We start from the raw sequence: 88,465 nt of genomic DNA, 5'->3' as shown, positions 1-88,465 counted from the left end.
CTAGTAATCGCGGGTCAGCATACCGCGGTGAATACGTTCCCGGGCCTTGTACACACCGCCCGTCACACCACGAAAGTTGGCAACACCCGAAGTCGGTGAGGTAACCGTAAGGAACCAGCCGCCGAAGGTGGGGTCGATGATTGGGGTGAAGTCGTAACAAGGTAGCCGTATCGGAAGGTGCGGCTGGATCACCTCCTTTCTATGGAGACTCGTCACGGTAGAGGGTGACCTTGCTAGGTTTTCTAGTAGAGAATGAAACCTCTACGCAGTGAGATGTCGAGGTCGAACGCACGCTATGCAACACAACTGTTTGATTTTGAGGGACTTATCCCTCTAGATGCGGTCGTGGCGGAATTGGCAGACGCGCTAGATTCAGGTTCTAGTGGTCGCAAGGCTGTGGAGGTTCAAGTCCTCTCGACCGCACCACGCGGAAGTAGCTCAGTGGTAGAGCATCGCCTTGCCAAGGCGAGGGTCGCGAGTTCGAATCTCGTCTTCCGCTCCATTCGGTAATCATTGGTGTTACCCGCATCAAAGACTATATAGACAGATTTAAGACAATGGAGCTGGTGCTAGAAAGGACCGTGGCATCCCTTCTGTCAGTTTCGATACTGACCCATTGAATAAATCCTGCTAACAGGCCTGATGGAGACGTTTTGATAGCGAAAAGTTGGATTTGAAACAGCGAATCCTTGCAAGCGATTGTCTACATGATAGGTCGATAGGATTATCCCTTTTCATGCGTCTGAGATGTAATTCTTCAGACACGTGAAAAGGGATTTTTTTATAGATCGATCCTGTTTGAGGATGAGATTACTGCAAAAAAATAAAATTATAAGGAACCTCGCCGACAATAGTCTAGGAGGTCCCTTATTCCTCGGAAACTATACCGTAAAGAGAATGGAAAGTGATTTATCGACTCCCTCGTTGGACGAAGGTGTGGCAATCAGTTTCCTGATCGTTATTCGCGCCCGATCCAGTGACATAAATTCCTGTAGCATTGCATATATTTCCTGAGCCCCAGAAATTACAGTTCTGAACGGTGCAGGTGATCGACGGAACAGATTGTTTCCCTGGTAAAACAGCCTCTGTGATAACGCCGGACCAGTTTACGTTATCTAGAGAAGAAACCATGGTACCGAGTCCACGTTTCGAGAAGGTCTTGCATTTTGTCTTTTCTGAACTGTGGGGCATGTCCCCTTGTTCGTTAAGGATGTCAATATTAGCGGCACCGCAAAGCTTCCCCGGCAACCAATGGTTGCATGTGGAAACCTCGCAAACAACATCGGGTTTTCCCATAATCTCGGATACACCTCCTAGCCTTAATATGGTTAGGTGATGAACATTATATGTGTCGAAAATAATCGTATTTAATCGAAGATAAGCGAAGAATATCGTGGAATTGAAGGTGAGAATCTGTTAACATAGTCCATGATATCGATAAAAAGGAGGATATTCCATGTTGTCGAAAAAGAAAAAATGGAGTTTACCGCTGGCTATGGCGCTGACTGTCAGCATGCTGACGACGGGCTTGCTAGCTGGATGTGGACCGGCAAGCGAAAAGGGCGCAGGTCCTCAAAATACGTCCAATGAGATTCTCATCGGTGGGAACTATGAGCTTTCTGGTGGTAACGCCACATATGGCGCAGCCGCTGTGAACGGTGTCAAGCTCTACATCGATGAAGTGAATGCAAAGGGCGGAGTTCTGGGTAAGCAAATCAAATTTGTATCTTTAGATAACAAATCGGAAGCCGGCGAAGCGAGCAACGTTGCTGCCCGGCTGATCAATCAGGAAAAAGTATCGGCCATTCTCGGCGGTGCCGCATCGAGTGCCACAGTGGCCTTCGTAAAACAAGCCAACGACCGGAAGATACCTGTTATCTCGTCGTCAGCGGTCGCTTCGGAAGTTACTGTGGACGAGTCGGGTAAAACTCGAGATTATATCTTCCGTGCCTGCTTCACAGCACCCTTCCAGGGCGAAGTGATGGCGGTTTTTGCCCAGAAGAATTTAAAACTGAACAAAGCGGCCATACTCGTAGACAACCAGTCCCCCTACAGCAAAGGGTCAGCCAAAGCGTTTAAAGACCTCTTTGTAGAAAAAGGCGGTCAGGTCGTTGCTGAAGAGGGCTACGTGACCGGTGACAAGGACTTCCGTTCCGTTCTCACCCGCATAAAAGGTTCTGGTGCCGAACTCATCTACGTACCTGGCTATTACGAAGAAGCTGGCTTCATCGTCAAGCAAGCCCGAGAATTAGGTTTAAACGTTCCTGTTTTAGGCGGTGACGGTTGGGACTCCCCGACGCTGGTCAAGATCGCTGGCGCAGACGCACTCAACAACACCTATTTCAGCACCCATTACTCAGAAGAAGAAAAATCGCCCAAAGTACAAGAATTTATCGCCGCCTATAAAAACAAATATGGTGAAGCTCCCGAAGCCCTCGGTGCCCTCGGTTATGATGCTGCTGTGATTTTGGTTGATGCGATCAAGCGTGCGAACTCGGCCGAGCCGGAGAAGATTCGCGAAACCCTGGCGAGCACGAAAGACTTGGAAGCTGTCACAGGGACCATCAGCTTTGACGGACAACATAACCCGGTTAAATCGGCGGTTATTGTGGAAGTGAAAAACGGCAAGTTTACCTTTAAGGATAAAATTTCTCCCAAATCGTAGACAAAAATCGAGTACAATAACAGCGGGGAACTCCGGTCGAATCTGGAGCCCCGCCCTTTTATTTTTTGCTATAATTTATTGGCAACGAGGTGACATTTTTGGACACCCGTACTCTGCTGTTGGAGATCTACCAAAGATTATTGAATAGTTATGGAGCCCGTCATTGGTGGCCTGCGGAATCGACTTTTGAGGTCGTCATCGGCGCAATCCTCACCCAAAATGTAGCTTGGAAAAATGTCGAGACGGCCATAGAAAACTTAAAAAGAGAAAATCAAATCAGTTTTGAGGCCTTAGCGTCCATCGCCCAGCCGGAATTGGCTGATTTGATCCGGTCTACCCGCTATTACAATCAAAAGGCGGCTCGATTGCAGGAATTTGCCCGGCTGATTCTGGTTGAATACGAAGGGAAATTAGAAAACCTTTTTCAACCGGATGTCCCAGAACTGCGAAAACGGCTCCTAGACATCCGGGGAATCGGTAAAGAGACAGCCGACAGTATCATTCTTTACGCCGCTCAAAAACCGATATTCGTGGTAGATGCTTATACCCGGAGGACTTTTTCCCGAGTCGGACTTTTACCGACAGATGCGACTTATGAGGCCATGCAGGATTTGTTTGCTAACCACCTGGATGAGGATTTATACCTGTTTCAGGAATATCACGCCCAGATCGTCGGTCATGGCAATCGGGTCTGTTTAGCCCGCCGTCCTCGTTGTTTTGAATGCCCACTCGGTGAGTACTGCCGCAAGGAAGGTGATTTGATTGGCTCTCTTTGTTGTGACGAACCGACATCTTTGCCAGACTGATATCGTCCATGTTCTCTCTGCCGCCGTCGAAGGCGGAGTTCATGCTGTTATCCTGCGCGAAAAGGATCTGTTAAGCAGCGAGTTGCTGCCGTTAGCCCGTCAAGTTAAAAATAACACTTCGACAGCCCATGTCCCGTTGATCATCAATGGAAATATTGCGGTGGCTCTAGCTGTTGAAGCGGACGGGATCCACCTGACCGAAAGTGATTTAGCGCCATCAGAGGTGCGCAAAATTGCCGGTCCGGCGATGCTCCTCGGTCGATCCGTCCATAGCCTGGCTGAAGTGGAACAGTTGATTATGACCGAAGAGATAGCTCATCTCAACTACCTGCTCTTTGGCAATGTCTATGAGACGGAATGCAAGCCCGGTAAACCGGCCCAAGGGATTGAACGGTTAGGTGAAATCGTCCAGCGTTCTCCTTTACCGGTTATCGCCATCGGAGGTATCCGGCCGGACCGGATCGAAAAAGTCCTCCGAAGCGGAGCCGCCGGAGTGGCCGTCATGACATCGATGATGAGGTCGAAAGACCCTCGAAATACGGCGAAAGACTTGGTCTCTTCCTTACAAGAGAACAAATCGGTTGAGAAGGAAAAGAGTCTGTTTAGGCGGCGTGTTCGTCTGTGGAAACACGCCGAAAAACCCCTTTTATACGGAATCATCGGCAGCAGCCAAGCTCCTGATGACATCAGCTTATGTACAAAGGTTAGGGAGGCGCTGGAAGGCGGTTGTGACATTCTTCAGCTCCGAGAAAAAAATATCTCCACCGGCGAATTCCTCCACCGAGCGCGCCTTGTCCGCTCGCTTACAGCCGAATACGGCAAAATCCTAATCATTAATGACCGCGTCGATATTGCCATGGCTTGCGGCGCTGACGGTGTCCATGTCGGGCAAGAAGATATGCCCGCTAGAGAGGTTCGACGCATATGGCCTCAGGGGATACTAGGAGTAACTGTTCGAAACAAAGAACAAGCCAAAGCAGCCGAACAAGCCGGGGCCGATTATGTGGGAGCCGGACCAGTTTTCCCGACGACGTCGAAAAGCCTTGACGTCCCATCCTTAGGATTTTTAGGGCTCCAGCAAATCTGTCAAACAATCGAACTGCCTGTCGTGGCCATTGGTGGTCTCGATGCTAAACGAATCCAAGGGATTTCTCAAACCGGCTGCCGAGCAGTTGCCATGATTTCAGCGATCTTTAACGAGGATGACCCGAAAAAGGCCGCTCACAGTCTAAAACAAAATCTATGATAAATATTTTACTTCGTGGCAGGAACGACAGGCAGATTTGTCCAAAGATGTAATTGTCGATCTCAGTCACAAGAAAGTAGGTTTATAAGATGTACTTTGGCGCACACCTATCGATTTCTAAAGGATTTACGTCGGCTACGAAAGAAGCTATCTCTATAGGCGCTAAGACCTTTCAGTTTTTTACTCGCAATCCACGGGGCGGAGCGGCAAAAGCCCTTGACCCTCAAGATATCGCCAAGTCCGTTGAACTGCGTAAAGAACATGGCTTTGGACCCTTAGTCGCCCACGCCCCCTACACAATCAATTTATCGGCCCCGAAGGAAGACACTTGGAGCTTTGCCAAAACGACCTTAGCCGCAGATATTGAGCGCATGACGGAAGCTCAAGTACCCTATATCGTGGTACATCCCGGCAGTCACGTCGGTCAGGGCATTGAACAAGGCATCGAAAAAATCACCCAAGCCTTAAATGAAATCCTCAAGCCCGATCAAGCCGTCACGGTGCTGCTCGAAGGGATGGCCGGAGCGGGAACGGAAGTGGGAGGCCGCTTCGAAGAGCTGGCCGCTATCATCGGAGGCTTAGCCTTTCCCGATAAAGTGGGCGTTTGCCTCGACTCCTGTCATTTACTCGGAGCTGGTTATAACGTCAAGGAAGATTTTGCTGGTGTATTGGCCGAGTTTGATCGCATTGTCGGCGTAAACCGGCTGAAAGCCATGCATATGAATGATAGTCAGCAGCCCTTAGGTTCTCACAAAGATCGTCACGCTCTGCTCGGGCAAGGATTGATCGGCTTTGACGGATTGTCAGCTATCTTAAAGCATCCAGTTCTGGTAGAAATCCCGATTAATCTAGAGACACCGGGAGAAATCGACGATTACCGTCGAGAAATCGCTTGGATGAATACTGTGGTTTCGTCATGATGAACCGCTCTGACTATCCATAGTGAGAGCTTTTACGAGTCTATGATGGGATAGAGTAGCAATAAGAAGGATAAAGGTGGAGTCGGCGATGATATTGAGAAAAGCGAAAATGTCCGATGTAGAAGATGTCCACGCATTGATCGGTGAGAGCGCGGAGGAAGGGCTGATGCTGGCTCGCTCCCGCAGCCTACTCTACGAAAATCTGCGCGACATGATTGTTGCGGAAGAGGAAGAGGTCATCGTAGGTACGGGGGCTTTGCATATCCTCTGGGAAGATCTAGCTGAAATTCGGGCGCTCGCGATTCAAAAGGAGTCCCGAGGTAAAGGGATCGGCAGGGATATCGTAGAGAAGCTCTTGGAAGAGGCCAAAAGCCTAGGGATTGCTAAGGTATTTGCGCTGACCTACCAGGAAGGTTTTTTTAAGAAGTGCGGATTTGAAGTCGTCGGTAAAGATAAACTGCCTCATAAAGTATGGAAGGAATGCATCGACTGCCCCAAATTCCCCAACTGTGATGAAGTGGCCATGCTCATTCAAGTCGACTAAAAAGGGCATACATAGTACGAAACAAATGCAGTAAAGGAAGGGATAATTGGGTGAACGGTCAAGCCTTGAAGGTGTTGTATGTGTCGGCCGAGGTAGCGCCTTTCGCGAAAACCGGAGGCCTTGCCGATGTAGCTGGTTCGTTGCCGCGAGCCTTGGCCGCATTAGGGGTCGATGTCCGCGTCGTGATGCCCCGTCATAAGAACATCCCCCAAGGACCTTATGTCTGCGACTTTCCGGTGAAGATCGACAACCGGACTGAAACGGCTATTGTCCGGGAAGGTAAGATTGATAAATTGTCCACTCCCGGGGGGAGACCGGTGCCGGTCTATTTTATCGACAATTACCAGTATTTCAGCCGTGATGAGATATATGGTTATGCTGATGACGGTGAGCGCTGGGCCTTTTTCTGCCGCGCCTTCCTCGCTTTGACCGAAAAAATCAAATTTTATCCCGACGTAATCCATCTCAACGACTGGCAGTGTGGACCTGCTGCGGTCATGTTAAAAAAGGAATATCGCCGTTCCGCTTTCTATCGTCATACCGCTTCGCTGATCACCATTCACAACTTAGAGTATCAAGGCCATTTTGGCCGTGATATACTCTCCTTTATGGGGCTGTCTGATGATCTCTTTCATCCCAACGCGATGGAGTTTTTTGGTCGAGTCAACTTCCTCAAAGGGGGCCTCCTCTTTGCTGACCTGATTAATACGGTCAGCCGGACCTATGCGAAGGAGATCCAGACGGCAGAACACGGTTGGGGATTGGAAGGGGTATTGCGAAATCGCCGAACGGACCTCTTCGGTATTGTCAACGGAATCGATGATGAACACTTCAACCCCTTGACGGACCCCTATATTGAACATCATTATTCGTCCAAAGACATTGACCCTAAGAAAAAAGATAAAGAAAATCTACAGAGAGAGTTTCAACTCCCTGTCAAGGACGTTCCGCTTTTCGGACTGGTGTCTCGTCTCGTCGATCAAAAGGGACTGAATCTGTTTAATGAGATCGGTGAAGAACTGCTCAAAGAAGACCTGCAGTTGGTTGTCGTAGGCCAGGGCGATCCACGCTATGAAAGCATGTTTCGTTCTTTCCACCAAAAGTACCCTGAAAAAGTGGGATTATATACCGGCTTTCATGCGCCCCTTGCCCAGCGGGTCTATGCAGGAAGTGATTTCTTCCTGATGCCCTCTCGGTTTGAGCCTTGCGGCCTGGGGCAGTTGATCAGTTTTCGCTATGGAACCATCCCGATTGTACGGGCTACGGGAGGCCTTGCCGATACGGTGATCGATATCGACCGACCGCAAGGAAATGGTTTTGTCTTTGAGGAATACGATCCGGCAAAACTGCTGGAAGCGATTCGACGAACTCTGCAGCATTACTGGAAAAAGGAAGCCCAGCGGCAACTGGTAAAACAGGTGATGGAATTGGATTTCTCCTGGCATCACTCTGCCCAGGAGTACATGAATCTTTACGAAAAAGCGATACAAAAGGTGTCTGTCGCCCGCAGCCTGTAGCCTTGTCTGGATATAAGCAGCTACGGTATACTGGAATTAGCCGAAAGATTTCCAGAGGGAGGGATATACCGTGCGCTATCAGGTTCTCGGGACGACGATGCAAGCGCTAAACATCGATTTAGAACCTGGCGAACAGATCTACACCGAGTCCGGTGCCATGACCTGGATGTCGTCCAATGTTAAAATGGATACCAACTTCAAAGGTGGTTTTTTTAAGTCCATCAGTCGCGCCCTCACTGGCGAATCGCTTACATTCACCTTCTTTCAAGCTGTCGGCGGTCCGGCCAATATTGGCTTTACGCCTACGGTACCGGGTAAAGTCATCCCTGTGAAACTTGAGCGAGGCTATGAATTGATCTGCCAGAAAGAAGCCTTCCTCTGTGCGCAAGAGTCTGTTGATTTAAGCATCTTTTTCCAGAGAAAGCTAGGAGCCGGTTTTTTCGGCGGTGAAGGGTTTATCATGGAAAAGTTGTCCGGCGAAGGCATGGCTTTTGTGGAGATTGACGGGGAAGTCGTCGAGAAAAACTTAGGACCAGGGGAACGGATTCTGGTTGACACAAGCCATGTGGCTATGCTCGAGTCCTCTGTAAAGATGGATATTCAAATGGTCAAGGGGTTTAAGAACGTCATTTTCGGCGGAGAAGGACTCTTCCTGACCACGTTAACTGGTCCCGGGCGAGTATGGATTCAAACGCTGACGCTCGCCAATTTGGCTGGTAAAATCTTGGCCCACGCTGGGGCAACCAAAAGTGATGGTGGCGCCATCAATAGTCTGGGCAACCTGTTTTCCGATTAGGAAAGAGGTTGCCTATTCCTTTAAACTGTAAATTGAAAAGGTACTGAACTGGGGGACGATCATGATCAAGAGTCAACAGATAATCGGACTGGCCATCATCAGTATCGGCGATGGCCGGGAATTAGGAATGGTGCGCGATGTCGTCGTCAACCCTGACCGGGGAGCCCTAGAGTACCTGATGGTTGAGGATGACACTTGGTATCTCGGTGCACTGATTCTTCCCTTTGAAAAACTGCGCGGTCTTGGAGAGCATGCAGTAACCATAGAAAGTGAAGAGGCTTTGCGGCGGTTGAGTGAATTGCCGGAAGTACTGGCGCTGATTCAACGAAACATAAAGATTAACGGAACGAAAGTCCTAACTAAGAGAGGACGCCTTCTTGGCATGGTCGATGAATACCTGGTCGATGAAATCACCGGAAAAATTACCGGTTCCATCATAAGGCCGCTACAAGAAGGGCGTCATGTCCCAGTTATCCCCGCAGAGAGTGTCGTCACTTATGGTCGTGATGTGCTCATCGTCGACGATGAACTTGATGCAGTGCCTTCCACGACAGAACGTCCCATCCGGCCGGAACCACCTTCTAAACAAGACGAAAAAGAAGTACCGGATCAGCCTCTCTTTATCCCATTTCGACCGCTGCATATGGATTCGCAAAAAACGGAACCGATGGTTAAGGGAGAATACGGTGATCTGGAGAATTCGAACGATTCGGAAGTCAGGGACAACGAAGAGAGCAAAACCCAAGAACGGGTCCCTCTTTTTGGGGAACAGCAACACAAGTTCTTTATCGGCAAAATCGTAACGAAAACCATCACCAATAGCCTGGGCGATGTATTGGCCGAGGCTGGTACAATTATCACAGAGGAACTGATTGGAAAGATAAAACAGGCGGGCAAGTATCTAGAACTGATCATGAATGTGAGAGAGTAGCTTTAAGAACAATGAGAATGTCATCACCAGTCCGAAAAGTAACCTTTAAGGTCTTTTTCGGACTTTTTTTCATCCAAATTATCGGGAGTTTTACTTGGGTAAAGGAATATTTCTTTTATTAACCTCGAACTATAATAGGAATTAGGAGAAGCAACTAACAGGAAAAGCATCCGTGCTGGATAATAGAAGATGATAAACGAGGAGACGAACGATGTCGGTCGGGTATAGTGAAGTCAGTGTACATATTCATGGTGTCGATTCCTTAAAAGGAAAGCGCCGCGTGATCAAAAGTGTGATTGAACGATTGAGAGGAAAGTTCAATCTCTCTGTTTCCGAAGTGGATCAACATGACCTATGGCAAGCCTCAGTCATCGGGCTGGCTGTCGTTAGCAGCGACCGGACCCACATTCGGCAGGTGCTTGATGCAGCAGTTCGACAAATCGAAGGGACCGGTGAAGTCGAAGTAATTGATGTCACCACCGATGTCCTATAAATAATCCTCAGTAGATGGACATTGTCCTTGCGATAACTTGCTGTGTTATGTATAATTTTCTTACATGTTGAGAATGAAACATCATTCTCAAACTTATACAAGGAGTGAATAGGGTTGTACAAAAAAGGATGGGCCGCATTGGTATCGATGGTGCTGGTCGCCGGCTTAGTCGTCACTGGATGTGGCGGTGGCGCGAAGACAGGCGGAAGCAGCAGCACCGGAAAAGCTCTCGTCTATGCCCAAGGTTCCGACCCTCGGGGATTGGATCCGGCTTTTGTTGACGATGGTGAATCCGCAAAAATCATCACCCAGATCTACGAAGGACTCGTACGGTTCAAGTCGGGAAGTACGGAGATTCAACCTCTGCTGGCCACCGAATGGAACGTCAGTCCTGATGGAAAAGAGTGGACATTCAAGCTCCGCCAGGGCGTAAAGTTCCACGATGGAACCCCCTTCAATGCCCAAGCGGTCAAATTCAATATCGAGCGGCAGTTGCCTCCCAATGCCAACGCCGATATGCCTTACGCAGAATTTACATATGACGGTGTAAAGAAGGTTGACGCTGTCGACGATTACACCGTAAAAATCACCTTGGATAAACCTTCGGCTGCCTTTTTAGCCAACCTGGCCATGCCCATCGCGGCGCCTCTCGTCAGCCCGGAAGCGGCGAAAAAGTATGGCGATAAATTGATGGAAAACCCCGTCGGCACCGGACCATATAAGTTTGTCAAGTGGGAAAAGGGTCAGATGATCGAGCTGGCCGCCTTTGACGAGTACTGGGGCGAAAAAGCAAAAACCAAAAATGTAGTCTACAAATTCACTAAGGAAAACTCCGTTCGTGCCTCCGACCTGATGACTGGTTCTGTAGACATCATGGACGGTGTCGATACGAACGATGTGAAAACTCTGGAAGAAAAGGGCATGAAACTGATCAAGACCCCAGGGATGAACATCAACTACATGGGCTTCTACACAAACAAAGCACCATTTAACAATTTAGAGCTTCGCAAAGCCATCGCAATGGCGATTAACCGCAAAAATTTGGTAGACTTCCTCTATCAAGGCAACGCCCAGCTTCCGAACTCCGTTCTACCGGATTTCATCCCCGGGTACAGCAAAGATGCGAAATATCTCGACTACAATGTGGAAGAAGCTAAAAAACAACTAGCTAAAGCTGGCTATCCCAATGGATTCTCTTTTAATGCGATCACCTACTCCAACCCGCGTCCCTATAATCCTGTGAACGGCGAAAAACTGGCCGCTGCCATTCAAGCCGACTTGGCCAAGATCGGCGTCACGATGAACATCAAGTCCTACCCCTGGAAAGAGTACAAAGAAGTCTTGAAAAACGGCGAAGGCGATGCTTACTTCTACGGTTGGATCGGGGACAACGGCGATGCCGACAACTTCCTCATGCTCCTCGACACAGCCCAGATCAAAGGCAGCCTTAACTCTTCCAAGTACTCCAACCCGAAGCTGGATCAGATGCTGGAAGAAGGCCGGACAACGATGGATCCAGTCAAACGGGCTCAGATTTATGCCCAAGCCCAGCAACTGATCAATGATGATGTTCCTTGGGTGCCCATCAGCCACAGTGTGGACATGGCCGCCGTTCGTCCCAATGTGAAAGGTTTTGACTTGCACCCGACGGGGGTTCACTGGCTAGATATCGTAACCAAAGAGTAATCACTACGGTTTTTAAGCAGAAGGTGGTTTCACAACGAAATCACCTTCTTTCTTCTGGGAGGAATGAATGTGGCAAAATATATCGTCCGTAGGATCCTGCTGTTGTTCCCTGTTTTGTTCGGCGTATCGCTGGCCACGTTCATGGTCATGCACTTATTTACGACAGACCCAGCCGAGATTATTTTGGGCCAGCACGCAACGACGGAACGGGTAGCAGCCCTGCGGGAAGAGTTGGGATTAAATAAGCCGATCTATGTACAGTATGCTGATTACTTGTCTGATGCCGTCCGGGGAGACTTTGGCAAATCGGTCATCACCAAGACCTCCATCAGCGACGAACTGATGAAGCGTTTTCCGGCCACGTTGGAACTGGCCTTGGCAGCTATTTTCATCGCCTCAGTGGCAGGGATTACGGCCGGCGTGATTTCTGCGGTCAAACAAAACTCCATCTTCGACTACGGCAGTATGGTGGCGGCGCTGATGGGCGTCAGCATGCCGATCTTCTGGCTCGGATTAATGATGATCATCGTCTTCTCCGTTACCTTAGGATGGCTTCCTTCGTCAGGAAGGATCTCCATTGGCATGACTCCTGAACACCTAACGGGACTCTATCTGTTGGATTCGTTGATTACCGGCGATATGGAAGCCTTCTCCGATGCCTTGAAGCATCTGATCCTTCCGGCGGTTGCGCTTGGTTCCTATTCTACCGCTATCATCGCCCGTATGACCCGGGCGACGATGCTGGAGACGATTCGTCAGGACTATATTCGAACGGCACGCGCGAAAGGGCTTAGCGAAAAAGTGGTCATCATCAAACACGCTTTACGGAACGCGCTGATTCCTATCGTAACCGTCATCGGACTGCAGATGGGTTCGTTGCTCGGTGGAGCGGTGCTTACAGAAACGGTTTTTTCTTGGCCCGGTATCGGTTCCTATGTCGTCGAAGGTATCATGGCTTCCGACTATCCCCGGGTTCAAGGCGCTGTGTTGCTTATCGGCACGATCTTTGTGCTGGTGAACTTAGTCGTCGACATTCTCTACAGCGTCTTAGATCCGCGGATTCAGCACTCCTAAGGTGGTGGAAATATGGAAATACAGCTAAAAGATTCAAATACATCGGATGCAGCCTCGCTAGCGGTACATAAAAGCCCAGCCGTTGAATTTCTCGAGCGATTTTTTCGTTCGAACTCGGCCATAATTGGGCTTGTCCTCTTGCTGATCCTCGTCGCAGCAGCCCTCTTCGCGCCTGTTTTCGCGCCCTACGACCCGTATGAGAGCAACATGCCTAACGCGCTCACCGCACCGAGCAGCGCTCATTTGATGGGGACTGATGAGTTGGGACGAGATATTTTTTCCCGCATTCTCTATGGTGCGCGGATCTCCCTAGTTGTCGGTGTGCAAGCCGTGTCGCTGGCTTTAATCTGTGGTGTCGTGCTCGGTGCCGTGGCGGGCTATTACGGCGGTAAGGTAGACACGGTGATCATGGGTTTCATGGATGTGATGCTTTCTTTTCCCAGCATCCTCTTGGCGATTGCTTTTATGACTGTATTAGGACGGGGCATCGATAAGGCGGTCATCGCCATCGGTATCGTTTCTATCCCGCAGTATGCCCGCATCGTCCGAAGCAGCGTCTTGTCAGTCAAAGAAAACGTCTACGTCACGGCGGCTCGGGCAATTGGAAACGGGGACGGACGGCTGATTTTTGTCCATATCTTGCCGAACGTTCTCGCTCCCATCATCGTTCGGGCCACGATCGGTATCTCCGATGCCATCTTGGAAGCGGCGGCTCTCGGCTTTTTAGGACTCGGTGTGGCGCCACCGACGGCGGAATGGGGCACCATGCTCGGTTCAGGACGGCAAACGATTTTTAACGCACCCCATATCGTCACTTTCCCCGGTCTAGCCATCACGATGACCGTTATGGCCTTCAACTTGCTTGGGGATGGTCTGCGGGACGTTCTCGATCCCCGGCTAAAGTAGGAGGATAAGGATGACTGCACTACTGGAAATCAAGAACTTACAGACCCATTTTCATATAGGCAAGCGGGTCATCAAGGCCGTTGACGGAGTGACCCTCTCCGTTCAACCCGGGGAGACCTTGGCCATAGTCGGCGAATCAGGTTGTGGTAAAAGTGTAACGGCCATGTCCATCATGCGCTTGCTTCCTTCTCCGCCAGCAAAACATTCTGGACAAGTTCTTTTCGAAGGTCGCGATATCTTGAACATGTCCATGGAAGATGTTCAGAACATCCGGGGAAAAGAGATCTCCATGATCTTTCAGGAGCCCATGACCTCCTTGAATCCGGCTTATAAAATCGGCGACCAAATCGCCGAAACGGTCCGTGTTCACGACCGGGACGGCGGAAAAGTATCGAAAAAAGCGGCCTGGGATCGGGCTGTAGAGATGTTGGAAAAAGTGGGTATTCCCGGCGCTGCCCAACGAGCCCGGCAGTACCCTCATCAGATGAGCGGCGGTATGCGCCAGCGGGTCATGATTGCCATGGCCTTAGCTTGCAACCCAAAATTGCTTCTCGCTGATGAACCCACAACCGCTCTTGACGTGACGATACAAGCCCAGATCTTGGACCTAATCCGTGAATTAGCCCAGGAATTCAACACCGCTCTTGTGCTGATCACTCATGACTTGGGCGTCGTGGCCGAGATGGCCCAAAAAATGGCCGTCATGTACGCCGGAAGAGTGGTGGAGCAGGGAGCCGTAACCGATGTCTTTGCTCGTCCTCATCACCCCTACACGGCGGGACTGCTCGATTCGATTCCGCGCCTCGACGGTATGAAAAAACAGCGTCTACACACCATCGAGGGCATGGTCCCCGATCTGGCTCACCTACCGCAAGGCTGTACTTTTGCCGACCGTTGCGAATATAGACAGGCTCTCTGCGGTCAGAAAAAACCGGAACTAGGGACCGTTGACGGTGGTCGTCAGGTTGCTTGTTATTATCCGCTGAACCTGACGGGAGGTGACCAACCATGAGCAACCGGGACTCGAATTTGTTGACAGTGAATGATCTACGCAAACACTTTCCGATCAAAGGCGGTCTCTTTGGCCGGACGGTCGGCACCGTCAAGGCCGTCGACGGGGTTTCCTTTTCCATCAAACGGGGGGAGACGCTAGGTTTAGTCGGTGAATCCGGTTGCGGTAAGTCTACGACAGGCATGATGGTCCTGCGCTTGCTGGAACCGACGAGCGGCGATATCCTCTTTGAAGGGGAGAACGTGGCCCAATTTAACAAAAGTCGACTGAAAGACTTTCGCCGCCAAGCTCAGATCGTCTTTCAAGACCCATACGCATCGTTAAATCCGCGCATGTCTGTGGGAGATATCATCGCTGAACCCATGATCCTCCACGGCATCGCCAAGGGCCCCGATTTGACAAAACGGGTGGAAAAGCTGCTTCGCCTCGTCGGTTTAGGACCGCACCATGGCCGCCGTTATCCCCATGAGTTTTCCGGCGGCCAACGGCAGCGAGTTGGCATCGCCCGGGCACTGGCTGTAAATCCGAAGTTGATCGTCTGTGATGAACCGGTCTCCGCATTGGACGTATCCATTCAATCGCAGATATTGAACCTTCTCGTAGAACTGCAACAGGAGATGGGTTTAACCTATCTGTTTATCGCTCACGGTCTGAACGTCATAAAACACATCTCCGATCGCATCGGCGTCATGTATCTTGGCAAGATGGTCGAACTGGCCGGAGGCGACGAATTGATCACCGATCCCTGGCACCCCTACACACGGACACTGATCTCGGCGATCCCCAAACCGCAACCGGGCCAGAAGAGCAACCGTATCATCTTGCAGGGAGACGTGCCGAGTCCAGCCAATCCGCCGAATGGATGCCGTTTTCATACCCGCTGCCCTGAATGCACAGAGATTTGTACATTGACAGAACCGGAGTTTAAGCAGCGGAACGGCCGTTTTGTCGCTTGCCACCATGTGTAAAGGTCTATCGGACAATGAAGTTAATCATGTAACAGCAAATTCTTGAATAAAACCCGACCTTTCACACTTATGTGAAGGGATCGGGTTCTTTTATACAAATTCGTATGATCATATCTGTGATCCAAGGGGACACAAACCTTTTGTTTTAATACAATGTTACAATTTTACTCGGCAACGAAAGGAAATCGAGAGGGGGGCTATCGAATGTCACTATGCAAAAGAATGAATAAGTACACAGCGAAAAAGGAGCTACCATGAACCTAACAATGAGGCAAAACGTATTTCGAGTCCTAATCACAGTTTTAGCTGTGAGCGCATGCTTCCTAATCGGAGCGACTGTTTATCTGTTGAGACCGTTTCCTACACCAGATTCGATCTTAGAACGTAACCTATCGATTGCGCAAGGTAATCCGTCTCTTATGGAACGACATCCCTCTAGTTATCATGTTCCCAGGGAAGCCAGTTTTGAAGTGCAAGGGCATAACCAATGTTCCGCTTTTTCAACGGCCTGCTTGCTGCGTAGTCTCGGTAAGGATGTTAAGGGAGCAGAAGTCTATCGTGAGATCAACTTCAAAATTCCTCTTTCAGGCTATGTTTTGCCCAAGGGGATTATGACCTATCTTGAACAAGAAGGACTACATCCGTCCATATTCCAGGGGACGATAGATACATTAAAAGAAAGAATAAGGCTTGGCTATCCGGTGATTGTCCTTGTCGGTAATGGATTGCTTTGGCAGCATTACATGACGATCCTTGGGTACGACGATGAAAAGGGAGAGCTCTATTTTTTTGATTCCAAAAAAGAAACGGACGAAAACGGCTCTATGCCTGGAAACCGGACGTTACAAGAAGATTATTTTTTGTCCCTGTGGGATAACGGGCTGCCTTGGTTTCACCACATGTACATAATAGCAGCCTCGTAATTGGAGGCAATAAGATAAATATGGAGGGGTCATATTATGCGAATCGACTTGTCAAAGTGTACGATTCGGAGTTGGGAGCTAAAGGATAATGCGGGTTTGTTAGTACAGGCGAATAACTGGAATGTAGCCAAAACCCTACGGGACCATTTTCCCTATCCCTATACAGAATCGGATGGGGATAACTGGCTAAACTGGGTTGTACGAAGCAAACCGGAAACGAATTTTGCGATCACAAATGACGGCAGTATCGTCGGGGGAATTGGATTCAATCTGCAGCCCGATGTTTATTGGCGATCCGCAGAAATTGGCTTTTGGCTCGGTGAAGAGTTCTGGGGACAAGGAATAATGACTGAGGCTGTACCAGCTATGACTACCTATGCTTTTAAGCATTTTGACGTATGCCGGATTTTTGCCAGCGTTTTTGAGACGAATCCTGCTTCGATGAGGGTTCTCGAGAAAAGCGGGTATACTTTTGAAGCCCGGTTGCGAAAAAACGTGACCAAAAACGGCGTTACTTTTGACGAACTGATTTATAGTACTGTCATCTAAAGCGAATCATAGATAAAACGATTTGTTCTAACTATTGCTTGATGACCCTAAAGATGTAATAATTTAATTAAATTGTAAACATAAACCCAGACAAAAGATCGAGTCTGCGGGAGGGATAGCATGAGCAATAGAATTGGAAGGATGGGGATCCGTCAGAAGTTGCTAATCAGCTTTTCTGTTGTCGGAATCTTGCCGCTTCTTTTGTATTCCATCCTAACCAGTCAATTTAGCACAAGCGAACTGGAGAAAGAGGTTTATCTCAACAACCAACTCATCTCAGCCGGAGTGTCCCGAGAAGTGGATCTTCTATTGAATGATCGCCTAAAAACTCTGAACATATCCGCCAAATCATCGGAAATTCAGATGATGAATCCAAATTCGATCCTGCCAGTGTTGAACCAAATCAACGAGCAGTTTCCTGATTTTTTATCGGTCATCGTCACCGATAGTCAAGGTAAACAGATCCTTCGCAACAAAGGGACATTGAGCGATGTTTCCGATCGGGATTATTTTAAACGAATCAAGTCCGGTGCCCAGTATGCGGTCAGTGAGGTCGTCACCGCCAAAGGAACAGGCAAATCGACGACGGTGCTATCCGTGCCCATCCGGAACGGCGAGGGTGTACTCATCGGTTCACTCTGTGCTTCTCTCGATTTACAAGTGATCAGCGAACTCCTTAGTCATGTGAAAATTGGCCGCACAGGTTATGTATGGATGACAGACAATATGGGACGGACATTGGCTCATCCCGATAGCGATTATGTAAAAGAACAAAAAGATATGAGCCAAGTTCCCGTTGTCATGGAGGCCATGAAAGGCGGCTCAGGTGCTACGGCCTACAGCTACGAAGGGGAGAAAAAGCTGGCTGGCTATTCATTTGTCCCCCTAACCGGTTGGTCCGTGTATGCTTCACTGCCTGAGGCGGAAGCATTAGAAGGCGTCGCCAAGATCAAAAATCTGGCTTGGTTATCAGTCGTTGCAGCTATTGCAATTGCGGGAATAGCGGGATCAATTCTTGCCCGGGCTTTTAGCCGTCCATTGAACGAAATGATTACTGCCTTGCAAGCCGTAGCTGCCGGTGACTTGTCTCATCGTATTGAGGGGAAACGTAAGGATGAACTGGGTCGCTTGATAGATGCGTTCAATCAAATGATAGAACACTTACGCCATATCATTGGCACAGCCGGCAGTTCCTCGGTGCACTTGGCCGTTGCAGCTAATGAAATTGCTACTGCCAGTGAAGAAGTAACTTCAGCGTCGACGCAAGTATCCGGCAACATTCAGCAGGTTGCAGAAGATGTCATCAAAGGCAGTGATGCTGTGAGGGACACCTTTAACGTCGTCGTTGACCTGTCCAGACTGATCAAAGCTGCTGAGAATCAAGCGGCTGATGGAGTGAAAAATTCCGAAATCACCCGGAATGCAGTCAAAGAAGGTTATCAGACCGTAAATGAAACGGTAACGTATATGCAGCAAATCCGCTCAAAAATGGTTGAGACAGAGGAAATCATCACCACACTTAGCAAGTATTCCGAACAAATTGGTTCGGTGACGAACACCATTGCCAATATTGCAGCCCAGACAAACTTATTAGCGCTGAACGCAGCCATCGAAGCGGCCCGTGCCGGGGAAGCTGGGCGAGGCTTTGCCGTAGTGGCCGAAGAAGTGCGAAAACTGGCTGAACAGTCGAATCAAGGTGCCGCAGAAGTAGCGGCGTTGACCCAAAAGGTGTCTGAAGAAACTGCCTTGGCTGTCGCTGCGACTCGTGGCAGCCGAAATGAGGTGGAAGAAGGAACGGCCGTCGTAGGTAAGGCGGGAAAGGCTCTTGAAAATATATTGGCGGCAGTGGAACAGACGGCATCGGATGTCTATGACATGGTCAAAATCAACCGCGATGTGGCCAACGATTCTGAACAGGTTGTTCGCCTGATGGAGTCATTGAAATCAATCATGGATGATGTGGCCCTTCAAGTGAAGGAAGTGGCAGCAGCCACCGATGAAACGCTGTACTCCATGAGAAACGTTGTCACCGGTGTAGGCGAGGTCAATGGCATGGCCACAGAATTAAAGAGGACTGTTGAACAGTTTCAGGTGTAAAATAAAAACACACCCCCGGGCCGTCACGGCATCAACAGGGGTGTGTTTTATTTTACTTTATATCAAGGGTGCTCAAATCATTCTATCGAGTTCTGAAGATAGAATTAGCCTTGTAAACGGGTATAGTTCAGCAGGCCTCCTGCCTTGATAATCGCCACTTGACGTGCCGTAAGATCAGGGCGCACTAAGAAGGTTTCGCCGGTCGTCACATTGCGCACTTCCAAGGTCTCGCTCGTACCCAGTTTGGCGGCTAAATCGGCGATCTCAAGGGTATCTCCTTGGCTCACCTTAGCGGCATCGGCTTCACTAGCAAAGGTGAGAGGCAGAATGCCGAAGTTGACCAGGTTGGCCCGATGGATACGGGCAAAAGACTGGGTGATGACAGCTTTGATGCCTAGATACATAGGCGCTAGCGCGGCATGTTCCCGAGACGAGCCCTGACCGTAGTTTTGTCCACCCACGATGATCCCGCATCCGGCTGCTTTCGCCCGGTCGGCAAAGGTGCTGTCGACACCGGCGAAGACGTGCTGGCTGATGGCGGGGATATTGGAACGCAGGGGGAGGATCTTCGCGCCTGCCGGCATGATGTGGTCGGTGGTGATGTTATCTCCCACTTTGAGGATGACCTTCGCCTTGAGGCACTCGGGCAGAGGCTGATTGATCGGCAGCGCCTTGATGTTCGGTCCACGGAGAACTTCCACCGTCGAAGGATCTTCGGCAGGAGCCAGAACCATCCGATCATCGATGAGGAATTCTTCCGGCATGACGACGTCGATCGCTTCGCCCAGTTCACGAGGATCGGTGAGCACACCGGTCAGTGCGGCAGCGGCAGCGATTTCCGGACTGGACAAGTATACCTTGGCGTCGGCAGTTCCGCTGCGGCCTTCAAAGTTTCGGTTGAAGGTCCGGATCGAAACAGCGCCGGAGTTCGGGGACTGACCCATGCCAATGCAGGGGCCGCAAGCCGATTCAAGGATCCGTGCCCCCGCGGCAATCAGGTCGCCCAGGGCGCCGTTACGAGCAAGCATTTCAAAGACCTGGCGGCTGCCGGGGGCGATCCCTAAGCTGACTGTCGGGTGAACGGTCTTTCCTTTGAGGATGCCTGCCACCTTCATCAGGTCAGCGTAGGAAGAGTTGGTACAGGAACCGATTAAAACCTGATCCACTTTGATGGAACCCACTTCACGGACAGTTTTGACGGCATCAGGGGAATGGGGGCAGGCGACCATCGGTTCCAGCGAGGAAAGGTCAACGGTGATCATTTCTTCGTAGGTGGCATCTTCGTCGGGCTTCAGTTCGCTCCAGGCTTGTTCACGGCCTTGGGCTTTCAGGAAAGCCAGAGTGACTTCGTCGGACGGGAAGATGGACGTGGTCGCACCGAGTTCGGCGCCCATGTTCGTGATGGTCGCCCGTTCGGGAACGGACAAGGTCGCTACGCCGGGGCCGCAGTATTCGACGATTTTGCCGACGCCGCCTTTGACGGTCAATTGGCGTAGGACTTCGAGAATGACGTCCTTCGCCGAGACCCAGGGGGAGAGTTGTCCAAGCAGGTTGACTCCGACGACTTTCGGGCAGGTTAAGTAGAAGGGACCGCCGCCCATGGCTACGGCCACATCGAGTCCACCGGCACCGATAGCGATCATGCCGATACCGCCGCCCGTCGGGGTATGAGAGTCGGAACCGAGCATCGTCTTCCCAGGTACGCCGAAGCGCTCCAGGTGGACTTGGTGACAGATGCCGTTGCCGGGACGAGAGAAATGGATGCCATGCTTGGCAGCGACCGTTTGCAGGAAGCGATGGTCGTCAGCATTCTCGAAACCGCTTTGCAGAGTGTTATGATCAACGTACGAGACGGATAGCTCAGTTTTTACTTTTGGTACGCCCATGGCTTCGAATTGTAGATAGGCCATTGTCCCCGTTGCATCTTGCGTCAATGTCTGATCGATGCGAATCGCGATTTCTTTACCGGGAACCAATTCACCTTCTAATAGGTGTGCTCCCAAGATCTTTTGTACAAGGTTTTTGCCCACAGTTTCCCCTCCTATGGTTAATCACTTGTTCAATGTAACAAATATTCCAGAGGGCGTCAATTTAAATGATGACACTATCGAGAAGTATACTGCACACAGTGAAGTGCAGAAAAATTAGCAGGATTTTATGGTTGCCAAAGAGAACAAACAACCGGATACGTTTCCCAAACTTTTTTTACGAATTGAAAAAACAGTCTGCAGCGATCACCATGCTCAGGCTCGATACGGAGTGTATGCATCATGTTTCATATTGTACTTGTTGAGCCAGAAATTCCACCGAATACGGGAAATGTAGCCCGTCTCTGTGCCGGCACCGGTTGTGTGCTCCATCTGATCAAACCGCTCGGCTTTTCTGTGGATGACAAACAACTAAAACGGGCGGGTCTTGATTATTGGCACCTCGTTGAGATCCACTACCATGACAACTGGGAAGCTTTTCGAAAGGCCTATCCGGAAGCAAATTTGTACTTATTGAGCACGAAAGGTCATAAACGCTATAGTGATGTCGCCTACCAGCCTGGAGATTTCTTTGTCTTCGGCAAAGAAACGAAAGGCCTGCCGTCAGCGATTTTGGAGGCTCATCCAGAACAGGTGGTTCGCATCCCTTTGGTCGGCGATGCTCGTTCGCTCAATTTGTCCAACGCCGTATCGGTTGTCCTATTCGAGGGGCTGCGACAAACGGGGTTTACCGATCTAGTCTAATCTTCAAGGAGTTTTAATGTAGAAGGAGGACGAAGAGATGGAGGGACAGATCAAGCGGATCGGAGTGTTAACAGGAGGCGGCGACTGTCCGGGATTGAACGCTGTCATTCGTGCCGTTGTGAAGACGGCCATTCGTCGTTACAACTTGGAGGTCATCGGAATTATCGATGGTTTTTATGGTCTCGTCAATGACATCATGGAACCAATGACTGAAGAAAAGGTCGCCGGAATCCTTCACCGCGGTGGAACGATCCTGGGCACGACGAACCGAGACAATCCATTTCGCTATGCCGTCGAAAAAGAGGGTCAGCTTACTTTTGAAGATCGTTCGGAACAGTGTATAGAGAACTTGCGCCGCCGGGGGATCGATGGGCTGGTCGTCATCGGCGGTGACGGAAGTCTCTCTATCGCTTTAGAGTTTCATAAAAAAGGAATCCCCGTCGTCGGGGTGCCGAAAACTATCGATAACGACTTGTCTGCCACCGATGTGACCTTTGGCTTTGACTCGGCCGTCACTACGGCTACAGAAGCCTTAGACCGGCTCCATACGACGGCCGAATCGCACCACCGGATCATGATTTTGGAGGTCATGGGCCGTTATGCCGGTTGGATCGCCCTTTATTCCGGGGTAGCCGGCGGAGCGGACGTGATTCTGATTCCGGAAATACCTTTTGATTTAGATAAAGTCTGTAACCATATTCGTACACGAGCCGAAAAGGGACGCAAGTTCTCCATCGTCGTCATCGCCGAAGGAGCCAAAGAGATCGGCGGCGAGATGGTCGTCCAGAAAATGGTCGCCCAGAGTCACGATCCGGTTCGCCTCGGCGGCATCGGTCAGTCGATCGGACAAAAGCTGGAGATGTGCACCGGAATGGAAACGCGGGTCACTGTTTTAGGTCACGTACAGCGGGGCGGTTCGCCGACGGCGCAAGATCGCATCCTGAGCACTCGCTATGGTTCAGCGGCCGTTGATGCGGTGATGGAGGGGAAATTTGGCCACATGGTGGCCCTGCGAACTCCGAAGATCTTGGCTGTTCCCTTACAAGAGGCGGTAGGTACGGCCAAACAGGTCAATACCGATGGGCAGATTGTCAAAGCGGCCAAATCGGTGGGAATATCATTCGGCGATTAGTGCCATAATTCTGCTAATATGAAGCCGATGAAACAGGGATTGATGCTGCTTCAATTATCTATTGAATGACTGTGGAGGTCGATCATTTTTGTACGCACCGAACAACATACCGTCTGCCGATTTCGCCATCATCGGTGGTTCCAGCACGAACTCATTGCGTTTTCCGGAAGCTATCGATTTCCCCGGTGTGACGGTGCTTGAAACTTATCCCGGTTGGGAAACGCCTTTTGGTCCCAGTCCTGCTTTTGTTCTCTTTGATTTAAATGGCCGTCGTACCTTAACTTGTGTGATGCACGGTTGGCGGCCTGGCGTTAAGCGAGCTGATGCGTCTCGGCAAATCTTCTGGGTCTTTCAGCAAGCGGGCGTAAAAAAAGTCCTTTCTGAAGGTGGCGTGGGGGCGATCAACGAATTGCTTCGGCCTCGCGATTTAGTCATCCCTCACGACTATTTGGACTTTTCCATGCGCAAAGATGTGGATTTGGGAACAGGCTATCTGCTCATCATGCGCCAGCCTTTTTGTCCGGAACTGCGGCGCGCTTTTTTGAAGGTATCGGAAGAATTACCTGGTCAAGGGCGGGTTTTTGATCGGTCAAAGTATGTCGTTACCGATGGACGCCACTTTGAGAGCCCTGCAGAAGTACAGTACTACCGCATGGCCGGGGGCGATGTGATCGGGCAGAGTGTGGCGCCGGAAGTCTACTTAGCCCGAGAAATCGGAGCTTGCTATGCCCGCTTAGAACTGGTTGTCAATTACGCCGAAGGCATCATTACAGACTGGTCCCACCAGGAACTGAAAGATATCTTCTTCGAAGAATCAGCTTTAGCAGGACGGCGACTGCTCATGGCCTTAGCAGCACTTCCGGAAAAGCCGCCGGCAGTGGGAGAATGCGGATGTGCTGAACTGCGCAAACCGACGCTTTTGCGAGAGCGGACTGGAGAGTAACCGGAAAAAATAAAATGTGCAAAAAAAGTGCTCACGCTTTAAAGGAAGCCCCAGCTGTGTGGAGTCCATAGCTGGGGCTTCCTTTATCCCAGGTTGAATTGTTGTCGAGAGGAGATTTTTCTCGAAGATTTACGAAGCACCATAAACGTAAAGAGTTTTGCTAAAAAAATAATCGTTACATAACATTCGCCAAGGAGATTCGTGGTATAACTGTATTAGAGATATATGACATAAAAAGGCAGAGGCAGAAGGAGGCAGACTCAAATGTTATTGACAATTGGTGCGTGCAGTCTAATCACTCTTTGTTGTGGATTTTTTTATTTTCTCGGATACCGTGAAGGGAGCAATCAGTGTAGGAATATGATCAATGACCGATTCCAATAGGTTATACGATTTACAACCAGGGTATTTTATCTGTTTCATCACCCCGCAGGATCGGGGTGATTTTTGATTTTAATGGCTCTGGGACATCTTTTAGTTTGACTTCTTCGATCCGGAGGATTTCGATCGTGTCCACTTTTAGTCGTTGGGCCAGTTCCTTTGCTGTCAAGCAGCGGTTTTTACGCAATTCCTTTACGGTCTTGTTCATCACGCCGAATCCGAACATGGGATGATCTCTCCTTAATGCTGGTTCTGGGAAAAACCCTTGATGAGAACATATCATAAATCAGGGAAACGGGATAGGAGGGGTGTACCAGATGAATAGTAGAGGAAGCATCCTGTGGTTTACCTTACTCGTCGTGTTTTACACCACCTACCGGGAGATCGTTAAAGGAAAGGACACATAAGGATTTTCGATGAAAAAATCCACCCCTTGCGGAGTGGACTTTTTTTAGCGATCTTGGTTCTGCGGATGATTGCGAACTTCCGGTTCGCCGGGGCTTTGAACTTTTGTCTGCGGGTTTTCGGTCGCCTGGGTTTTAGATTTCTTGCTGTCCTTACCTTTACCCATTGTGCTCACCTCCACGCCTAGTATGCCCCAAGAAAATTGTAAAATTTAATAGTAGTAATTACTATCAGATATTGATTATCGAGAGCAACTGTTTTATCATCATAGACGAGAATACTTATAAGAATCGATGAAAGGTTGGTCGTGAGCTATGCGAATCATAACTGATCTATTGCTTACTGATGAACAACAGGATAGTATCCTCGCTCAAGCGAGAGAAATTGCTTGTGAAGAGAACGTCCATGAACCTCAAGCAGTTCGGGTTTTTCAAGAAAAGGGAGAACTATGCCTGCAAGTTTTAGGTCAAAATCCGATCACCCGGGTTCGGCGAATAACGGGATATCTAAGCACAACAGATCGCTTCAACGATGCCAAGTTAGCTGAACTCGCCAATCGTACACCCCATATGGGACAAGGTTCTTGTTCCTGTGACGGTGAGTTAGATGCCGTAGATTTGCTTTGGAAGCAAAAAAAGGCTGCCGATGATTTGTCCCAGGAAGAAAAACAGAGCGTATTGGCTGATTTCGGCAAAGCGGTGTAGGAACGAATAGCCATACAGAGAGATACAGTGTGTTAGATAAGTACTCCTATTTTTGGGGGTGCTTTCTTTTTTCTCTTGTTCGGTAAATTATTTGATTACTCAAGGAAAGTGATAATTTTTTAGACATTTTTCATCGTATAATAAATGTAGAAGGGTGGGGGGAGGCGGAGAAAATGAAAACACGCGTTGTCGTCTATGAACTCCAACTGGAAGGCAGTGAAAAGCTTAAAGATGGCGTAAAGGAGTTTCTGGACGAACAGAGGAATGAAGGTGCAGTTCAAGTCATCATCAATCGCATCGAATCGTTTGGGAAAAAACAGTTTGTCATTGAAGCTGAAGTCAGCTTCTTTTCGAATTGAACTGCCTCTGGACTACCAATGAACTACCAATGAACCACCTGAGAATATAGCCCAACCTCGCCGATTGGCGGGGTTGTCTTTTTTATCCCGTTGACAGACAATGCAATAAGGGCCGTTGTCATCTGGTTGATTTAAATTAAAAGGCGTATAATATAATGTACTAACTATGTAAAGTGAATTTCCAGGTAGAAAAAGAAAATAACGTAAGCGAATTAAAAAGTATTTGCTTACGTTTTCCATGCTTTTTCACTAGTAAACATCACAGGGATGAAAGGAAGCGACCATATGGAGAATGTAAGACCTACCCGGGCACAAGCAGATGCGTTACTACGGGAGTTTAATAAAAATGACAGCCTCATTAAGCACGCTTATGCGGTCGAGGCCGTCATGAGACATTTTGCAGAGCTCTTCAACGAAAGGGATCCGGAAAAGTGGGCCGTCATCGGACTGTTGCACGATATTGATTATGAGATGTATCCCGAGCAACATTGTGTGAAGGCGAAGGAAATTTTATCAGCTAAGGACTATCCCGAAGATTATATTCACGCTGTTCAAAGCCACGGGTGGGGTATCTGTGTCAATGTTCAACCGGTAGAGCAAATGGAAAAAGTACTCTATACGATTGACGAATTGACGGGTTTGATCGCTGCCACGGCGATGCTCCGTCCGAATAAGAGTATCCTTGACTTGGAAGTTAAATCAGTGAAAAAGAAGTGGAAGCAAAAAAGCTTTGCTGCCGGTGTGAACCGCGAAATCATCGAAAAGGGTGCTCAAATACTAGGTATGGATCTGGAAACCGTCATCGGAGAGACGATCCAAGGGATGCAAAGGGTCGCGGAAACGATCGGTTTAAAAGGAGATATGTGAGATGAATGGGGATGCGCCTGTTGTTCCGGTAGAGGTGGCGAAAGAGCAAGTGCGTCAGATGGGTATGATGATGGCGTCGCTCTATCGTCATTTAGCCCAATCCATTGTCGATGAAATAGGGGAAGAACGCGGAAAAGAGGTTATCAGCCGAGCAATTGAAAACTACGGCTCTGAGCGGGGGGAGAAGCAGCGACAACGTGTACTCGCTGCCGGGCACGCTCATGAACCACAGAACTATGGCAAGTTGCCTGACTTACCCTCTTTCGGCTGGGATGTGGAAGGAGTGAACGGGGAAGACCCGACTCATATTCGCATTACTTATTGTCCCTTTGCCGCTGAATGGCGAGACCACGGCTTTGAAAAACTAGGTCGGCTGTACTGTGCCATCGACCAGGCCAAGTATGAAGCATTCCACCCCGATAGCGACTTGGTCCATCTCAAAAATGTTCTTGATGGCGATCGGTTTTGTGAGATACGATGCCAGAGGAAAGATATCCCCTAGGAGAAAAGGCAGGGAACAATTATGCGTCTTTTCGCGGCGATTCTATTTCCCACCGAAGTAGTTGCTGAACTGGCACAACTTCAGCGAACGATTGAACAGAGAGTGATAAAAGCCCGTATGGTGTCCCCAGCGAATCTCCACCTGACGCTGCAGTTTCTCGGCGAAGTCACCCCAGACAAGCTTCCTTCGATTAAATCCTCCCTCAAGAAAGCGGGCGAAGCGTCTGTGCCTTTTTCCCTCCGTTGGGAACAGCGGCTAGGTCATTTTGGGCCCCTTCATCCGATGAGAGTCTTATGGCTGGGCTTGCAGGAGGAGCAGTCGGGGTTAAGGCAACTACAGATCGAAGTTGCCCGGAAGTTGACCGCAGTCGGTTTTCCACCGGAACAGAAACGTTACGAACCCCATGTCACAGTCGCTCGAGACATTTTCTGGCGAGAGCCGGAAAACTGGAGTATTTCGGTTCCCTCGATTCCGAGTTTTAAGGTGAACGAGTTTGTTCTCATGGAAAGCCGCATCGAGCGGGGAAGAGCGCCCGCCTATGAGAAGATGGACTCATTTTCACTCGGCGGGAATAGGTAAGGTTCATCTATAAACGGGTAAGAAGAGACTAGAAAAGCGTCAGTTGCGTGATTGGTTCAGCCATCTCAGGCCGATCCTCTCGCGATGAGTTCACCATCGTCGATACTTCAACCATCTCCATCTCGCCAGCGGGGTAGGGCTCCCATAGGCTGGTAAAGGGATAGTCTTTCGACGGCCCTGGATCCAGCCAGATTCGGCATTTTTCGATGGGGAGTATGACTGGCATCCGGTCATGGACGGATGAGACCAGTTCATTCGGTTTTGTAGTGACAATCGTACAAGAATGGATGGTTTCACCAGCAGGTGACCTCCATAAAGACCAGAGTCCAGCAAAGGCAAAGACCTTTCGATTTCGGAGGGTAAAGCGATAGGGGATTTTGCTTTTACCAGCTTGTCTCCACTCATAGAAACCATCTGCCGGGATGAGACAGCGTTGCGAAAAGAGTAAGTCTTTAAAGGCGGCCTTTTCACGAAGCGTTTCTGCTCTGGCATTGATCATGCTATAACCGATACGGATATCCTTGGTCCAACGCGGAAGGAGGCCCCAACGAGCCATCCTGGCTGTGGGCCCCTTTTCCTGGACGATCATCAGGATGTCTTGACCAGGTGATACATTGAATCGCGGAGTAAACTCTTGCGCTGTCGCAGAAGGAACACCGAGGATTTCTAACAATTCTGCCGGGCTGACGGTGAGGGTGAAACGGCCACACATGGAGCATCATCCTTTCTTAGCGATCCCAGCTGAAACCGAAGGGAATTTGACGAGTAAAAGCGCGTATATAACCTCCTGACTCGCCCTATGATGGGAGGGGGAGGGTGTTATCAATGGATTGGAAAGAACAATTACTTAAAAAACATAACAGTTTTCAGGAAGAGCAAAACAACATTGAAAATTCGGTCAGGGATTTGATTAGCGAACTCAAAGAAGAAGATATATTGTTGACGGCTATCCCTTCTGGGGATTACTGGACCTTCCAAATCAAACACGCTAAAGTGAGTATCTCGATCAAAGAGATTCGGGAAGAAAGAAAGTCAAATACAAGTCTGAAAGATGTCATTGGAAAAATGATAACCGAAAAAATAAAGTTTATAAATCTATAGAATCATAGAGATTATGCTGAGCATTGGCTCAGTTTTTTGCTTTAAATCCATTTCCGGGAGATGTACTTGTCCGAATTGCAAAACAACTATTTGGGACTTATACCCTAGTATTTTATTGGATAGAATGGGACCGAAAGTACGTAAGCTCTTTAGCTGGAGGTCTTCCGATGGAACCGAAACTAATTGAGTTGAAGAACGGTCCCGAAGACATTTTTAAAGAACAGTTAGAACTGCGAAAGAACCAATATTATTCGACTCTATACCGGTTAGCCTATTTGACGATTTGGACAGAGGAGGAACCGTCAAGTGAGGTGTTTGAAAAAGAATATCGTAGATCCTTCTGGCGTATGATGGAGATAGAATCTGAATTGGAGAGCGTTGGTGTTTTGTTTACAGAAAACCCCCGTTCCTCGGAGTGAGGACGGGGGTTTGGCCTAGTACGGGATATGTTCATGAGCGGATCCCCTGTTTTCCAGAACCTTAGAAGATATCCGATTTTGCCTTCGAAATGCCTAGGTTTCTCCATACGTACATTACAGATAATAAATCGCCGCTATCCACTCTGCTTGCTTCTTCTCGAGGGTTACCGATGAATTCGACAGTCGGAGTTGATGAGGATAATCTAGTCGAATGAATGTTGGAGATCGATTTTTCCATGCTGTCACCAAAGACACCGGTACACATAATGAAGACTAAGAACCCACCGATACCAATGACTATCTTTTTGACCCATCTCCAACGAAGAGTAGTTCCGCAACGGGGGCAGGTTTTCTCCTTCGCAGCAACGTCTTGGTGACAGACCTTACAGGTAGTTAGTCCTTTTAATACCATGGACATCATCTCCTTAAAAATTCACTTGTCCCCAACCTGTCCAAGGTTGGGTTTCATATTTTCTTAACAGGGGGCATTTTCAAGTATATGCAGTATAGGATGGCTTGATATCTATAGTCGCAACCGTACCATATCCCGCCTGCAGTGCTGGAGGAGATTACTCAATCATGAGTAATCGTTGCTCGGCCTTTGTCTAAGAGACTGAGGCAGGTTACGAAAAGGTAAAAAAAGAGGAGAGCCGGTAAAGACTCTCAAAAAATATCTTGCAGGGTGCAAAAATTGATGTAAAATATAACGCATAGCTTTAGCATGTATTTGACCACAATGCTGACCACAACAAAATATGCTCATCCAGAGAGGTGGAGGGAAAGGGCCCGATGAAACCCGGCAACCCGTCTTCTCGTCGACAAGGACAGGAGACATGGTGCCAATTCCTTCAGGACGTTTTGTCCTGGCAGATGAGAGGCGGAAAGAAAGTACCCCTGCGTCTGTGCAGAGGTTTTTTTGTTTTAATGGATAAGCAAGGTTGATGAAAAGGCGGTTGAAGAATGAGTAACAAGTCGCCATATAGCCCAGGGACCGGAACACAGGGAGAAGTGATCACCCGGCCCCAGATCTTTACTTTAGGGCAACCCCCTAACGAGTTTTTGCTGGAATCGGGACAGCGGCTTGGGCCGATCGATATCGTCTATGAAACTTATGGCACATTAAACGCTGACCGTTCCAACGCGATCCTCATCGTCCATGCGTTGACGATGGATCACCACGCGGCGGGGAAAAACGATCCCGCCGACAAAGCTCCCGGCTGGTGGGATGAACTCATCGGTCCTGGGAAGCCCTTTGATACAAACCGATTTTATATGATCTGTTCTAACGTATTGGGCGGCTGCCGGGGAACAACGGGTCCGACTAGCATTAATCCTGCTACGGGAAAGCCTTTTGGAATGGATTTTCCCGTCTACACCATCAGGGACATGGTCCGGGTGCAACGTGAATTGATAAGCCATTTGGGTATCGATCATCTCCTACTGGTCGCGGGTGGATCGATGGGCGGGATGCAGGTCTTGGAATGGGGCGTAACATTTCCGGAGATGATGGACGGACTCATGCCGATCGCTACATCAGGACGTATGACCGCCCAGAACATTGCCTTTAACGAGATTATGCGCCAGACGATCATGCTCGATCCTGCCTGGAACCGGGGTGACTACTACCCAGGAACCGGACCGGCGGCAGGTCTCAGCATTGCCCGTATGCTGGGTATGGTCACCTATCGGAGTGATGAATTGTTCACGGCCCGATTTGGGCGGCGCATGACGAACCACTACCCGGAAGCTTACTATAACTTTGAAAACCGCTTTGAGATTGAAAGCTATCTCCATTATCAAGGAGAAAAGCTAGTTGAGCGCTTTGACGCAAACACCTTTATCCTCTTATGTAAGGCGATGGATCTTCACGATATCGGCCGAGGTCATGGCGGTTATGAAGCGGCGTTAGCATCGATCCAAGCCCAAACCTACTTCATCGGAGTAGACTCGGATTGGCTATATCCCCCTCTGTACATGGTAGAGATGGCTGAAATCATGAAAAAAGCAAAGGGTCAAGTGGAATACTGGGAGTTGAAAAGCCCTCACGGTCATGATGCCTTCTTGATTGAATTTGAAAAGATGCGTCCCGTTGTGGCATCCTTTGTTCAGGAGCTGGCGCAAAGTAGAGGACTATAACTTATCGATTTTTCTAGGCTCGAACAGACGCCCCGGGTTGGTAAATAGTATTGGGAAATGACGCCCCATTTGGGGCGTCATTTTTTCGTAAATTTTTTCCAAATATCGTACTATCTACGAGGTTCGGATAATATTCTATTTAAAAGAAGATAAATCGTACTGGGGGGGTGGCAGCGATAAAGGTCAATATCCTCCTCCCACTGTTGAATATGGCCTTCTTCTTTGCCTGGGGGCACGTCATCTGGTGGAAGGGGAAACTTGAGTGGATCGCCGGTTCTGCTGAGGCTAAGGATCGGGCAGGACTTGCTCGTTGGGTGGGGCTGCATTTTCTCACCATGAGCGCTGCTTCGTTGATCATTGCTGTGGCGGGATTGTGGATTCCTGATCGCTACGGGATGGCCTATTTCTTCGGTTATCTGCTCGTCATCGGGTTGTGGTTGCATTGGGTAGGTTCCGGTACCCGGAAGTTCTGAGCTTAAGTGATCAATTCTTCCGAAAAACCTTCTTGACAAGTCACAGGGTTTAGATTATACATATTTGAGAAACTATTGTTGAATGAAAGTCTAACCACTGCAAGCGATTGAGAATTTCTGATTTCCTGTGATTTCATGGATTGACATTCCCTTTTACGGTTGCTAGTATATTCAATAATATGTGAAAATAACGATGATAGGGAATAGTAAGTATTCTTGCTGGACTCAGAGAATCGCTGGATGGTGCGAAGCGATCGATGCAGAAACTGAACTCTCCCTTGAGTTGCCGACCGAACTCGTGTGACGACAGTAGGCTCGGACGGAGACTTCCACCGTTACAAGGAAGGGGATATCGGAACAAACCTAGTTCCCGTATCCTATGGAGTGAACGGCATAACTGTGCCGTTAATTTGAGTGGTACCACGGAGGCAACCCCCTTCGTCTCATTTCGATGAGGCGTAGGGGGTTTTTTGTTTAAGTACGCTATGGTCGGATGAAGGAGTGAAGACCCTTGACGGAATTGTTGAAGATCACCATCGGGGACCTGTTGGATGAGAAGGCCGATCGTTACCCCAACAAAGACGCCCTTGTGTATACCGATTACCGCAATCTTCGGCTGAGCTATAGCCAGCTTCGGGAGAAAACGAACCAGGTCGCCAAGGGTCTCATGGCTTTAGGGATTGATAAAGGTGAACATATCGCGATCTGGGCCACAAACTACCCTGAATGGATCGAAACGCAGTTTGGCAGCGCCAAAATGGGGGCGGTTTTGGTCACCGTCAACACGAACTACCGGTCCTTTGAATTGGAATACTTGCTGCGCCAATCTGATTCGACGACCCTCTTGCTGATCGAAGGCTTTCGGGAGAATAACTTTGTTGAAACCGTATATGAATTGTTCCCGGGGTTAAAAGAGGCTGAACCGGGGAAATTTCACTGTTCCTGGATGCCCAAATTAAAAAACGTCATCTTCATCGGTCGTAATCCCGAGGAAAAACATCCCGGTATGTTTAGTTGGCAAGACCTGCTGGACATGGGCGGGAGTATCTCTGATGAGGCTTTGGATGATCGACAGCGATCCCTGCATTATGATGACGTCATCAACATGCAGTATACCTCGGGCACGACAGGCTTTCCCAAAGGGGTCATGCTTACCCATTACAACATTATCAATAACGCGAACATGGTCTCTGATTGCCAGCGCTGGACCGCTGATGACCGACTCTGCTTCCCGGTCCCCCTCTTTCACTGCTTTGGCTGCGTGATGAGCACGCTCGCCTGCGTCACCAAGGGGGCGACGATGGTTCCTTTAGAATACTTTTCGGCTCAGGCTGTTTTAGAGGCGATCGAGCGAGAAAAATGCACCGCTCTCTATGGGGTTCCAACCATGTTCATCGCCGAACTGGATCATCCCGACTTTGAGAAGTATAATCTCTCATCGCTGCGTACGGGCATCATGGCAGGCTCACCTTGTCCTATCGAAGTCATGCGGAAAGTAGTCAACCGAATGGGCATCCGGGAAATTACTATCGCTTATGGACAGACAGAGTCCTCACCGGTGCTTACTCAGACGACCCCGGAAGATAGTTTGGAGCGACGGGTTTGTACGGTGGGCCGGAAACTTCCCCATGTAGAGGTGAAAATCGTCCAACCCGATACAGGTCTGGAAGTCCCCCGGGGAGTACAAGGCGAACTATGGGCCCGAGGCTTTGGCGTCATGAAGGGGTATTATAAAAACGACGAAGCTACGGCTGCAGCCATCGACGACGAAGGCTGGCTCCACACGGGAGACTTGGCAACGATGGACGAGGAAGGCTATTGCCGCATCACAGGCCGGGCAAAAGATATGATCATCCGGGGCGGAGAAAACATCTACCCCCGCGAAGTGGAGGAATTCCTCTACACCCATCCGAAAGTGAAAGACGTACAAATCATCGGTGTGCCTGACCCCAAGTATGGGGAAGAAGCTTTGGCCTGCGTCATCGTGAAAGAAAACGAGACAGTGAGCGAAGAGGAACTCCGCACGTACTGCCGAGGAAAAATCGCTCGCTACAAGATTCCAAAGTATTTCCGATTTGTTGATAGTTTTCCGATGACCGCTTCTGGGAAGATTCAGAAGTTTAAGCTGCAAGAGACCTATATCCGTGAGCTCGGATTGGAGGACGCGGCCAATATAGAGACGGCATAACCTATTGCATTGTTGATATGTTTTCGCAAGTTTCGACATTTTTCTCGGGCCTTTTTCCTTAATATTAGGGAAAGGGCCTTTTTCATCGAACTTTAAGGGGCCTTTCATGAAGTACTCTTCTGATGGGAAAAGCTTCTGAACGAGGAGTTTTTGTTGCTAAAAGAAAGCGATGAAGTGAGAAGGAGAGACACCGATGGTGGAGAGCGATCGCTTGGATGAAATCGTCCAAGCCTGGAGGGACGCTGAGAATCCAGTAGTGTTTACGGGAGCAGGAATGAGCACCGCTTCGGGGTTGCCTGATTTTCGGTCAGCCCGGGGGCTCTGGAAACAACAGCCCGAGAGTCTAGCGACCCTCACGGCCATGCGCAAAGAACCTGATGAATTCTACTTCTTTTATCAGTGGCGCATCGCCCGTTTGTGGGAAGTTCAACCTAACGATGGTCATAAGCGTCTGGTCGAACTGGAACGGCAAGGCCGCGTAAAGACCATCATCACCCAGAATGTCGATGCTCTCCACCAGCGTGCTGGATCTCAGTCCGTGATCGAACTTCACGGCACCTTGCGAACAGTAAGCTGTGTCCACTGTCACGCCCGTTTTGAAAGCCGCCAGTTGTTGCCGAAAGGAGAAGCCTGGGAGGCTGAATACCGGGCGGGGTTATATCGTCACGGAGAGGAGTGCTGCTGTCCCAAGTGCGGCAAAATGCTCCGGCCAGATGTGGTCCTGTTCGGCGAGTCATTGCCTCAAGATAGTTGGATGAAGGCAGTAGAGTGGAGCCGGCGGTCCGACTTCTTCGTAGTGATTGGGTCGTCTCTCGTCGTCGGTCCTGCGAATCTCTGTCCGCTTTGGGCTGCCGAGGGCGGTGGGCGTCTGCTCATCATCAATGCCGCGCCGACGCCCTTGGATGATAAAGCCGCTTGGATCGTCAGAGAACCTGCTTCCGATGTGCTGAAACGCATTGCCGAGAAAATGGTTCCTTAAACGCGGGGAATTGGATGCTCGTTAAACGAGGTTCAGCCAATGGGCTCCTTGAGCCACGATAAAACAGACGAATCCTGCCAACAGGGTGTTCATGACTACGGAAAGGAGGGGCCAGCGCCAGGTTCCCGTTTCTTTACGCATGGTCAGAAGTGTTGTCGCACAAGGGAAGTGGAGCAGAGAGAAGAGCATCACGTTTACAGCGGTCAACCAGGTCCAACCGTGGTCGATGAACAACCGGGCCAGTTCCTCAATGCTGTCTAACTCAACGAGTCTTCCTCCGGCTAGATAACTCATAATCAAGATCGGAAGCACGATCTCGTTGGCGGGCAGTCCTAGGATGAAGGCGAGCAGAATATACCCATCCATGCCTAGGGCAACGCCGAGCGGGTTCAGGCCATTCGCGAAGGTTGTCAGCAGACTCTGTTCACCGGTGGAGATGTTGGCCAATAGCCAGATGACGCCGCCGGCGGGAGCAGCTACGACGACAGCTCGCCACAGTACGAAGAGAGTACGGTCAAAGATCGAGGTGACGATGATACGGCCGATTTGAGGTCTCCGAAGCGGCGGCATCTCGAGGGTAAATGATGAAGGCTGCCCTTTCAGTAGGGTTTTGGAAAGTGTCCAGGAGACGAAGAGGGTGACCGCTACGCCGAACACGACGAGTCCTGAGACGATGGGTGCTGCCATACTTGCTCCCCAAGTTACCCCAAGAAAACCACCGGTGAGAACGGATGCTACTGCGATGAGTGTTGGAAAACGGCCGTTACAGGGAACGAAGTTGTTGGTCAAAGCCGCAATAAGCTTCTCCCGCGGCGATTCGATAATTCGACAGGCCACCACACCCGCGGCGTTACAACCGAAGCCCATGCTCATCGTCAGCGCTTGTTTTCCATGGGCACCAGCTAACCGGAAGAGACGATCTAAGTTAAAGGCCACCCGGGGAAGGTATCCCAAATCTTCGAGCATCGTAAAGAGCGGGAAGAAGATGGCCATCGGCGGCAGCATCACCGATACGACCCAAGCTAAGCTGCGGTAAACGCCTTCCACCAGAAAACCCTGGAGCCAAAGGGGAGAGCCGGAGGCAAGGAACAGTGCGGACAATCGATCCTGGACCCAAAAAAGTCCATCGGCGATGAGGGAGGAGGGGATATTGGCTCCTTCAATGGTGATCCAAAAGAGGACGCTCAACAAGCCGAGCATCAGTGGATAACCGAACCAGCGAGAGGTGAGCAGTTCATCGATCCTCCGGTCCCACTTTCGGGCTTTTTCCGGATCGATTTGGACGGTATCTTGTGCAATCAACTCTGCTTGACGGTAGATATTTTCAACGATCCGGTCAGCGATAACCCTTCCTGACTGTCGGCGGGCTTCCTGGGCGAGAGATTGAAAAGGTGTCAGCGAGGACATAGTGCAGCCTCTCCCTTAGGCCAGACTTCTCCCAAAGAGGTATAGTGAGTTAAGCGTTGTAAGAAAGATTCGTCACCATCCATTAAACGCATGGCTACCCAGTAAGGATTGAGGTGAATCCCCTGGACCAGCGATTTTACTTTCGGCAGCAACTTTTGCACCACTTCATCCACTTCCGGATCATAAGTGACGGAAATCGGATTCGTTTCCAGGTATCCGAGAGCCACCTGGTAGACTTTTTCTTTTAATTCATCTAATCCGGCGCCGGAACGGGCTGTCGTGCCGATGACGGGAACGCCTAGTTTTTGGGATAGAGCATCCAAATCTACACGAATGCCTTTACTTTTGGCTTCGTCCATCAAATTGACCGACAACACGACTTTTGGAGTGATTTCCAGGACTTGCAGGACCAGGTTTAAGTTACGGGCTAGAGAAGTGGCATCGACGACGATGATGGTGGCGTCCGGTTGACCAAAGCAGATAAAGTCACGAGCAACTTCCTCGTCGACTGAGTTAGATAGGAGAGAATAAGTCCCCGGCAGGTCGACAAGGACGAATTTTTGCTCGCGATGCCGGTACGTACCTTGAGCTTGTGTTACTGTTTTGCCTGGCCAATTGCCTGTATGCTGACGGAGTCCGGTTAGAGCGTTAAAAATGGTGCTTTTTCCCACGTTTGGATTGCCTGCCAAAGCGATGATCAGGTCACCTTCTGAACCCCTGTTTACGTTGTATTGTACTCGCAGGGAATCGGTACTCGATAATTGGCAAGCAGCGCAAGAACGGCACACCTCTCCCATTGAACACACACCTCTTTTTATTGTTTCTGGACGATGATGTGGGAGGCTTCATCTTTACGCAGCCCGATGACGGTTCCGCGGATGAGATAAGCTGTCGGATCACCTAAGGGACTTCGGCGAAGTACTTCTACTTCTGTTCCCGGCACAAGTCCCATATCGAGGATACGCCTCCGAGAAAAACCTTCCAGTTCAAGGTTGATGACTCTCGCTTTACGGCCTATCGGAATGTGAGAAAGAGGAAGATAGTGATTCATCTTGCTCCTCCTTATGGAATCCTTCTCCTATAGTGGTGTCTAAGTGAGAGAGACGCTCTGAACTTTGAGAGACTGGTAAATGATGTGCTCCGTTACCCACTGCTAATGGTTTTAGCTCGCTATAACATATGGGGATATATCTCAGCGGTGCTTGTCATTATGCATTTTTGCATTCGCTTTCAACTAAGATGTAATAAAGACTTTTCCATGCGAGCGAAGTGGAGGTGGTACCTCGTGGCTGGCGATGAGTTCTATACCTTTCGGGAATATATGAAAAAAGAAGAGACCTCCCTGACGGCGTCCATGGAAGATTATTTAGAGATGATTTACCGGCTTTGCCAGGACCAACAAGGTTTCACTCGGATTAACGATCTTGCCGCCGCTTTGAATGTGCAGCCGCCGTCGGCCACGAAAATGGTCCAAAAGCTTTCAGAGGCCGGTTGGGTGAATTACGAGCGCTATGGAATTATCGTGCTCAGTGAAAAAGGTCGGGAAGCGGGACGATTCTTGATTAAGCGCCATAATATGATTGAAGACTTTTTGCGGACAATCGGCCTGCCTGACGACGTCCTGCAGGAAACGGAAAAGATTGAACATACGGTCAGTGAGAAGACGTTAGCCTGTCTCGCTGATTTCCTGCATTTTTTCAAGTCCCGCCCGGAGATTCTTCGGGAGTATGAGGAGTATCGTAAAAAAAAGTATCCCTGTAGTTCGGCCTAATTCGGTAGTCATAAAATGAAACAGAACGAAACACAGGCTGTATGAAGTAAAAGCCTGTCCTCGTCCTGCTCTTTATCGTCCTAGTTTTAACGTACGAACGGGAACAGTTGTGATAAAAATTCCCCGGAGTGGTTTTTAGTCTCTATCTCTTTCCCTTCTCCCATCAGGTACGGCGGGGTAAAGGGGAGTTGGGAGAACTCCCATATTGGAACGGACCATCATATCGATATGAGCCTTTGGGAGCTGAGCGGCTGATTCCATAAACTCTCTGCGATCCTCATCGGAAGTCAAAGGTTTTTTCTCGTCCTTCATTTCATCACCTCCAGCTTTAGTATGAGACGATAGACGACAAAAAAAGACCCGCCTCTTTAGAAGAGAGGCGGGTCTTTCTAATCACTCTTATATTTCCAGTGCTTCCCGGTAATTTTCACGGGCATATTCGTAACCCGTAAATCAATAAGTCTCGTTCAACGCCGTCCAGTTCGGCCACTTTGGGAAGATGACCCCACTGTTGAAAGCCATAGGCTTGGAAAAGTTGAACACTAGGTTGGTTGTGGGCGAAGATAAAACCCAATAAGGTGCGCAGTCCTAACCGGGGAGCTTCCTCCATCGCTTGTTGGATGAGGTAACGGCCGAACCCATGCCGGCGGTACCTTTCGTCGATATAGATGCTTAGCTCCGCTGTAGCGCTGTAGGCGGGACGTCCATAAAAGGGTTGGAAACTGAGCCAACCAGCGATGGTCTCCTCTTTTTCAACGACCCAGAGGGGATGCTTATGGGGGCCATGTTCATGGAACCACTGGAGACGGCTCTCTACGGAAACGGGCTCTGTATCAGCCGTGACCATCCGTCCAGGTACGGTAGAATTGTAAATCTCGATGATCGCAGGAAGATCAGAGATCAGGGCATCACGATGCTGCAACAGGGTTGGCCTCCCAGTAAGAACGTTTCGTCATGAAGTGAATTAAGCATCTTTTTTCGTGTCAAGCTCTTGCAAGGTTGACTTGACGTCGGAAGTAGCTTTTTTAAACTCATTGATGGACTTACCGAGGCTGCGGCCTAGTTCGGGCAGTTTGCCAGGACCAAAGACGATAAGTGCAACGAAAAGAATGAGCAGCATTTCGGGTACACCGATATTGAACATTTTTCATACCCCCCTAGTATTTCGGCCGGTTCTGTTACTTCATATATTCCTATAAGCTTACAGCCTTCATCGGAACTTTTCACATCTAAGGCAAGAATAATTTTTGAATAGACATTTGTCAACGAAAAAAAGATGGAACTTTTGTCACATGGGGATAGAGACGATAATTCAAGGCCGGTTCAGGGAAGCCTAAGTCAAGACACAAAGGCAACAGTTGCGATGAATTGTCGAAGAACGGTATACTGAATGTAATGACCCCTTGGCCAAGGGGTTGCTTTCTTTTTGGGGGATGGGAAATGTATCGCCGTGAAAAAGATGCTATCGGGGAGAAGGAAATTCCCCATAAAGCCTATTATGGAATTCATACGGCCAGAGCGGCCGAAAATTTTCATGTGTCCGGACAGTCAGTCCATCCTGAATTGATTAAAGCGATGGCCTTAGTGAAACAGGCGGCCGCAGAGACGAACTTACAACTCGGTCTTCTTGATGAACGGCGGGGCAATGGGATCATCCAGGCTGCCGCTGAAGTAGTCGAAGGGGAATGGGCCGATCAGTTTATCGTTGACGCCATACAGGGCGGTGCCGGTACGTCTACCAACATGAATCTGAATGAGGTTATCGCCAATCGGGCTATTGAGATTCTCGGGGGTGAGAAAGGCGATTACGATCTGGTTCACCCGCTGAATCATGTCAACATGTCACAGTCGACGAACGACGTCTACCCGACAGCCCTGCGTATCGCTGCGATCCGGCTGCTCACTCCCTTGTCGGAAATGTGTGCGACCTTGCAGGGAGCGCTGCAGGAAAAGGAGTCCCAATTCGCTGGTGTCTTAAAGGTAGGGCGGACAGAACTGCAAGATGCCGTACCGGTGACGTTAGGACAGGAGTTTTCTGCCTGGGCCGAAGCGATCGCTCGAGATCGCTGGCGCCTATATAAAATGGAAGAGCGCCTGCGGCAAGTCAACTTAGGCGGAACTGCTGTCGGCACCGGTGTAAACGCTGACCGCCGTTATATATACATGGTCATCGAACGTCTTCGTGCCTTGACGGGATTAGGGCTGGCTCGAAATGAAAATATGATCGACGGGACGCAAAATGCCGATGTCTTTGTGGAAACTTCAGGCCTACTCAAAGCCCATGCGGTAACCCTAGCGAAGCTTTCGTCGGACTTACGGCTTCTCGCCTCTGGACCCCGAGCGGGGCTTGGGGAAATTCGGCTGCCACCATTACAGGCAGGGTCGTCTATTATGCCGGGAAAAGTCAACCCGGTCATGCCGGAGATGGTCAATCAAGTCGCCTATCAGGTGATGGCCCATGATTTGGCCATCACCTTGGCAGCCCAGGCGGGACAACTGGAACTGAACGCCTTCCTGCCGCTGGTGGCCTTTAACCTGCTGCCTGCTATGGAGATGCTGACCCGGGCCTTGAAGCTTCTGGTGGAACGATGCATCCGAGGTATTGAAGCGGACGAAAACCGCTGTCTCGAATATTTACACCATAGCGTCAGTCTGATTACGGCGTTGGCTCCGTTGCTAGGTTATGATCGTGCTGCTTCCCTGGCAAAAAAAGCCCTCGCCGAAAACCGTCCTGTTCGAGAGGTGGTCCTCGAATCGGGAGTTTTTGAAGCGGAAGAGTTAGATCGGTTGCTTCAGGCTGCCGAGCTGTGCCGGCCAGGTGTTGTCGGAAATCGGAAAAATCAAGGGAGAAAGGACGGATCAAAATAATGAATGGAACACCGCGAGCGAATCGGCTTCACATCGCGATTTTCGGACGCCGCAATGCCGGAAAGTCGAGCTTAATCAACGCCCTGACCAACCAGGACATCGCCGTCGTCTCTGATGTACCGGGGACGACGACCGATCCGGTCTATAAAGCCATGGAACTGCTGCCCTTAGGAGCAGTCGTCTTTATCGATACCGCTGGCATCGATGATGAGGGAGAACTCGGAGCCTTGCGGGTTCAGCGTTCCATTGATGTGCTCAACAAAGCGGACATGGTTTTGCTGGTCATGGATAGCGGAACTGGTATCAGTGAATATGAAATGGATTTGGTCCGCCGTTGCCGCGAGAAAAAATTACCGCTGCTGGTCGTACTCAACAAAGCGGATGCTCATCCAGTACCCCCGTCCTTTCTGGAAGAGGTTACAACTCGCTTTGCGACCGACCCTGTTCTTGTCAGTGCAAAAACGCGCCAGGGAATCGGTGAGTTAAAGATCGCCATCGTCCGAAACGCACCGTCACAGTGGGATGATCAGACTTTGGTAGGCGATCTGGTCAGAGAGGGAGATACTGTCGTACTGGTGGTACCTGTCGACTTGGCCGCCCCGAAAGGACGGCTCATCTTGCCACAGGTTCAAACCATCCGGGACATCCTAGATCATGACGCTATGGCTTATGTCGTCAAGGAGCGAGAGCTGAAAGCGTCCATCAGTACCCTGAATAAAAAGCCCGACTTAGTCATCACCGATTCTCAAGCTTTTTTGAAGGCCGATGCCGACACGCCATCCGATGTTCCACTCACATCATTCTCGATTCTTTTTGCCCGCAATAAAGGAGACTTGGCGACGCTTGTCGCCGGTGCCAAAGCTATTGACGAGCTTAAACCGGGAGACAAGGTGCTGCTCGCTGAGGCTTGCTCCCATCACCGCATGGAAGACGATATCGGCAAAGTGAAAATCCCTCGCTGGCTCCGACAAAGCGTAGGCGGTGATCTCGATTTTCAATGGTGCAGCGGTCCCCGCTTTCCTGAGAACATAGAGGAATTCAAGCTGATCGTTCACTGCGGTGCCTGTACGATCAACCGTAGGGAAATGTTGTCACGAATCATGCGAGCTCAGGAAGCAGGTGTACCGATCGTCAATTACGGCGTTTGTATCGCCCACGTTCATGGCATCCTGCAGCGAGCTTTGTCACCGTTTCCGGAACTACAAGAAGTGCTAAAGGATAATTGATTTACAAATTTTAACATCTTATAATTCTTATAAGGTTAATTTTGTTTGGATAGACGTAAAGGGGGGGGATGCTTGTGAACCAAGACCGTCTAGAAAGATTAGAGACCTTAATGGTTGATCTTATCCGAATTGTTGGTAATACAAATACGATGGTAGCGGATATAGGAAAGAGGTTTCTGACGTTAAAAAAGAGCTTTATGACTTCGAGGTTGATGTAAAAAAGGAATTTACCCAGGTCAAAATAGATGTCTCCGCTGTTAAAAACGAAGTTTCCGACATCAAGAAGGATCTTTCTGTTTTGAAGAATGAAACCTGTGACATGGGGGAAAATGTTAGAAGAGTGCAGAATGAAACAAAAGAAATAAAACAGGAGATAAATCGACTGGCAGAAAATTATGGTCGATTAGTTCGGATTAGCGAAAGACTGTCTATTCGGTCCATTGAGCAAGAAATCCAGTTGGAGGATGTAAGGCGAGCAAGATAATGGGAATGTATTCCTAGACCGCACTCCTTTACTCGGGAGATAGCGGCTTTTTTATTCTAAAATACGTCACTAAAGGAAAACTTATGCTAAATTTGGCTTTTTCTTTACATGTAGGACTTTTGGGGTGAAGGTCGAAGTCCTTATCTTACAAAAGGAGTGAGCTTGCGTGGCTAGAATCGTGCCGATTACCTTGCCTACACCGTACCAGATCGGGGACGTCAACGTATACTTTGTGGAAGACGAACGACCCATGCTGATCGACGCAGGGCCGCCCGACGAAGCAGCCCGAACTATACTGCGGGATAAGCTTAAAGCTTTAGGCTATGAATTTCGAGATCTCAAAGGGATCGTTGTCACCCATTTTCATCCCGACCATTTTGGACTGGCTCAGGTCATCGCCGCCGAAGCTGGTATCCCCATACATATGCACCCATTGGAACTCTACTTACAGCGAACGAGAAGTGAGAAAGCACAAAAAGTCTTCCGTGGCTGGGAGCTTCCTGCCACATGGGATTCGCGAAGAATTGATCCGAGTCGCTGGATTCCATCATCCTACCGACCGGCTGGCGTCACCTTTGTGCCTGTCGATGATGATGAAATGATCAACACTGGCGAAATGAACTTTGAGATTCATTTCGCCCCAGGTCATTCACTCGGCCATGTGGTGCTCCGGGAAAAGGGAACAGGCTGGCTTTTCTCCGGCGACACGATCATGCAAAAAGTTGTGCCTAATCCCTTTATCTATCATGTGGAAGGGGAACGGGTGCCTACACTTCCTATCTATCTGGAAAGCCTTCACAAACTGAGAGGTCTTACTGTAAATAAAGTATTTCCCGCCCATGGCGAGCCTTTTGAGGACTTGCCTGCCGTCATCGAGGCCATTTGCGAGCATTTCCTGCAAAAAACAGCGGATGTCTACGAAATTTTAAGGGAGATCGGCGAAGGCTCGCTGTTACAGATCTCCCAACAGCTTTACCCGCTGCACATTGACCGAGAAGCTTATATGGTGATGAGTAAAACCTTAGGTTGCTTGGATATGTTAAAGCGAATCGACGTGGTCCGTTCCGCTAGTGACCATTATACACTTCATTCAGCCGAGGACAATGACTCTGGTAAGAGGGAACTACGGGAGCAATTGAAAGGTCTAATTTTGCCGAAGTAATCAATTGGATTCGACGTCATTTGACTATATAATGTTTGTTGTTCCACTTACCAGTCAAAAATGAATGATGAACAAGAACAGATCGGGAGGCACTTCATGGTTATCGTTTCATCAGAGGAACAGGCTCAGCAAAGCGAATCCGCTTATGAGCGGGTTTGCCGATATCTCGATGCTTTTCAACTCGGTTTAAAACCGATGCTCTTTGATGTTTCCACCTCCAGTTCCCTTCTAGCTGCTCAGGCTGTCGGTGTAGAAGTGGGAGCTATCGCTAAAACTATTTGTTTCCAAATCAAAGAAGAACCGGTTCTCGTTGTCACCAGCGGCGATGTCCGGGTCAACATAAAAAAACTAAAAGCTGTCGCTGGCGGCAAACCCAAGTTCGTCGATCCTGACAGAGCTATGCAATATACGGGCTATCCCGTCGGCGGGGTATGCCCCTTCGCCCTTCCATCACCGATGCGTATCTACATCGATGAAAGCCTGCGCCGTTTTCCTGTCGTTTACATCGCCGCTGGCACCGCTAATTCAGCTTTGCCGATCACCGTAGACCAGTTGGCGGCGATCACAGGCGGCGAAGAGGTAGACCTTGCGGAGTATGTCGAAGGGTAACTTTCCAGGTAACGCCTTTAAAATGTTCTAAGGTGGTGACCACCCTGCCCCAGTCATTTGTCCACCTTCACGTCCATACTGAGTACAGCTTGCTCGACGGGGCAGCCCGTATCGGCAAGCTGGTGGAACGGGCCGTCGAACTAAATATGCCGGCCTTAGCCATCACCGATCACGGGGTCATGTATGGTGTGATCGACTTTTATAAAAAATGCAAAGCCAAAGGGATCAAACCCATCATCGGTTGTGAAGTCTATGTAGCTTCCCGGACGATGCTCGATCGGGATCCGCAAAAAGACAGCGAACAGAGTCACTTGGTCCTGCTGGCGAAGGATCAAGAAGGATACCGCAACCTGACGACCCTAGTCTCCCAAGCTTTTCTGGAAGGCTTCTATTATAAACCCCGGGTCGACCATGAACGGCTGGCGAAGTATAGCAAGGGGTTGATCGCCCTGAGCGCCTGTCTAGCTGGAGAAATTCCTCGACTGCTGCTTGACAGCCAAGAGGCGGCGGCGAGGGAGCGGGCGGGGATGTACCGGGAGATCTTCGGGCAAGATAATTATTTCATCGAACTGCAGGATCATGACATCCCGGAACAGAAGCGAGCGAATAAAAGCCTCATTCAACTCGCCTCAGACTTAAATCTAGGTCTGGTGGCCACCAATGACGTCCACTATGTGGAGCGTCAGGATGCCCATATTCAGGATGTGCTCATGTGCATCCAGATGGGCAAAACACTGCAGGATACGGACCGGATGCGTTTCGACGGGGCTGAGTTCTACCTGAAAAGCGCCAGAGAAATGGCTGCCCTGTTTGGTGAGTATCCCTCTGCGTTGAACAACACCTTGACCATCGCTGAGGCGTGCAACGTCGAATTCAACTTTGGCGCTCATCACCTGCCGGCCTTTCCGATTCCCGAAGATCCGGCTTTTCGACGCTGGCAGCAGGAAAACACTGCCTCTCCCTGGCCGGGGGCGCCATGGGGGGAGACCGAACAATACCTCGTTTTTCTATGTAAAAAAGGAATGGTCTGGCGCGACATTGCTGAAAGACACCACTATCGTCAGCGGTTAGCCTTTGAACTGCAAACCATCTGCCGCATGGGCTTTGCCGGGTACTTTTTGATCGTGCAGGACTTTTGTAGCTTCGCCCGCGATCATGGTATTCTCGTCGGTCCAGGCCGTGGCTCTGCCGCAGGCAGTCTCGTCTCATACGTCCTCGGGATCACCGATATCGATCCTATCGAGTATAATCTGCTTTTTGAACGATTCCTGAACCCCGAACGGGTCAGCATGCCTGATATTGACATCGACTTCGATTTCGTACGGCGCAGCGAAGTCATCGACTATGTGGTGCAGAAATACGGATCTGATCGGGTCGCCCAGATCATCACCTTTGGAACGATGGCCGCCCGGGCGGCTATCCGAGACGTAGGCCGAGCTCTAAACCTGCCGCTAGCCGATGTGGACAAGGTAGCCAAAGCGATTCCGACAGAACTGGGCATGACGATCGACAAAGCGCTGGAAATGAGTCCAGAGTTGCAGGCTTTGCGGGAAGATCCTCGCATCGATAACCTGATCTCTACAGCCCAAGCGATCGAAGGCATGCCCCGCCACGCTTCCACACACGCTGCCGGCGTGGTGATCGCCCCAGCGCCGTTGAACGAATACCTGCCGGTTACGCGAGGGACTGAAAACGGCGTCACCACCCAGTTTGCCAAAGACACCGTCGAGGAAATCGGGTTGCTCAAGATGGACCTATTGGGACTGAAGACGCTCACCCTCATCGGTGACGTCTTGGATAAGATCAAAAAGTCCCAAGGCAAGGAGATCCTGCTCAAAGACTTGCCGTTAGACGATGCGAAAGCCTATCAACTGCTCAGCCGGGCCGACAGCCTCGGCGTCTTTCAGTTAGAAAGTTCCGGTCTCCGGGCGATTTTGCGGGACTTGAAACCGAACAGCTTTGACGACATTGTCGCCTTAGTCGCCCTCTACCGGCCCGGTCCTTTACAGTCGGGCATGGTGGAAGATTTTATCCGCCGTAAGCACGGGCAGACGACCGTCGAATATCTACACCCGAACTTAGAACCGATCTTAAAAGACACCTACGGCGTCATTCTTTACCAGGAGCAGGTTATGCGCATCGCCAGCGATTTAGCCGGTTTCACATTAGGGGAAGCCGATATGTTGCGGCGGGCGATGGGGAAGAAAAAACCGGAAGTCATCGCTGGACTGCGGCAACAGTTTGTCGAAGGCGCTGTCGCTCACCAGGTGCCTGAAAAAACGGCTGGTCAGATTTTTGATCTCATGGAGTTTTTTGCCGGGTACGGCTTTAACAAGAGTCACTCGGCCGCCTACGCCTTGATCGCCTATCAAACAGCCTTTCTTAAAGCGAACTATCCCGTCGAGTTCATGGCTGGCCTGTTGACGAGTGTCGCTGATCAAACGGAAAAAGTGGCCCAGTATATCGATGAATGCCAGCGCATGCACATTCGCGTCTTGCCGCCCGATGTGAACGCTTCAGAAACGGATTTCTCGGTTGTCGCCGACAGCGAGACAAAGGCCCTACAGATCCGCTTTGGCCTGGCTGCTGTGAAAAACGTAGGCCGCGGCGCCATTGAGTCTATCTTGCTGGCTCGAGAAACGGGAGGGCGATTTACATCTCTCGATGACTTCTGCACCCGTGTCGATAGCCGACAAGTAAACCGGCGCGTATTGGAAAGCCTAATCAAGGCTGGCGCGATGAGTTCCCTCGGCACGCGGCGCCCTTTGCTTCAGATTTTGGACAAATGCCTCGAGGTAGCTGCCCGGCGGCAGCGAGACTTAGCGACAGGACAAATGAACCTCTTCGAATTCGGCGGAGAAGATGCTGGTGAACCGGGGCAAGGGCAGGGGGGAGCCGAAACGGCGGTGCCTCTTCCCGAGGTGGCCGATTTTCCTCACCGGGACATCTTGACGATGGAAAAGGAACTTTTAGGCCTCTACTTCAGTGGTCACCCGCTGGAAGAAGTTCGTCCTTTCCTCGAGCAGCGCATCTCCATGCCCATCGCCCGGATCCAGCCAGACATGGATCAGCAAAAGATGATCCTGGCAGGTGTCATCCACTCGTTACGGCGAACCACGACGAAGCGAGGGGAACTGATGGCCTATTTCACCTTAGAAGATTGGGGCGGAAGTGTCGATGTGCTCGTCTTCCCACGGGCCTATGAACGGTTTGCCGATAAAATTCGTGATGATAGCATCGTACTTTTAGAAGGAAAAATTCATTACGAAGAAGAAAATAAAAAAATCTTTTGTGAGCGGCTGACACCAGTCAATCCGGAAGAGGCTTCTGCAGCGGTAAGTCGAGGCGATAGCATCCCCTTTGTCCAAGCGGCTCAAAAGGCAGTCGAGCAGATCAGCGCTACGACTTCAGAACCCCAAAAGGCCACATTGAGCCCGAGGCAGGTCATCTTAAAAGTCCCTATCGCCTCCACGGAAAAGGCCTCCATACAGGTGATGCTCCAAATCTTACAGGAATACCGAGGAAATACGCCGGTTCAACTCTGTTTTTTATCGGATCGGCGAGCTTTTATACTCGATCCCTGTTACAATGTGCAGCTATCAGCCGGTCTGCACGATGAATTACAGCGGTTTTTTGGATGTCCAGTCATGTCGACTAAATGAGACAAGAAATCTAAGGTACAAAGTGGTTAATATTTGCATCATTCATCAAAATTGTGTTATCCTTATTTCGATATGGATCTCATTCGGCATGGACCAATCTGGCATCAACGTTTCTTGACATACTCGTAGGGGAAGGTGTGTTCCCATGTTGGACAAGGAAATGGCAATCAGCGGCGACTACATCGTCATCAAAGCACTCGAAAACGGAGTAACCATCATCGGACTTACACGGGGGAAGGATACGAAATTCCATCACTCCGAAAAGCTGGACAAAGGCGAAGTCCTTTTTGCGCAATTTACTGAACACACATCGGCTATAAAGATCCGTGGCCGTGCCAGTATCTTAACCAAACATGGAGAAATTGAAGCCGGAATCTAGCCGGAACGCAAGAGAGGTGAAACCCTTTGTGGACTGTTGTTTACATCGCACCCAATCGCACTACTGCTGAAATGCTGAAAAACGTGCTGACGAGTGAAGGACTCCTCGTCATGTTACGACCTGTTGGGGTGCCTCATCTTGGCGATTCCGGTTCGGTCGAGATCCTGGTGCCGGAATCAGAAGCCGAAGAAGCCCATGAGATTCTAAGCGGGGCATTGGGAGGATAAAGATACATCTCCCTGCGTTTTGCCCACAACACCCATCACGCCGCTGGCTGCTTTTCCAGCGTAGGAAGAAAACAACGATACCGTTCCAGTTTGCAAAAAAGGGGCGCGATGAAAGAAATGGATGGCTTGTGGGTCAAGTGCAAGCAGTGTCAACAAATCTTTTTAGTTAAAGAATTGGAAAAGAACCTGAAAGTATGTAGATGTGGATACCATTATCGCATGACAGCACAGGAACGTATCGACTCGCTGATCGACGAGGGTACTTTTATTGAATGGGATAAGGAGCTGGTCACGAAAGATCCGCTCCGCTTCCCTGGTTATGCCCAGAAAATTCAGAAGTGTCAGAGTGATACGTCAATGGCGGAAGCGATCGTCACGGGACAAGGCGATATTCACGGCATCCCTGTGGCCATCGGTGCCATGGATTCCCGGTTTATCATGGCCTCCATGGGTGCCGTTGTCGGTGAGAAGATCGTTCGTGCTGCCGAAAAAGCCTTGGAAAAGGGCTGGCCCCTCATTCTCTTCTCCGCTTCTGGCGGAGCACGCATGCAAGAAGGCGTATTGTCGCTCATGCAGATGGCTCGAACCAGTGCTGCATTGACTCGTCTCTCTGAGGCAGGACTGCCCTTTTTCTCTGTACTGACCGATCCTACTACCGGTGGTGTAACGGCCAGCTTTGCCATGCTTGGCGACCTGATCATTGCCGAACCGGCAGCTTTGATCGGCTTTACTGGTCCACGGGTTATCGAACAGACGATTCGCCAGAAACTTCCTGCTGGTTTCCAGCGTTCTGAGTTTTTACAAAAACATGGTATGGTCGACATCATCATTGAACGTCCGAAGATGAAAGCGCAACTGGCTACACTGCTTTCATTGCATATGCCCATGGCTGGGGGGGTGAATGACTAATGGCACTGCCGTTGGAATTCGAAAAACCGTTATTTGAACTGGAAACAAAAATCAACGAGCTTCGCACCTTCTCCCAGGAAAAGGGACTTGACTTCAGCAGTGAGATCGCCACGCTGGAAATGAAGGCCGAAGAACTTCGCCAGAAAATTTACCGGGATCTGACACCTTGGCAGCAAGCCCAATTGGCTCGTCACCCTGATCGACCCAACACTGTCGAGTACATACGCCTCATGATTCAAGACTTCTTCGAATTAAAAGGCGATCGTCTCTACGGTGATGATCCGGCGATCCTTGGCGGGGTAGGCCGTTTTCTAGGCCGTCCGGTCACTGTCATCGGTCATGTTAAAGGAAAAGACACCAAAGAAAATATCTACCGTAACTTTGGCATGCCCCACCCCGAAGGGTACCGCAAAGCACTGCGTCTCATGCGGCAGGCGGCCAAATTCAACCGGCCTATCTTCTGCTTCATCGATACACCTGGCGCCTACTGCGGAATTGGCGCCGAAGAACGGGGCCAAGCGGAAGCTATCGCCCGTAACCTCTTCGAGATGGCTGGATTCCCTGTACCGATCATCTCTGTCATTATCGGTGAAGGCGGCAGCGGCGGCGCTTTGGCTCTCGGTGTGGCTGACCGGGTCATGATGATGGAACATGCTGTCTACTCGGTGGCATCTCCCGAATCGGCGGCATCGATCCTCTTCAAAGATGCCGGATTGGCGCCGACAGCCGCAGCAGCTATGGGGATTACGGCAGAACGGCTGAAAGAATTGCAATTGATCGACCGCATTGTTCCTGAGCCTTCCGGCGGAGCCCATAGAAACCCTGCTGGAACCGCAAAAGAACTAGCTGACGCTTTTGCGGCCGAACTGGAGCAACTTCTCTCCCTTTCCAAGGAAGAACTAGTTCAGAAGCGCTACGAAAAGTACCGCAACCTAGGCCTGCACACCATCGAAACAGCGCAAGAAGCCTTTTGATAATATGTGATGATCTGGATCGCCATCTCTCTTTGGAAGAGGTGGCGATTTTTATTTTTCCTTGTGGAATAGAATCCTTTCGGATACCCTAATCGAGAATGCTAGTTTTCACAGGAGGGATAGGGTTGGTTCAACATATTGGAGTGCTCACCTCAGGCGGCGATGCGCCCGGCATGAATGCTTGTGTTCGGGCTGTCGTGCGGATGGCTATCTATCGAAAGGTAAAAATCTCCGGAATCATGCGGGGCTATGCCGGTCTTCTCGCCGGAGAAATGAAGCCTATGGATCTAGGCTCCGTTGGGGATATCATCCACCGGGGAGGAACCCTATTGCGTACCGCCCGCTGTAAAGAGTTCTATGAGCCGGAAGGACAAGAGCGAGGAGCTCGCCGTCTGCAGGAAGCCGGCATCGATGGGCTCGTGGTGATCGGCGGAGACGGATCATTCCGGGGCGCCCAAGCACTCATGCGCCACGGCATCTCGGTCATCGGTATCCCTGGGACTATCGATAATGACATCCCTGGAACTGATTACACTATCGGTTTCGACACCGCTGTCAACACCGTACTCGACGCCATCAACAAGATTCGCGACACCGCTACATCCCATGATCGCACGAACGTGATCGAAGTGATGGGGCGAAGAGCTGGACATATCGCCTTGCTTTCCGGTTTGGCCGGCGGAGCCGAGTCCATCTTGGTTCCAGAAGTACCTTTTGATGTAGATGTAGTCTGCGCCCGGTTGATGCGCGGCCATAACCGAGGGAAACTTCACTCCATCATCTTAGTGGCCGAAGGGGTAGGTAGCGCTGTCGAGTTAGGTAAGCAAATTGAGCAGAAGACTGGACTGGAGACGCGGGTCACCATCTTAGGGCATATCCAACGAGGAGGCAGCCCGACGGCCACAGACCGGATCTGGGCCTCGCAAATGGGTTCACGGGCTGTTGATCTATTGTTGGCGGGTAAAAGCGGACTCATGCTCGGCGTTCGACGTGGTGAACTGGTGGAAGTCGCTCTCGATAAAGCCATGACAGAGCGCCATGGTCTCGACCAAGAACTCTACCAACTCGCAGGAATACTGTCTATTTAGCCTGGGGGAAAACTACCGTCGAGGTGAGATGACGTGTTTTCCGATCAAAACTGGGCAAAAGTACGCGGCGGCCAGATTGGAGCGGCGACGATACTCTTACTGCTAGGAGCCTTGCTCTTTGGCTACCATCAAAAATGGGGTTCCTTGTTCCTAATCGGCGGCGCTGCATGGTTCGTCTACCTTATCGTCACTCGAAGCCCCGCTCGACGAGAAGGACCCAAAAGGTAATTTCCGTATCATGCAAATGATTTTTAAGAGAACTTAAACAAATTAGGAAGGAAGCCTGTAAAAGGCTGAAGAAATGAAAGCAAGGAAAAAAGGCGCCCTTTGGCGCTTCAAGCAGGAGGTCCCTTATGATCTATCCCCTGATTGAGGGAGAACTTCAGCCCCAAAGCATGGCACCACGAACAAAAATCGTATGCACCGTTGGACCGGCTAGTTCCGAGCCATCCATATTGGTCGCCATGATTGAGGCGGGTATGCGGGTGGCTCGTCTCAACTTTTCTCATGGCACTTATGAAGAACATGCATCCCGCCTCGCTGTCGTTCGAGAAGCAGCCCGTCAGACCGGACAACCGATCGCTCTTTTGCTCGATACGAAAGGACCGGAGATCCGTTTAGGTCAAGTGGAGGGCGGAAAGGTGAACCTCGTCGAGGGAAGCGAGGTGATACTATACCCTGACGATGGAACGGCTGGCACCGCCTCTCGGTTGCCTGTCAGTTATCATGGATTGGTGCAGGATATTCATAAGGGCGCCCGAGTGTTGATTGACGACGGAAACATCGAATTGGAAGTTACATCCGTACAAAACAATGAAATCCGGTGCGTTGTCAAAAACGGAGGCGATGTGAGCAACCGGAAAGGCGTCAGTGTTCCCGGCGTAGCGCTCCGCATGCCCGCCATCAGCGAAAAAGAAGTAAAAGACCTAGAATTTGGCATTAAGCAGAATATCGATTTTGTAGCCATCTCCTTTGTGCGGGACGCCTCTGATGTCTTAGGCATACGTAAAATCCTCGAAGACCGGGGCGCTTCGATGCAACTGATCGCCAAGATTGAGAATCATCAAGGCGTAGATAATATCGACGAAATCCTGGCGGTGTCCGACGGGATTATGGTCGCTCGGGGAGATTTAGGCGTTGCCATTCCCACGGAAGACGTACCGCTCGTTCAGAAGATGATCATTGAAAAATGCAATATCGTCGGCAAGCCTGTCATTACAGCGACCCAGATGCTCGATTCGATGATCCGAAACCCTCGTCCCACCCGGGCCGAAGCGACCGACGTGACCAATGCCATCCTAGACGGTACCGATGCGATCATGCTTTCCGGAGAGACAGCTGCTGGAAAGTACCCTGTTGAAGCGGTACAGATGATGGCACGTATCGCTAGGCGTACAGAACAAGCGCTCCGTCATGAGGAGGGACTCGATCGGCATCGCAAGGCTGGCTTAGGCTCCATCACCGATTCCATCAGCCATGCGACCTGCTCGATCGCTTCCGATCTCGGTGCCAAGGCTATTATCACCTTGACCAAATCCGGCTCGACGGGCCGAATGGTATCCCGGTACCGGCCCAATTGTCCCATCATCGCGGCTACGCCGGAAGACACTGTGATGCGCCAAATGGCTGTCGTTTGGGGCGTAGAACCGATGAAAATTCGCATGGTTGAAGGCACTGACGAGATGATGGGTGAAGCTATCGATCAGGCCTTGGCAGAGAAAAGGATCACCTCAGGCGATCTTATCGTTCTGACGGCCGGCGTGCCCGTGGGCGTATCAGGTACAACCAACCTTTTAAAGGTACATGTAGCGGGCACGGTGATCGCTCGAGGTGCAGGTATCGGCAAGAAGACTTCTATCGGAACTGTTCGCATCATTCGAACTACGGCCGACTTGGCTAAGGTGAAGCCGGGCGATATCATCGTGGCCCAAGGCACTGACCGGGAATATATCGAGGCGATTGAACGATGCGGTGGTATTATCACTGTAGAAGGCGGTCTCACATCCCACGGTGCCATTGTCGGCCTTAATTACAACCTTCCGGTCATCGTCGGGGTCAACGAAGCCTTAAAGGTCTTGAATGATGACATGACCGTAACCCTTGATGCAGAACGAGGGCTCATCTACAAAGGTGCGGCGAGAGTGTTGTAAGTGAATAATGAATGAAAAAGAGGAACCGCGCGCAGGTTTCCTCTTTTTCGTTCAAATCCCTTTTATTAGTGCCATAACAGTTTTAAGGCGACAAAAAACATGATGACGGCAAAAACTTGCATCAACCGTCTGCCCTTTAAGCGCGGCGCTAAATGAGTACCGATCTGCGCACCGCCGACAGCGCCTAGGGCCAATGCGGCAGAAGCACCTAGTTGTACATCCCCGTGGATAAGGTGGGGCAACATTCCAGCAAAAGAAGATACGGTAAGTATAAACATAGATGTAGCTGTGGCGATGTGAGGTGGAAAACCCATCAGCATGGTCATAGCCGGTACATGGATAATCCCGCCGCCGATACCGAAGATGCTCGAGAGAAACCCCACAAAGAAACTGAGCAAGATGCCAAAACCGAGACTTAAGCTGTATTCATGGGTTACGCCGTGACTATCGGTAAACTTTCGACTCACTTTACGTCCCATCCAGTGGGGAGTTCGATCTTTCGATTGGCCTTGGGGGCGAAACAACATGAACAGAGACACAGAGATGAGCAAAATTCCAAAAGCCTTGTCAAAAGCCTCACCGGAAAAATAGGGGACCAGATAAGTACCAGCCACGGCGCCGGGGATTGTACTGAGTGAAAAAGGAATGGCTGTGGCAAAATCGACACGTTTTTGCCGTGAATAGTTATAAGCGCTGATCAGGGAATTGATGAAGATAAAGGAGAGGGATGTGGCCACGGTCCAGGTATGGGGATAGTCGAACCCGATAAGCAAGACCGGGACGACGATAAACCCACCGCCGACTCCTACCAGAGCCCCAAGGCTGCCAGCCAGTAAACCAGAGAGTGTGAGCAATAGATAGTCCATAACGAATCTCCTACGTGTAGATTGAATGATAGATATGTTTGCTGATTCCCCTTCGTTTACCTGCTTTGAAAAAAAGTATACAATACACCAATAAGGCTTAATTTCGATCATCCATCATCAGCTTCCCCAATCTAGGGCCTTTAAAACAAAGAAAGCCTGCCTATGGTGAATGTACCAGGGCAGGCTGACTTAAATAGGTTTATGCGATAAGGGTTTATACAGCGGTTCAAGAGTAACAACGAAGGCCATAATCGTTGACTTTCTTGTAAGGTTTTCGCGCTATCCTGCTTTACCTAATACAAAGCTGACGAATAACATCGTGAGTACAAAAAGTGTAATCGCGACGAATGTATAATCCCGTTCCCGCAGAAACACGAATACAGAGGTAGCCACCCGAAAAACAGGCGTGACGATGAGTATGATCAGCCCCAAATCGATGATGCCGTAAGGCTGCAGCGATAATAAAGCTTGCCAGATTCCGAATAAGGTTGTCGGAAATTGAGGAGAGATTCCACTGGGAGCTACGTTGAGAAGCAAAAGCCCAGCTAAGGTGATGATCCCGCAAGCGGTAAGTCCGAAGCGCAATGTATTGCTGATCAACAGTTCTAAATCACGGGGGACCTTTTCATCTACGCCCATCTCACATGACCTCCAGACCTTTGAGCAGCATTTGGACAGCGATAAGGAGTAAGATCGGAACAAAGATCTTGCGAAGTGTTTTCGCACGCAGCCGATTCATGATTCGACTCCCTGTCGTAGCGCCCAGCATCATCCCCAGTGCGACAGGAGCCGCGATGGCAGGATGGATATCGCCGCGGGCAAAAAACACGCCGGCACTTGCCGCCGCTGTAACCCCCATCATAAAATTGCTTGTCGCCGAGGAGACTTTGACAGGCATCTTCATGATTTGGTCCATCGCCAGAACTTTTAAGGCCCCGTTGCCGATCCCGAGAAGGCCCGACAACACTCCGGCTACATACATCAGCCCAAGTCCTTGCAACGGATTTTGGGTCTTATAGACAATGTTTCGCCCGAGAGCTTTATCGACATATTCTCCGCTCAGTCCCAGTCTTTTCGCTAAAGCATGTTCCTCCGCCATTTCCACGAATTCAACATTTCGGTTACGGAACATCATGAAGGCGGAGAAAAACATCATGGCTGAGAAGACGATGAAAAGCAGTTGTGAACTGATCAAACCGGAAATATAAGCCCCGGTGATCGCCCCTACGGTAGTCGCGATCTCTAAAAACATACCGACTCGTATGTTCGTAATCCGGTCTCGAACATATGCTGCTGCCGATCCGCTTGATGTGGCGATAATGGAGATAAAACCGGCTCCAATGGCATAATGGATAGGCACCCCCATGAAAATGGTCAGCACTGGAGTGAGAAAGAGCGCGCCCCCTAGGCCAAGCAAAGAGCCGAGGATCCCAAAGAAAAATGAGAGAACGAGAATCAGTGATGGAGAAAATGTTGATTCCGTAGTGACCACCTCTTCCATGTCTGTCCGATCAAAAAAGATTGATCTATCAACCACATCTTTTCGCTAGGTTTTTCGCCAGTAAAGCCATGTTTCCTGCCGAGTTGTTAAAATCTGACCATTCAGGCAACAGGGAACAGAAATTAAAAGAGAAAGGGTTTCTTTTACGGAATCCACCCTTTGACGCTTGTCCTGGCGCTCGTTTACAATATAATTATGCTATCCGGTTATTTTTTTCCGGTGTAGATAAAGGTGGGGGCTAGGTAATGCATGGATTACGCGTCATTATCGGAGAACCGGATGAACTCCAACGATCAGAACTGAAGAAGCTGCTGCACGCCTTGGGGCAAGTTGTCATCGGTGAAGCTGATGACGGCTTAGGAACCCTGAAAATGATCCGACGGCTGACTCCCGACCTGGTATTTATCTCCCTGTCATCGGCGATGAAAGACGGGGAGCATGTGGCCCATATAATCGAAGATGAGCGGCTCTGCCCGGTCATACTTCTACTTGAACGAGGAATCCGGGACGGTTATGGAAGCCGGACAGCAGACACACTGATTCCATACTTGATCAAACCGGTCCAGGAAACGGCACTGCAGCCGGTCATCGACCTCGCAGTCAGCCGCTACCGGGAAGTAGTGAAACTGGAGAAAGAGATTAAGAAGCTGAAAAACACGCTTGAGACCCGTAAAGTAGTAGAAAAAGCCAAGGGTCTGTTGATGCGAAACCTCGGAATCAATGAAGAAGAAGCCTTTCGGCGCATGCAAAAACAGTCCATGAACAAACGCATGAGCGTAAAAGCGGTAGCAGAGGCCATCATCGTTACCTACGACGTCTAGAAACTAGAGAGTGAGTGACAAAGAGTGAAAAAGATTGAAGCAATCTTTCGTCCGGAACGTCTTGACCTTGTGAAAAAGCGACTCGAGGCCATCGGTATCCGGGGTATGACCTTGACTCAGGTGATGGGCTGTGGACAGCAAAAAGGTGAAGTGGGCCACTATCGGGGCTGTGAATACCCGATTACATTACGTGCAAAAGTTAAGTTGGAATTGGTCGTGTCTGACGGAGAAGCGGAAAGGGTTCTTAACTGTATCGCGGAAGCAGCACGGACCGGACAAGTAGGGGACGGAAAAATATTTGTGTTCCCCATGGAAGATGCCCTGCGGATTCGGACCGGCGAACGGGGACCGGAGGCTTTATAAAGAGTTGTCTTGATCCATAGAAAACAGTTGTCAAAATCCCCAATCATATCTATAATGGCAGAAGAGGTATAGTGGTACAGGGGCAAAGACGCCCTCAGATCCGGCCAGTCGGTCGGGTCTGAGGGTGTTTTTGTTTTTTGCCCCAGATTCATCAAAGTGGTACAGTGTTTTAGGGAGGAATGAAGATGGAGCAGTCATTGAATCAACTGGCCATGGGCATCGATACGGTATGGGTGCTAGTGGCCGCGGCCCTCGTCTTTTTTATGGAGGCCGGTTTTGCAGCACTGGAAGCAGGGTTCATCCGGGCGAAAAACAGCATTAATATCATCATGAAAGTCTTTATGGATTGCACAGTCGGCATGCTGGGCTACTGGGCCGTCGGTTTCGGGGTCATGTACGGACTGGACAAAGCCGGTATCATCGGCATCAGTGACTTTTTCCTACAGGGCGAAGCTGCCCACTTGGGTTTGAAAATTCCCCTTTATGCGTACTGGCTTTTCCAAGCCGCTTTTGCAGTCGCCGTAGCGACGATCGTCTCTGGCGCCGTAGCGGAGCGGATGAAGTTTGCACCCTATATCGTTTTTAGTTTTCTAGCAACAGCCATTATTTATCCCATGGCAGGTCACTGGGTCTGGAACCCTGAAGGCTGGCTGGCGAAGATGGGCATGGTCGACTTCGCCGGAAGCGCCGCCGTCCACGCTGTTGGCGGATGGGCTTCTTTGGCTGCGATCATCGTTCTCGGACCCCGAACAGGTAAATTTAACGCGGACGGAACTCCCAATGTAATCCCCGGTCACAACCTTCCCTTGGCCGCCATGGGCGCTTTTATGCTCTGGTTTGGCTGGTTTGGTTTTAACCCAGGCAGTTCCTTGTCCGGCCTCGATATGAATATCGCTCGAATCGCCGTCACGACGAACTTAGCCGCTGCAGCTGGCGGTACCATCGGCGCCATTTATACGACCCTCAAGTGGGGAAAACCGGATCCGAGTATGGTCATCAACGGCTGCCTGGCTGGTCTGGTGGCGATCACCGCTGGCTGTGCCAGCGTGAGTCCCGTCTCTGCCGTCATCATCGGAGCTATCGCCGGTGTGCTCGTTGTGGAAGCGGTTGGCTGGGTTGATCATCTGCGTGCTGATGATCCGGTCGGTGCAGTCGCTGTTCACGGGTTCTGTGGAACCTTCGGTGTGCTGGCAGTCGGCTTTTTCCACTCCGAAAAAGGATTACTCAACGGCGGCGGCTGGGGACTTCTCGGGACACAAGCTCTTGGTGTTCTCAGCGTATCGTTGTTTGCCTTCATCGCCACTTACATTGTCTTTTCTGCTCTCAAAGCGACCGTGGGAATTCGTGTCACCGTAGAAGAGGAATTAGACGGCATGGATCTGGCCGAGCATGGTATCGCTGCTTATTCGGACAGTCCGACCTTCCCAACCCATAGCGGAGCTCCAAGCTTGTCCAACCTGCCTGAATCGGCTCCGATGCAGTGGACACAATTTTCGCCGACGCAGAGTTCCGGAAAATAAACTGGAGCGAATCGAACATAAAAACAGAGAGCCGGTCTGGACCGATAAAAAGGTTCACACCGGCTCTGTTTTTTTCTATTTTTCCCGGGGGCGCCGCGAACAAAAGCGAATCAACATTTTCGAAGATGCTGTTTCCATCGGGTGATTTCCAACCTCTTCTGTTTTTTCCACGTTCCCAACGGGAATGCGGAGGATCTCCCGAATCGCCGGGATAGCGGCTTGTGTTGCGATATAACCGGCTTTTACTGCTTCTTCAATCTCATCAAAGTCAAAAGCGCCCATCGCACCGAGACGCGGCTCGATGACGATGTCCGTTTTGTTTACGATGGTACACAGATCGACCTCAAAGCCCAGGATATCGATCGAACGCAGCATCGTATTGAGCAGGTCTTTCGGTTTCCCTGCCGGTTGATCAGGATCCCGCAGATTTACACAGATGACCTTTTTCGCTCCGAAGGATTGGGCTAGGTCGGTAGGCATATTCGTTCGAACAGCGCCGTCGACTAGAAAAAAGTCGTCAATTTGCACGGGATGAAAGACTCCCGGTATGCTTACGCTGGCCCGTACGGCTTTAGCGATGGGGATACCGGTTACAAATCGCCGGTATGGCAGCGGATTTTGCGGAATCAAATCTCGGGGTGTAAAACAAACGGAGGCCCCCGTAATCAGGTCGGTCGCTGTGACGACCACCTGCGGAGTGGTATGATCGAAGGTGCAATCTCCCCAGATGTTTGTAAAAAGTTTTTCTAATTGGCGGCCGAGCAAAATTCCACTGGGCAAGCCAGGCCAAATAGAAGCGTTCGGCCGACCTCGAACCATATGCCAAAGGCCCATCAGCGCTTGCCAGACCCAACGCCAGTCGAAGTCGAAGAAAAAATGGTTTGCTGCTTTTTTTGCGATATCGATCATGTCTTCTGGAGAGTGCCCCGTACCATAGAGTGCACCTGCGAAAGCGCCCGCACTGACACCGACCACGAGAGGTGGTCGCAAGCCTTCTTCCTCTAAAGCTCGAATTACACCGATATGGGCGGCACCGCGTGAACCGCCGCCGCTGAGAACGAGAGCCCATTCCATCTCTATCACCTTATTCCCGCCAAGTCACGTCATTTTATGACGGTGCAGGGGAAAATGTTTCGTCTTTTCAGAAGAAAATCACCGTGATAAAATTATCACAAGAACATTCTGGTCAAAAGATTTTGAAAATGTAAGCATTTTGTAATATGCTATGATAAAAGTTAGGAGGACGAGTGGTGTCTGTTAACAATGATCTAGATGTTTCGACAAGCCTTGCCGAGGCCGAGGAAATAAGGCAAGCGATGCTTGGTGCGGTAAGAGACAGCCGTTTAACATGCAGCCAAGCCCGGGCGATTGCAGAGCAGTTTTCCGTACCCTATCACCTTGTCGGACGCTTAGCGAACGAACTGAAAATAAAAATACGTCACTGCGAACTAGGCTGCTTCTAGCCCCTTTGCTCATCCGCTGCTCGGCAGAATACATGACCGGCTGTAACTTTCAAAAGACGAGGTGACGAAAGATGATCGACCCTTTTGCCCGAGATATACACTATTTACGCGTCTCTGTCACCGATCGCTGCAACCTTCGCTGTGTTTACTGTATGCCGGAACAGGGGATCCCTCTCGTCGACCATGAAGAGGTCCTTCGCTTTGAGGAATTTGAACATCTGATTCGCATTGCCGCCGCAGAAGGGATTCGGCGGGTTCGAGTGACGGGCGGTGAGCCTTTGGTCCGTAAAGGGATCGTCGACTTCGTCGCTCGAATCAAAGCGATTCCCGGTATCGAAGACGTGGCTCTGACGACGAACGGAATATTGCTCCCCCAATTTGCCCGGGATTTGAAAGCGGCCGGTTTGAACCGTGTTAACATCAGCCTCGATACGATGCGGCCGGAACGCTTTCAGGCCATCAGTCGCAACGGACAGGTGAAAGACGTTTGGGCGGGAATCAGAACCGCCTTGGATGAAGGGCTCCATCCGGTAAAACTGAACGTTGTCGTCATGGGCGGCGTCAATGACGATGAGATCGCCGATTTCGCTCGCTTGACAGAAGGGCTGCCCATTCACGTGCGGTTCATCGAATTGATGCCTATCGGTGAAGGTGATTCACGCTTTCGTGGACACTTTTACTCTGTAGAACAGATGGAGGAGACTTTGGCTTCGTCGGGGCTGATTTTAGCGGGCCAAAAGATAGTCACTGGCGGTGGACCGGCTCGGTACACCAGCTTGCCTGACGCGTCGGGAACAGTCGGTTTTATCAGTGCGATCTCCAAACACTTTTGCCTCCTCTGCAACCGGTTACGGTTGACCGCCGAAGGGAAACTTCGCCCGTGCCTCCATTCCAACCGGGAAATCGATATTCGAGGCCCCTTGCGCAAGGGTGTTTCGGACAACCTGCTGGGCCAGATCTTCCGGGAAGCTATCGTAAGCAAGCCGCAGCAGCACAGCATGCAGGAAGAGGGCTGGGGAGAACAGACGCGGATGATGTCCCAGATAGGCGGGTAATCTTTTGGAAAAATGAAATGGTGGTGACTAAATGGATCCGTTGACCCACTTTGATGACAAAGGCTGCGCCCGCATGGTCGATGTGAGCGTTAAAGAGGACACCGTTCGGGAAGCGGTAGCTCGAGGCAGAGTAGTCATGGCACGAGAGACTTTTCGCCGTGTTCGTGACGGTCAGATCGCCAAAGGCGATGTTCTGGCAGTAGCCCGGTTGGCCGGTATCATGGCTGCGAAAAAGACCGGCGAATTGATTCCACTTTGTCATCCTCTCTATATTACCGGCGTCACGGTAGATTTTACGTTGAATGAGCTTCATGCTTGTATAGAGATCGAGTCTCGTGTAAAGACGACGGGCAAGACCGGCGTGGAGATGGAAGCTTTGACGGCGGTTTCCGTGGCGGCGTTGACGATTTATGATATGTGCAAAGCTATGGACAAAGAGATGGTGATCACCGACATCCGTCTAATGGAGAAATCGGGAGGAAAAAGCGGTCACTATGTCAGGGGGGAATGAGTGATGGCGAAAATTGTGGCCGTGTGCACCAGCGAAAAGAAAGGGATGCGGAAGAAGAACGTTGACCAAGGCCTGCTGAAAATCGATTTTGGTTTAGAGGGAGATGCCCACGGCGGTCCCTGGCACCGGCAGGTCAGCTTGCTCGCTTTAGAAAGCATTCAGAAAATGCGGAACCTGGGATTGGACGTGAACCCAGGCGATTTTGCCGAGAACATCACCACGGAAGGAATCGATTTGCTTTCCCTGCCTATCGGCACCCGCCTAAGACTCGGTTCGGAGGCTATCGGGGAAGTCACCCAGATCGGAAAGGAATGCCACAACCGCTGTGCGATTTACTATCAGGCTGGCGATTGTGTCATGCCCAAAGAGGGCATTTTCATCAAAGTGGTGACTGGCGGACCGGTCCAAGTGGGTGATGCTATAGAAGCGATTCCAGAGCCGGAGGAGGGAAAAGCCTGATGATTCGTGTAGGCATACTTACTGCGTCAGACAAAGGTAGCCGCGGTGAACGGGAAGACCGATCAGCCGTCGTGATCAGCGATGCTGTTCGCCATATCGACGGCAACGTGGCCGCATATAAAATCGTTCCTGATGAGAGGGAGTTGATCGCTGCGGCTCTTCGGGAGATGGCTGACGATCTGGCACTGGATCTCATCTTTACTACCGGAGGAACCGGGTTTTCGCCCCGCGATGTGACCCCTGAAGCCACTTTGGCCGTGGTAGAACGTCTTGTTCCCGGCATCCCTGAGGCGATTCGTGCCGAAAGCATGAAAATTACACCTCGGGCGATGCTCACACGGGGTACCGCCGGAATCCGGGGAAAAACACTGATCATCAATTTACCAGGCAGCCCCAAAGCTGTAGCAGAATGTTTAGATGTTATTTTACAAGCGTTGCCTCACGGTATTGAAATCCTTAAAGGACAAGCTGGTGAATGCGCCCGGCCGGAAAAGTAACCTTAGAGTTGAGAATCAGAAACCCCGGTGAATTGGTCTGAGCCAATTTACCGGGGTTTTGCTTTCATTACTTTTTCAGATTGAGAAGGTATAGTGGTCTAGGGTAAACGGGTAAAAAAGGGTCTTACGTTATCAGAAAAAAGGATGGCTAAAGGAAAGAACGAATATGAGATCATCTTTGCCATTCAGTTGAAGACGGACGAACCAAATGTTTCACACGAGGTGGTTGGGGATGAGGATCTTGCTGGCGGAAGACGATCCGCGACTAGGCAACTTGATCGACCACATGCTTAAGCGGGAAGGCCATGAAGTGGATTGGGTTCAACGGGGTGACGATGCCTATGACTATGCTAAAACGATCCATTATGACCTGTTGATTTTAGATTGGATGATGCCCGTCGTTGACGGTATAAGTCTTTGCCGGCGATTTAGGCAAGAAGGGCAGGGAGGGCCTATCCTCATGCTCACAGCTAAGGATGCCGTGGAAGACCGTGTGCAAGGACTCGACGCCGGAGCTGATGACTACCTGGTCAAACCATTTGCTTTCGCCGAGCTTTCCGCTCGAATCCGGGCGCTCTCTCGGCGCGGTCATATCCCCCTTCAGGAAGAAGTCGTTCAAGTGGCCGATCTGATGCTCAACCGGAGTCGTCGTTCTGTCACCCGGAACGGTGACGAAATCCAACTCACCGCCCGAGAATACCACCTTTTCGATCTGCTCGTACAAAACCGCGGCCAAGTACTTCCCCGGGAACTAATCATGGAACGGGTGTGGGGCTACGATTCGGGAGTCACCGACAACACCTTAGACGCCTATATCCGCCTATTGCGTAAAAAAATCGAATCTCCTGAAACTCGAAAGCTGATACATAACATCCGAGGGGTCGGCTATACATTGGAGGAATGAATGTGTTTACCCGGACCCGGACCCGTTTGACGCTCATCTATACCGGTTTGATGATGATCTTTTTGCTCCTTTTCACAGTGATCACCTATACGGTACTCTCCTCCATGCTCTATCAAGAAGAAAAGCAAGAGCTTCAATCGCTGCTTACAGGGATCGCTTCTGAGCAAACGAAAGAGATGAAAAAAAGGGCACACTCCGGCGGTCCCGGAGTTCCTGCATTTAGAGATGAAACAGATCATAAAGAACGCTACAACAAAACTAGACGAGATATCGGGGTTGTTCCGCCAACAGAAAAAGACGATGATGAAAGCACTGTTTCGGAAGCAATCGAAGACAGTACCCAAATGGATGGTCTATTAAAGGATGATGATCCCAATCGCAGCAAATTCCTCTTCTATCTAATGACAGACGAAAAAGGGAACTCCCTTCGCAGTCGAGGGATGCTTCCTTCGATTCAACCGGTAGTTACAGAGCAAATTCGGGACTGGGTTCCTACAAAGGCCGAAACGAAGCTGGTCAGTATTCCGGGGATGCGCGATCAGGAGTTTCAACTTCTGATCGCTGTTCAACCTCTTTATGAAGGAAACCGGTTCATCGGTGCCGCCTATGCTGGGTTTGACGTGAGTTCTGCCCACCATGTGTTACAGCGTTTGCTGTTCGTTCTCGGGGTATTATCTCTTTTTTCTCTTTTCTTTGCAGCTGGTGCTGCCTATTATATGGCAGGCCGCGCCATGGTACCGATCGTACAGTCCTTTACCCGTCAGCGGGAATTCGTGGCCGATGCTTCCCATGAGCTACGCACACCGCTCAGTGTGCTCCATTCGTCTATCGAAGTGATTGAAGCTGATGATAGGAGAAATCTTTCGGAATTCTCCCAGCAGGTCTTGTCCGATATGAAAGATGAAGTTCGCCGGATGACGCGATTAGTGGGCGATCTACTCACACTGGCGCGCGCAGATTCGGGGAACTTAGAACTGCTTCGTGAAACTTTTGATTTACGTTCTCTTATCGATCAGATCCTGCGGACCTTTCAACACCAGGCGACTTCAAAAGGAGTAGCTTTGGAAGCGGAGGGGTTACCGACGATACCAATCTGGGGTGACCGAGAACGAATCGCTCAATTGCTATTCATCTTAGTAGATAATGCTGTGAAATATACCCCCATAGGGGGCAAGATTACCTTGTCCTTGGCCGTGGCAAAGCAAACGAAAGGTCAACAAGTGCGAGTCATTGTTCAAGATAGCGGTATCGGTATTCCTTTAAATGATCAACCGCGTATCTTTGACCGGTTTTACCGGGTGGACAAAGGTCGTTCTCGACAGATGGGCGGCACTGGACTGGGTCTCAGCATTGCTCGTTGGATCGTTGAAGCCCATGGAGGAACGATTCAGGTCGAAAGCACACCCGGCCGAGGAAGCACCTTTTCGGTCAGCCTGCCTCTTCATGAAGAAAAGGGAAACCCTAAAAACAACCAACAATAGTTTCAACACCGAGACACTAATAACTACCATCGGACTATTTCGGCAGCTGCCCTTCTGCTGGTGTTGGCTCATATTGCTTTAACGTAGAAGAGAGGGGTCAAAAAAGGTGGGAGGATTGCTCTGGCGCGTTGTATGGGCCGGCGTAGGCGTTCTCGTTATATGGTATTTTGGGTATATACTGGGAATCCAGTGGTTTGAGGAACATCGGGTAGAAACCCTGTACTGGTCTGGGATAATGGGGACCCTGTTGGTTCTGGTCTCCATAGGCTACTCCGTAAAAAAACGGGTTAAGACTTTTCCGGGAAAGCTGATTACTTGGCTAAAAATCCATGTCCTTTTTACCATCGTCGGAAACTTTCTCATTTGCTTTCACGTAGGCGGGCGAACACATGCCATCGTTCCCTGGGCTACGTTCGTCCTCTTCTTCATCGTCATGATCAGCGGTCAAATTGGCTATTTCCTGCATTTCTACATCAAAAAGAAATTGACTATTGAAAAAAAATCCCTGATGGAGAAGGGGAAAAGCCGGGATGAAGCAGAGGAAGACCTCATTTGGATGGTTGCGGGAGAGAAAATGCTCTCCCAATGGCGGCAGATACACTTTCCGCTGAACGCCACCCTAGGGCTCCTCATCGCTCTGCATATCCTATCGGCTGTCTATTACCGAGGATGGTGAGGGAGTACACATGATGTCACAGGGAATAAAAAGACTGATCCTCTTCTCCTTCGCCTTTGCAGCTTTTTCAGCGCTAGTATTTACTGTTCAGTGGAAAATGTTGCCGGAAAGTTTTTATTCACCAGGTCATTTGGCCCAAGCCCATGCAGAGACGGTCCAAGGCTGCAATGATTGCCATAGCCCTTGGTCGAATGTAGAAAGCAAGAATTGTACTACGGCCAACTGCCATAGTCGGGAAAAGATGAATAAACAAATGACCGGGGAACTACTGGCTTATCACGACTCAAAAAACGGCAACGACTGTATGGAATGTCACACGGAACATTTGGGAACGACAGCGAACATCAGCAGTCGCTTTGATCACAGCTTGCCGAATATTGAGCAAAGCTGTGAACAATGCCATCAAGGTCCAAACGATCACCAGGCTTTCGGCAACGATTGTGCCTCTTGCCATACGACGAAAGCTTGGAAACCGTCTAGCTTCGACCACAGTAAATATTTCCCTCTGGTCGGTGACCATCGAGTCTCCTGTAATGAGTGCCACGAAGGAGGAGACTATAAGAAGTATTCATGTTCGTCCTGTCACAGTGAGAGCTCAATGCTGCGAAGGCATCACAGCACGAACTATGGAGAGATCCAGAACTGTGTGGACTGTCATAATAGCAACGGAAGGTCCCTTGAAAGAGAAGGAAGAATAGGCACTAGCGATCGTTATCGGCACAGCGGTGAATTCAACGGCGAACAGCGTGAGTACCGCAGCTTTGGACGCGGTGATAAGGGCAATTATTATTCTAGGGAAAAGCACAGTGATGAACACTATAGTCGAACCCGGAGATATGAAGAAGATTAAAGAAAAAACAAAAGAAGGGGCTTCTCACCGATTGTGGGAGGTCCCTTCTTCTTTCTTCGATTTCATCAACTTTTTCAATCGGTCGTCTTCTGTTGGGAGTACCCAATTTTGTCAGGTCCTTACCGGTTATCTTCGTTCGCCCTTTCGTAATTTACGATTTTCCATAACCGAAGGCCTAATCGACCAGGGGCCGAGCGTTTTTCTAGCATCAGTGGGCTATCGCTGTTCCGAAATCGGTAATCCATGACTCCGAAGTAGACGGTGGCATCGCCTCCAGGCTCTACATAAGGGGACCTTTTACTGTGATGGTAATGTTCCAAAATGGTAAGGCCGGCTTGTTTCACCGCTTGATGGACAATAGTCGAAGCGAAACAGATGCCCCCGCCGACTTCGTCAATATAGCTATTACCATTGAGCACTTTCCCTACGGCAAAGCCGCGCTCCGGAGTCCGGGGCCCAACCATGCTGTTAAAAGAAAACTCTTTTCCAGGAGGCAGGAGAAGTCCGGTGAGGATGTTGAGGGCGACTCCTGTGTTATACCGTCCGCCCTGACTGACACTGGCCGTTGAAAGAAGCGCGTCCGATACTACGGTCCAGGCAGGGAGGTTCACCTCAGTATCAGTGCCGCGCATTAGGGCCGTCGTAATTATCTGCACGCCGCCGTCAAGGACGCGGACTGTATCTGGTAGGGAACGAACAAAGGCGGCAGCGGTATTGCGAGCCGAGCGAGGATCACCGCTAGCTTGGTAGGTCCATTTTCCTGGGCCTAACTGTTTCATGGAGATACCCGGTGAAAAGGTATACTTTTCGCCGGCCACATGAACGATGATCGTTCCCCCGAACGTAGCGGAACGTTCCCCGGCAGTTGTTCCAGCTTCCGTCCACTGATCCAATACAGACTGAGCTTCCGCCGTCCATCCCTGGGCAGGTCGTCCCTTTTTAGCGATGTCCTCTTTTCTGATCCCCCCTGTCCCCACATTTTCCCTATGGTTTGAGACGGGAGCGTCAAAAGCCGTAGATAAATCGATAGTTTTTTCATCGTTAAGCAGGACAAAAAGGGCACACAGCAGGAACCCTGCGATCATTACAGAGAAACGGCGGAACACAAGAGGCAATTCATTGCACCTCCTTGCTAGTTCCACAGTACCCTGTATATTCAGATGGAATGATAGATAGAAAATACAATTTTATCCAGTCGGTCCCCTTCGTCCCTGCTGTTCTACCTACCTGAAGCGACAAATATCCTTTTCCAAGAAGATACGGGGAAGCCGAAGGGGGAGGCGGTGTGAGACGCAGGTGGATTTACGGCATGGCCGTAGTGATACTGTTGACGATTGTAGGCGCTGCTTACATCATGCGGAGCGACCATCAAGAACGGTGGAACCCGAGAGATCCCTTGGCTTTAGTGAAAAAAGCCATGGCTGGTACGCTCCAGAGCCCGCAATTTCGCTTCGAAAGCACCTTTCTGATTCGAGTGAACGGAAGGGAAGAGGTGGTCAGTCGTTTTTCCGGTGAACGGGCAGAAGTGGAAAAGTTCTATCTCAAGGGAACACTCCTGCAGTCACCGACTGAGATCTATACGGTAGGCGACTTATTCTACCTGTGGGACCCCATAAAAAAGAGTTGGTATAACATCGAAAAGAATAAGTTTGGTCCGCAAGACCTGCTGCTTTCGGAAATCAGCCCTTTAAACTCCTTGGAATTCAAGAATATTGAAGGGGTAACTGTAGTCGGGCGGGATACGATCCGCGATAAAAAATGTCTCGTCTTGGAATGCCGGGTGGAAGTGTCAAACCGGCTTCTCGCTGCTTTTTGGAAAGATTTCTATTACCGGCTATGGATCGATCCTGTAAAACAAGTCCTTTATAAAAGTACCATTGAGGCGACTAGCCGCAACGCGCCTCAAGATCGTTTGCTGTTGACGATCGAATTCTGGGATTACGATAAGCAAATCCAAGTGGAACCGCCAACAGTTTCCACAAAACAATGAATTACAAAAGGCTCTCTCCTAAGGAGGGGGCTTTTTGCATAACAACAAAAGGATAAATAAGGAAGGAAATAACCGGAGTGCATCGAATTAACAATTAACCGAATTTTCAAAAAGGAAGGAGTTTTATTGTGAATGCGATTTACCTGGTACTAGGTGCTGCCTTTGTTTTTGTTCTTGCCTATCGCTATTACGGTGCTTTTATCGCAGCAAAAGTCCTTACTATTGACGAAAGTCGGATCACGCCTGCTCATCAATTAGAGGATGGTCAAGATTACGTACCGACCAACAAATGGGTTGTCTTTGGTCATCACTTCGCCGCTATTTCCGGCGCCGGGCCCCTCGTGGGCCCAGTACTGGCGGCTCAGTTTGGCTATGCGCCGGGATTTTTCTGGATCCTCGCCGGTGCCGTCTTAGCTGGGGCAGTTCATGACCTGGTCATTCTCTTTGCGTCGGTACGCCACCGGGGGCGGTCCTTGACGGAAATCGCTCGGGAAGAAGTTGGTCCTGTGACGAAAGTGGCCGGCACCGTGGCAGTTCTGCTCATTGTTTTGCTCGCCATGGCGGGACTCGCTATCGTCGTGGTCCATGCCCTCAAAGACAATGTGTGGGGTACTTTCACCATTGGCACCACGATACCCATCGCTTTGTTTATCGGTATCTATATGAGGTACCTTCGACCAGGAAAAATCGGTGAGGCTTCTGTCATAGGGGCAACATTGGTCCTCCTTTCTGTTGCTGCAGGGCCCTATGTGAAACAGTCAGCGTTGGCCTCATGGTTTATGTTTGATGAACAACAGTTGAAGATCATCTTGCCAGCTTACGGTTTCGTGGCGGCAGCACTGCCCGTATGGCTGCTTTTAGCACCGCGGGACTATCTTTCTTCGTACTTAAAAATTGGCACTGTTTTTGCCTTAGCTTTTGGTGTACTTATGCTTCGGCCTGAAATCCATATGCCTGCCTTCACGACTTTTGTCTATGGCGGCGGTCCCATTATTCCCGGACCGGTCTGGCCTTTTGTCTTCATCACGATCGCCTGTGGCGCTATTTCAGGGTTTCATGCCCTCATCTCTTCAGGAACAACACCCAAGCTTTTAAACAGTGAGAAAGACATGCTAATGGTGGGCTACGGTGCTATGCTCATGGAAGGGCTCGTCGCATCTATGGCTTTGGTGGCCGCCTGTGTGCTCCTTCCAGGAGATTACTTTGCTATCAACACAAGTCCAGCAGCCTTTGAAAAACTGGCTGCGTCGGGGAATGAACTGTTTCGCATCGTCAATTTGCCACAATTGTCCCAGATGGTCGATATGGACTTAGCTGGACGGACCGGCGGTGGTGTTTCGTTAGCGGTGGGTATGGCCTATATCTTTTCATCTCTTCCCGGCTTGAAAGGATGGATGGCCTATTTGTATCAATTTTCTATTGTCTTTGAAGCCCTTTTTATTTTAACGACTATCGACGCGGGGACACGGGTGGCACGCTACATCCTTCAAGACGCCCTCGGTAATTTTTACACGCCCTTTAAACAGGTGAGTTGGGTTCCAGGGATGCTGCTATCATCGATAGTTGTTTCTTTGGGATGGGGTTATCTTCTTTATGGCGGCACTGTATCCTCGATATGGCCTATCTTCGGAACTTCCAATCAGTTGCTGGCTACTATAGCTCTAGCCATTGGCACAACAGTTATCCTGCGGCGGACAAAGAATTGGATCTACAGTCTAATCACTGCCTTGCCGATGATTTTTCTCGGCGTTACCACGATAACGGCGGGTATCCTATCGATTTACAACTCGTACCTCCCCAAAGGAATGATCCTCAATACGGTGTTGATGGTCATGATGATCGTGCTGATTCTAATCATCATCGTCGATGCAATCCGGTCCTGGTTTAAAGCGATGGCTAAGGAATCTCCGAATTATGTGGATGTTCACTATAAACCGATGTAACGAAAGATTCGCTATGGTATTATTGAGATTGAGGTTACAATATGGTAGTCGAGATAGGATATTCCGTTTGCAAAGGAGTGAACGATAACATCAAAGTGACCTCCGACGATCTATACACCTCATGGTCTTTCACTCCAGCGGCGAAAGAATTTATTGAACGCCGGGGCGGCACGCTCCGTATCGATGCGCCCATACAGGTAGGATGCTGTATTCATTTGGACGCGCCTCCAGAAATCCAGGTAGGACTTCCGAAGCGCCAGGTGGCTGATCGCTACGAAAAGTTTGAACTGGAAGGCTTTACGGTCTACCAAGCCAAGGGATTTGATTGCGGCTATCCCCTGACGATCGATCTTTCCCGTTATTTTATCTGGCCTCAACTGGTCGTCAAAGGTTGGAAGTTGGTTTGACCATCTTGGCTTGACCTGTTGACATCATTTTTCTGCTCTTGGTATAATTTTTTTTGATTAGGCGAACCTAACACTTGACTAAAATCGTTCGTTTGGCCGGTCTGCGGAACCGGCCTTATTTTCGTATTAACAGGAGGCAGCAGCATGGAACAAGTGGTAGAACGTATCCTCGTCTCCGAAGCCGATCTAAAAGCGAAGGTAAAAGAACTCGGCGAGTCCATCTCAACGGACTATGCAGGCAAAGATCTGCTGGTCGTGGGTATTCTGAAAGGTGCTCTCGTCTTCATGGCCGATTTGATCCGCTCCATCCGTATCCCGATTCAAATTGACTTTATGGCCGTATCCAGTTATGGTCAAGGGACCCGGTCATCCGGTGCGGTTCGAATCCTTAAAGACCTGGATCGAGCGATTGAGGAAAAGCATATCCTCATCGTTGAAGACATAGTCGATACGGGGCTCACCCTTAACTATCTATTAGACAACCTGAAATCCCGTGGAGCAGCTTCCGTAAAGGTCTGTACGATTCTGGACAAGCCGAGTCGGCGGAAAATCCCCATCACTCCCGACTATAACGGCTTTGTGATCCCTGATGAGTTTGTCATCGGCTACGGACTGGACTATGCGGAGGACTATCGCCATCTGCCCTATGTGGCTGTCCTAAAACCAGAAGTATACAGTAAATAAGACCATTGCGGATGCGAGACAGGGAACAAATCGTTCGCCTGTCTGATCATAAAAGTTGAGAGAGTATTGAGAGGAGCAACAATCTTGTCCAAACCGCATGAAACGATTCTGGTGCTGGACTTCGGCGGCCAGTACAACCAGTTGATCGCCCGCCGAGTACGGGAATTGCACGTCTACTGTGAAATGCATCCCTTCAACATGCCGATTGAAGAGATCCGGGCAATGAATCCGAAAGGGATCATTTTTACCGGCGGCCCTTCCAGTGTCTATGAGTCGAACGCACCGGCCGTAGATCCGGCGATTTACGAGTTAGGTGTTCCCATCCTCGGTATCTGCTATGGAATGCAGTTGATGGTCAACCAACTGGGCGGTAAAGTCGTCAAAGCGGATTCTCGCGAATACGGTAAGGCTGACCTTACGATCATGGAAGCGGAAGGCCCTTTTGCAAACATGTCTGGCGCTGTGCAGTGCTGGATGAGCCATGGCGATAAGGTGGAAGTCCTTCCCCACGGATTCGTCGGTACCGGCAAGACGGACCATGCCCCCTTTGCGGCCATGGCCGACCCTGTCCGCCGTTTCTACGGCCTGCAGTTTCACCCGGAAGTGCGTCATACCCCGCAGGGCTCGGACATGCTCCGGAGCTTCCTCTTCGGCGTCTGTGGCTGCACCGGTGAGTGGACCATGGAGAACTTCATCGAAGAGCAAGTGGCCTCGATTCGCGAAAAAGTGGGTAGCGGAAAAGTTCTCTGTGCTCTTTCCGGCGGCGTCGACTCATCGGTGGCTGCAGTGCTTGTGCACCGGGCTGTTGGTGAACAGTTGACATGTGTATATGTAGACCATGGCTTCATGCGCCTCAACGAATCGGAGCGCATCGTCAAAACCTTCCGCGATGAACTGGGCATGAACCTGATCTTCGTGGAAGCCTCAGAGCGGTTCCTCAAGAAAATCGCCGGCGTCAGCGACCCGGAAACAAAGCGCAAGAGCATCGGTAACGAATTCATCTATGTCTTTGAAGAAGAAGCGGCCAAACTCGGCCAGGTGGATTTTCTCGTTCAAGGTACCCTTTATCCGGACGTCATTGAAAGCGGAACCTCTACCGCCGAGACGATCAAGACTCACCACAACGTAGGCGGCCTGCCGGAAGATATGAAATTCCAACTCATCGAACCTCTGCGCACCCTCTTTAAGGATGAAGTTCGAGAGCTGGGCCTGCAATTAGGTCTACCGGAAGACGTCGTCTGGCGGCAACCTTTCCCTGGTCCCGGTCTAGCGATTCGCTGTCTCGGTGCGGTGACCAAGGAAAGCCTTGATATCCTCCGTCACGCCGACGATATCGTCTTCCAGGAAATCAAAAGATCTGGTCTCTACCGGCAAATATGGCAGTCTTTCGTCGTTCTTCCGACGACTGTCAAGAGCGTCGGCGTTATGGGAGATGGTCGTACCTATGCCTACCCAGCCGTCCTGCGGGCTGTCACCTCTGACGATGCCATGACCGCAGACTGGGCCCGTTTGCCCTATGAACTGTTGGAACGGATATCTAACCGAATCGTCAACGAGGTCCAGGGCATTAACCGTGTTGTCTACGATATCACCAGCAAGCCTCCCGGAACGATTGAGTGGGAGTAAATAAGCATAAAAAAGCAGTCCAGCTGAAAGGCAGGACTGCTTTTTTATGTGGTTACAAATTGGGATACAATTAATTGGGACTTGTAGTTCTATCTAAGGATTATATATGATAAGTATGTATTTCGTAAAAACTATAACAATACCACAAAACATGGTGGATTTCCAAATAAAAAGCCAAAAAGGGGACGCCTAATGGAAGCATTAAGTGCTAGCAGTTGGAGACAGTATTTATCGATGATGCGTCTAATTTCGGGCGTATTGCTTCTGCTTGTGGCCTCAGTACTCTTTTCTCTGAAAGAAGTCTTACCCATTATCTCAAGTACTTGGTTACAATATCTCTTTTACGTACTAATGGGTATATTTATTTTCATGAGCGGTTTCATAGAATTATCGAAGAAAAAACAAAAGGCTCCAGTGAATCAGGCTGATGAATTGTGTAGTATCTTGGGCGGGAATGCAGTATTCGTGATGATGGTGATTTTTTACTTTTCCTTTACTGATTAATGAATAGAACGATCAAAGAACCGGAGTGAAATCAGATTTCGCTCCGGTGTATTTTTTAACAAAAACATTAAACAAACATTAAACAAACCTAAAAATTCTATTGAGTCTGCGGTGTCCTTCGAGTAAAATTATAGTGAAAGAGAAAATTAGTACATAATGATAGCAGGTGAACCCATGGAAATTACAGATGTAAAGATCCGAAAGCTAGATCCCGAGGGGAAGATTAAGGCGATTATCTCCATCACCATAAATAACATGGTCGCCATTCATGACATTCGGGTGGTCGATGGCCCGAATGGGATTATCGTCGCTATGCCTAGTCGTCGGTCTCACACTGGCGAATACCGGGATATCGTTCATCCCATCTCTCGAGAGTTACGGAATAAATTATTCAAATCCATATTGGACGCCTATTTTCGGGCGTCACAGAAAGAGGATGGACAAAAGACCTGTGACTATTTTACCTCAGATAGCTCCGATTAGGCAAAACTTTATTCCTTGTCCGAGCACCTCTTTTCGAGTAAAAAAGGCAGCCCAACATCAGTGTTTGGGCAGCCTTTATTTTTTAGGAGCTAAAAAAATTATTAGGATATGTTGACGCTCGCATAAAAATAAATAAAATATAATACGAAAATAATTATTTAATCAAGCGTATAAGTACGGGTGGTAAGATATGATTGTAACGAACGTAAAGCTGAAGAAATTTGATGCGGAAAGAAAAGTAAAAGCAGTTGTATCGGTCACTCTCGACAATTCTTTCGTCGTTCATGACATAAAAGTCGTCGAAAGCCCCAAAGGGCTTATTGTGACGATGCCGAGTCGAAAGATTCGCAGCGGAGGATACCGTGATATCGTACACCCCATTTCTCAGGAAGCACGAGAGATGATATCTAAAGCCGTAATGGACACTTTTGAACGAGTTCGAATCGAAAGAGTGTCCACCCTTTAGGTTTGTGTTCGCGGAGCCAGGCGGAAAGTCGCTGCCTGGCTCTTTTATATCAGGTTACATTTCTGAAAGGATCATCTGAACCTTCGCCTCTAGAAAAGGTGGAAGATTATTTCTTATTCCCTTATGCAGTTCTTTCGCTGCTTCGATCCAAAGATGGAAAAAGGGAAGGGCTTTTTCGCCTAATTCAAACGTCGCTTCTGCAGGAGAGCCTAGGTAACCATCCAGGGCCCCTTTACTTTTCCAGGTACCAGGTCCTCGCATATCTCTGATCGAACAGGGGAGTAAATTTGGCAAAAGAGTTGTTTTAACGAGCTGAGGATGAAGCGCAAGCATCAGGGATGTTTCATACTGTCCGGCATGAATATCCGGTATGGAACCGTTTTTTGTCGGCCGGCTATAGATCCAGCGAGCGAAAGGCTCAGCCCCTTGGATGGTCCCTTGTGCTTCCGCGGAACGAATAGCCGCATGAATACTGGCTAAGTGAGACGGTGAACCATGAGGAGATACGACGACACAATAACGAAAACCCCATCGAGAGGCTTGGAGTAAAGTCTGCTGAACAAGGCTGGTCAGCAATTTCTCAGGTAAGGAAATCGTGCCTGGGAAATCGGCTGTTTCCGGCGCTGAACCTAGAGGAATTAAGGGGAAGACAAAGGGTTTCAAGCCGGTCAGCTCTTCTAGTGAAGCATCGCAACGTCGGCAGGCTTCCTCCGCAGTCAAACAATCCACCCCGGTAGGTAGATGGGGGCCATGCTCTTCCACCGGGGCGATAGGGATAAACAGTATGCTTCGACTGAAATCGATATTTGCGATCTCTGTCCATGCCATGTCATAAATCTTCATTAGTGATTCCTCCTCATTGTTGTTATTTAAGATGGAAAGACAAATTTTCAAAAATAAGAAAATAATAGAAAAAACAGAAGGTATTTTTTCAGAATTATCGAATTAATCAATTGCATAAACGTTAAATGGACGAAAGATTCGTTCAAGAAAGGGGGGCATTATGGCGCTTATATTTCCGGGCAATGAGGCAGAATTGCCCCGGGGAATTCAAAAGGTTCTGTCTATGGCCGATAACTTTTATGACTTGCTGGACGGAAGAAATTTTTTAGGTGTTTCCGATACGGAAAAGTTCCTTTGGTGTAAAGACGGGAAAGAGATTCAATTTCACTTCGACAAGTCCCCTTACCTAAAACCGGGAATGGTTACCTATGAAGCTATTAAACAAGGTAAAAAAATCCTTCGTCGGGTCGAGAAAGAACAATCACTCTACGGATTTCCCTACACGGCTGTCTCCATTCCCATCTATGAAGGTAATCGTGTCGTCGGAGCCATTTCGACGACAACGGCAATGAAGAATCAATTAAAAATTGAAGCAATGGCTCAAAACTTGGAACATTCGACAAACCAATTGGCCACCATGGGCACAAACATCACCGTTGCCGCTGAGGGATTGGTGACGGAGATTGAAGCTATCGCCACATCGGGGCAACGATTGATGGAAGGGCTTGACATCATGGAAAAAGCCATCCAACTGGTTGACCAAGTGGCGGCGCAGACCCAGTTGCTCGGCTTAAACGCGGCGATTGAAGCGGCACGGGCCGGCGAGTTGGGGCGAGGGTTCTCCATTGTGGCTGAGGAAATCCGGAAGTTGGCTTATGACACCACAGAGAATGCTAAGGTGATCCGCAATGGCTTACAGCAGATGGTCGAAAATGTTAAGGGAAACCGAATTCACCTAGCTGAGATAGAGCGGTTAGCTCAATCCCAAGCGGCCACGACAGAGGAAGTAAGCGCCTCTTTGGAAGATTTACATGGAAACATCGAGCAACTTTACGGGATCGCTCGTTACGGTTAGAAAAAATGATCTTAAGTCGTTGACGTTAAAAGACGTCTCAACGACTTTTTTTACGCCTATAAAAAGGAATCAAGAACAATATCGTCGAAATCTCTACATAACCTTTTGAAAAATATACCCGAGATGGGAGAAGTACATAAAAAATGCGATTGAAAAAATGGGCATTCTGCCTTTCCGCTCTTTTAGTTACCAGTTCTTCCATAGTCCCAACGGGAAATGGTTATGACGGCTCGCTCGTTGGCATCGCTGCTGCGAGAGCAGAAAATCCTGTGCCGACGGCTGAAAAAGAGGATACAAAGGAACAGCCGATAACAGGATTGACTTTTTCCGTGTCACTTGCGAAAGCACTTGGAATTCAGCCCTTATATCCTGTTAAAGCGAGCTATGGCGATGTTCCTCGATACACAGCCGAGTTCGGGTATGTGGAGGCTATGGTTGCGCTGGGGATTCTCTCGCCGGGCGATCCAATCGAACCCCATTTGCCGATCACTCGACAGGATGCAGCCTTGCTTATATGGAGAGCCCTTGGAGATCCGTCGGTGCCTTTGTCTTACATTCCCTATCCAGACGGATCAGCTGTAGCGGACTATGCGAAAACAGGTGTCGCCTTTATCGCACAACAAGGCTGGATTCCTCTGCGTGCAGGTAATTTTGAGCCGCAAGCGCCTCTGACTGCAGCAGAAGCTGAAGCGGTTGCTGCTGCGATCGCCAACAGGAGGCACAGCCAGGCATTACGGGCCTTTGATATCATCAGTACTCGGAGTCTGGATATCAAAAAAGGCTATCCAACCCCCCTGGAGATTCCAGAACTCAAAGAAGAACTTCCCTTTACACCTGTTTATGGGACTGATGTTCCCGACTTGGGTTCCCTCTCGCCGCAAGGTCAATTTGTTTTCGGTGATTCCATAAACAAAAAGGGAACTGTGACCGTCAATGCAGGCTATTCTGCTTACGATGTGATGGTGAATTTCTATGGCGGCAGTTCTGCAAAAAAGGTTGACACGGACAAATCGAAGGGAACTCTTTCTTCTGGGAAATCCGATAGGGAACATGGGGCAAAGGAAATCCCCTTTACCTATAGGATCGTTTCCGATAAACCGGATCAGGTTTTTCAACAGACTGAATCTACATCCTATCCGGGGCCGGAAGAGGGCATCGGAGCAAAAAGCGATACTTGGACCGGCTTTTATCGTCAGGAAGACCGTGACATCATCGTTGATCTAGGGTCGTCTCAACCGGTGTCCTCCGTATCAATGGAATTCATGCAAGACATCGCCTCTGCGATCCGTTTTCCAGAATATATGCGTTCCTATGTTTCAACAGATGGACAGAACTGGAGCTATCTCGGTCAAGCCCGCCATGACATACCTCCCTCAGACAAGACGGTTCAGACACGAACGCTAGCACTCCAGTTTCCTTCTGTATCGACGCGATACATAAAAATCAGATTCCCTGTAGACATATGGACTTTTGCACGACGTTTATCTGTGACAGGAGGATCAGAACCTTCAAAACCACTCCTATTACCCAAAGAGGATCGTGCTGCTGAAGCACTTAAAGCGCCAGCGCCTGCACCAGAACCTACATATTTACAGGTTCCTGGTATGAATGACATTTTGCTGGCTTATACAGGTGGTCATGAGGCTAGAGGGACCTGGACGAGCGCTGATTTTTTACCGATGATCGCCCACCAGGACCAAAAAGGCTCTCTGACAGGCCGTATGTTTGATTCGATTCTCTTCCTGCCTTATAGTACGGTTGGAAGCAGCCGCGATGAATGGCAAGCCTATCTAGATGACCTCTTTACTCCATCCCTTCAATTGAACGCTTTAAACGATGCCCTGTCCTCGATGAACAAAGTGATGGGGACGACGGAAAAAGAAAAAGTAATTCTCACCATACCCTATCCCGATCCGAAACAAAATAGTTTTGGCAGTTTAGAACAGAGTGGTCCGTCTTTGTCTTTTGACGTAGAAAAACTGGGTAAAGAAGCAGCCTTAAAGAACCGCCTCGCTGCTGTAGACTGGTTTTATGGGCAACTGTTGAGTCGATGGGAACAAGCTCATTTTGAACATCTCGAGTTGGCCGGCATCTACTGGTATGCCGAAACGATGGACGCGCGTATTCCTGGCGAAAAAGAACTAGTCCAAGGCACCGCTCGGCTGGTTCGGGCGAAGGAACAGAATTTTTTCTGGATTCCCTTCCATGGGGCCAATGGTTATGATGATTGGCGTTCCTATGGCTTCCACTACGCCTTTTTACAGCCCAACTATTATGCAGAAGATCCGAAACGTTCCGATGAGCGGATGATGCGAACGGCAGATCTAGCACGCCAGTATCGAATGGGAGTAGAACTGGAATGCGACGACAGACTGTTGAAAGATCCTCAGTATTATCAGTTATTCTACAAGCAACTGAACCGTGCTCATGAATTGGGCTTTGACGGTCCAACTACAAATGTTTATTATGCTGAGTCTAAGACCCTCGTTACTGTAAGTCGAAGTTCTGATGCGAAGATCCGGGCGATTTATGATGACCTCTACAAATGGATGATCGGCCTATACAAGCCGAGCCGATAATAAGAAACAAAAGGAAAGAGCCTCCCCTAGCATAGGGAAGGCTCTTTCCTTTTATGTAGAAGAATCTTATAGATCCTGAGCAATCAGCGCCAACTGCTCTGATATAGCCGTCAATTCCTGAACCGTCGCCGTAATTTTTTGAATGCCTATGCTTTGATCCTGGTTCGCTTTTAAAACGTTTTCCGATCCGTTAATGGCAGCGTTGATTTTTTCTTCAATTTGATCGGTCAAAGTCTTAATTTGATCGGTTGTAGTTTTGGAATCTAATGAAAGCTTGCCAATTTCTTGAGCGACGATGCCAAAACCGCGTCCCGACTCACCGGAGCGGGCCGACTCGATCGATGCGTTGATGCTTAACATCTGTGTCTGAGCAGCCATTTTCTGCACAAACGCTAAAACTGACTTGATCTGTTTTGCAGCGTTTGAAATCGCCCTGACGTGTTGGTGGAGGACCTGTTCAATCTCGTTAATTGTCTCTGAAGTCGAAGCGATTTGTTCGAGAGCTTTGGCTGATTCTTGCATGGAATTTTGCAAATGGTGAGACAACTCCATGACGGATGCCTCTGTTTCCATGCTGACTCCAACGCCGATACCCCCCATGATAGAGCCATTATCATCATAAATGGGAACTGCTCTAGCCTTAAAAGGTACACCGAACACCTCTTTGGGAATATTATTGTTTTGGGCGTGTCCCTGCGCCATCGCCAGCCGGAGAGGATCCCCCTGAGGGATTTGATTCCCACGCTGAATATTGAGATCGAACGTATCTGCGGGGTAGTAATCAAGAAACTGCTCACGGTCTGTAATTACCAATACGAAGTCTTTGCCAAGGATCTCTTTTAACCCGGGGGCGACAATCTTTAGCGCGTCAATAAATTCCTGTCCTCTGAGCAACGGCAATCACTCCTTACTTCGTTTCTACCATTCGAACGCAATTAACCACATCGAAACAGTGTTATGTTTAATTATAGCAGTGATGATAATGGTCGTGATGTCGAATATTAGTAAATGAGAAAAATATTTTATGGTAAATATAAATAGGCTGGCCCAATTTTTTGGGCCAGCCAGATCAGTAAAAATACATTTATTCAGTGGTTTCGTTTCAAAAAAATATTGTTTACACAAGCGCCGAGTCAGAAAACCTGCCCAAAACCGTGCCTGACGGATTACGACAAAATTCCCACGGAATTCATAAAAACGAGAATCAGCAAAGCTGGTGTGATATAACGAATGATAAAGAAAAATAGATCTATCATCCAGCCGATTTTCAAGTTCCCGCGGTTCGTGAGTTCCTTTTTTATGTCGTCTTTGTCGGCGCCATAACCAATAAACAGCGCGATGAGCAGACCACCCAAAGGCAAGATAATATTCGAGGAAATAAAATCAAAGAGGTCGAAGAACCCTTTGCCGAAAAAGGTAATGCCGCCTAAAAGGCTAGAACTGTCTGCTGATAAGGATGCTAAGGCGCCAAAGAGAACGATGACTAGGGCACTGATCAAGACCGATGCTTTTCGGGACAGCCCCCGTTCTTCCGACAGATAAGCGACAGGTACTTCAACGAGGGAGAGCATCGCCGTAGTCGCTGCAATGGAACTGAGGAAGAAAAAGGCCACAAGCAGGACGTTACCGACAGGCATTTTTGAAAAAACGAGGGGAATAGTCATGAAAAGCAGGCCGGGACCGGCGCTTGGCTCCATACCAAAGGCAAAAACGGCAGGGAAAATGGCCATACCGGCCAGCATAGAGACAGCCAAATCCGCAAAGGCGACTTTTGCAGCTGTGGACAAGAGATTGTCCTCATCGGTAAAATAGCTGCTATAGGTGACCATTGTGCCCATTCCGAGAGAGAGTTTGAAGAAAGCCAGTCCAAGAGCTGTCAGAATCACTGTTCCCGTCACTGCGCCAAAATCGACGTGAAATAGGAAATTTAAACCTTGCGAAGCGCCGGGAAGTGTCAGGGCGCGAACATCACAGATAATGATCAATAAAAACAGCAAAGGCATTAAGGTTTTCGTGATTTTTTCGATTCCTTTTTGGACACCCATGATTAGGATGAGGGAAACAACGACCATGACAATCGCTTGCCAAAGAAGAGGCGTAACCGAGTTGACAACGACACTGCCAAACTGGGATTTGGCTGTCTCTAAGGTGATATTTGAGAAAGTTCCCATTAGCGCTTTGAAAAGATAAAAATAGACCCATCCGGCAACACAACTGTAAAAGAACATAATTAACCCGGAGGCAAAGACCCCCATCGAGCCAATATGTTTCCATGCGGTTTTCGGTTTTAGCTGTTCAAAAGCGCCGATGGCATTTTTACGGGTCTTACGGCCGATGTAAAATTCGCTCACCATAACGGGCAAACCTACCAGCAAAATACAAAGGAAATAGACTAACAAAAAAGCACCGCCGCCGTTGTCGCCGGTCAAATAAGGAAACTTCCATATGTTTCCTAAACCTACGGCAGAACCTAAAGTAGCAAAGAAAACGGCTAAACCTGAGGAGAATTTCTCACGACTCGCTTTTGGTTCCTGCATCACTATCACTCCTTATATATTATTTGCGAAATAAAATTATGCTTATCTATTTTAAGTCCATTCCGTCTATTTTTGAGATATTTTAATATTGAAAATATTTCTGTCAAAACAAAAAATCAAAAACCTCGTTCCGCCAAGTAAAGTAACGAGGTTTTTGCGTTTATGTAACTTCAATTTTGAAACCTTTTTTTATGGATATTCTTGCTTACTCAGGCCATTTCCCGCCGAGCAGATGATCCCGCAAATCGACGAGGACACCTTCTTTACGAGTTGATTCACCTGAGACAGTGCTATCATTGCTTTTCAGAGGACCTTTCGCCGCCGAAGCCGCAGGTGTTAAGACAGGAGGAGACCCTTCATCATCAGAAGTTTCCGACACATCTCTCATTTGGCCTTTTTGCATCGTCCCAATTTGTTTTTCCAGTCGTTCCACCCGATCAGCCAGTTTAAATACGCTTTCGGTAACCCGATTGCCAAAGGCTTTCATGGCCGGCGAAACAGCTTCATCAAACAGTTTTACGGCTACCATGGTTTTTTGGGTGATAGACATTTCTACCACATTGCGAACGGTCGATTTTATGACTGTTTCTAATTCTGGGCGAATTCGTGACAGCGAGTCTCTAGCGATGGCATCATTGATAAGGCTACCGATTAATCCGGGAATATCGTCACCGGTAATCTCCGACTGAGCCTCAAGCCACTGATGTTGTTCCGGGGATAGTTCTACCGTTATTTTTTTTGTTCTAGCCAACTGGAAAATCCCCTCTCCCCTAAAAATCTCTATTCCTGATGTCCCAGAGAGTATCGAACCGGGTTTGTAACTCTAATAACTATTCTAATCGAGATCATTTGTGATTGTCGAGATAGGAATCCTCTGGGGCATGCTTTTTTCGATTGGGGAAAAGATACAAGAGGGTGAAAAACATGGATGGTTAAGAAGAGGGTCGTTGATGTATAAAGAAGAGATTTCCATGATCCAGATTGGATTGCTGATAGCCTCATTTTTTGTTTCTGGTGCCGGCCTCTATTATCATGGCTACCTGCTGCAAACGGTCAATTATAACCCTTTTGCACCGCTTTTTTCCGGAGCTATCGTGGCGCTTATTCCGACAATCTTGGCCGGCATGATCTGTGCCAAATTCCCGAGAGACAACATCGTCGGCATTGCCCGGCAACTGTTAGGGCCCACGATCAGTATACTCGCGACAGCCCCACTCGTGTTTATTCACTTTGCCTTGCCTTTACCGATATTCCGCATTGCTGCTGAATTGATTACCGATGTCCATTTAACGAATACACCGCCCGTCGTGCTGATGCTGATCTTGCTCTCGATCAGCAGTTGGATCGCCTTAATGGGAACGGAAGTCGTCACCCGGACGAATGATGAGCATTTGGTGATCATCTTTCCGTTGACGGCGATCATGTTTTTTCTTTCCACCTCAGATATTGATCCGAACCTAGCTCGACCTTTGACCCAGTTCGATTTTTCTTACTGGATGAGACCTGAGTTTTATGGAAGCTTATCTGTCTTTTTTGGCTTTGGCCTAGCCTTATTTCTGAACGACGCGATCGGCCACAGCCAAAAACTCTACCGGATATTGATCGGGTTGACCCTTTTAGGGCTTTTGTATCTCTTGGTGACGCTCTATTTGATCATCGGCACGTTAGGGATGGAGATGGCATCCAGCTTTGATCAACCGCTAAAAGTGAAAATGACTACCCTTCGGGAGATGGTTTTTTTTCAGAGGATAGATATTCTTCTAATTCTGTTATGGATGTTTCCCACGACAACGGCCATGTCAGGCCTGATCGTTACGGGAGCACGGGCCATCGGTCAGTGGTTGCAATTGGAAAATTATCGCACCGTCGTTTTGGCCTATTTCATCACTGCTCTATCATTGCGACCATCAATGGAGCCCTTTCAAAATGCTCGTAACTTTTTGATGTATGTAGGCCCCATTTGGGGGGGGCTGATGACACTGCTGCTGGTGCTCTTTTTGATCATATCGGTGATGAAAAAAAGCAATGTCCTCTCTCAGGAAGAGCCAAGGAGACGGAATAATGGGTAGAATCCTTGTGCTATGTTTGTTGGCAGGAATACTGACCGGTTGTTATGATCAGAGCCCCATCGAACGAAGAGCCTTAGTCATGGTCATCGGTTTTGATAAAGGTGAAGACAAAGCGGTAGCTATCATTCCGGATATTCACAACCCGAAACAGTCTGATGCCAACACCCAGGTAGGTCCACAAGCGACAGCAGGTCCAGCCATCTTAGCCCCCCGTCTTGAGGGAGATACGATCGAAGACGCTATAGAAAGCGGAAAAAAACGCCTGCCCAGGATTCTTGACTTCGGACTGACTGGGGCCATTGTCATTTCAGAACGGGCGGCACGAGAGGGGATATTCCCTTTTTTGTCATGGAGTTTGTTTCAACCGACCGTGCGAAATAACGCCTTTGTAATGGTTACCCCCAGCGATCTGCAATCCCTATTTACGGAGAAAGCGAAAACTATCGAAGGAACACAAGGCGGGAATATCATCGTCAGCCAACTGGTCAGTGACACAAAATCTGCGGGCATCGCCCGGGTCCATCTATGGGAAGCCTATCGAACCTACCTTGATCGGACCGGATGCATAACCACTCCCTATATCCGTCTGGTCGATGGAAAGGTCAGTTACGACGGAGCGGCCGTATTTCACTATGATAAGATGGTCGGACGAGTGGACAGCAAAGAGACGGCCCTGATGATGATGGTCTTATCAGAGCGAACCCCCTACCTTTATACTTTTCACTTTAATTCCCCCGAAGGAGGCAGCCAGAAAACAGATCCTCAAACGAAGGGACAGGCGAATCGCCGAAATGACAAATCTAGTGATGTTACCCTGCGAGTTCAAACGGTGAAGCGCACCTATCAGGTAGAGCGGGTGGGACCCAAACAATATAGAGCCGTCATTAAAGTCGATATGGACGGAATGCTAACGGATGCTAATCCTCCTCAGGTCCGCTATTCCACAGAAGATTTTGAAGCGATGGGAGATCAGGCGACTGAAGCGATGCACCGCGACTTGGAGGCTTTAATGGATAAGACCCAAAAGCAGATGGGGGCCGATGTGTTTCATATCGGTCGCTATGTTCGTCCGATAGATATCGAAGAATGGCGCTCTATGGATTGGCATGAAGTTTTTCCGACGATACCGGTTGAGTTCGATGTGAAAGTTCGCATCTTAGGGGCCACACGATAAGAGAAGGCTAACGGCTGAGCAGAGCGCCTACAAAGACGACGGCGGCCAGTAAATGGCTGGGTCGGGTACCTGCGTTGTCCACACGCCATGTTCGTCCATGGAATAGGATACGAAAAGCTACGGGCAGAGAGAATACCAGATAGAGAGCAGTAAAACCGAAGAAAAAGGGCAGGGGAAGCAAAAAGGCGGACAGCATCAGTGTATAGCGGATAAAGTACCGAAAATGGGCCGGATGGGCCTTCGGCAATGTTCGCAGCCGTCCACGATCCCCTTCCAGATCCCTTTCGTCGCCGATGACCCGTGTGGCCAGATGAAGAACCCCAATCGCGACAGCCAGCAAAAAGAGCCGGCGCGATATGGGGCCGGTACTTCCGGCAGCACCCATGTAGAAAGAGGACACGATAAAAACGAAGATAGAAAGACCTCGTCCCAGCCAATGGCATTGCGAGAGCCGGTGCAGCCGGGGATGAGCGGAAGCAAAGGAAATTACGAGGATAAACAAGGCCGTCCAGGAGTCCATGATCGCTGTCAAAAGGACTGACAATAAGAGGCAGCTATAACCGAAACTGCGGGCAGAGGACAAGGACAGTTTTCCTGAAGGGAGTGGACGTTCCGGGTGATTGATCCTATCTTCCTCTACATCTTCGATGTCATCGAGAGTGTAAATACCGGCGACGAAAAAAAAACCTGCGAGAAACAAGGGAGGCAGTGAGTAGGAAGGGGCTCTTTCAATGATGGCGGCGATGACGACGGTTATGGCGTAACGAAAACATGCACTGGGACGGGCAATATTCCAGAATTCGACGATGTTCATAGGCTGCTCCTTTCTTACCTGATATCCTTCCCACCATCACTACATCCTAAAGGAGAACCAAGAGATGCTGGAAAAACTGTTTCAACTGAAAGCGAGAGGAACCGACCTATCGACAGAGATATTGGCCGGACTGACTACATTCATGACAATGGCCTATATTCTTGCCGTTAACCCGGGGATACTCTCAGCTACCGGAATGAGCAAAGACGCTGTTTTCTTTGCCACTTGTGTCGGCGCAGGCCTTGTCACCATCGCTATGGGCTTGTACGTGAACTTTCCGATCGCATTGGCGCCAGGTATGGGCCTCAATGCCTATTTTGCTGTGGTAGCCTCCCAGGCAGGCGGCATTCCTTGGGATGTGGCTTTGGGCGCTGTCTTTATTTCCGGTGTCATCTTTATTATTTTAACGGTGACACAGGTGCGACAGCTGCTGGTGGAGGCATTTCCTCACGCCCTAAAAAAAGCGATCACCGTCGGTATCGGTCTATTTATCACGATCATCGGGATGAAACTTTCCCATCTCACCGTGGCTAGTTTGCATTTGGGTCCTTCCCTAGGTCAGGTCACGAGTTCGGGCGGTTACGGACACCTACTCTATTTCGAGTGGGATCTGATCTTAGGCAGCTTGCTTCATCCCGACACGATGCTCGCCTTAATCGGGTTAATCTTGACAGCCCTTTTAATGGCGATGCATATCCGAGGAGCCCTCTTAATTGGGATAGTGACAACGACCCTCTTAGGAATACCGATGGGGGTCACAAAAATCAGTGATTTTTCCTTCACTTGGCCTTCATTAAACAACTTAGCCGTTGGCGCTCTGAATCTCCGGGGAGCCTTTGAAATGGGACTGGTTTCGGTCGTGCTTACCTTTACCTTCGTGGAACTCTTCGATACCTTCGGCACCTTAGTCGGCACCGCCGGAAAGGCGGGATTGCTCGACGAACGAGGTCGGTCTCCCCATATTGGCAAAGCCATGCTGGTCGATGCCTTCGGTGTAAGTTTAGGGGCCTTTTTAGGGACATCGACGATCACAGCCTACGTGGAATCAGCAGCCGGTATCGGACAGGGAGGGCGGACCGGATTAACTTCCGTGACGACAGGAGTTCTCTTTCTTCTCGCTCTTGTTCTGGCGCCTTTTTTTAAGCTGATACCCGATGCAGCGACGGCTCCAGCTTTGATCATCGTCGGCGTGTTGATGATCTCTTCGATCACGGAGATTGATTTTAACGATTTTACAGAGGCGCTGCCGGCTTTCTTAACCTTTGCCTTCATGCCCTTTACCTATAACATCGCCAACGGCATCGCCGCCGGAATCGTCTTTTATACGCTGTTGAAAATTGCCACTGGCAAAAGCAAAGATGTCCATTGGCTCATGTATCTCTTGACTGTACTCGTCATTTGGCGATATGTTTCTCTGGGCGGACACTAAATAGCTGAGAAAAGCTCGCCGAGAGTGAGAATGGATGATCCCTCTTTCGGTTGTGATTTCGCGAATTACTTTTTTGGGGATTGCATACTCGAAGGATGTCGATTATTCTGGTATTGTGTGCTTGAGAAGGGAAAGTCTCGCTTTTGTTGAATAACTTTTGTATACCTGTATCGTAGGAGGGCGTTCATGAGTTCTATTGGTAACAAACCCTTGGTAGGCATTGTGATGGGCTCTGATTCTGACTTAAAGGTCATGAAGGAAGCCGTGGAAGCGCTCGAAGAGTTTGGTGTAAAAGCAGAAATACTGGTCGCCTCGGCACACCGTACGCCGGAACGGGCTGCCCGTTATGCCGAAACGGCGGAAGCACGAGGGCTGGAAGTATTGATAGCAGGGGCCGGTTTGGCTGCTCATCTTCCGGGTGTGTTGGCTGCCTTTACGCCGCTACCTGTGATCGGAGTACCTCTTCAATCGGGCGCCTTGCAAGGCTGGGACAGCCTTCTGGCTATCGCTCAGATGCCTCCCGGCGTTCCCGTCGCCACCGTGGCTGTCAACGGCGCAAAAAACGCCGGTCTGCTTGCTGTTCAGATGCTTGGCGGCAAATATCCTGAACTGCGAGAAGCTTTCAAAGGGTATAAGCAAAAAATGGCTCGTCAAGTGGAAGAAAAAGATGCGAAATTAGGGGAGCCAAGACCCGTTTTTTAAGGTAAAATAGAAATCGAAAATTACAGGAAGTGCAGCTTAGGGTTCCGCGGAAACGGTCTGGACCGAGCGCTGCAAAAAGGGGTCAAAGGCGACCGATGTCTGATAAACCCTTTTTACACCGGAGGGAAAAAAGCCCAGGCGGTTAGGTTCCTTGCGTAACAGCGGAGGAATCTAACTCGTCATGGGCTTTTATATTTTTATAAGAGCTTTTCATGGGTAAAAAGATTTTTGCAGAAAAAAAGCCAACCAATATTGGCTGTGAAAAACTGAGGAGGTACTATTCA

The 88,465-nt window shown here is 49.6% G+C and carries 92 protein-coding genes, 2 tRNA genes, 1 rRNA gene, 1 riboswitch and 1 other annotated feature (1 of these 97 running past the window's edge); of the genes, 74 read left to right on the top strand and 21 right to left on the bottom strand.

Going from position 1 to position 88,465, the window contains the following annotated elements; genetic code table 11:
• The 3 genes from H1S01_RS10010 to H1S01_RS10000 all read left to right on the top strand — a co-directional run.
• Positions 1-199, top strand: a 16S ribosomal RNA gene (locus tag H1S01_RS10010); the annotation flags it as partial.
• A gap of 140 nt (positions 200-339) precedes the next feature.
• A tRNA-Leu gene (locus tag H1S01_RS10005) sits at positions 340-426 on the top strand.
• Position 427: 1 nt separating this feature from the next.
• Positions 428-502, top strand: a tRNA-Gly gene (locus H1S01_RS10000).
• Positions 503-909: 407 nt separating this feature from the next.
• Here H1S01_RS10000 and H1S01_RS09995 read toward each other — a convergent pair.
• Positions 910-1,296 (bottom strand): DUF1540 domain-containing protein, encoded by a 387-nt coding sequence (locus H1S01_RS09995; protein ID WP_188040159.1) that lies wholly within the window; start codon positions 1,294-1,296, stop codon positions 910-912.
• 160 nt (positions 1,297-1,456) lie between these two features.
• Here H1S01_RS09995 and H1S01_RS09990 point away from each other — a divergent pair, with 160 nt between their 5' ends.
• The 17 genes from H1S01_RS09990 (at position 1,457) to H1S01_RS09910 (ending at position 19,133) form a co-directional block, all read left to right on the top strand.
• Positions 1,457-2,665, top strand: coding sequence for an ABC transporter substrate-binding protein (locus H1S01_RS09990; RefSeq protein ID WP_188040158.1), 1,209 nt, complete (start codon positions 1,457-1,459; stop codon positions 2,663-2,665).
• Between the two features lie 98 nt (positions 2,666-2,763).
• A complete protein-coding gene (locus tag H1S01_RS09985) occupies positions 2,764-3,471 on the top strand; it encodes an endonuclease III domain-containing protein (protein WP_188040156.1) in 708 nt (235 codons plus the stop codon).
• Entirely contained in the window at positions 3,428-4,717 is a 1,290-nt protein-coding gene (thiE, locus tag H1S01_RS09980; RefSeq protein ID WP_188040153.1) for a thiamine phosphate synthase, read from the top strand. Before H1S01_RS09985 ends, thiE begins: the two co-directional genes overlap by 44 nt.
• Before the next feature lie 89 nt (positions 4,718-4,806).
• Positions 4,807-5,637: a deoxyribonuclease IV gene (locus H1S01_RS09975; RefSeq protein WP_188040151.1), complete on the top strand. Its 831-nt coding sequence runs from the start codon at positions 4,807-4,809 to the stop codon at positions 5,635-5,637.
• An 88-nt stretch (positions 5,638-5,725) separates the two neighbouring features.
• The gene (locus H1S01_RS09970; RefSeq protein ID WP_188040149.1) at positions 5,726-6,181 is read left to right on the top strand and encodes an N-acetyltransferase; all 456 of its coding nucleotides are present in this window, start codon (positions 5,726-5,728) and stop codon (positions 6,179-6,181) included.
• Positions 6,182-6,231: 50 nt separating this feature from the next.
• Positions 6,232-7,698: a glycogen/starch synthase gene (locus H1S01_RS09965; RefSeq protein WP_188040147.1), complete on the top strand. Its 1,467-nt coding sequence runs from the start codon at positions 6,232-6,234 to the stop codon at positions 7,696-7,698.
• Positions 7,699-7,768: 70 nt separating this feature from the next.
• Positions 7,769-8,494, top strand: coding sequence for a TIGR00266 family protein (locus H1S01_RS09960; protein ID WP_188040145.1), 726 nt, complete (start codon positions 7,769-7,771; stop codon positions 8,492-8,494).
• Between the two features lie 61 nt (positions 8,495-8,555).
• Positions 8,556-9,425, top strand: coding sequence for a PRC-barrel domain-containing protein (locus H1S01_RS09955; protein ID WP_188040143.1), 870 nt, complete (start codon positions 8,556-8,558; stop codon positions 9,423-9,425).
• Between the two features lie 211 nt (positions 9,426-9,636).
• A complete protein-coding gene (locus tag H1S01_RS09950; RefSeq protein WP_188040141.1) occupies positions 9,637-9,918 on the top strand; it encodes a DUF503 domain-containing protein in 282 nt (93 codons plus the stop codon).
• A gap of 147 nt (positions 9,919-10,065) precedes the next feature.
• The gene (locus H1S01_RS09945; protein ID WP_188040180.1) at positions 10,066-11,604 is read left to right on the top strand and encodes an ABC transporter substrate-binding protein; all 1,539 of its coding nucleotides are present in this window, start codon (positions 10,066-10,068) and stop codon (positions 11,602-11,604) included.
• 69 nt (positions 11,605-11,673) lie between these two features.
• Positions 11,674-12,678 (top strand): ABC transporter permease subunit, encoded by a 1,005-nt coding sequence (locus tag H1S01_RS09940; protein WP_188040139.1) that lies wholly within the window; start codon positions 11,674-11,676, stop codon positions 12,676-12,678.
• 12 nt (positions 12,679-12,690) lie between these two features.
• Positions 12,691-13,584 (top strand): ABC transporter permease, encoded by an 894-nt coding sequence (locus H1S01_RS09935; protein WP_188040137.1) that lies wholly within the window; start codon positions 12,691-12,693, stop codon positions 13,582-13,584.
• Between the two features lie 10 nt (positions 13,585-13,594).
• The gene (locus H1S01_RS09930; protein ID WP_188040135.1) at positions 13,595-14,596 is read left to right on the top strand and encodes an ABC transporter ATP-binding protein; all 1,002 of its coding nucleotides are present in this window, start codon (positions 13,595-13,597) and stop codon (positions 14,594-14,596) included.
• Positions 14,593-15,564, top strand: a complete 972-nt coding sequence (locus H1S01_RS09925) for an ABC transporter ATP-binding protein (protein ID WP_188040133.1) — start codon at positions 14,593-14,595, stop codon at positions 15,562-15,564. The genes H1S01_RS09930 and H1S01_RS09925 overlap by 4 nt, the downstream gene beginning before the upstream one ends.
• Positions 15,565-15,911: 347 nt before the next feature.
• Positions 15,912-16,487, top strand: coding sequence for a C39 family peptidase (locus H1S01_RS09920; protein ID WP_243237184.1), 576 nt, complete (start codon positions 15,912-15,914; stop codon positions 16,485-16,487).
• Between the two features lie 36 nt (positions 16,488-16,523).
• Positions 16,524-17,036 (top strand): GNAT family N-acetyltransferase, encoded by a 513-nt coding sequence (locus H1S01_RS09915; protein WP_188040131.1) that lies wholly within the window; start codon positions 16,524-16,526, stop codon positions 17,034-17,036.
• 120 nt (positions 17,037-17,156) lie between these two features.
• Entirely contained in the window at positions 17,157-19,133 is a 1,977-nt protein-coding gene (locus H1S01_RS09910; protein WP_188040129.1) for a methyl-accepting chemotaxis protein, read from the top strand.
• A 104-nt stretch (positions 19,134-19,237) separates the two neighbouring features.
• Here H1S01_RS09910 and H1S01_RS09905 read toward each other — a convergent pair whose 3' ends face one another.
• The gene (locus H1S01_RS09905) at positions 19,238-21,163 is read right to left on the bottom strand and encodes an aconitate hydratase (RefSeq protein WP_188040127.1); all 1,926 of its coding nucleotides are present in this window, start codon (positions 21,161-21,163) and stop codon (positions 19,238-19,240) included.
• A gap of 240 nt (positions 21,164-21,403) precedes the next feature.
• Between H1S01_RS09905 and trmL the strand changes: the two genes are divergently transcribed.
• The 3 genes from trmL (at position 21,404) to H1S01_RS09890 (ending at position 23,940) form a co-directional block, all read left to right on the top strand.
• Positions 21,404-21,865, top strand: coding sequence for a tRNA (uridine(34)/cytosine(34)/5-carboxymethylaminomethyluridine(34)-2'-O)-methyltransferase TrmL (gene trmL / locus H1S01_RS09900; protein WP_188040125.1), 462 nt, complete (start codon positions 21,404-21,406; stop codon positions 21,863-21,865).
• 37 nt (positions 21,866-21,902) lie between these two features.
• Positions 21,903-22,997 carry a 6-phosphofructokinase gene (locus H1S01_RS09895; protein WP_188040123.1) on the top strand — a complete coding sequence of 365 codons (1,095 nt, stop codon included), beginning with the start codon at positions 21,903-21,905 and terminating at the stop codon, positions 22,995-22,997.
• Between the two features lie 88 nt (positions 22,998-23,085).
• Positions 23,086-23,940: an MTAP family purine nucleoside phosphorylase gene (locus H1S01_RS09890; protein ID WP_188040121.1), complete on the top strand. Its 855-nt coding sequence runs from the start codon at positions 23,086-23,088 to the stop codon at positions 23,938-23,940.
• A gap of 394 nt (positions 23,941-24,334) precedes the next feature.
• Here the strand turns inward: H1S01_RS09890 and H1S01_RS09885 are convergent, their stop codons facing one another.
• The gene (locus tag H1S01_RS09885) at positions 24,335-24,547 is read right to left on the bottom strand and encodes a transcriptional regulator (protein ID WP_188040120.1); all 213 of its coding nucleotides are present in this window, start codon (positions 24,545-24,547) and stop codon (positions 24,335-24,337) included.
• Between the two features lie 493 nt (positions 24,548-25,040).
• Between H1S01_RS09885 and H1S01_RS09880 the strand changes: the two genes are divergently transcribed.
• The 5 genes from H1S01_RS09880 to thpR all read left to right on the top strand — a co-directional run bounded on the left by H1S01_RS09880 (position 25,041) and on the right by thpR (position 27,737).
• Positions 25,041-25,430, top strand: coding sequence for an anaerobic ribonucleoside-triphosphate reductase (locus H1S01_RS09880; protein ID WP_188040119.1), 390 nt, complete (start codon positions 25,041-25,043; stop codon positions 25,428-25,430).
• A gap of 173 nt (positions 25,431-25,603) precedes the next feature.
• The gene (locus H1S01_RS09875; protein ID WP_155476237.1) at positions 25,604-25,789 is read left to right on the top strand and encodes a hypothetical protein; all 186 of its coding nucleotides are present in this window, start codon (positions 25,604-25,606) and stop codon (positions 25,787-25,789) included.
• Positions 25,790-26,074: 285 nt separating this feature from the next.
• Positions 26,075-26,656, top strand: coding sequence for an HDIG domain-containing metalloprotein (locus H1S01_RS09870; protein ID WP_188040118.1), 582 nt, complete (start codon positions 26,075-26,077; stop codon positions 26,654-26,656).
• Position 26,657: 1 nt separating this feature from the next.
• Positions 26,658-27,158, top strand: a complete 501-nt coding sequence (locus H1S01_RS09865; RefSeq protein ID WP_188040117.1) for an L-2-amino-thiazoline-4-carboxylic acid hydrolase — start codon at positions 26,658-26,660, stop codon at positions 27,156-27,158.
• Positions 27,159-27,179: 21 nt separating this feature from the next.
• A complete protein-coding gene (gene thpR, locus H1S01_RS09860) occupies positions 27,180-27,737 on the top strand; it encodes an RNA 2',3'-cyclic phosphodiesterase (RefSeq protein WP_188040115.1) in 558 nt (185 codons plus the stop codon).
• Positions 27,738-27,765: 28 nt separating this feature from the next.
• Here thpR and H1S01_RS09855 read toward each other — a convergent pair whose 3' ends face one another.
• On the bottom strand, positions 27,766-28,449 hold the full coding sequence (locus tag H1S01_RS09855; RefSeq protein WP_188040113.1) for an SOS response-associated peptidase: 684 nt from the start codon (positions 28,447-28,449) through the stop codon (positions 27,766-27,768).
• Between the two features lie 113 nt (positions 28,450-28,562).
• On the opposite strand from H1S01_RS09855, the gene H1S01_RS09850 reads away from it, so the two are divergent.
• Together H1S01_RS09850 and H1S01_RS09845 are read left to right on the top strand one after the other, a co-directional pair.
• Positions 28,563-28,838 carry a hypothetical protein gene (locus H1S01_RS09850; protein WP_188040111.1) on the top strand — a complete coding sequence of 92 codons (276 nt, stop codon included), beginning with the start codon at positions 28,563-28,565 and terminating at the stop codon, positions 28,836-28,838.
• Positions 28,839-29,005: 167 nt separating this feature from the next.
• Positions 29,006-29,257: a hypothetical protein gene (locus H1S01_RS09845; protein ID WP_188040109.1), complete on the top strand. Its 252-nt coding sequence runs from the start codon at positions 29,006-29,008 to the stop codon at positions 29,255-29,257.
• Between the two features lie 61 nt (positions 29,258-29,318).
• Here H1S01_RS09845 and H1S01_RS09840 read toward each other — a convergent pair whose 3' ends face one another.
• On the bottom strand, positions 29,319-29,669 hold the full coding sequence (locus H1S01_RS09840) for a hypothetical protein (protein WP_188040107.1): 351 nt from the start codon (positions 29,667-29,669) through the stop codon (positions 29,319-29,321).
• A 344-nt stretch (positions 29,670-30,013) separates the two neighbouring features.
• Positions 30,014-30,134: riboswitch (SAM riboswitch) on the top strand.
• 83 nt (positions 30,135-30,217) lie between these two features.
• Here H1S01_RS09840 and metX point away from each other — a divergent pair.
• From metX to H1S01_RS09820, 4 genes are all read left to right on the top strand, one after another.
• Positions 30,218-31,393, top strand: a complete 1,176-nt coding sequence (gene metX, locus H1S01_RS09835; protein WP_188040104.1) for a homoserine O-acetyltransferase MetX — start codon at positions 30,218-30,220, stop codon at positions 31,391-31,393.
• A 167-nt stretch (positions 31,394-31,560) separates the two neighbouring features.
• Positions 31,561-31,866 carry a hypothetical protein gene (locus H1S01_RS09830; protein ID WP_188040102.1) on the top strand — a complete coding sequence of 102 codons (306 nt, stop codon included), beginning with the start codon at positions 31,561-31,563 and terminating at the stop codon, positions 31,864-31,866.
• A 184-nt stretch (positions 31,867-32,050) separates the two neighbouring features.
• Positions 32,051-32,315 (top strand) — a binding site (T-box leader).
• 62 nt (positions 32,316-32,377) lie between these two features.
• Complete coding sequence (locus H1S01_RS09825) at positions 32,378-34,054, top strand: AMP-binding protein (RefSeq protein ID WP_207732271.1); 1,677 nt, start codon at positions 32,378-32,380, stop codon at positions 34,052-34,054.
• Positions 34,055-34,247: 193 nt separating this feature from the next.
• Positions 34,248-35,033 carry an NAD-dependent deacylase gene (locus H1S01_RS09820; protein WP_188040100.1) on the top strand — a complete coding sequence of 262 codons (786 nt, stop codon included), beginning with the start codon at positions 34,248-34,250 and terminating at the stop codon, positions 35,031-35,033.
• 21 nt (positions 35,034-35,054) lie between these two features.
• Here H1S01_RS09820 and H1S01_RS09815 read toward each other — a convergent pair whose 3' ends face one another.
• From H1S01_RS09815 to H1S01_RS09805, 3 genes are read right to left on the bottom strand one after another with little or no spacing between them, the layout of a single operon-like run.
• Positions 35,055-36,440 carry a nucleoside recognition domain-containing protein gene (locus H1S01_RS09815; protein WP_188040098.1) on the bottom strand — a complete coding sequence of 462 codons (1,386 nt, stop codon included), beginning with the start codon at positions 36,438-36,440 and terminating at the stop codon, positions 35,055-35,057.
• Positions 36,428-37,237, bottom strand: a complete 810-nt coding sequence (locus H1S01_RS09810) for a FeoB small GTPase domain-containing protein (RefSeq protein ID WP_188040096.1) — start codon at positions 37,235-37,237, stop codon at positions 36,428-36,430. The genes H1S01_RS09815 and H1S01_RS09810 overlap by 13 nt, the downstream gene beginning before the upstream one ends.
• A gap of 17 nt (positions 37,238-37,254) precedes the next feature.
• Positions 37,255-37,491, bottom strand: a complete 237-nt coding sequence (locus H1S01_RS09805; protein WP_188040094.1) for a FeoA family protein — start codon at positions 37,489-37,491, stop codon at positions 37,255-37,257.
• A gap of 234 nt (positions 37,492-37,725) precedes the next feature.
• Between H1S01_RS09805 and mntR the strand changes: the two genes are divergently transcribed.
• The gene (mntR, locus tag H1S01_RS09800; RefSeq protein WP_188040092.1) at positions 37,726-38,211 is read left to right on the top strand and encodes a transcriptional regulator MntR; all 486 of its coding nucleotides are present in this window, start codon (positions 37,726-37,728) and stop codon (positions 38,209-38,211) included.
• A gap of 135 nt (positions 38,212-38,346) precedes the next feature.
• Here mntR and H1S01_RS09795 read toward each other — a convergent pair whose 3' ends face one another.
• From H1S01_RS09795 to tatA, 3 genes are all read right to left on the bottom strand, one after another.
• Entirely contained in the window at positions 38,347-38,523 is a 177-nt protein-coding gene (locus H1S01_RS09795; protein WP_188040090.1) for a hypothetical protein, read from the bottom strand.
• Between the two features lie 115 nt (positions 38,524-38,638).
• Positions 38,639-39,133 (bottom strand): GNAT family N-acetyltransferase, encoded by a 495-nt coding sequence (locus H1S01_RS09790; protein WP_188040088.1) that lies wholly within the window; start codon positions 39,131-39,133, stop codon positions 38,639-38,641.
• Between the two features lie 42 nt (positions 39,134-39,175).
• The gene (gene tatA / locus H1S01_RS09785) at positions 39,176-39,355 is read right to left on the bottom strand and encodes a twin-arginine translocase TatA/TatE family subunit (RefSeq protein WP_155476223.1); all 180 of its coding nucleotides are present in this window, start codon (positions 39,353-39,355) and stop codon (positions 39,176-39,178) included.
• 296 nt (positions 39,356-39,651) lie between these two features.
• On the opposite strand from tatA, the gene H1S01_RS09780 reads away from it, so the two are divergent.
• The 12 genes from H1S01_RS09780 to pyk all read left to right on the top strand — a co-directional run bounded on the left by H1S01_RS09780 (position 39,652) and on the right by pyk (position 53,949).
• A complete protein-coding gene (locus tag H1S01_RS09780; protein ID WP_188040086.1) occupies positions 39,652-41,079 on the top strand; it encodes an aspartate ammonia-lyase in 1,428 nt (475 codons plus the stop codon).
• Complete coding sequence (gene hydF / locus H1S01_RS09775; protein WP_188040084.1) at positions 41,079-42,305, top strand: [FeFe] hydrogenase H-cluster maturation GTPase HydF; 1,227 nt, start codon at positions 41,079-41,081, stop codon at positions 42,303-42,305. The genes H1S01_RS09780 and hydF overlap by 1 nt, the downstream gene beginning before the upstream one ends.
• Before the next feature lie 650 nt (positions 42,306-42,955).
• On the top strand, positions 42,956-43,951 hold the full coding sequence (locus tag H1S01_RS09770; protein ID WP_188040081.1) for an MBL fold metallo-hydrolase: 996 nt from the start codon (positions 42,956-42,958) through the stop codon (positions 43,949-43,951).
• Positions 43,952-44,047: 96 nt separating this feature from the next.
• The gene (locus H1S01_RS09765) at positions 44,048-44,560 is read left to right on the top strand and encodes a YbaK/EbsC family protein (protein WP_188040079.1); all 513 of its coding nucleotides are present in this window, start codon (positions 44,048-44,050) and stop codon (positions 44,558-44,560) included.
• A 32-nt stretch (positions 44,561-44,592) separates the two neighbouring features.
• Positions 44,593-48,222: a DNA polymerase III subunit alpha gene (locus tag H1S01_RS09760; RefSeq protein ID WP_341479075.1), complete on the top strand. Its 3,630-nt coding sequence runs from the start codon at positions 44,593-44,595 to the stop codon at positions 48,220-48,222.
• Between the two features lie 145 nt (positions 48,223-48,367).
• Positions 48,368-48,601, top strand: coding sequence for a trp RNA-binding attenuation protein MtrB (gene mtrB, locus H1S01_RS09755; protein ID WP_155476217.1), 234 nt, complete (start codon positions 48,368-48,370; stop codon positions 48,599-48,601).
• Positions 48,602-48,627: 26 nt separating this feature from the next.
• Positions 48,628-48,828, top strand: coding sequence for a putative signal transducing protein (locus tag H1S01_RS09750; RefSeq protein ID WP_155476216.1), 201 nt, complete (start codon positions 48,628-48,630; stop codon positions 48,826-48,828).
• Between the two features lie 117 nt (positions 48,829-48,945).
• The gene (gene accD, locus H1S01_RS09745) at positions 48,946-49,737 is read left to right on the top strand and encodes an acetyl-CoA carboxylase, carboxyltransferase subunit beta (protein WP_423751923.1); all 792 of its coding nucleotides are present in this window, start codon (positions 48,946-48,948) and stop codon (positions 49,735-49,737) included.
• The gene (gene accA / locus H1S01_RS09740) at positions 49,737-50,711 is read left to right on the top strand and encodes an acetyl-CoA carboxylase carboxyl transferase subunit alpha (RefSeq protein ID WP_188040075.1); all 975 of its coding nucleotides are present in this window, start codon (positions 49,737-49,739) and stop codon (positions 50,709-50,711) included. The genes accD and accA overlap by 1 nt, the downstream gene beginning before the upstream one ends.
• A gap of 98 nt (positions 50,712-50,809) precedes the next feature.
• A complete protein-coding gene (gene pfkA, locus H1S01_RS09735) occupies positions 50,810-51,799 on the top strand; it encodes a 6-phosphofructokinase (protein WP_188040073.1) in 990 nt (329 codons plus the stop codon).
• A gap of 33 nt (positions 51,800-51,832) precedes the next feature.
• On the top strand, positions 51,833-52,027 hold the full coding sequence (locus H1S01_RS09730; protein WP_188040071.1) for a hypothetical protein: 195 nt from the start codon (positions 51,833-51,835) through the stop codon (positions 52,025-52,027).
• Positions 52,028-52,152: 125 nt separating this feature from the next.
• Positions 52,153-53,949: a pyruvate kinase gene (pyk, locus tag H1S01_RS09725; RefSeq protein ID WP_243237183.1), complete on the top strand. Its 1,797-nt coding sequence runs from the start codon at positions 52,153-52,155 to the stop codon at positions 53,947-53,949.
• 65 nt (positions 53,950-54,014) lie between these two features.
• On the opposite strand, the gene H1S01_RS09720 is transcribed toward pyk, so the two are convergent.
• From H1S01_RS09720 to H1S01_RS09710, 3 genes are all read right to left on the bottom strand, one after another.
• Positions 54,015-54,815 (bottom strand): sulfite exporter TauE/SafE family protein, encoded by an 801-nt coding sequence (locus H1S01_RS09720; RefSeq protein ID WP_188040069.1) that lies wholly within the window; start codon positions 54,813-54,815, stop codon positions 54,015-54,017.
• 279 nt (positions 54,816-55,094) lie between these two features.
• Positions 55,095-55,454, bottom strand: a complete 360-nt coding sequence (locus H1S01_RS09715) for a DUF1634 domain-containing protein (RefSeq protein WP_188040067.1) — start codon at positions 55,452-55,454, stop codon at positions 55,095-55,097.
• 1 nt (position 55,455) lies between these two features.
• Positions 55,456-56,316, bottom strand: a complete 861-nt coding sequence (locus tag H1S01_RS09710) for a sulfite exporter TauE/SafE family protein (RefSeq protein ID WP_188040170.1) — start codon at positions 56,314-56,316, stop codon at positions 55,456-55,458.
• 245 nt (positions 56,317-56,561) lie between these two features.
• On the opposite strand from H1S01_RS09710, the gene H1S01_RS09705 reads away from it, so the two are divergent.
• The 3 genes from H1S01_RS09705 to H1S01_RS09695 all read left to right on the top strand — a co-directional run bounded on the left by H1S01_RS09705 (position 56,562) and on the right by H1S01_RS09695 (position 59,020).
• Positions 56,562-57,137, top strand: coding sequence for an ANTAR domain-containing response regulator (locus H1S01_RS09705; RefSeq protein ID WP_188040065.1), 576 nt, complete (start codon positions 56,562-56,564; stop codon positions 57,135-57,137).
• A 24-nt stretch (positions 57,138-57,161) separates the two neighbouring features.
• Entirely contained in the window at positions 57,162-57,500 is a 339-nt protein-coding gene (locus tag H1S01_RS09700) for a P-II family nitrogen regulator (protein ID WP_188040063.1), read from the top strand.
• Positions 57,501-57,685: 185 nt separating this feature from the next.
• Positions 57,686-59,020, top strand: a complete 1,335-nt coding sequence (locus H1S01_RS09695; protein ID WP_188040061.1) for an ammonium transporter — start codon at positions 57,686-57,688, stop codon at positions 59,018-59,020.
• 75 nt (positions 59,021-59,095) lie between these two features.
• Here the strand turns inward: H1S01_RS09695 and H1S01_RS09690 are convergent, their stop codons facing one another.
• Entirely contained in the window at positions 59,096-60,094 is a 999-nt protein-coding gene (locus H1S01_RS09690; protein ID WP_243237190.1) for a patatin-like phospholipase family protein, read from the bottom strand.
• Positions 60,095-60,270: 176 nt separating this feature from the next.
• On the opposite strand from H1S01_RS09690, the gene H1S01_RS09685 reads away from it, so the two are divergent.
• From H1S01_RS09685 to H1S01_RS09645, 9 genes are all read left to right on the top strand, one after another.
• The gene (locus H1S01_RS09685) at positions 60,271-60,483 is read left to right on the top strand and encodes a hypothetical protein (RefSeq protein ID WP_188040182.1); all 213 of its coding nucleotides are present in this window, start codon (positions 60,271-60,273) and stop codon (positions 60,481-60,483) included.
• A 71-nt stretch (positions 60,484-60,554) separates the two neighbouring features.
• Entirely contained in the window at positions 60,555-61,538 is a 984-nt protein-coding gene (gene moaA, locus H1S01_RS09680; protein WP_188040058.1) for a GTP 3',8-cyclase MoaA, read from the top strand.
• 31 nt (positions 61,539-61,569) lie between these two features.
• Complete coding sequence (gene moaC / locus H1S01_RS09675) at positions 61,570-62,049, top strand: cyclic pyranopterin monophosphate synthase MoaC (RefSeq protein WP_188040057.1); 480 nt, start codon at positions 61,570-61,572, stop codon at positions 62,047-62,049.
• A gap of 3 nt (positions 62,050-62,052) precedes the next feature.
• On the top strand, positions 62,053-62,508 hold the full coding sequence (locus tag H1S01_RS09670) for an MOSC domain-containing protein (RefSeq protein WP_188040056.1): 456 nt from the start codon (positions 62,053-62,055) through the stop codon (positions 62,506-62,508).
• Entirely contained in the window at positions 62,508-63,005 is a 498-nt protein-coding gene (locus tag H1S01_RS09665) for a MogA/MoaB family molybdenum cofactor biosynthesis protein (protein WP_188040055.1), read from the top strand. The genes H1S01_RS09670 and H1S01_RS09665 overlap by 1 nt, the downstream gene beginning before the upstream one ends.
• A gap of 232 nt (positions 63,006-63,237) precedes the next feature.
• Complete coding sequence (locus H1S01_RS09660) at positions 63,238-63,909, top strand: response regulator transcription factor (RefSeq protein ID WP_188040054.1); 672 nt, start codon at positions 63,238-63,240, stop codon at positions 63,907-63,909.
• A gap of 2 nt (positions 63,910-63,911) precedes the next feature.
• Positions 63,912-65,390 carry an ATP-binding protein gene (locus tag H1S01_RS22315; protein ID WP_188040053.1) on the top strand — a complete coding sequence of 493 codons (1,479 nt, stop codon included), beginning with the start codon at positions 63,912-63,914 and terminating at the stop codon, positions 65,388-65,390.
• A gap of 106 nt (positions 65,391-65,496) precedes the next feature.
• On the top strand, positions 65,497-66,066 hold the full coding sequence (locus H1S01_RS09650; RefSeq protein ID WP_188040052.1) for a hypothetical protein: 570 nt from the start codon (positions 65,497-65,499) through the stop codon (positions 66,064-66,066).
• Between the two features lie 13 nt (positions 66,067-66,079).
• Positions 66,080-66,916 (top strand): cytochrome c3 family protein, encoded by an 837-nt coding sequence (locus H1S01_RS09645; RefSeq protein ID WP_188040050.1) that lies wholly within the window; start codon positions 66,080-66,082, stop codon positions 66,914-66,916.
• A 119-nt stretch (positions 66,917-67,035) separates the two neighbouring features.
• On the opposite strand, the gene H1S01_RS09640 is transcribed toward H1S01_RS09645, so the two are convergent.
• The gene (locus H1S01_RS09640) at positions 67,036-68,022 is read right to left on the bottom strand and encodes a VanW family protein (protein WP_341479076.1); all 987 of its coding nucleotides are present in this window, start codon (positions 68,020-68,022) and stop codon (positions 67,036-67,038) included.
• 179 nt (positions 68,023-68,201) lie between these two features.
• Between H1S01_RS09640 and H1S01_RS09635 the strand changes: the two genes are divergently transcribed.
• The 8 genes from H1S01_RS09635 to H1S01_RS09600 all read left to right on the top strand — a co-directional run bounded on the left by H1S01_RS09635 (position 68,202) and on the right by H1S01_RS09600 (position 75,019).
• The gene (locus tag H1S01_RS09635; protein ID WP_188040047.1) at positions 68,202-68,906 is read left to right on the top strand and encodes a hypothetical protein; all 705 of its coding nucleotides are present in this window, start codon (positions 68,202-68,204) and stop codon (positions 68,904-68,906) included.
• 128 nt (positions 68,907-69,034) lie between these two features.
• Positions 69,035-70,849 carry a carbon starvation CstA family protein gene (locus H1S01_RS09630; protein ID WP_188040045.1) on the top strand — a complete coding sequence of 605 codons (1,815 nt, stop codon included), beginning with the start codon at positions 69,035-69,037 and terminating at the stop codon, positions 70,847-70,849.
• 41 nt (positions 70,850-70,890) lie between these two features.
• Entirely contained in the window at positions 70,891-71,256 is a 366-nt protein-coding gene (locus H1S01_RS09625) for a CC/Se motif family (seleno)protein (RefSeq protein ID WP_188040043.1), read from the top strand.
• A gap of 144 nt (positions 71,257-71,400) precedes the next feature.
• The gene (gene hpt, locus H1S01_RS09620) at positions 71,401-71,940 is read left to right on the top strand and encodes a hypoxanthine phosphoribosyltransferase (RefSeq protein ID WP_155476194.1); all 540 of its coding nucleotides are present in this window, start codon (positions 71,401-71,403) and stop codon (positions 71,938-71,940) included.
• Between the two features lie 84 nt (positions 71,941-72,024).
• The gene (gene guaA / locus H1S01_RS09615) at positions 72,025-73,566 is read left to right on the top strand and encodes a glutamine-hydrolyzing GMP synthase (RefSeq protein WP_188040041.1); all 1,542 of its coding nucleotides are present in this window, start codon (positions 72,025-72,027) and stop codon (positions 73,564-73,566) included.
• A gap of 192 nt (positions 73,567-73,758) precedes the next feature.
• Positions 73,759-74,070: a hypothetical protein gene (locus tag H1S01_RS09610; RefSeq protein ID WP_188040040.1), complete on the top strand. Its 312-nt coding sequence runs from the start codon at positions 73,759-73,761 to the stop codon at positions 74,068-74,070.
• A gap of 174 nt (positions 74,071-74,244) precedes the next feature.
• A complete protein-coding gene (spoVG, locus tag H1S01_RS09605; RefSeq protein WP_188040039.1) occupies positions 74,245-74,553 on the top strand; it encodes a septation regulator SpoVG in 309 nt (102 codons plus the stop codon).
• Between the two features lie 190 nt (positions 74,554-74,743).
• Positions 74,744-75,019: a SpoVG family protein gene (locus H1S01_RS09600; RefSeq protein ID WP_188040038.1), complete on the top strand. Its 276-nt coding sequence runs from the start codon at positions 74,744-74,746 to the stop codon at positions 75,017-75,019.
• Positions 75,020-75,073: 54 nt separating this feature from the next.
• Here H1S01_RS09600 and H1S01_RS09595 read toward each other — a convergent pair whose 3' ends face one another.
• The gene (locus tag H1S01_RS09595) at positions 75,074-75,862 is read right to left on the bottom strand and encodes a creatininase family protein (RefSeq protein WP_188040037.1); all 789 of its coding nucleotides are present in this window, start codon (positions 75,860-75,862) and stop codon (positions 75,074-75,076) included.
• Positions 75,863-76,022: 160 nt separating this feature from the next.
• On the opposite strand from H1S01_RS09595, the gene H1S01_RS21930 reads away from it, so the two are divergent.
• Together H1S01_RS21930 and H1S01_RS09585 are read left to right on the top strand one after the other, a co-directional pair.
• Positions 76,023-76,877: a methyl-accepting chemotaxis protein gene (locus tag H1S01_RS21930; protein ID WP_188040036.1), complete on the top strand. Its 855-nt coding sequence runs from the start codon at positions 76,023-76,025 to the stop codon at positions 76,875-76,877.
• A gap of 143 nt (positions 76,878-77,020) precedes the next feature.
• A complete protein-coding gene (locus H1S01_RS09585) occupies positions 77,021-79,456 on the top strand; it encodes a DUF4855 domain-containing protein (protein ID WP_188040035.1) in 2,436 nt (811 codons plus the stop codon).
• Between the two features lie 66 nt (positions 79,457-79,522).
• Here H1S01_RS09585 and H1S01_RS09580 read toward each other — a convergent pair whose 3' ends face one another.
• The 3 genes from H1S01_RS09580 to H1S01_RS09570 form a co-directional block, all read right to left on the bottom strand.
• A complete protein-coding gene (locus H1S01_RS09580; protein ID WP_188040034.1) occupies positions 79,523-80,350 on the bottom strand; it encodes a methyl-accepting chemotaxis protein in 828 nt (275 codons plus the stop codon).
• Between the two features lie 272 nt (positions 80,351-80,622).
• On the bottom strand, positions 80,623-81,993 hold the full coding sequence (locus H1S01_RS09575) for a sodium-dependent transporter (protein ID WP_188040032.1): 1,371 nt from the start codon (positions 81,991-81,993) through the stop codon (positions 80,623-80,625).
• A gap of 205 nt (positions 81,994-82,198) precedes the next feature.
• Positions 82,199-82,744, bottom strand: coding sequence for a hypothetical protein (locus H1S01_RS09570; RefSeq protein ID WP_188040029.1), 546 nt, complete (start codon positions 82,742-82,744; stop codon positions 82,199-82,201).
• Between the two features lie 199 nt (positions 82,745-82,943).
• On the opposite strand from H1S01_RS09570, the gene H1S01_RS09565 reads away from it, so the two are divergent.
• A complete protein-coding gene (locus H1S01_RS09565) occupies positions 82,944-84,062 on the top strand; it encodes a GerAB/ArcD/ProY family transporter (RefSeq protein ID WP_188040027.1) in 1,119 nt (372 codons plus the stop codon).
• Complete coding sequence (locus H1S01_RS09560; protein WP_188040025.1) at positions 84,055-85,236, top strand: Ger(x)C family spore germination protein; 1,182 nt, start codon at positions 84,055-84,057, stop codon at positions 85,234-85,236. Before H1S01_RS09565 ends, H1S01_RS09560 begins: the two co-directional genes overlap by 8 nt.
• A gap of 7 nt (positions 85,237-85,243) precedes the next feature.
• Here H1S01_RS09560 and H1S01_RS09555 read toward each other — a convergent pair whose 3' ends face one another.
• Positions 85,244-86,050, bottom strand: a complete 807-nt coding sequence (locus H1S01_RS09555; RefSeq protein ID WP_188040023.1) for a UbiA family prenyltransferase — start codon at positions 86,048-86,050, stop codon at positions 85,244-85,246.
• Between the two features lie 64 nt (positions 86,051-86,114).
• Here H1S01_RS09555 and H1S01_RS09550 point away from each other — a divergent pair, with 64 nt between their 5' ends.
• The 3 genes from H1S01_RS09550 to purB form a co-directional block, all read left to right on the top strand.
• Positions 86,115-87,479, top strand: a complete 1,365-nt coding sequence (locus H1S01_RS09550; protein WP_188040021.1) for an NCS2 family permease — start codon at positions 86,115-86,117, stop codon at positions 87,477-87,479.
• A gap of 186 nt (positions 87,480-87,665) precedes the next feature.
• A complete protein-coding gene (gene purE, locus H1S01_RS09545) occupies positions 87,666-88,181 on the top strand; it encodes a 5-(carboxyamino)imidazole ribonucleotide mutase (protein WP_188040019.1) in 516 nt (171 codons plus the stop codon).
• A gap of 283 nt (positions 88,182-88,464) precedes the next feature.
• A protein-coding gene (gene purB / locus H1S01_RS09540) for an adenylosuccinate lyase (protein WP_188040016.1) crosses the window boundary here: on the top strand, position 88,465 shows a 1-nt sliver of it. Its footprint extends 1,292 nt past the window's final position; just 1 of its 1,293 coding nucleotides falls inside the window; its start codon straddles the right edge of the window (only 1 of its three bases is visible, at position 88,465); its stop codon lies beyond the right edge, outside the window.

Origin of the sequence: Heliobacterium chlorum (assembly GCF_014502795.1) — a bacterium.
Taxonomy (GTDB): Bacteria; Bacillota; Desulfitobacteriia; order Heliobacteriales; family Heliobacteriaceae; genus Heliobacterium; species Heliobacterium chlorum.
This window is presented reverse-complemented; position numbering and strand designations above follow the sequence as displayed.

Excerpts from the sequence above, each read along its gene's own strand:
- H1S01_RS09645 (WP_188040050.1), top strand. The coding sequence starts at position 66,080 with ATGTCACAGGGAATAAAAAGACTGATCCTCTTCTCCTTCGCCTTTGCA.
- H1S01_RS09880 (WP_188040119.1), top strand. The coding sequence starts at position 25,041 with ATGCGAATCATAACTGATCTATTGCTTACTGATGAACAACAGGATAGT.
- H1S01_RS09665 (WP_188040055.1), top strand. The coding sequence starts at position 62,508 with ATGATTCGTGTAGGCATACTTACTGCGTCAGACAAAGGTAGCCGCGGT.
- H1S01_RS09915 (WP_188040131.1), top strand. The coding sequence starts at position 16,524 with ATGCGAATCGACTTGTCAAAGTGTACGATTCGGAGTTGGGAGCTAAAG.
- H1S01_RS09990 (WP_188040158.1), top strand. The coding sequence starts at position 1,457 with ATGTTGTCGAAAAAGAAAAAATGGAGTTTACCGCTGGCTATGGCGCTG.
- H1S01_RS09810 (WP_188040096.1), bottom strand. The coding sequence starts at position 37,237 with ATGGGAGAGGTGTGCCGTTCTTGCGCTGCTTGCCAATTATCGAGTACC.
- H1S01_RS09715 (WP_188040067.1), bottom strand. The coding sequence starts at position 55,454 with ATGGGCGTAGATGAAAAGGTCCCCCGTGATTTAGAACTGTTGATCAGC.
- thpR (WP_188040115.1), top strand. The coding sequence starts at position 27,180 with ATGCGTCTTTTCGCGGCGATTCTATTTCCCACCGAAGTAGTTGCTGAA.
- H1S01_RS21930 (WP_188040036.1), top strand. The coding sequence starts at position 76,023 with ATGGCGCTTATATTTCCGGGCAATGAGGCAGAATTGCCCCGGGGAATT.
- moaA (WP_188040058.1), top strand. The coding sequence starts at position 60,555 with ATGATCGACCCTTTTGCCCGAGATATACACTATTTACGCGTCTCTGTC.
- hydF (WP_188040084.1), top strand. The coding sequence starts at position 41,079 with ATGAATGGAACACCGCGAGCGAATCGGCTTCACATCGCGATTTTCGGA.
- H1S01_RS09565 (WP_188040027.1), top strand. The coding sequence starts at position 82,944 with ATGTATAAAGAAGAGATTTCCATGATCCAGATTGGATTGCTGATAGCC.
- H1S01_RS09550 (WP_188040021.1), top strand. The coding sequence starts at position 86,115 with ATGCTGGAAAAACTGTTTCAACTGAAAGCGAGAGGAACCGACCTATCG.
- H1S01_RS09690 (WP_243237190.1), bottom strand. The coding sequence starts at position 60,094 with ATGGAATGGGCTCTCGTTCTCAGCGGCGGCGGTTCACGCGGTGCCGCC.
- H1S01_RS09600 (WP_188040038.1), top strand. The coding sequence starts at position 74,744 with ATGATTGTAACGAACGTAAAGCTGAAGAAATTTGATGCGGAAAGAAAA.
- accD (WP_423751923.1), top strand. The coding sequence starts at position 48,946 with ATGGATGGCTTGTGGGTCAAGTGCAAGCAGTGTCAACAAATCTTTTTA.
- trmL (WP_188040125.1), top strand. The coding sequence starts at position 21,404 with ATGTTTCATATTGTACTTGTTGAGCCAGAAATTCCACCGAATACGGGA.
- H1S01_RS09910 (WP_188040129.1), top strand. The coding sequence starts at position 17,157 with ATGAGCAATAGAATTGGAAGGATGGGGATCCGTCAGAAGTTGCTAATC.
- purE (WP_188040019.1), top strand. The coding sequence starts at position 87,666 with ATGAGTTCTATTGGTAACAAACCCTTGGTAGGCATTGTGATGGGCTCT.
- H1S01_RS09555 (WP_188040023.1), bottom strand. The coding sequence starts at position 86,050 with ATGAACATCGTCGAATTCTGGAATATTGCCCGTCCCAGTGCATGTTTT.
- H1S01_RS09585 (WP_188040035.1), top strand. The coding sequence starts at position 77,021 with ATGCGATTGAAAAAATGGGCATTCTGCCTTTCCGCTCTTTTAGTTACC.
- moaC (WP_188040057.1), top strand. The coding sequence starts at position 61,570 with ATGGATCCGTTGACCCACTTTGATGACAAAGGCTGCGCCCGCATGGTC.
- mtrB (WP_155476217.1), top strand. The coding sequence starts at position 48,368 with ATGTTGGACAAGGAAATGGCAATCAGCGGCGACTACATCGTCATCAAA.
- H1S01_RS09865 (WP_188040117.1), top strand. The coding sequence starts at position 26,658 with ATGAATGGGGATGCGCCTGTTGTTCCGGTAGAGGTGGCGAAAGAGCAA.
- H1S01_RS09850 (WP_188040111.1), top strand. The coding sequence starts at position 28,563 with ATGGATTGGAAAGAACAATTACTTAAAAAACATAACAGTTTTCAGGAA.
- H1S01_RS09885 (WP_188040120.1), bottom strand. The coding sequence starts at position 24,547 with ATGTTCGGATTCGGCGTGATGAACAAGACCGTAAAGGAATTGCGTAAA.
- H1S01_RS09950 (WP_188040141.1), top strand. The coding sequence starts at position 9,637 with ATGTCGGTCGGGTATAGTGAAGTCAGTGTACATATTCATGGTGTCGAT.
- H1S01_RS09945 (WP_188040180.1), top strand. The coding sequence starts at position 10,066 with ATGGTGCTGGTCGCCGGCTTAGTCGTCACTGGATGTGGCGGTGGCGCG.
- H1S01_RS09625 (WP_188040043.1), top strand. The coding sequence starts at position 70,891 with ATGGTAGTCGAGATAGGATATTCCGTTTGCAAAGGAGTGAACGATAAC.
- H1S01_RS09560 (WP_188040025.1), top strand. The coding sequence starts at position 84,055 with ATGGGTAGAATCCTTGTGCTATGTTTGTTGGCAGGAATACTGACCGGT.
- H1S01_RS09795 (WP_188040090.1), bottom strand. The coding sequence starts at position 38,523 with ATGAAGGACGAGAAAAAACCTTTGACTTCCGATGAGGATCGCAGAGAG.
- H1S01_RS09610 (WP_188040040.1), top strand. The coding sequence starts at position 73,759 with ATGGAAGCATTAAGTGCTAGCAGTTGGAGACAGTATTTATCGATGATG.
- H1S01_RS09670 (WP_188040056.1), top strand. The coding sequence starts at position 62,053 with ATGGCGAAAATTGTGGCCGTGTGCACCAGCGAAAAGAAAGGGATGCGG.
- H1S01_RS09695 (WP_188040061.1), top strand. The coding sequence starts at position 57,686 with ATGGAGCAGTCATTGAATCAACTGGCCATGGGCATCGATACGGTATGG.
- H1S01_RS09875 (WP_155476237.1), top strand. The coding sequence starts at position 25,604 with ATGAAAACACGCGTTGTCGTCTATGAACTCCAACTGGAAGGCAGTGAA.
- spoVG (WP_188040039.1), top strand. The coding sequence starts at position 74,245 with ATGGAAATTACAGATGTAAAGATCCGAAAGCTAGATCCCGAGGGGAAG.
- H1S01_RS09870 (WP_188040118.1), top strand. The coding sequence starts at position 26,075 with ATGGAGAATGTAAGACCTACCCGGGCACAAGCAGATGCGTTACTACGG.
- H1S01_RS09805 (WP_188040094.1), bottom strand. The coding sequence starts at position 37,491 with ATGAATCACTATCTTCCTCTTTCTCACATTCCGATAGGCCGTAAAGCG.
- H1S01_RS09765 (WP_188040079.1), top strand. The coding sequence starts at position 44,048 with ATGGTTATCGTTTCATCAGAGGAACAGGCTCAGCAAAGCGAATCCGCT.
- H1S01_RS09935 (WP_188040137.1), top strand. The coding sequence starts at position 12,691 with ATGGAAATACAGCTAAAAGATTCAAATACATCGGATGCAGCCTCGCTA.
- H1S01_RS09855 (WP_188040113.1), bottom strand. The coding sequence starts at position 28,449 with ATGTGTGGCCGTTTCACCCTCACCGTCAGCCCGGCAGAATTGTTAGAA.
- metX (WP_188040104.1), top strand. The coding sequence starts at position 30,218 with ATGAGTAACAAGTCGCCATATAGCCCAGGGACCGGAACACAGGGAGAA.
- H1S01_RS09895 (WP_188040123.1), top strand. The coding sequence starts at position 21,903 with ATGGAGGGACAGATCAAGCGGATCGGAGTGTTAACAGGAGGCGGCGAC.
- H1S01_RS09705 (WP_188040065.1), top strand. The coding sequence starts at position 56,562 with ATGCATGGATTACGCGTCATTATCGGAGAACCGGATGAACTCCAACGA.
- H1S01_RS09975 (WP_188040151.1), top strand. The coding sequence starts at position 4,807 with ATGTACTTTGGCGCACACCTATCGATTTCTAAAGGATTTACGTCGGCT.
- H1S01_RS09720 (WP_188040069.1), bottom strand. The coding sequence starts at position 54,815 with ATGGACTATCTATTGCTCACACTCTCTGGTTTACTGGCTGGCAGCCTT.
- H1S01_RS09815 (WP_188040098.1), bottom strand. The coding sequence starts at position 36,440 with ATGTCCTCGCTGACACCTTTTCAATCTCTCGCCCAGGAAGCCCGCCGA.
- H1S01_RS09930 (WP_188040135.1), top strand. The coding sequence starts at position 13,595 with ATGACTGCACTACTGGAAATCAAGAACTTACAGACCCATTTTCATATA.
- pyk (WP_243237183.1), top strand. The coding sequence starts at position 52,153 with ATGATCTATCCCCTGATTGAGGGAGAACTTCAGCCCCAAAGCATGGCA.
- accA (WP_188040075.1), top strand. The coding sequence starts at position 49,737 with ATGGCACTGCCGTTGGAATTCGAAAAACCGTTATTTGAACTGGAAACA.
- pfkA (WP_188040073.1), top strand. The coding sequence starts at position 50,810 with ATGCTAGTTTTCACAGGAGGGATAGGGTTGGTTCAACATATTGGAGTG.
- H1S01_RS09710 (WP_188040170.1), bottom strand. The coding sequence starts at position 56,316 with ATGGAAGAGGTGGTCACTACGGAATCAACATTTTCTCCATCACTGATT.
- H1S01_RS09970 (WP_188040149.1), top strand. The coding sequence starts at position 5,726 with ATGATATTGAGAAAAGCGAAAATGTCCGATGTAGAAGATGTCCACGCA.
- H1S01_RS09845 (WP_188040109.1), top strand. The coding sequence starts at position 29,006 with ATGGAACCGAAACTAATTGAGTTGAAGAACGGTCCCGAAGACATTTTT.
- H1S01_RS09780 (WP_188040086.1), top strand. The coding sequence starts at position 39,652 with ATGTATCGCCGTGAAAAAGATGCTATCGGGGAGAAGGAAATTCCCCAT.
- tatA (WP_155476223.1), bottom strand. The coding sequence starts at position 39,355 with ATGTTCAATATCGGTGTACCCGAAATGCTGCTCATTCTTTTCGTTGCA.
- H1S01_RS09820 (WP_188040100.1), top strand. The coding sequence starts at position 34,248 with ATGGTGGAGAGCGATCGCTTGGATGAAATCGTCCAAGCCTGGAGGGAC.
- hpt (WP_155476194.1), top strand. The coding sequence starts at position 71,401 with ATGGAACAAGTGGTAGAACGTATCCTCGTCTCCGAAGCCGATCTAAAA.
- H1S01_RS09840 (WP_188040107.1), bottom strand. The coding sequence starts at position 29,669 with ATGGTATTAAAAGGACTAACTACCTGTAAGGTCTGTCACCAAGACGTT.
- H1S01_RS09575 (WP_188040032.1), bottom strand. The coding sequence starts at position 81,993 with ATGCAGGAACCAAAAGCGAGTCGTGAGAAATTCTCCTCAGGTTTAGCC.
- H1S01_RS09955 (WP_188040143.1), top strand. The coding sequence starts at position 8,556 with ATGATCAAGAGTCAACAGATAATCGGACTGGCCATCATCAGTATCGGC.
- H1S01_RS09660 (WP_188040054.1), top strand. The coding sequence starts at position 63,238 with ATGAGGATCTTGCTGGCGGAAGACGATCCGCGACTAGGCAACTTGATC.
- H1S01_RS09995 (WP_188040159.1), bottom strand. The coding sequence starts at position 1,296 with ATGGGAAAACCCGATGTTGTTTGCGAGGTTTCCACATGCAACCATTGG.
- H1S01_RS09925 (WP_188040133.1), top strand. The coding sequence starts at position 14,593 with ATGAGCAACCGGGACTCGAATTTGTTGACAGTGAATGATCTACGCAAA.
- H1S01_RS09595 (WP_188040037.1), bottom strand. The coding sequence starts at position 75,862 with ATGAAGATTTATGACATGGCATGGACAGAGATCGCAAATATCGATTTC.